This is a genomic window from Algicella marina, from assembly GCF_009931615.1.
Lineage (GTDB): Bacteria > Pseudomonadota > Alphaproteobacteria > Rhodobacterales > Rhodobacteraceae > Algicella > Algicella marina.
Map to the genome: position 1 here is coordinate 2,619,371 of NZ_CP046620.1, position 88,130 is coordinate 2,707,500.

Sequence of the window (88,130 nt, forward strand, 5' to 3'; positions counted from 1 at the left end):
GCGCTTCCGGCCTGCGTGCCTCCCGGGCTGCGTCTGCACTCGCTTTGTCAGGCCACGAACACCTGGCGTTGATTGCCTCGTCTGCCTCGGCCTGAGCATGCCAGAGATCATCATCATCGGTGGAACCGACAGCAGCGGCGGCGCCGGCCTTACCCGGGACACTGCCGCGGCGCATTCCATCGGTTGCGAAGTGCTGCCAGTCGTGACCGCCGTAACCGTCCAGACGAATGGAGCACTGATTGCGACCGAGTTGATGCCGGAGGAGGTTGTCCGGCTGCAGATCAAAGCAGCTTTCGATTCCGGCGAACCCTGCTCGGTCAAGATCGGGATGCTCGGTTCCGCCAGCATCGCCAGCGTTGTCGTCGAGGCACTCGCGGACCATCAATTGCCGGTGGTGATCGACCCGGTCTTCAAGTCCAGTTCCAATGGTTGCCTGATGAGGGGCAGCCTGCCCGATCAACTTCTGCAACGCGCTACGATAATCACGCCGAATCTGCCGGAGGCGGCAACTCTCTCGAACTTGCCACAGGCTGCCACGCCGCTGGAAATTCGGCGACAAGCCGAGGCCATTCTTGCCTTGGGTCCTCAGGCGGTGCTGGTCAAGGACGGGCACGGTGATGCTCCCATTGTCTCGGACCGCCTTTTCCAAGCCAGCGGACATGACGTGTTTTGCCACAAGAGACTGAGCTTCGGCAGGCGCGGCACCGGTTGCCATCTTGCGACCGCCATTGCCTGCCATCTGACGATGCAACGCGACCTGACCAACGCCTGCGAACTGGCCATCGCTCAGGTCCATAAATGGCTCAGGAAAGTGCAGGAAAACTGACATCCCGATCCCGATACTGCCCTTGTCTTTCGCTTCTGTATGGCCATTGATCGGGCCAATGGACTCCGGCAACTGAACCCGGCAACAAAGTCCGCATATGTGGGAGGAAGCATGAAAGGTGCCCTAATCGGCTGCGGATTCTTTGCGCAGAACCAGTTGCACGCATGGCGAGATATCGAGGGGGCGGAAATTGTTGCCTTGTGCGACCGCGATGAACAACGCCTCGTACAAAGTGCCACCGATTTCAACATCGCACGGACCTACTTCGATGCAGAGGCTATGTTCAAGGATGCGGGCTTCGATTTTGTTGACATTGCGACCACTGCGCCGTCTCACAGGACGCTGGTAGAAATGGCCGCCAGAGCCGGCGTCCATATTATCTGCCAAAAGCCTTTCGCCGAAAACTTGGATGACGCCCGCGCCATGGTCTCCGCCGCTGCCGAGGCGCAGAGAACGATGATGGTTCATGAAAACTTCCGCTGGCAGTCTCCCATTCGAGCGGCGCTCTCTATTGTGCGATCTGGCCGGATCGGCACGCCATTCTTCGGTCGTTTCAGTTTCCGTTCCGGGTACGACGTTTTCACCGGCCAGCCCTATCTTGCGGAGGGAAAGCGATTCATCATCGAGGATCTCGGGATCCACATTCTCGATATCGCCCGCGCCTTCCTCGGCAATGCCGAACGTATCACCGCAACTACGAAGCGGATAAATCCCAAGATAAGGGGGGAAGATGTGGCAACGATGCTTCTCAGCCACATTGCCGGTGCAACCAGTGTCGTCGACTGTTCCTATGCCACCCGAAGAATGCCCGAGACGTTCCCCCAGACATTGCTGGAAATCGACGGAACGGAAGGCACGCTGCGACTGGACGCCGGCTATCGGCTGACGGTGCAATCAGACGGTGAGGATGTGCAGGATGTCTCCCCTCCGGTACTGCCGTGGGCGGAGAAGCCGTGGCACAATATCCAGGAGAGCGTGCTGACAATTCAGCAGCATTTCACGGATTGCATCGCTGCCGGGAGAGAACCGGAGACTTCTGGCTCCGACAACCTGCAGACGCTGGCGCTCGTGGAGGCCGCTTACCTATCCGCGGCCGAGGGCCGGACCGTAACGCTTGATGAGCTATGACAAAGTACTCCGAATTGTTCGGCACGAAAGAGCCTCCGGTGCCGCGCCGGATGTTTGCCGTGCCGCCGTGATCTTTCACACTTGAGGCCGGCGGCCTTCGCCATAACAATCTTCAAGGCTTGGAAGCTATCCGCGCAATCGCCTTCGTCGTCCGTGACCGGGACTGGGGCACACTGTACCCTAACATAGACAACGAACAGATCAGCCAAACGCCGACAGGCCTTCGGCTGACCTATGATGCAGCTTACAAAATGGTGATGGCCGGCTGGATGTGACGGTAGCGCTCACTGTCGATGCCGAGGAGATGCAACGTTCCGCTGTCGGCCGGGCGGCGGGCACGTTTGAGACCAACCGTTCAGGCTTCTCAGTACTCCACCCGATCAATGGCGTCGCGCGGCACCATATTCGCGTCGGCCACAGCGATGGCTCGAACGAGGATTTGGTGTTCTCCGAATTGATCGCCCTCTGACAACCCTTCGTCGATATTACGTCGATCTCCCACATCGCCGGAAGCAATCGCGTCACATGCACCTTCTCGGGCGACACGTTTGAAATGGAAGATCAACGCCAGTGGGGGGATGCTTCCTTCAAAGCCTACAACCGTCCTCTGGCAAAGCCTTGGCCATATCGGATCGCCGATGGTGAGTTGCTGGAGCAGACAGTCACACTGAATTGGGCTCCCTCCGGTGCTGAAGCCGTGGTAGCGGAGGCACATCCCTCAGAGAGCGAAGCGCTTTTTCCTCAAACTGCGCTGGTGATCACACCAGAGGACGCGTGGCGCCTTGCCGACCACCCAGAAGATCTGGCTGTGGTCTCACCACAGCGTCTCCTTTGTCAGCTGGATACGACGGTCGGAGACGCAACTCCGCAGTTTGCCGCGTTCGCCGCCGCGCAAGCCGCCTGCACGGACACGGAATTCGATCTCGAACTTGTCTGCCTGGGGCAGGACGATCCGTTTGTGGGAATGCCGCACATTGCATCCCTCCTTGCCGGCTCCGGCTTCAGTCCGGCCAGTATACTGATCTGTCCGTCGGTGGTTCGCAGTTCAACGCCGCCCGGATCCGACTGGACGCCCTGCGCCCCCCTGCGACCATTCATGCGGCTGCAACCAAGGCGTTTCCCGAAGTGAAGCCGGGCGGCGAAATGGTCAGCTTTTTCCCCGAACTTAATCGCAAGCGACCTCCAATTGAGATGCTGGATTTCGTAAGCCACGGACTATGGCCCATCGTCCACGCCGCCGACGACCTGTCGGTCATGGAGACGCTGGAGGCGATCCCGCACATAACCCGTTCTGCCCGCGTCAACATCGGCGACCGGGACTATCGCATCGGACCCGCCACGATCGCCATGCGCCAGAATCCGTACGGCAACCGCACCATTCCCAAACCATCAAGCAAACGCCTGTGCTTGACAGATGACGACCAGCGCCATCGCGCGCGTTTCGGAGCCAGTTATTGCATAGGCCTCGCAGCAGCCCTGGCTCCAGCCGGTGTCACCGTGTGGACACTGGCGTTCCTCTACGGTCCCCGAGGCGTCGTTGCGGAGGACGGTAGCTGGCCCGTCACCGAGGCACTGAAAGCCCTCTCCGGGCTGGCCGGACTTCCTGTTCACTCCTCCCGGATCGACCAAGGTGTCGCGAGTTTGCATGTCGGCAAAGTGGAATTGGTCGCGAACCTCACGCAGGCAAACTTGGACGGCCTGCCACCCTATGCGTGGCGCGTCGACCAACAGCTCGGTTCAACCCGGTAAAATCTTCTCTGTAAGGCCCGGATTATCAGAGATCTGCTAGTCGAATCCACGTTCCATTCGCTTGCGAGGATGCAACACACCCTTCAATGAAACGCAGCCCGTCCACCCCATCTGCTATCGTAGGATACAGGCATTCGGAAGGAACCGGCCGTCCGTCCCGTCGGGCCTGAATGGCATCGGCGGCCTCGTTGTAGATTGTGGCGAACCCTTCCAGGTATCCCTCCGGGTGGCCACCGGGAATGCGGGATACCCTGGCAGCAGCCTCTCCGGCACCGGCGCCGGCTCGTGTAAGCAGGCGTTTGGGCTCACCCAGCGGGGTGTACCAAAGGTAGTTCGGATCTTCCTGCGACCATTCCAACCCGCCCTTCTCGCCATATACACGCAAGCGTAGGGCGTTTTCGTTGCCAGGTGCAACCTGACTGCACCAGAGCATGCCCTTGGCGCCTCCCGAGAACCTCAACATGACATGTCCGTTGTCATCAACCCGTCGGCCGGGCACGAAAGCGTCCAGATCGGCAGCCAATTCCTCCACCTCAAGGCCGGTAACGAAGCATGCGAGATTGAAAGCATGGCTGCCGATATCGCCGGTAGAACCCCCGGCGCCGGAACGGGCAGGATCGGTACGCCATCCAGCTTGTTTCTGGCCGCTGGCTTCAAGATCCGCACTCAGCCAATCCTGCGCATACTCAACCTGTACCACCCGAAGCCGGCCCAGAGCACCTGTCGCGACCATCTCCCGCGCCTGCCGGATCATCGGATAGCCGGTATAATTGTGAGTGAGAATGAACAGCGCATCACTATTCGCGGCCGCCTCCGCAAGGGCCTTGGCGTCAGCAAGACTGGACGTCAGCGGCTTGTCACAAATGACATGAATGCCGCACATGAGGAAAGCCTTCGCTGCCGGGAAGTGCATGTGGTTGGGGGTGACGACAGACACAGCTTCGATACCATCGTCACGATCGGCCTCTTTCGCAGCCATTGCATCGTAGTCATCATAGATCCGGTCCGCAGCGAGCCCCAGATCCTCTCCGGACGCACGCGCCTTCTCCGGCGTCGACGACAGTGCGCCGGCGACAAGGTCGAACCGGTCGTCGATCCGCGCGGCGATGCGATGCACGCCGCCGATGAACGCATCGCGCCCGCCGCCGACCATGCCGAGACGTATCCGTTTGTTACTCATGTTCCCCTCCCCGAAATGCAACGACGCTTCCCCGCGTTATCGCCGGAAAGCGCCGTCTCCTTCATCTTTCACGGCCATCGGCTTCCCAGCCTGTACCGCGCCTTCACGTTTGCTGAAAAATCTTTCATTTTTCTTAAAATATCCCCGCCGGAGGCATCTACCCTCCGGCGCCACGCCGGGTTCCCGCGTCGCAGTGGATATTTGCGGAAAGATGATGGTCACAGGCCGAGCATCTTCCGGTTTGCCGCATCGTCCGCACCGCCGCCGGCAAAATCGTCGAAGGCGTGATCGGTGACGCGGATGATCTGGTCCTTGACGAACTGCGCGCCTTCGCGGGCCCCGTCCTCGGGGTGTTTCAGGGCGCATTCCCATTCGACCACGGCCCAGCCCGCGAAATCGTTGGCGGCCATCTTGGCGAAGATCGCCTTGAAATCGACCTGCCCGTCGCCGAGCGAGCGGAAGCGGCCCGCGCGGTCGACCCAGCTCTGGTAGCCGCCATAGACGCCCTGGCGGCCCGTTGGGTTCAGTTCCGCGTCCTTGACGTGGAACATGCGGATCCGGTCCTTGTAGATGTCGATATTGTCGAGATAGTCTAGATGCTGCAGCACGTAGTGGCTGGGATCGTACAGCATGTTGGCGCGGGCGTGGTTGTTCACGCGTTCGAGGAACATCTCGTAGGTGATGCCGTCGTGCAGGTCCTCGCCCGGGTGGATCTCGTAGCAGATGTCCACCCCGCAGGCCTCGGCATGGTCGAGGATCGGGCGCCAGCGTTTGGCGAGTTCGTCGAACGCCGCTTCCACGAGCCCTGCGGGGCGCTGCGGCCACGGGTAGACGTATGGCCAGGCCAGCGCACCCGAGAAGGAGGCCATTTCCGTCAGGCCCATCCGCTTGCTGGCGGTGAGCGCCAGTTTCACCTGCGCGACCGCCCATTCCTGCCGGGCGGCCGGGTTGCCGTGCACACTCTCGGCAGCGAAGCCGTCGAAGGCCGTGTCGTAGGCGGGGTGAACCGCAACGAGCTGGCCCTGAAGATGCGTGGACAGCTCCGTCACCTCCACGCCGTTGGCCTTCGCCGTGCCGAGGATTTCGTCGCAGTAGTCCTGCGAGTCCGCGGCTTTGGCGAGATCGAAGAGCCGGCCGTCCCAGCTCGGCAGCTGCACGCCCAGATAGCCGCAGTCGGCCGCCCACTTGGTGATGGCGTCCCAGCTGTTGAACGGGGCTTCGTCGCCTGCAAATTGGGCGAGGAAGAGGCCGGGGCCCTTGATCGTTTTCATGGCTGCATTCCCTTTCTTCAGACGTAGCGGTTGACGATATTCTCCAGCGCTTCCTGCCGTCCGGAAACCGGCTGCGGGTTGATGCCGCCCTCGACCTTCGCGGCAAGACTCTCGAGGTCCATTCCTGCCTGGATCTCGGTGCCAATGCCATCGTCCCAGCCCGCATAGCGGGCCTTGAGTGGCGTCTCCAGTGCACCGTCTTCCAGCATTGCCGCCGCCGCCTTGAGGCCGCGGGCGCAGCAATCCATGCCGCCGATGTGCCCGATCAGCAAGTCCTGCGGATCGATGGATTGGCGCCGAAGCTTGGAATCGAAATTGGTTCCGCCCGTACCGAGCCCGCCATTCTTCAGGATCTCGTAATAGGCCAGTGCCATTTCCGGCACGTTGTTCGGGAACTGGTCCGTATCCCAGCCAGACTGGTAGTCGTTGCGGTTCATGTCGATCGAACCGAGGATGCCGAGGGCACGGGCGAGGTGCAACTCGTGCTCGAAACTGTGGCCGGCGAGGATCGCGTGACCCTGCTCGATGTTCAACTTCACCTCGTTTTCCAGTCCGTGACGCTTTAGGAACCCATAGACGGTGGCGACATCGTAATCGTACTGATGTTTGGTCGGCTCCTGAGGCTTTGGCTCGATCAGGATCGTGCCCCTGAAGCCGATCTTGTGCTTGTAGTCCACGACCATGTTGAGGAAACGACCTGCTTGCGCATCCTCGCGGCCAATGTCGGTGTTGAGCAGCGTTTCGTAGCCTTCCCGTCCGCCCCAGAGGACATAGTTCTCGCCACCGAGCCGATGGGTGGCGTCGATGCACGTCTTCACCGTCGCCGCAGCAAATGCGAAGACCTCAGGGTCCGGATTTGTGGCCGCGCCGGACATGTAGCGGCGGTGAGAGAACAGGTTGGCCGTGCCCCAGAGCAGCTTCGTGCCGGTCTCCTCCATCTTCGGTCCGAAATAGTCGACAATTGCGTTCAGGTTGGATGTATTCTCGGCGAAGTCGGTGCCTTCAGGGCGGATGTCTGCATCGTGGAAGCAGAAATATGGTGCACCAAGCAGCGAGAACATCTCGAACGCCACGTCGGCCTTCCGGCGCGCGTGGTCAAGTGTGTCTCCGTACCACGGCCGTTCGAAAGTCTGGCCGCCGAACGGGTCGCCACCGGGCCAGACAAGGCTGTGCCAATAGGCGACGGCAAAACGCAGGTGTTCTTTCAACGTCTTGCCCAAGACCACTTCTTCGGGATTGTAGTGGCGATATGCAAGTTCGTTGGTGCTGTCAGGCCCTTCGTATTGGATAGGGGTGATGTCTCCAAAAAATCCGGTGGTCATCTGGGTAGTCCTTTCACGGCAGGATAGAGTGCGCGATAGCGTGCATATGCGGATTTGTAAGCCTCCGAGAGGGAAGCGACGGGATCAATGCTTGCCGCGACCGGCGGCGGCGTACAGACATCGGTGACAGAAGCGCCGGTGGCGGCGATCAGGCCAAGCCGGGCCGCCCCGAATGCGCCCCCGAAGTCACCGTCCTGCGGCACGTCAATGGGCATGTCCAGGATCGTTGCGAGCATCTTCAACCAGAGCGATGAGCGGGAACCGCCGCCGACTGCCATGAGCCGTCGCGGTGCCGCCCCGGCAGATGAAAGCGCCGCGAGGTTGTCAGCAAGCGCGAAACTTATGCCCTCGAGAACAGCCTCGGTCATCACGCCGGCGTCCGTTTCATGTCCCAAACCAACGAAAGCGCCGCGAATTTCTGCATCATTATGCGGAGTCCGTTCGCCGGCGAGGTAGGGGAGGCAAGTGAGGCCGGTCGGGCCGTTCAGTTCTGAACCCAGCCCATCGACAAGCTTCGCGGCTTCCTGGCCGACAAGACCCGAGAACCAATTGAGTGTGTCGGTCGCAGAGAGAATGACACCCATCTGGTGCCATTGTCCGGGTACGGAGTGACAGAAGGCGTGCACGGCGCTGGCCGGATCAGGCGAAAAGCGGGCGTTGGACACGAACACGACACCCGAAGTGCCAAGCGAGACAAACCCGGCATCGGGCGTGACTGTGCCCATACCGACGGCTGACGCTGCATTGTCACCACCACCACCGGCAACGACGGCTCGCTGCATCCCGAACCGACTCGCGAGATCTGGGCGCAACGTACCGGAAACTTCCGTACCTTCGACAAGGCGCGGCATGTGCGCCTCCGACAGGTCTGTCGCACCAAGCAGTTCGCTCGACCACGCACGGGCGCCAACGTCGAGCCAACTGGTGCCGGCGCTGTCTGACATGTCCGAAACGGACTCTCCCGTCAGCCAAAGACGAAGATAGTCCTTGGGTAGCAGCACACGCGCTGCCTTGGAAAAAAGCTCGGGCTCATTCGTTCTCATCCAGGCGAGTTTGGGCGCCGTGAAGCCTGGGAACACGATGTTTCCAGTAATGGACCGAAACCGTGGATCGGCGTCCAGTTCCGCCGCTTCCTTGTGGGATCGGGTGTCATTCCAGAGGATCGCAGGGCGCAGTGGCTTATCGGTAGAATCAAGAACGGTTGCTCCATGCATCTGACCGGAAAGTCCTATGCCAGCGACAGCGGCCAGCAAATTGGGGTGTTCGGTCTGCAATTCACTCAGCACGGCTTCGGCCGCCGTGATCCAGTCCCAGGGGTCCTGTTCGGACCAGCCGGGATGCGGGCGCTTCACTGCAAGAGGCGCGGTGGCAGAGGCTGCCACGACCTGATTTTCGTCGATCAGGACAGCCTTCAGGCCGGACGTCCCAAGATCGAGGCCAAGATACATCAAAGTTTGCTTTCTGTTTCAATTAGAGGCGGGATCGTATCGCGAAGGAAGATTTCCGTTCGGATTTCGGCGTCAAGCGGATCAACTGGCGTACCGTCAATCAGTGAACGGGACAGTCGAATGCAAGCATCGACCTCCCGCCGGGTGCTTTGATGGATCACGGCGTCGAACATACCTTCGCGGAGAGCCGTACGTGCCGTGCCTGTCAATTCATGCGCAATGACTTTCGGGCGGGCAGAGGTGCTGAGAAGCGCCGCAACGACGCCACGAGTGCCAGCCCCGAGGCTGTAGATTCCGGCAAGATCAGGGTGTTGCTTGAGGCATTCACCCAAGAGGCCGGCAGCGCGTTTTTCATCGTCCTGGCCTTCCAGGACCGCGACGACAGCAGAACTTGGAAATTCGTTGGACAGAACGGCCTCGAAACCGCGCAACCTGTCCTGGTGATCCCTCAACCGCAGCGAGCCTGCCAGTACGGCGATTTTGGCTCTGCTCTCACCGGCAGTAAACCGTCCCAACAGCGAGGCGGCGGCGCGACCTGCCATGGTATTTGCGATACCAATATAGTGCTTGCGGCCACTGCCTGGCAGATCAGAAATGAGCGTAAGCGTCGGGACTCCTTCGCCAGCAAGGCGTTCGATCTCCAATGAGATTTCCGGGTGATCCGTGCCCACAATCACCACGCTGTTGGTGGTTTCCGCAGAATGCTTGCGTAACGCTTCGCTCAAGGCGGCACCATCGAAGGGCGGAACACGTTCGAGTGTGATTGCCAGCCTCTCCGACAAGCCTGCCCGAGCGCGCTGTTCCACCTCCGTGCAAAGCGAATGCAGAAAGCTGCTGTCACCTTCCGGCAGGATGAACGCGATGCGATAAACCCGGCCGCTGGCCAGGTTGGCGGCGGAAATGTCGCGCACATAACCGATGTCCTGCACAACCTTCTGCACAGCTTCCACCGTGGCGGGCCTGACACCCGAGCGGTGATTCAGAACGCGATCTACAGTCGCAAGACTGAATCCCGACACCCGCGCAATATCGTGAACCGTTGGCCTTCGCATCTCTCCCCGCCGGTGGTGCTTATTATTCTAGCCACCTTGTGAGGTACGTTAGTCAAATCACTCCGGGAATGCAACCAAATTGCTCATTAACCGGGTGTCGACGTCGCATCTTCATCTCTGCCGGTGCTCCGCCGCTGTGACAGTTCAACGGCGAGATGTTCGGGAGCGAAGACCGCCGCGGGGTCGTCGATGCGGGCCATTATTAGGCGCATTGCTCGAATGCCGATCTGCCGCCGTGGAGTACGGACGGAGGTGAGGCTTGGAGACGTAAAGGCCATAAATTCCACATCGTTGAAACCGCAGATACCGAAGCGGTTGGGAACATCCAGCCCCTGTCGCTGGCAGGCAAACAGCGCGCCAAGAGCGAGGTCGTCGTTGTTGCAGAGCACCGCGTCGGCCTTCGGGTCGACCCTCAGGAGGTCGAGCAACTGGCGAGAGCCGAGCCCTACAGACGACTGGTCGGGGCTGAAGAGCACGCGGGCAGGATCGAACAGCCCCAGTTGTTCAAGCGAATCCCTGAAGCCCGACTGCCGCCGGACGGATCGCGGATCCTGACGCGCCCCAAGAAAACCGATACGTCTGTAACCCTGCTCTGCCAGGTGCCGGGCAGCCAGCGCCCCGGCAGCGGCATGATCGAAGCCCACCATCATATCGAGCGGATCAGGGCCGGTTTCGGTGATCTGCACCACCGGACAAGGTGCGGAACGCAGGAGCTTTCGGGTTGCTTCAGACTGGTCAATACCAGTTACGATCAACCCGGCGGGCCGCTGGGAAAGGAAAATCCTCAGCAAGCGCTCTTCTTCATCCTGACTGTAGCGGGAGTTGGAAATCTGAACCTGCAAGCCACCCTCTTCGGCAACATCGTAGATGCCCCGCAACGTACCGAGAAAGACCTTGTTGGTAACAGAAGGCAGGATAACACCGACCACATTTGAATTGCGGGAGGCCAGCGTGGAGGCTGCAGCATCCGGCAGATAGTCCAGTTCACGGATTGCTTCCTCCACGCGTGCACGGGTGGCGGCCTGCACCCTGTCAGGTGTGCGAAGCGCACGAGAAACGGTAATGGCACTGACGCCGGCGCGGGCCGCAACATCGGCGATTGTCGTACGTCCGGTGCTGCGGGGGCGTTTGGTCATTTGCTGGCTTCTGACGGCGTGTGGTCAGGTGAGCCTAGTGAAGCGGATCGCCAGAATCCAGACTCAGTGCTCACGCAGCAGCCGTGTTTTCTGCCGGTTCCAATCCCGTTTTTTCTCTGTCTCGCGCTTGTCGGCGACCTTCTTGCCTTTGGCCACGCCAAGCTTCACCTTCGCCAGGCCCTTGCCATTGAAATAAAGGGACAGCGGTACAAGCGTCATACCCTCGCGTCCCACAGCATTCCAAAGGCGGGAAAGTTCCCGCTTCGAAACCAGCAACTTGCGGCGTCGGCGCTCATCATGGCCGAAGGTCTTAGCCTTATCGTAGCCTTCGATATGTGCATTCACCAACCACAGCTCACCCTCTTTCACCTCAGCATAGCTTTCGGTGATCTGGGCATTTCCTTCCCTCAGAGATTTGACCTCGGAGCCTTCGAGCATGATGCCACATTCGAGATCACTCTCGATTGCATAGTTATACCGTGCCTTGCGGTTCTCCGCGATCGTGCGGGCGTTGGGTTTGCTGGGTTTCGTGGCCATGGCTGCCCATTTAAGCGCGGTGCGGGGGCAAGTCCAGTGGCTAGACCTGCTCCGCCGCTTCCGCAGCCAGTTCCGGCAGGCGTTCGTTGCCCTCCGGGCCGACAAAGACATAGGCAGCTGTATCCGTTCGCCACGTCGCCATCGTTACCCCCTCAAAATCCGTACTGCCGATGCCATCCGTCGCTCCGTTGCCGCTTTGCAGGAAACACAACGCAAAGACCGTGCCGTCCTCGGCCTTGTAGAGCAATTGTGCCACCGGCTTTCCGCCAGCTACCAGAAGGCGGGCACCCTCGAACGTGATGCCCTGTGCCGAAAGGTCGGGGATCGAAAAAGGCACGCCAGTGCGTGCGCCAATCCACTCTACAATATGGGCAGCCTCTTCCGGCGGAACTTCCGCGAGATGACGCGATTCCTGAGCATATACGCGGTGGTAATCCGCGACGTCGGCCATCCACCCCCGTTGGGCCACCACGGTCTTTTCTGGCGCGAGCGTATAACCGGCATAACCGGAGAGCAGGCCGGTGACGGCCAGAGCCGCAATTCCGGCCGCGATTGCGCCAAATCCCCAGCGGCCCGGCGCGGACGGAAGGTTGGCTGCCTCCGGTGTCGTCGCTGATGATGGTTCCTCGGGGTCGGCGATGCTGCGCACGAGATCCAAGGGCACCGGCTCGGAAAGAAGATCGTCAAATGCTGCCTTGAGAGCGTCATCGGTCGATTGCAGGCTTTCCAGCTCTGCCGCGATCTCAGGATCCTTTTCGGCCAGCAGTGCGACCGCATCACTTTCCGCGGGACTGAGTTCACCATCCAGGAAGGCGCTCAAGCGGGCGCGAAGCGTATCGTTCAACTCGGTCAATTCGCTCCTCCTTCCAGTTGGGCGCGCAACCTCTGGCGCGCAGTCGACATCCTGCTCATCACGGTGCCGATGGGAATGCCCAAGATCTCCGCCGTTTCCTTGTAGCTTCGCCCTTCCACGCTCACCAGCAGAAGAACGCTGGAAAGGCCTTCTGGCAGTGCCATCACCATAGCAATGATCTGGTTGCCATAGGTTTCCTCGTGGCCGTCGACGTCCGTCCGCAACTCGGGCGCTTCTGCTGCCTCGACCTGACCTTCGCCCATACGCACATTGCGCTTCCGGATTTCGGACACCCACGTATTGCGCAGTATGGTGTACATCCAGCTGTCGAGCCGCATTTCCTGCCGAAATTGCGTGTGCCGTTCAATTGCCTTGATACACCCAATCTGGACCAAGTCGTCAGCATCCGGACGATTGCGCGTCAGCGTCAGAGCAAAACGCCGCAACTGCGGAAGCAAGGCAACGACATTGGCGCGGAACGCCTTTTCGCCATCCATTTTGTCAGCTACCCCAAAGCCCACTATTCCCCGGTTCCGAAACCTTGTTTCACAGTGGGGAGGGTGCTGGCAACCGCCGAGGTATGGCCCCGGCGATTGAAATGCGATTGCCGTGGCAATCATCACGACTTTGCTCAGTAAGTGCTCGGCGTACCGGACAGCGCCATCTTTAGCGATGCGTAAGCCCAGGTATCACGTCCGCCGCGGGCATTGATCTCTCGCAACTGCGCCTCGGCAGCGTCGAAATCCCCCTGCTGGATAAACGCCTGGCCCATATAGGAGCGGACAAGAACATAGTCCGGGTTCCGGTCGAGCGCCGCGCGGTAATAGGACATACCGACGTCCATGCGCCCAGCCTTGCGATTGGCAAAACCCTTGTAGTTCAGAATGCGCGGGTCGTTCTGATCTTCGGCGGCAGCGAGGACAATCAGGGCGTTTTCGTACTGTCCATCATAGGCAAGTTCGCGCGCCGCTTCGTAGCGCTGATCGTCAGACAGGTTGCTCTCGCGGGCATCCACGCATTTACGCGTCTTGGGGTCGAAAACCTGCGCGCTCGTGCACTGCGTTGTCGTGGCTGTAGGTTTCGGCGGTGTCGTGTCGTCAGACCCGGCAGCGAACGCGATTGTTGCAGTGGTGGCGAAGACGGCTGCGAGGCCGGAAATCTTGGCAAAAGTCATGTCAGTTCCCTTTCGTTAGCGCGGCGGGCTCCAATGCTGCCGTCAATGAAGCTACGTTTGGGAACCGATTTTTATTCGGTTTCGGGCAAATAAAAGTTTTCCCGCCCTGACAAGATCAAAAATCTTGTTCAGGGACAGGAGCTTACGATACTACAATTTCTGTGTTCAGTTGATGAGACCGGCGTGGCGCATTGCATCCTGCATCAGCACCTCGGTCGCCGCTTCGATGTTGACCATCGGTGAGCGAACCTCATCCGAGCATTTGCCGAGCAGCTTCAGCGCATATTTTGTCGGACTCGGACTGGGCTCCAGGAAGGCCGCGCGGTGGAGCGGCAACAGCTTGTCCTGATAGCTCAAGGCCAACGGCCAGTCCCCGGCCATCATCGCCTCCTGAAATTCAGCGCAGAGACGAGGAGCGATGTTGGCCACCACCGAAATGCAGCCAACGCCGCCATGGACGTTGAAGCCCAGCGCGGAGGCATCCTCGCCGGAAAGTTGGATAAAGTCCCTGCCACAAGTCGCCCGCTGGTCAGAGACGCGCGTTACGTCCCCGGTCGCGTCTTTCACGCCGATGATACGCGGCAGTTTGGCCAGTTCCCCCATCGTCACCGGCGTCATGTCGATTATCGAACGTCCGGGGATGTTATAGATAATAATCGGCAGGTTGGACGCGTCGTGCAGGATCTGGAAATGCTGTTTCAGCCCGCGCTGGTTCGGCTTGTTGTAGTACGGGGTGACGACCAAAGCAGCATCGGCACCCACCCTTTCCGCGAACTGGACGAACCGCAGTGCCTCTTCGGTGCTATTTGAGCCGGCACCGGCAATCACCGGCAAACGACCGTTGGATTGCTTGACCACGATCTCGATACAACGCTCGTGCTCCTCATGGGTGAGGGTGGGACTTTCAGCGGTGGTGCCGACGGGAACAAGGCCATGAGTACCTTCCTCGATGTGCCACTCCACCAGGGCCTTCAACGCATCTTCATCAACCTTGCCGTCCCGGAAGGGTGTGATGAGTGCGGGGAGAGATCCTTTGAACATGGCGGCACCTGTTGTCTTGCAATCGCCCTGATTGGGCCGCGCGACCGTAGCGACGAATTGATGTGCCTGCAAGGGAACGGGTGAAGACGAAGGCGATCCGCTGTGCTATTCTTCGCCAAACACAAAACCCGGAAGGGGTGAGCAGTATGATCCTGAAATCAGGGCGCCTGGTGGCGGCTTTTTTGCTGTGCTTTTGCGCCGCCGGGGCGGTGGCGAGTGATGGTCCGCGTATGGAACAGGTTATGGAGGCAATTTCACAGCGAGACTACCCGTTGGCAGAGAGGCTGGCCGAAGCCATTCCGGGGCGGGAGGCACATGACATCGTATTGTGGCACCGTCTGAGACAGGGCGACGGTGTCTGGCAGGAATACACCGATTTCCTGCAGCGCAATCCCGACTGGCCTGGATTGACCTATCTGCGCAAACGCGGAGAGGCTGTCTTGCCGGTCGGGCTCTCGGCGCAGCAGTATCGAGGCTTTTTCGCGGGCGGACACCCGCAGACAGGTCGAGGCGCGCTGATCTTTGCACGTGCGCTGGGCGAGACGGAAGGGAAGCCGGTGTTGCTACGGGCATGGCGAAGCCTGCCGCTGACTCAGATGGAACGGGAGACCTTTCAGAAAAACCACATGAAAACGATCGCCCCTGAAACCGTCACCAGGCTGGAGAATATGCTCTGGACCGGGAGGCCGGATCAAGCCGAGGCGCTTCTGCCCCTTGTGAGTAAGGACACGGCCCTGCTGGCAAGGGCACGCATCCTTCTGCAGCAGGACAAACCCGGTGTCGATGCCGCGATCAAGGCAGTGCCGCCGAAACTCGCAAGTGACGCAGGACTGGCGCACGACCGGTTCGCGTGGAGAATGCGCAAGGACTACTACGACAGTTCCGAGGAACTCCTACGAGAGCGATCCGTTTCCACTGCAGCACTCGGTCAGCCGGAGGCTTGGGCCAACCGCCGCCGCCTGCTCGCGCGTCGTGCCCTTCGTCTGGACCGACCGCGAAATGCCTACAATCTGGCGAGCCAGCACTTCTTGACCGAAGGCAATGACTACGCCGATCTGGAGTGGCTGGCGGGTTACATAGCGCTGACCAGGCTGGACGATCCAGATCGCGCGGTCCGGCACTTCGAACGCTTCCGCTTGGCTGTAAAAACTCCGATCTCGCTGGGCCGTGCAGGCTACTGGATGGGTCGGGCATATGAGGCAGCCGCCAACCCCAGCGCCGCACGGGCGGCCTACGGGCTCGGAGCCGCATACCAGACAAGCTTTTACGGGCAATTGGCTGCAGAACAGGCGGGCCTGCCGGTAGACGGGGAGATGGTTACATCAGGCGCCCTGCCCGACTGGAAGGCCCGTGCTTTCATGGAAACCGGTCCAGTCAAGGCGGCGCTGCTGTTGCAACAGGCACATGAGGAACTGCTGATGCAGCGTTTCCTTCTGCACGTCGAAGAGAGTCTGGATGCCGAGGATAGCGCGGCCTTGGCTGCCCTTTCGCTTTCACTTGAACGTCCCTTCGCAGCTTTGAAGATCGCCAAACGGCAGGCCAATCTCGGCATCATTCTACCAGAGGCCTATTACCCGGTGACGGAATTGGCGGAGCAGGCAAGTTCCGGCCCGCTGAAGCCGGAACTGGTAAAAGCCATTGCCAGGCAGGAGAGCGAGTTGAATCCTTTTGCCATCAGCCCGGCGGGAGCACGTGGCCTCATGCAATTGATGCCGGGCACTGCCAAGAAGGTAGCGAACGATCTGGAAGTTGAGTACGACCTCGGTCGGCTGACGTCAGATCCCGAGTACAACGCCCGCCTTGGCACCGCCTATTTGGCCGAAATGATGGAGCGGTACGACAACTCCGTTCTACTCGCCGCTGCCGCCTATAACGCCGGCCCTCACCGTGCGGACCGCTGGATCTCGGACTACGGAGATCCGCGCAGCGCCGGGGTCGATCCGATTTGGTGGATCGAGAACATCCCTTACAGAGAGACCCGCAACTATGTGATGCGGGTTCTCGAATCCCTGCACGTTTATCGTGTGCGGATAAGCAATGAGGTACAGCCGATCGGCCTCGAGCGGGAACTTCGCATCAACTAGCCTTCGCCGCGCGGACTTGAGCGCGCCACAGCGCGTACAGGCCGGAACCGATGATCAGGCCTGCGCCGACAGCCGTCCAGAACTGCAACGTCTCACCGAACACGATCACACCAATGGCGGAGGCGAAGACGAGTTGAAGGTAGGCGAATGGCTGCACCGTACCGGCCTCGGCAACGGAGTAGGTCTTTATCAGCAGGAAATGACCTGAGGCACCGAAAATGCAGAGCACCACCATCCAGCCCCAATCGCCTGCCGTCGTCATTGGCTCCCAGAAAAAGGGCGCGGTCAGGGTGATAGCGATCGCCCCGGCGACACCGGTGTAGAAGAAACTTGTCTCCGCACTATCAGCGCGGGCGACGTAACGAGTAAGCAGGGCATAGAGCGCGAACATCAGGGTGGCCGTCAGGGAGATCAGTGCCTCCGGTGCGAATACAGCAAAGCCGGGGCGCAGAATTATCAAAACTCCGACGAAGCCAATCCCGATCGCAGTCCAACGCCGCCAGCCGAGGGATTCGCCCAGCACCGGCCCGGAAAGGGCCGCGACGATCAGCGGATAAGCCGCAAAGATTGCATGTGCCTCCACCAGTCCAAGCAGTTTGAAGCCGAGCACCATAACGCAGATTTCCGACACCAGCAGTACGCCGCGAAAAATCTGGACCTTCGGCATGCCTGATTTCGCGACGCGTCGCAGCCCACCCTTCAGCGATGCGCTGCGGGCAACAACGAATGCAGCGAAGAACCAGTAGCGGAAAATCACCACGATCATCACGTTGTAGGCTTCGGCCAGATGCTTGGAAATGCCATCCTGTGCCGCGAAAACAAACATGGTAGCGATCATCAAAGTGATGCCGAGGCGGGCATTGTTGGTCATCGTGGCAGGCGGCCTTGTGTCATATGCCGCTTGCTGCCGAATCCGGGAACGCGGGCTACTTCAAAGCCGGCTGATGCCAGTTTTTGGCGAACATGACCAGCGGCGGAATAAGAAGCACAGGTTCCACCCGGGCAAGTATGGTTCGCGACTTCGGCCAGCAACTGCGCCTCCCACAATTCCGGATTGCGGGCAGGGCTGAACCCATCGAGAAACCATGCATCCGCCTGCCCCGGCCATACAGGCAGGGTATCGCGGGCATCACCTGCAATGATGTGAAGCTCCATCCTGGGTAGGCTGATTCTCCGCTCACCTAAGCCCCAGCCTGCCAGCATCGGTGCCGCGAGGTCTGCGATGCTGGTAAAGGGTGCAAGGGCGCGGGCCATATCTTCATGCGTAAGTGGATAAGCCTCAAAACTGGTAAACTTCAGAGTGCCGCTTACCCCGCTCGCCCGCCAGCATTCCAGCGCTGCCAGGGCATTCAGCCCCGTGCCGAAACCAAGTTCGGCGATATGGAAACCATCTCGAAAGCGTGCCGGCAGATCGTTGCCGCGCAGGAAGACATGGCGGGTCTCTTCGAGGCCATCGGCAAGCGAGTAATAAGGATCATCAAACCGAGTGGAGATGGGCACCTCACCTTCACGCCACTCCAGATCTGCCGTTCCATGTTTGCTCCCGTGGTCATTCATCGCTACACCCCGACTATCGCACCAGCATGGGGAGGGGGCCGCAGCTTGGCAACGCGGAAATCGGATGTCATCATCGTCGGCGCCGGAATTTTCGGTCTGTCGGTGGCCTTCGCGTTGTTGCAGCGCGGAATGGCAGTCGTCGTGCTGGAGGCACGACAGATCGGTGCCGGAGCCAGCGGCGGCATCGTCGGAGCATTGTCACCCCATGCGCCGGAGCGGTGGAACGAAAAGAAAGAGTTTCAGCTTAAGTCATTGTTTTTTCAACAGAATTTCTGGCGAGAAGTCCAGCAAGCGTCCAACATGGAAACCACATACGCTCGTACAGGCCGCCTGCTGCCTTTGCCCACCCTCGCGGCACGCGAGCTCGCAATCGAACGATCTCGAGGTGCCGCAGAACACTGGCAAGGACGTGCCGACTGGCAACTGGTAGATACGGCAGACGGCTGGTTGGCGTCGGAAATAATGTCCTGCGGTTGTGTGCGGGAAACTCTTTCCGCCCGACTGTTCCCGAGTGAGGCCATTGAATCCCTGGCGGCGGCCGTGCGGGCACTTGGGGGCGAAATCGTAGAGGAAACGGCAGTCGAAACGATCGAAAACGGACGCGTTTACAGTAGTTCCGCCGATTTCCAAGCGTCGTCGATCGTGGTTGCCGCCGGCGTCGCCGGCTTTGACCTTCTGAAGCCACTTGTCGGCTCCGCGCCCGGCAGCGGCGTCAAGGGTCAGGCCGCGCTGCTCGCCGCGCCGGCAACAGGCCGGGAGCCTCTGCTTTTTTACGACGGTGTCTACATCGTCCCCCACGGCGACAACAGAGTGGCCGTTGGCTCGACGTCCGAGAACCGGTTCGACGATGCCGGCAACACGGACGAGCGGCTCGACTCGGTCATTGATACGGCACAAAGTTTGTGCCCAAAACTGCGTGCTGCCAAAGTTCTGACCCGTTGGGCAGGTGTCCGACCGAAGGCGCGTAAGCGGGATCCGATGCTGGGTCCGGTTCCCGGACACTCCCATGTGTTCGTGGCCTTGGGCGGCTTCAAGATCGGATTTGGCATCGCTCCATTCGCAGGCAAGATCCTGGCCGATATGATTGCCGGTCGGTCATGTGACCTGCCGCGCAGTTTCGGTGTCGAAAGCCACATGGAGATCTAACTCGTGCCAACGCTTGACGGTCTCGACCATTTCGTACTGACAGTCACCGACCTGGCCGCGACGATTGCGTTCTATTCCGAGGCTCTCGGCATGCAGCACCTGCGTTTCACCGTCGCCGATGGGACCACCCGCCATGCCATGACGTTCGGGTCATACAAGATCAACCTGCACCCAGAAGATGCGCCATTCAGCCCACACGCTGCTTCGCCAACGGCAGGGACCGGTGACTTTTGTGTGCTGACTACGGACGATCTTGGCGACTGGCAGGCACACCTGCGAGCCGCAGGCATCGCTATAGAGGAAGCTCCTGTAAAGCGAACAGGCGCTCAAGGAACATTGATATCGATTTACATCAGGGACCCGGACGGCAATCTCATCGAGATCGCCAACTATCTGTGAGCACGGATTTCGGCCCGCAGTCCATCCATAAGTGTCGTGAGAATCTGGAAACTCTTCGGGTCGATCAAACGACCGTCTGCGCCAAATGCCTTGTTTGCACCAACAATCATCACCTCTGGCCCCTGCAGAACAATGGGCTGGAAGGGAGTCAGGCAGTGTCGCAGAGAAAACTGGCTACGGTCACCACCTGCACGCCCCGCAGCGCAGGACATGATCGCCACCGGTTTGCCTTTGAGCGGAGATTTTCCAGTGCGGCTCAGCCAGTCGAGCGCGTTTTTCAGCACCCCGGGCAAGTTCTTGTTGTACTCAGGCGTGGCGATGATCACGCCGTCGGCTTCGGCGATCTGTTCCGTGAGCAAGGCAACCCCTGCCGGAATACCCTCAGCCTCTTCAAGATCCCCGTCGTATAGGGGAAACCGGATTGACCCGAAGGTGAACCTGTCAGGCGCGAAGGCCCGCGCAGCCTCGTGCATCAGCTTGGTATTGGAAGAGTCCCTGCGCAACGCTCCGGAGAGGCCGAGGATAGAGTATGACATGAATACGTTTCCTTCGCGGAAAATTGCCTCTCGATGACCTATGCGTGTTCGTCTCTAAATTAAAGCCACCAATATATTGTGGATAAGTTTGCCTAAACATCCACATTCTGTGATGACTGCTTGACTCACCGAGGCTGCGATTGAATCCTTCCAACCAATCGCGGGAATCGCTCCAACAGCAGGCACTTATGCATTTCACTCGAATCCGCTTGCAGGGTTTCAAGAGCTTCGTCGACCAGACGGAGCTATCGATTGCACCCGGACTGACCGGTGTCGTCGGTCCGAACGGATGCGGCAAATCCAATCTGCTCGAAGCGTTGCGCTGGGTCATGGGCGAGAATCGCCCGACAGCCATGCGCGGTGGAGGTATGGAGGACGTCATCTTCGCCGGAGCCTCCTCCCGCCCGGCCCGTAATTTTGCCGAAGTCACGTTGCAACTAGACAACTCCGACAGGCTTGCGCCTCCAGGCTTCAACGACAGCGACGTCCTTGAGATCGTGCGGCGGATCACCCGCGATGTAGGGTCCGCCTACAAGACCAACGGCAAGGATGCACGGGCCCGCGACGTTCAAATGCTTTTCGCCGACGCCTCGACCGGCGCGCATTCGCCCGCGCTGGTTCGGCAGGGCCAGATCGCGGAACTTATCAACGCCAAACCAAAGGCGCGCCGACGCATCCTGGAGGAAGCGGCCGGTATCTCCGGTCTCTACCAGCGTCGTCACGAAGCGGAATTGAAGCTGCGTGGCGCAGAGACGAACCTCGCTCGCGTGGAGGACGTCACCGAGAGTCTGCAGTCACAGCTGAACTCTCTGGCCCGGCAAGCAAAACAGGCCGCACGTTACCGCGAGATCGCAGGGGACTTGCGGCGCATGGAGGCCATGCTGCTCTATCGCCGCTGGAAGGAAGCTGACGAGGCCCGCGCGGCGGCGGCGGCAACGTTGCGAGAAGCGATAAAACAGGCCGCACAAGCGCAGGGAAGCGCCTCGGAAAAGGCACGTGCGCGGGCGGAGGCGGAGGGGAAACTGCCACCGTTGCGCGAGGAAGAGGCGATTGCCGGAGCCGTTCTTCAGAGATTGCTGGTGGAACGGGATACACTTGACGAACAGGACAAGCGCGCGAAAGAGACTATCGCGACCTTGGAGTCCCGGATCGAACAACTGGCCCGCGACAGCGAGCGGGAAACGGGACTGAACCGTGATGCTGGAGAGGTAATTGCCAAGCTGACCTGGGAAAAGGAAGCCTTGGAGAAGGCTTCGGAGGGCCAGGACGAAGCGGTTGATGCGGCCCGTGCAGCGGCTCAGGAAGCGGGTGAAAGCCTTCAGAGCGCCGAAGCAGCACTGGATTCCGCTACGCAGGATGCTGCTCGGCTGTCTGCACGGCATCAGGCAGCTGAACGTCGGCGCGAGGAGGCGGAAAAACAGCTGGCCCGACTGACGGAAGCCGTGACCAAGGCCGAGACTGCCATGGCAGAAATCGCTGCGGAAATCGCTGCGGCCGATGCGCGAAACAAAGAGGCAATTCAGGCACTTGCGACAGCCCAAGAAACGGCGGAAGCGGCAGAAGCATCACTTTTGACTGCCGAGACGGGTCGGACCGATGCGCAGGCGCGCGAAGGCGAGGTCCGGGCGGTGCTGGCTGAAGCCGAGGGCATCGAAACGACGCTGAACGCGGAGATTTCTGCACTGGAAAGGCTGCTGGACCGCGAACGTGGCGACGGGCCGCAATTGCTTGATGCCGTGCGGGCCGAGGCCGGTTTCGAGCCTGCGCTCGGGGCTGCCTTGGGTGACGATCTGAAAGCCCCACTGGTGGATGACTCTGAAGGCTCGGGGTGGGTAACCCTGCCCGGCTACTCCCATGACAACGATCTGCCCGCTGGCGTATCGCCCTTGACAGCGCATGTGACGGCACCGGATGCGCTGGCACGTCGGTTGGGCCAGATCGGACTCGTAGACGCGTCCGAAGGGGCGAGGTATCAGCCCGATCTGCAACCGGGCCAGCGCCTGGTCAGCCGGGAGGGCGATGTTTGGCGTTGGGATGGTTACCGCGCAAGCGCCGAGGACGCCCCTTCGGCAGCAGCTCTGCGCCTGCAACAGATCAACCGACTGGACACACTGAAGAAATCGGGAGCGGAGGCGAAGGCGAAAGCCGATGTCGCACGGCAGGACTACGCCGCCCGCAAAGCCGCCCTCGAGGAAGCCCAGATGGCAGAGAAGGCTGCGCGCGAAGCACGCAGGCAAGCGGATGCGGCGTTGACGGAGGCGACACGGCGGGCCGGACGAACGGAAGGGGATCTTGGTACGCTGCAAGGGCGGCAAGAGACATTGCAGCTATCGCTGAAGGCGCGACAGGAAGACAGCGCGGCCGCAAAGGCGGTGCTAGCAGAGGCCGTAGACGGGTTGATCGCGGGCGATGACCTCGGGAAAGCGCGGGAAGTGGTTGAAGGCCACAAAGTGACGGTCGAGGCTGCGCGGCTGGCCATGATCGCCAAGCGGACGCGAGCGGACGAATTGCGGCGTGAGGGCGAGGCACGGACAAAACGGCGGCAGGAGATCATTAAAGAAGTAAGCGGTTGGCAACACAGGCTTAATTCGGCGCAGACACGAATCGCCGAATTTGAGAAACGCAGCGCGGAAAGCCAAGAGGCACTGAAGGAGGCGCGTAAAACTCCGGACGAGTTGGCCAGCAAGCGGGCGGAACTGGGCCACGGGATCGAGAAGGCGGAGACACGCAAGAAAGCTGCCGGCGATGCGCTGGCGGCGGGCGAAACGGCGCGGCGCGAAGCGGAGCAGGCGGAACGCGATGCAGAGCGAAGTGCCGGAGAAGCAAGGGAAAATCGGGCGCGAGCCGAAGCGCTGGAAGAGGCAGCGGAGGCACGGGTAAGCGATGCCGAGGAGCGGATCGCCGAAGAGATGGACGCCGCGCCGCAGGATCTGCTGGAACAGATCAAGGTCGATCCCGACGCGATGCCGTCGTCGGACGAGATCGAGAACGAGGTTCTGAAACTGCGGCGGCAGCGGGACGCGCTGGGGGCCGTGAACCTGCGGGCGGAAGAGGATGCACGCTCGGTGCAGGAAGAATTCGATACGCTGACGACCGAGAAAAGTGATCTGGAACAAGCGATTGGCAAGTTGCGCAGCGGGATTGCCAACCTCAACCGCGAGGGCCGGCAGCGGCTGTTGGACGCGTTCGAGCAGGTGAACACCAATTTCTCCATGCTGTTCAAGACGTTGTTCGGCGGTGGCGATGCCAACCTCGTGCTGGTGGAGAGCGATGACCCGCTGGAAGCGGGGCTGGAGATCATGTGCCAACCGCCGGGCAAGAAGCTGGCGACCCTGTCACTGCTGTCAGGTGGTGAGCAGACGCTGACGGCCATGTCTTTGATTTTCGCGGTTTTTTTGGCCAACCCGTCCCCGATCTGTGTGCTCGATGAGGTTGACGCGCCGCTGGATGATGCCAACGTGACCCGGTTCTGCGATCTGCTGGACGAGATGATCCAGCAGACCGACACGCGCTTTCTGATCATCACCCACCACGCGGTGACGATGAGCCGGATGGACAGGCTTTTCGGGGTGACGATGGCGGAACAGGGCGTCTCTCAACTGGTTTCGGTGGACCTGCGGCAGGCGGAAAAGCTGGTCGACGCCTGAGCCCGATTTCCGAATATGGATCTGGTATGGGTTTCGTATGGATTCAGTATTGCGAGTGTTTCCGTCAGGCACTGAACCGGTGAATAGGCAAAAACCGGACGCGGCTCTGCTTGTCCAACCTGCAGAACACGGTTGAGACCGCCTTCCACCGCACCCGGAAATGTCAGACCCGCCTCCCCATCTGGTGTGATCCCCGAAAGCGCACGTGACGTGTTACTGACAACATTTCCGTTGGTCGGCGCGCGAGGAAGTTTTCAAGGTGCCGCAGGATACGTTTTCATGGTGCCGCGTGTCTTGCACGGGTGTTGTACGTGTTTCTGACGGGTACGGAAGTGGCCACCTTATCGTAGTTTGATCTGTCCACGGCGCAATTGCGGTCTGTTTCGGCGCGACCGCTTCACGTCTCGGGCTCGGCTTCCGGCTTCTTTCGCCCCAGCATCGCGGGCACCAGAACCGTGAGGATCAGAAGTCGCATGACATGGGCGGCGGCCGTGAATCCGGGGTTTGCGCCAAGGACGATACCCATGGCGATCATCGTCTCCAGCCCGCCCGGAGCGAACGCGATGAGAACGTGGGCGACGGGCATATCAAGCAGGCGGGAGACTGGCACGGCGGCGACAAATGCCAACGAGACCGAGACACAGGTGATGGCGACACCGGCGGCGAAACACTGGCGCAAGGTCGCGAGGGTGATGCCGGAAAACCGCGAACCGATGAGCGTGCCCATGATGCAGAAGGCGGGCAGCGCCACCCATGCCGGCAGGCCGCCGTGGACGATGCCGGAGGCGTGGGCAGCGGTGGAGGTGAACAACCCGCCAAGCAACAGCGGCGCGGGCAGGCCGGTGCGCTTCAGCGCGAAACCGAGCGCGAGACTGACCGCAAGAATGGCAGCGAGGATCGGCAGCGACATTGTGCCATCGGCAGAGGTGAAGCTGGCGTTGACCTCGATGCCCAGAAACAGTGCCGCGAAGGGCACAACAAGGGTGAGGGCCAGCAGACGGACCGACTGAACGACGGAAATGCGGACGACATCGGCGCCGGCATCCATGCCCATGCTGATGACGAAGGAAAGATGGCCGGGCGAGGACGCGAGGATCGCCGTCTTGCGGTTGTCGCCGAACCAGCGGGTGAGCATGGCGCGGGAGAAAAAGAGGATCGCCCAGAGCATGATCGCCAGCGCGACGAAAGCGAGGGGCCATGTCAGCACGGCGGCTGTCGCCTCTTCGGTGATGCCCGCACCGATTGAGATGCCGATGACCACGAAGGCCGCATCGCGAAAGCGACTGTCGAGCGACAGTTGCAGCCCGGCGAGGCCGAGGATGGTGATGAAGATCGCCGGGCCGGTCAGCAGATAGACGGGCAGATGCAGGAAATAGCCGATCGTCGCCCCGATGGCGCCCAGGCAGAGCGCGATGAGGGTACGAAGGAGCGGGTTCGACGGCATGGCATGCCGCTATCACCTTTGCCGGGGAGGATAAAGAGGGCCAATTGCCGGTTTTCCGGGCAACGGTTGGAGATTGCGGCACGGCAGGCGGGCTGGAGGTTGACGGCACCGCGACATCCGGGCACGCGTCTGCCATGAGCGATGAAAACAACCCGATGAAGCGGTTGGGAGACTGGTCTTCCACCGCCACCCACCACAGCCCTGTCGAGGATGCACAGGGCATCGCCGCCGCCGTCGTGCTTACGGCGCTGGGCGTGGCGATGCTGGCGGAACTGGGATTGGTGACATCCGGCCTGGCCGGGCTGGCGCTGATCGGCCACGAGATTACCGGGCTGTCTATCGGGCTGCTGTTCTTCGTACTGAACGCGCCGTTCTACGCTTTCGCACTGTTGCAGATGGGCGCTGCCTTCACTGCCAAGACGGTGGCGGCGGTGGTGGCATTCTCCGTCGTCGTCGACTTGCAGGAACGGTTCGTGGCGTTCGAACGGATCGCACCTGTCTATGGCGCGATTGTCGCCGGGGTGCTGATCGGCATCGGCTTGCTGGCGGTGTTCAGGCATCGCGCCTCGCTGGGCGGTGTGGGCATTCTGGCTGTGTGGTTGCAAGACCGATATGGCTTTCGGGCGGGGTGGACACAGATGATCTATGACTTCATGCTGTTTCTGCTGGCGCTGGCAGTGCTGCCGCTGCGCGCCGTGGCGTTTTCGTTTCTGAGTGCGCTCGTTCTCAACCTGTTTCTGGCAATAAACCACCGGACGGACCGCTATATCGCCCGGTGAGAGGGGGATACATGCGGTATTTGATGATCGGTCTGGCGGCGCTGGGCGCGCCTGCGCTGGCTCAGGAGGCGCAGCAGCCGGAAGAGACGGTTGCCGTTGCGGTGAAGGAAAGCGTCGTCGCCGAGAAGTTCATGGTTGCCGCGGCCAACCCGCTGGCCGCTGAGGCCGGGCGCGAGATCCTGGCGCGGGGTGGCAGTGCCGCCGATGCGCTGGTGGCGGTGCAACTGGTGCTGAACCTGGTCGAGCCGCAATCCTCCGGCATCGGCGGTGGAGCGTTCGCGCTGTACTGGGATGCCGAGGCTGGGCTGGCCAGCTGGGACGGGCGCGAGAAAGCGCCAATGGCCGCGGACGAGAGTTACTGGCTGGGTGCGGATGGCGCGCCGGTGGGCTGGTGGGATGCGGTCGTGGGCGGCCGGTCCGTCGGCGTACCGGGGACACTGAGGCTGCTGGAGACGTTACACGCGGAGCACGGGCGGCTGGAGTGGGGCGAGTTGTTCCAGCCCGCGATCAGACTGGCGGAGACGGGCTTTGCCATTTCGCCGCGCATGGCAGCCAGCATCGCGAGCGCGCAGGAACAACAGCTGGACCTGTTTCCGGTGGCGCGGGAGTATTTCTTCGAGGCCGATGGCAGCCCGAAGGCGGAAGGCACGATTCTGAAAAATCCAGAATTCGCGGCGACGCTGAAGCTGCTCGCGGCCGAAGGCTCCGCACCGTTCTATGAGGGAGAGATCGCCGACGATATCGTTGCGGCGGTCAAGACCAATGTGAACCCCGGCATCCTGACGATGGAGGATCTGGCCGCCTACGAGGTGGTTGAACGGGAGCCGGTGTGCATGGCCTACCGCACCTACGAGGTGTGCGGCATGGGTCCACCTTCCTCCGGCGCGCTGACCGTGGGGCAGATCCTGGGGCAGTTGAACGCGTTCGAGATCGGAAATGCGCCGTCGGCGGAGGCGTGGCATCTGTATATCGAGGCGGCAAAGAACGCCTATGCCGACCGCGGCCTGTATATGGCTGACAGCGATTTCGTCGACATGCCAGAGGGGCTGCTGGACGATGACTACCTGGCCTCGCGGGCGGCGCTGATCGACCCGGACGCGGCAATGGAAAGTGCCAGCCCCGGAGAACCGCCGTGGGAGGAAACCAGGCTTTGGGCACCGGACAGGCAGGTGGAACGGCCGGGCACCAGCCATATCTCGATTGTCGACGGATTCGGCGATATGCTTTCGATCACCACGACGATCGAGACGGGCTTCGGCAGCCGCGTGATGGTGCGGGGTTTCCTGCTGAACAACGAACTGACGGATTTCAGCCGGGCTCCCGAAGAGGACGGCAAGCCGATCGCCAACCGTGTGGAAGGCGGCAAGCGGCCCCGGTCCTCCATGGCGCCGACAATCGTGCTGGAGGACGGCGCGCCGGTCCTGCTGATCGGCAGCCCGGGGGGCAGCCGCATCATCAATTACGTGGCGGGTGCGCTGGTGCGGATCCTCGACTGGGGTATGGACCCGCAGGAGGCACTGAACGCGGGCCATGTCGTCAACCGCAACGGTGCCACCGACCTGGAGGAAGGGACGGAAGCGGCAGAGCTGGCGTCGGCGCTGGAAGCGCTGGGGCATGAGGTGAACATAGCCAATCTCAACTCGGGCCTGCACGCGATCCTGTTGGAAGGCGGCAAGCTGATCGGCGCGGCGGACCCGCGGCGGGAGGGTGTCGCTGTCGGAGAGTGACAGCGGGATACAGGGCGGCGGGTGGTGCAGGGACGGGCGGACCGGTCGCAGTAGGCACCCGGCTCTGACTGAGCATCGAAGATGTCTTCGCAATCAGCGCAGGCATTTTCGGCTTGCTTGATGCCATTCATTTCCATATTTCATGAATTATGGAAAAGAATCACGCCATCAATTCTCTGGCCGCACTGGCGCATGACATGCGGATCGACATTTTTCGCCTGCTGGTAAAGGCCGGCGCCGATGGGTTGGCCGCCGGTGAGATCGCGCAGTCGCTGGACGTACGGTCGAACACATTGTCCAACAACCTGAATATCCTTGCGCGCTCCGGGCTTGTCCGCTCCGCCCGCGAGGGGCGTTCCATACGCTATTTCGCACGGGTGGATGGGATGCAGAATCTGCTCGGCTTCCTGATGGAAGACTGCTGCGGCGGACGGCCGGACTTGTGCGCAAAGGTGTTCGAGCAAATTGCCTGCAACATGGAGACGTGACCATGACCGACACCTACAACGTTCTGTTTCTCTGTACCGGCAATTCCGCGCGGTCGATCATCGCCGAGGCGATCCTGAACTCGGTTGGCGTCGGCAGGTTCGCGGCCTTCTCCGCCGGATCGGCCCCGAGGGGCGACGTTCACCCGGCAACTTTGCGGCTACTGGCACGGATGGAGCATGACACCGGCCAGTTGTGGTCAAAGAGCTGGGACGTGTTCGCCGGCAAGGACGCCCCTAAGATGGATTTCGTGTTCACGGTTTGCGATCAAGCAGCGGCGGAGACCTGCCCAGTCTGGCCCGGCCAGCCGATGAGCGCCCACTGGGGGCTGCCGGACCCGGTGGCGGTGACCGGTAGCGAGGCTGAGACAAGTCTCGCCTTCAGCGAAACCTACAGGATGCTGCACAATCGCATTTCGGCGTTCACCAGCCTGCCGGTCGCGGCGCTGGACCGTTTGTCGCTGCAACGGCGACTGGACGAGATCGGCAGGAACCGGACGCCTGCGGCGGCAAATTGAATCCGGAGTTCCATGAAATGACCGATACGACGCCCCCCGAACCGGAGGCTATGGGACGTTTCGAGCGGTTGCTGACGCTGTGGGTGGCGCTGGCAATGCTGGGTGGCATTGTCATCGGCGCGGCTGCGCCGGGGCTTGTAGGGGCGGTTGCGGCTGCGGAAATCGCCTCAATCAACCTCGTGGTGGCGGTGCTGATCTGGGCGATGGTCTATCCGATGATGGTTGGCGTCGATTTCGCCGCGGTCGCCGGGGTGGCGCGACAGCCGAAAGGACTGCTGGTGACGCTGGTGGTCAACTGGCTGATAAAGCCGTTCACCATGGCGGCGCTGGCGGTGCTGTTCTTCGACCATGTCTTCGCTCCCCTGATCGCGCCGGAGGATGCGGCGCAGTACATCGCGGGCCTTATCCTGCTCGGTGCTGCCCCGTGTACCGCCATGGTCTTCGTGTGGTCGCAACTGACGCGGGGCGATGCCACCTACACCCTGGTGCAAGTCTCGGTGAACGATCTGATCATGGTGGTGGCCTTCGCGCCGATTGTCGCTTTCCTGCTGGGTGTGACGGAAATTGCGGTGCCATGGGAAACTTTGGTGCTGGCCACGGTCCTCTACGTGTTGCTACCATTGCTGGCCGGTCTGGCGACGCGGCGGATGCTGGGATCGGCCGCGGCCATCGAGGCATTCTCCGCCCGCATCAAGCCGTGGTCGATGATCGGGCTGATCGCGACGGTGGTAATTCTGTTCGGCCTGCAGGGTGAGGTCATTCTGGACCGACCGCTGGTGATCGCGCTGATCGCGGTGCCGATCCTGATCCAGAGCTACGGGATCTTCGCCGTGGCCTATGGCGCCGCCTTCCTGCTGAAGGTGCCGCACAGGATCGCCGCGCCCTGTGCGATGATCGGCACATCCAACTTCTTTGAACTGGCGGTGGCCGTGGCGATCAGCCTGTTCGGATTGCAGTCGGGCGCGGCGCTGGCCACGGTGGTCGGCGTGCTGGTGGAGGTGCCGGTGATGCTGTCGCTGGTGGCCATCGCCAACCGGACGCGGGCAAGGTTTCCCGGCTAGGTGTCGAGGTCGATGCGCGGCTTGCCGAACGTGGCCATCGCCTGCGCCAGTGGGCTGCCGGGGCGCGCATGATCCTCCAGCGCAATTCCTGCACGGGCCGCCTCGGCGGCATCGCGCAGGCTGCGAACACCATCTCCGGGCCCGCCGGGGTGGGCCATGATGCCGCCACCGGCGCAAAAGATGAAATCATCGCTGCCAAGCAGGGCGCGTGAGGCTCCGACCTGCCAGACCGTCTGGCCGGAGGAAAAGACAGGCATGGCGCGGCATGCGGGACCGCCGTGGGCGGATACGGGCTGGCGGACGGCACGGGCGGCGGCGGCAACGGTGCCGTCCGACTCCGTAAACTTGTTGGCGAGACCGTTGACGTGCAGGTGATCGACCCCTGCGAGACGCCAGAGTTTCTGCATGACGCCAAAGCCGATGCCGATATCGGGTGAACGCGAGTAAAGTCCCCATCCGGCGCGATGTCCGTGGATCAGCGCGGGGCTGCGGTCGCGCACCGCGCGGAGACCGCTGAGGCCGATGGACTGCACGCAAACCATGGCGCAGGTGGCGCCAAGTTCCGCCATCCGATCCAGATTGCGCCACATGGTGTCGATTTCGTCGGTGATATTGGCAGCGTAGAGGACTTTCTTGCCCGTCTTTTGCGCGTGATCCTCGATGACCCGCATTACTGCCGTCAACCGGGCGTCGAAAGGACAGTCGGGACCGTTGGCCTGCAACTCGTCATCCTTGATGAAGTCGATACCGGCGACGACGAGCTGTTGCACGAGGTCGGCAGTCTCGGCGGGCGAAAGGCCGATGCTGGGTTTTATGATCGTGCCGATCAGCGGACCTTCGTGGCCGCCCATCAGCGCGCGGGTGCCGGTTGCGCCGAATTGCGGGCCGGGGTGAGCATGGGCGAAGTCGGCGGGCAGGTCTACATCCTCAAGCCGAATGGCGGAGAGTTCTGCGAGTTCAAAGAGGTTGCCTGCGATGGTGGAGAGCAGCGTCGGCAGAGAAGTACCAAAATTGCCGATGGGCCAACTGATGGTGACACGGCCGCGGTGGTAGGTTGCGCCCGTCTTGCGGCTGGGCAGCGCGGGGTGGGAGGCGGTGCCGGTTTCGACAACGCTCTCGACCCGGGCGCCGGAACGCTGCCGCAGAGCATCGGTTTCGGATGCGAGGCGGATGAAGGTGCCGGTGGACTGCTCCCCGGCCATGACCGCTGCAGCGTGGTCGAGGCCGACGGGCGTTTCGATGTCATAGGTTGCGGTGATGCGAGTCATCGGGCTCCTCCTCCCTCCCTGATCCAGCCGAAATAGTCCTCGCTGCCCATCTGTCCGCCCTTGAGCGCCAGTTCCAGCCCGTCCAGCGGGCCATCGGCGTGGGCGCGGAACAGGGCGGCACCGGGAATTGTCGGTGCGAGGGCGGTGAGGGCGTAGATGCCGAGTTGCCGGGTGGCGTGGCCGGACGTGTCGCCACCGGAAACGACGGCCCGGCGGGTGCCGCTGCGGGTCAGCATCCGGCCCAGCGTCGTGCCGAGAGCAGTGCCGATGCGGTGGTTGACGGCAGACATATCCAGACCGGCGGCGATTGCAGTGGCGCGCAATTGGCCGACGGCTGGATCATCGGGGCCGGTGGCAGTGAAGATAAGCGGATCGCGGCCTGCGGCGAGGGCGGTGAGGCCCGCAGTGGTGACCCTTTCGACCTCCGCCGCGAGTGCGGCGGCATCGGCGCAAGCGGCAGTAACATCAAAGCGGATGCCTTCGAAGCCGTTGGCGAGGGACCACCCGATCTGTTCAGCAGTGGTGGGCGAAACCGACCCGGATACGGTGATCATGCCGTTGGCACGGCCTGCACCGGGCGCGGGCGCGGCATCCGGCAATAGACCGGATGCGACCCAGTGACGGACCAGCGCGTATTCGACACCTTGCGAGCCGATGACGAAAGGCGCGGTATCGCGACCCTGCCAGAGCATTTGCCCGGCTGCCTCCTCCTCCGCGTCGGTCGCGCAATCCATCGTGACGATGCGGATGCCGTTCGAAGGGCAATCAATTTCCTCACCATTGCCTGGCCAGCGCTGCGGAACGACGCGGTATGACTGGGCGGCGATGTGGCGGCCGACATGCGGCTCCGTCATCGGAGTGACGGGATGGCGGGCCATCACGGGGTGGAGGTCCAGGCGATAGGTCTTGTCGCCCAGTGTCGCAAACAGCTCGCCATCACGCTGGAAGCGCCCCATGCGCGGCGCGGCGACGAGGACAGGAATGGAGCTGACACCGTGAAGATCGGCACCGATCTCAGCCGCACAGCCGATGGAGCCGATATTGGGTGCCGAATCGAGGGTCGAGCAGATCTTGTAGTGTAACAGTTGCGGGTGCAGGTCCATCAGTGCCCGGAATGCCTGCGGCAGTTCCTGTCGCATCCATTCGGGCGATTGGGCGCGGGCGGTGGAGGCGACGCCGATGGCCCGCAAGCCGGGATGGCGAATGAGGTGCGCGGGCGTCGGCGTTTCCAGAAACAGCATTGTTGGGAGGCCGGCGAAGGCCAGCACTTCCATCACCGCCGCGGCGCCGGTGAAGTCGTCGCCATACCAGGCGAGCAGAAGGCCGTCGGGGAGAGCGTTCACGGCGGCACCCCTCCTTTGCGAGCTGCCCGATGCTTTACATATTGGTATGCTTAGTAACTTATCATACCAGTTGTCAATCGCATCCGCCGAGGGCGGGACAATCCGGAAAGGATGGCATGACCAAGATCGCATTGTTCGGGGCCGTCGGCAAGATGGGGGTTCGGCTGTCGCGCAATCTCGCCGCCTCCGACTTCGAAACCGCGCATGTCGAAGTTTTGCCCGAGGGGCGGGAGCGGTTGAAGCGCGAACTGGGGTTGGACTGCCAGGAACCGGAAACGGTGCGGACGTGGTGTTGCTGGCAGTGCTTGGAGGCGCGGGACGCCGATGCGGCGGAACACGTGTTGGGCGATCACCTGAGCCGGGCGGAGACCAATTTCAGGCTGGCCGAAAGCAAATAGGCTGGCCGGGGCGGCCTCGCGGTGCTCAGTTGATCTCGACTTCCGCCAGCAGTGCCGCCCAGGAGGCGCCGTGCATATCCGGATCGTCGATGCTGCCTTGCACCCTCGGCCGGGGCAGGCTGAACTTGATGACGTTGAGCGCCGGGATATCGAACCGGCGCAGGGTACGCGCATCGGCACCGAAAAGGCTGGCCACACGCTCGGTGCTCAGCCCGTCACGTATCTGCGCGAAGGCATCGGCTCCTCCGCAGAAGATGTCGATGGTCAGCCAGAACGGCCCGGCGTTCTTGCTCCGCACTTTTGTGGCGATGGCTCCAACTTCAGGCAACCTCCAGCACCTCCAGCCGGAAGGCATCCATCGGGTCGCGCAGTTGCAGCACGTGGTTGAGGCGGAACTCATAGACGGCACCGCGCTGCATTTCCGCCGGTGAAAACGGGAAGGCAAATGTCGGCTGTTCTTCCTCCTGCGTCAGCGGATGGTGGAGCAGGTAGGGGTTGAGCATCTTGGCGATTTCCTGCGCCAGTTCCGGGGTTTCCGCCGTCACAATACCCATCGCGCCGGTTTCCAGTGGCATGTCATGGCGGGTTTCCAGCGCGCCGAAGCTGGCCGTCTGGCCGATGAGGCGGATCTCGATATGGAAGCTTTCCGGAGAAAGCCCCAGGCGCGACTCCACCTTGGCGCGGCAGCGGGTGACGATATCCGCCGCCCATTCCTGCGCACCGGCGACATAGCGGCTGTCCCGCAGAACCGCCAGTATCACGCTTTGATAACCAGCGACGCCCGCGCCCTCCAGCTTGACCGTATAGAGGTCGGATGGCACCCACCGCGAACCTGTGACCCTTACCCGCCTTTCATCCAGAGCGGTGTAATCCGCCTCGGTCACATCGAGGTGGCCACCCGGCTCATACAGAATGAATGGGTCGGAATTCTCATAGAGCATGTGCGCGAACACCGTTTCCGGCTTCGCATGGGCACCATCGGCGAGCGGTGTAACCGTAAAACCATCGTCATCGAAATCGACGACGATGACCCCCGACTGCGGGTTTGTGGCGCAGAGAGCGCCGCACTCACCGATCTTGGCACCGTGCCACGCCGCACCTGCATGGCAGCCGCGCATCAGCGGCAGCGCAGCGATGATCGCCGTGTCGGTTGTGCGCCCGGCGATGATTACATCGGCACCGGTTTCGATGGCCGCCGCCACCTGTTCCGCCCCCGCCAGCGCAACGATGTTGGTGGCCGAAAGGAAGCTCTCTGCATTGACGTCAGGAGCATTGCCCAGAGGCGTGATCCGCCCGTCGGCATATGCGTCCGCCATGTCCGCCTGTATCTGAGAGCATCGCAGCACCGCGATTTTCACCTTTTGACCGAGGTTGGCCGCGGCCTCGCGGGTGATGTCCAGCATCCAGTCAACGGCGCTGTCGGCACCGCAGGTTCCGGCCGTGCCAATCACCAGCGGCACCCCTGCCCTGGCGCGTGCCTCCATCAACCCCTGCCATTCCACCAGCGTGGATGCCCGCGAATACTTGGAGACGCCCTGCCCCAGATAGGCCGGACCACTGTCGGTGGAGCCGCCGTCGATGGCGATGATGTCGGGCTGCATCTCCAGCCCCCGCTCCAGCGCTACGGGGTCGTAATTGAGGCCAAGCGCCCCGCTGGGGATCAGAACGCGGGTCATCAGTCAGTCAACGCCTGTGGCTTGCGGAGGAGGCCGCGCAGGAACATGGGCGCGATGAAGCCGGCAATCGCCGCGATCCACAGGCCGATGGCGATTGGCGAGGAGATCAGGAACATCGGATCGCCGTCCGACAGCACCATCGCCCGGCGCAGCGCGTTTTCCATCTGGCCGCCGAGCAGGATGCCGAGGATCACCGGCACTGTCGGTACGTCCAGTTTGCGCAGGAAGTAGCCCAGCACGCCGAAGGCGACCATCAGCAGCAGGTCGAAGTAGCTGCCCGAGAGCGAGTAGATGCCGACAAAGGAGATCATCGTCACCCCCGGTAGCAACAGGGCCGGCGGGACGCTGAGGATCTTTACGAAAACCTTGACCATCGGCACGTTCATCAGCAACAGCACGACGTTGGCGATGAGCAGCGAGGCGATGAGGCCCCAGACCACTTCCGGCCTGTCGGTGAAGAGTGTCGGGCCGGGCGTGATGTTCAGTGTCATCAGCAGGGCCAGCAGCACCGCCGTGGTGCCGGAACCTGGCACGCCGAGGGTCAGCATAGGCACCAGCGCACCACCGGCGGCGGAGTTGTTTCCGGCCTCCGGCGCGGCCACGCCACGGGCAACACCGGTGCCGAAACCGCCCTTCTTGCCCGCGATGGCCTTTTCACTCATGTAGGCCATGAAACTGCCGAGGCTGGCACCCGCGCCGGGCAGGATGCCGGCAAAGAAGCCGACGACGCTGGCGCGCAGCATCGTCCACTTGCAGTCAAAAATGTCCTTCCAGGGAATCGTGACCTTGTCGAGCTTCACGCCGATTGCGGTGCCCTTGCCGTGGCTTTCGATGAAGAAGAAGATCTCGGCGATGGCGAACAGGCCGACGATGGCGACGAGGAAATCGACGCCGTCGGCAAGGTGCATGTTACCGCCCGTCAGCCGCGGAATGCCGCTGTTGTTGTCCACGCCGATCATGGCTATGCCCAGCCCGATGCAGGAAGCGATGGCCGACTTCGCCTGATTGTTGGACGCCATGCCGCCCAGCGTGCAGAACGCCAGCAGATAGAGCGCGAAATATTCCGCCGGACCGAACAGGTAAGCCACGCGCGCCAGCATCGGCGCCAGCAGCATCAGGCCCACGGTGGCGAGGAAGGCGCCGACGAATGAGGCGACGCCCGACAGGACCAGCGCGTCGCCAGCCCGCCCCGCCTTGGCCATCGGGTAGCCGTCGAGCGTGGTCATCAGCGCCGGTTCATCGCCGGGAATGTTGAGCAGGATGGAGGAGATACGCCCACCGTACATGGCGCCGTAGTAGACGGAGGTCATCAACACAAGCGCCGATGTGGCATCGAGGCCAAGCGTGAAGGTGATCGGGATCAGGATGGCGACGCCGTTGGACGGGCCGAGCCCCGGCAGTGCCCCGATGATCGTGCCGAGAAAGCAGCCGATCACCGCCAGCATCAGCGTGTAGGGGGAGAGGGCGACCGAGAACCCGAGTGCGAGATTGGCAAGTGTATCCATGACTCAGAGCCCCCAGCCGTGAGGAAAGGCCCGCAGGCTGAGACCCAGCGCAAAGCGGAACACGATGAACAGACCGATCGCCAGCCCCACACCGGAAAGCGCGGCCGTCTTCGCCCGCGGTTCGATCTGATAACTGAGAATACCCGCCGCAAGAATTGTAGGTACGATGAACCCCAACGGCTTGAGAAGGTAGGCGTAGGCCACGAGCACCACGACAGCGATGCCCATGTTGGCTAAAGTACGTGTGGCAGGCCATGCCGGATCCGGGTCCGGCTTGAAGATCAGCACAAGAGCCGCAAGCGCCGCTGCCCCGCTGACGAGATAGGGGAAGGTCTTCGGTCCAACGGGATCCGACATGAAGCCTGTCTGGATCTGGGTGGCGCCCGCGAAATACGCGAGCGCCGTGAAGAGGACGACCAGACCGAAAATCCGGTCCGAGGCCATTACTGGATGACCCCGATGTCCTGCGAAAGCTGCCGGATTTCGGCAACGACACCATCGACGTAGGACTGGAATTCAGAACCGACGAGGGTGAAAGGTGCGAGACCGTTGGCTTCCATCGATGCCTTCCACTCATCGCTGTCCGCGACCTGCTGAAGCTTGTCGGCCCAGCTGTCGAACACTTCGTCGGAAACGCCCTTGGGAATGTAGAGCCCGCGCCAGTTCACGGCGACAACATCGAAGCCCTGCTCCCTTGCTGTCGGAATGTCCTCGAAACCGGGAACCCGCTCTTCCGTCAGCACCGCGATGGCGCGGACTTCACCGGCCTTGAGAAAGCTGACGATCTCGGACATGTCGCCCGTCATCGCCTGCGTGAAGCCGCCGACCGTCTGGGTGATCGCGTCCGCGCCACCGTCGACACCGATGTATTTCACCTTGGTGATATCGGTAAAGCCGGCGCGCTGCAGGATCATCAGCGGTTTGAGGTGGTCGAACCCGCCCACGGCGGAACCGCCGGCAAAGGCGACGGAGCCGGGATCAGCCTTTATCGCGTCGACGAGATCGCCCAGCGTCTCGTAAGGGCTGTCATTGGCCACCACGATCACGCCGGGATCGGCCCCGATGGCACCGACGAAACGCACCTGATCGGCCGTCGCACCGGCGAAGGCGTTCTGCGCGAGGCGCGTGGAGGTGGCAGAGGAAGCGGCGACGATCAGATCCTCGTCGTCATTGCGCTCGTTGACGACGTGTGTGAAGGCGAGGCCACCACCGGCACCAGCCATGTTCGTCACCTGCACGGGCTGATCGACCGCGCCGATGTCGTACATGATCTTGCCGATCTGGCGGCAGGTGAAATCCCAGCCACCGCCGGGGTTCGCCGGTGCGATACACTCCGCCGCCGACGCGACGCCCGGCACCGCCAGAGACATAACGGCACCCGCAAACAGCGCCTTGATTGTGCGTGAGGACATTGTCTTCTCCCATTTACATCGGCAGGCTCGGGCCCGCGCTTTTTCTGGTCCCGCTCCCTACCCAAGCAACAGGAATGGCGCAAGCGGAGACTTTGGCAGCATGGGTCTTCGCGACGCCGAACACAATATCAGGTTTTGGGTCAGGCCAGATCGAATGCCCTGCGGAAGCCGGCCCAGTTTGCCTGCTGCGCCTCCGCCGCCTTCAAAAAGTGCGTATAAAGGGCCGTGTCCCGCGTATTGATCGCTGCGATTTCTGCCCGCAGGTCGGCATCGTCCTCCACCCGGTTGTAGGCGTTGTCCCTCGTCTTGCGCACGCGGAACTCCGGCAACGCGTCCTTGCCGTGCAAGAGCATGATGGTGTTGATGGTATAGGCGTGGTGGGCCATGACACCGACGAAGGCATAGCGTTCCTCCGCCAGACGCAGACCCGCGGAGATATCTTCCTCACCATCGAGCATGAACATCCACATCTTGTTCATTTCCCCGACCGAATGGAGGTAATCGCGGATCGTCGGACACATTTCGCGGAAACGCTCGTGCGGTGGATGGTCAGGCGTGCACTGATAACGGTAATCGGAAATCACCCTGTCCACCGGATCGCGGAGTACAACGATTACCCGGCTGGCTGGAATTTCAGCCTGAATGCGGTCGATATGGTGGCGACGCAGGTGGCCGGAAATGCAGCGTGTTCGCGACGGATCGTAGCTGGCGAGGAAGTCCTCCACCGACAGGCTCATCAGTTGGTCGGTTCCCACTCCCTGACCGACGCGAGTGTAATCGATGTGAATGCCGCGCATGGCACCGATATGGCATCGGATTTCATGGACGAGTGAACTTCCCGCCGTCTTGGGAATATGCTGAAAAATCGTCAGAACGTCCTGCCGCTGCCCGGCCCGCACATACGGCGCGTAGCCGGCTTCGCCCAGAAGCTTCATATTGACCGTGCCGGTCGGCATTGTGCGTGTTTCCGACTCTGCCACGATCGCCTGCAATCGCCGGCAATAGGCGCTGACCGGGAATGGCTGTGGCATCTCGTCCTTCAGGCGCCGGAGTGTTTCCGCGTTGCCGTGCAGTTTCCGCAGCACCTCCGCAAGTGCCGCGCTGTCGCCGGTGGGGAAGCGCAGGTCCGGAGACTGGCTCTTTTCCAGCATGCCACCAATATCGGAAGAAATAACCGGTGTGCCGGCAGCGCGTGCCTCCTGAAAGATAACGGGTGAATTTTCCCACCATGTCGAGGGCAGCACGATCCAGCCGTAGCGCTGCATGAGGGACATTGCCGTGTCCGGGGCATAAGCGCCGTGAAAGATCACGGACTGCGGTGGTGTGATCTCCGGCCACAATGCCGTGAACTGAGCCCGGGTCGCGCCATAGACATCGACGCTGAAGGCAAGTTCCGGTGCAGTTCGCTCCAGCATTGCTGCCGCCCGCACCAGCACATCCAGCCCCTTGGTGGGCGCGCAGCGTCCGAAGAAGGCGAAACGGCGGGCCTTGCTGTCGAGGTGCGTATCACTTTCCACTGGTCGCGGCCCGGACTGCTCCAGCCCGTTTTCCAGGACCCGGATCCGGCCCTTGGGCACACCCCAGCCCTCGAATCGCGTCCGCAGGAACGCGCTGGGCGAAATAAGCACATCGAACAGGTCCAGCAGGTGCAGCAGGCGCGAGCGGCGGATCTTGAAGTGCAGTGGCGACTTTTGCGGGAAACAGCGATAGCAGGCCGCCGGGCTTGCCTCGTGGCACAACTCGTTGGTGCCCATCTTTACCATCTGGCCGTCGTGGGCACAGATCGCCACCAATTCGTGCAACGTACAGATAAACCGGGCCTGCGGCAGCATCTTGCGTAGCCGGCGGATGGTGCCCGCCCCGATCCGCCAGAAGTGGTGGAAGTGATAGACGTCGCCCTGCTGCTCGGCGAGGTATTCCAGCAGCCAATCCTCTTCCGAGAGGTCGGCATGTTCCATCCTGTCCGCGTCCATGCCCCTGCTGCGCAGGCAGAAATCACCCTCGCCGATCTGCACCACCCGGCCGAAGCGACCGAAGAACGGATCGTCCGCCTCCGGCGCTTCCTGAAACCCGATGAACCGCGCGTCGGCACCATCGGCCCTCATTTGCCGGAACTGCCGGTAGGCGGCAACCTCGCCGCCCCCGAGTGAACTGGTCGGATGGGCGTGGGAGATGATCACCGTCCGCATCAGTGCCGCTCCATCGCCGCGCCGAGCAGTTCAAGATCACGGGCAAAGAGGCGCGTGTTCTCATGCCGCTCGGAGGCATCACCGGAGCGGCGCCCCCGCAGGAAATCCGGCACTGTCTCGACCCGATACCGCAAGCGCCCGGCCCTGCCCATGACGGCCATTGCTGCCAGCAACTGCCCCTCGAGGGTGGCGAAACTATCCGGTATCGCAGACTGCACTCTCCGCAGGGCTTCGACGCGAAAGGCCGCGATCATCGGCAATGCCCCGGCAAGCAGGAGAGGCAAGTCCGGCGTGGCCTCGCCGCGGGCGAGTTGACGGTGAAACAATGCGCCGGCTGCGGCCTCGTCATGGCCCAGCATCGCCACCGGAAACGCCGGATCGGCGCATTGGAGAAGTGCCGAACTGCGGGCGAAGACCAGCCGCTCCGCCCCCTCCATTTCCGTTGACGGCAGCCGGTACGACGGTTCCAGCATCTCCGCCCCGTCCAGTCCCCCCTCACGTAGTGCGCCGACAGCCGCCTGACGCAATGTGCCGCTGCCGCTGGCGCGCAAAACCTGGATGCGCGTCGGCGCGGGTGGCAGCATGTCCGCATAGACCCGCAGCACGTCGCGGATGTCTGCGTCGTCGCAATCGTGGTCCAGCAGCAAGAGCGTTCTCACAGCTCCGTCCGGTGGGGTGCCGGCAAGAACTTCCGGCGACACTTCTGGCAACGGCAGGGCCAGCCCTGCTTCCAACCGCGCGATCCGGGATTCGTCTTGCAACTGGTTGCGCAAGCGCACCATTTCGATGGCAAGTGATGTCCCGTCAGCGTGCTCCGCCATTCGGAACAAGCGCCGATAGCCGCCCTGAGCGGCGGCGAGCCCGACCACGACAACATCCTTCGCCGCGCCACCAAGCGCGAAGGTGCCACAGTAGCCGTCCTGCCCGGAAACCTCATAGCGTGGCCTGTAGGGCGCAAGGTCCTGTCGGCCAAGCGCCCTTGCCAGCGCCGTAACGGGCACGATGCCGGAAGCGCCCACCGCCACCAGCATCGGCAGAGCGGCACTGCCCGGCGCCGCGAGGTGCCAGCCGGTGACGATGCCACAGCCGTTCGTCGGATTGCCGCGGACCCGCTCCAGACAGAAAGCCGCCTCGGGAAACTCCAGTAACCGCCGTTCCTTCTGACGGACCCGTGCCAGCACCGCAGCGGCCAGCGCCGCCGGTGCCGGAGGCAGGTGCCGGACGGCTATAAGCATCAGGAAATGGTTGAGCGAGACATCCGCGGCCTTGTCCGCAAAGGCAAGCGCGTCTTCTGACAAGCGCGTATCCGAAATCTGCTGCGTCCGCCCGGCCAGGCCGATCCGGAATTCGCCGGCCGCCTCCGCATCGGTCTCGAACACGGCGACGAAACCTTGCCGTGGCGGCGACAATGCCACGCGGCGATGCCATTCCAGCAAGGTAGGGCGCAGTTCCGCGCGCCCCGACTGCAAAGTGATCCCTTCAAAGCCATCAGGCACGCCGGCACCGAATACGCAGAGGTGCCGGCTGCCCACCCGAAAGACGAATTCGATTATCACGCCCTCGTCGCGTGGCGGTGATTTCGGTCGGGCGCGGAAGGGAAACTTCAGGCGGAGCATGGTGCCGCCGAGTGTTGCCTTGCGGCCCATTGGCTCACAAGCAATTTCTGCGAGGCGCAGTTCTGCATCATGCATTTTCCTCTGCGGGAGAGTGTTGAGGCAGTACTCTCGGCAGCAAGACCTGACAGCCAATCACCGACAGCGCCAGGGCAATGGCCAGCGATCCCTCCAGACAGACAGCGGCTGCGGCGACCGCGGCCAGCAACCAGCGTTGGGCACGGACCCGGGACGTCACGGCGTGGATGAATACGTAGATCGTCAGGAAGGAGACAGCGATTTCGCTCCAGCTTCCCACCAGAAGTATGCCCGGCTGCAGGGCTATCAGGAACGGCATGGCGAACAGCACCCAGCCGAAGCGCATCGCGGCCAGCGAGGTGCGGTTGAAATCCGATCCGGCGAGGGCACTTGCCGCCAGCGATGCGAAGGCGACGGGCGGGGTGATCATTGACAAGATACCACAATAGAGCACGAAGAAATGCGCCGCCATCGGGGGCAAGCCGCCGGCGATCAGCCCCGGCGCCAGCAAGGTCGCCGCGACAATGTAGACACCGACAGTTGCCACTCCCATCCCCAGCACGAAGGCAGATACCGCCGTCAGCGCCAGTGCCAGCACGAGGTTGCTGCCCGCAATCTTGCCCACCCATACCGCCCCCGCGATCGCAAGCCCGGTGGAATAGAGAACGCCAAGCAGCAGACCGACCGTGGCGGCCACGACCACCAGCGTCATCCCGCTCTGAATCAGGGCTGGCAGCCGCATCTGCAGGCCGCGCACAGTTTCCCGCCAGCCATTGACGACCAGTGAAACCGCCAGACAGGCCCCGGCCCCCGCAATGGCGGCGCGGGAAACGAACTCGCTGGAGTGCAACAGGTACAACAGGATCACCGCGGGTGGCAGCAGGTAGAGCAGCCAGATCGGGCGGTACGCCTCTGCCGTCAGGTCCCCCTGTTCTTCGGCGGCGGCGGAGAGCGGCACAAGGTCCGCCTGCCGGAAGAAGGCAAAATAGCAGGCCACCGCTGGCCCGATCGAGGCCAGTACCACCGTTCCGTAGGACACCGAAACGAGATCAGCGAGGAAGAAGGCAGCCGCGCCGAGCACCGGCGGCATGATCTGCCCGCACGTCGAAGCCGCCGCCTCAATGCCCGCGGCTGTGTCGTTGCGCACCCCGATGCGCCGCATGCTCGGCAGCGAAAACGTGCCGGATGTCATCACGTTGGACATCGCCGCGCCGCTGATGGTGCCGAGCAGGCCGGAGGCGAGGACGCAGGCCTTGATCGCACTAGCCCGGCTGCGACCGGCCAGACGCAGGGCCACATTCGAGACAACCCTGCCGCCACCGGCAAGGTCGAAGAAAACACCGAAGATCACGAAGACGAGTACGACATTGACGATGATATCCACGGCCCGCCCGAACAGACCGTCCGAACCGTAGGCGAGATAGGTAATGTAGCTGGTCAGATGGGTCTGCGGCACACCTGTCCAACCCTGTGCGAACTGGCCAAGAAACCCCAGCACGAGAAACCCCGCGACGATCAGCGTAAGCACCTGTCCCGCCGCCGAGAAGGCGGACATCAGCACAAGGAGGATGGTGACGCTGCCGAAGCCGATCACTGCCGGAGTGGGGGTGAGGAACACGGCGTCGGTGCTGCCAAAATAGGGGACCATGAACGCGCCCGACGCCAGCGCGGCAGCCGCGAGCAGCAGCGGCACTGTCAGCGTCGGGCCGCGGGATCCGCGCAGGCACCAAAAGGCGATCAACCCCGCGTGCAGTTCCAGCGCCAGGAATTGTTCCAGCGAAAGCGCACGTGCGAATACGTTGGTAGGATCCAGTTCCCGCGCAACCGGGCCGAGCAGAACCACGGCACCGGCCAGCAGGAAAACAAGGTATGACGCCTGCCGCGCGGCGTGCATCAGCCGCCGTGACTGGCGTAGAAAGCTTCAGCCGCGGGGTGGAACGGCACGCCCACGTCCTCGCCCATCACAGCCGGGTCGAAATCCCTGAAGTCCGGCGAAATTCCGATCAACTGATCCTTGCCGTCGTACAGGCTGGTGAGCAGTTCGGTGACTGCTGCGTCGGAAGTGTCCTTGTGGGCGAAGACCCAGTAATCGTATTCCAGCACCGTCAACGGCTCCTTCACGCCTGCCAGACCTTCGGCCGGTTCGACGACAGCCAACCGGCTTGACGGGAACAATTCCTTCAAACGTTCCTCCACCCCCGGTCCGTCGGGCAGCGAAATGCCGCGGTAGTTGTCCATCAACTGTTCGTAGCGCGCCGCCGAACCGGAGCCGACAACCATGCCGCCGACATCCAGGTTGCCGCGGATGAATTCCTTACCCAGTGCTGCCCAGTCCGAGACCTGCACCTGTTCGACATCCGCATAGGACAGCCCCGCCGTGCCCAGCAGGGCATCGTAGAGGCGCTCTCCGAAAGCCGTGGAGTCAAAGCCGGCCGGAAAGCGTTTCCCCTTCATGTCGGCAATCTCGTCGATGTCAGTGTCTCCGGCGACGCTCAGCGTTACCTGAAAGGGGATCAGCCGCGCCACTGCGCGGAGGTTTTCCAATGGCCGGCCCTCATAGAATTCCAGCCCAAGGTATGCTTCGCGCAGGATGATGGCATTGTGCAGACCGAAATCGACTTCGCCCTTGTCCACGAAAACTGCCCCTTGCCCGGACGACTTGAACGGCTTCGGCCGAAGGTCCATGCCCGCTATCTCGTCCGCTGTTTTGGTCAGCGCCAACGATATGTAGAACAGGGGGGTTCCTTCCGCCGTCGTTGCGATGGTCGCGGTTTCGGCGCCTGCCGGTCTGACGGCCAGTGCCAGCATGAAAAGACACGAAAGAGCGGTAATACGCATTGGCGAAAATCCCTGATACAAGTTGACCCTTGATGTTGGTAACACTGTTTCAGGTACCGTCAAACAGGAGTGGGGAGCGCAATGGTGAATCTGGCTGAAGAGATCCTTCGCAACGCAGATACCCGCCCCGAACACATCGCCATGTGGTCCGGCGGCAACAGTCTCAGCTACCGCGAGCTTCGTGAAGAGGTGTTTCGTACACGCGCCGTGCTAACCGGACTCGGCGCGGGCGAGGGTAGCGTGCTCGGCTTCGGGATGCGCGACACGCGACAGGTCACCATTGCCATGCTGGCGGCCTGGCATATGGGGGCCACCTGCAACCTGCTGGATTTCCGCCTGAAGGACGAGGACCTGCAAGCCGCCGTCAAGATGTTCAAACACACGCTCATTGTCACCGACAGGCCGGCGAACCTGCCCGATGGCATCGGCATGATCGCGCAGGACTGGACGGCGCGCCTTGCGGCATCCGCGCCCACGCCTGCGCCTGCAGCCAACCCGCGCGCACCGGCGATGGCCGCCGTCACGTCCGGCACCACTGGTACGCCCGCCGGATTCGAAACGACGCATGAGGCGCTGTTCGCCCGCTCCAACTCCTGGGAGGGCAGCCGGATTTCAGAGGCCTACGAACATTACCTCTGCATGTCGCCCATCGCCTTCGGCGCGACGTTCGGCTGGATTACCAACGTGTTGCGGGCCGGAGGCACCATAACCTGTTTCCCGCCGGTCGCGCGCCCCTCAGATGTCTTCGACGTTGTGGCACGGCAGGGTATCACCGGCACGATGATGGTGCCCACGGTGCTGCGCGACCTGATTGCCCATGCCCGCCAAACCGGGCGTCGCCTGCGGAACGAGCGCGGGCCAATCTGGCTCGTCACCACCGGAGCCGCGATAACGGAGCAGGAATTGCGCGACGTTCATGACCTTTTGTCGCCGCGCATCATCCAGATATACGCGGCCAGCCCTGTCGGGCCGATCTGCACGATGTTCACCGAGGAAATGGATGAGCGGATGAAAACGGTCGGCACGCCCGCACGGGGCGTCATCGTCGAAATCGTCGACGAAAACGGCCGGGCGCAACCCCAAGGCACCATCGGGCGCATCCGCGTCCTCACCCCCGGCCGCGCCACCAACATGCGTGGGAGGGACGGCAATTCCGGTGGCGACCATTTCGATGGTGACTGGTATTATCCCGGTGATCTCGGCGTCTTCGATGGGAGCGGTTATCTGACCCTCGCCGGTCGCGCGACAGAGGTAATCATCCGCGGTGGCGTCAACGTCTATCCGCAGGAAATCGAAGCCACCGTCCTGACCTTCGCGGGAGTGCGGGAAGCCGCCGCCGTCGGTTTCCCGGATAAACGCGCAGGCGAAGAGATTGCCGTTTTCGCCGTCACCGAAGACGGCATTACCGCCGAGAGCCTGCTGGCGCAGTGCCGCACCGCGTTCCCGGCGGACAAGCGCCCCAGCCGGGCCGTGATCGTTTCCTCGATGCCGCTGAACGCCAACGGCAAGATCGTACGCGGCAGGTTGCGCCGTCAGTTGATGGAGGCCCGTGCCGACGCGAAGTGAGCGGGAACCAGTGCCCCGGCAATGCCATCGGCCACTCCACCCACATACCGCTCGGTGAAAAACTGGCCGTGAGAACCGGCGATGGTGCGAGCGTCGGATGCCGGAAACAACTCCTGCAATTTCTGAAGGCTTGGCACCGTTTGCTGCAACTCGGCCACGAAACTGTCCTCACCGGTCAGGAAAGTGGTCGGCCCTGTGTATCCACCGAACTCGAAAAACCATTCCATCATGATCAGCCGCTCCGGCGGCTGATCGATCTGCTGCAATCGCCGTGCCAGCGCCAGCGCGATGATCGCACCCTGACAGTTGCCACCGAGGTAGAAATCGCGCCCCCGCGCCAGCCCCAGCAGTTCCCACAGGTATCGATTGGCAATCTCTTCCAGCGAATCCTGGCCATAGTGCTCGATGATCCCGACGGCAGAGCGCATGGCATAGAACGGCTGATCCGGCCCCAGCCTTTCGGCGAGGACTCGGAAGGACTGCTCTGACTGCAGCACCCAGAAAAGCGGCGGGCGCGAACCGTCGGTGTTGGACCCGCGCAGCACCGAGTCCGGAAACGCCTTCTCTCCCCGCCAGACGGCGGTGAATTCGCCAATCTTGCGCACATGGCCGCCGCCATCACTTTGCGCCGGTTCCAGCACCGGTGCACGGTTGGCCGCATCTTGAAGGCTGCGGCAAAGGCCCGCGATGGTCGGGTCGTTGAAGAAAACCTCGATATCGACGCTCTGTCGGAACAGGTTTTCCACCTCCGTCAACATCGTCGTCAGGTTCAGCGAGTCCCCGCCCAGCGCAAAGAAATCATCCTGCGCCTTCGGTGGGGCCTCCGTCAGCAGGACACTCTGCCAGATCACCGCCACCTGCGCCTGTAGTTCGGCCAGCGAGAGCATGTCCGCCCCGTCGACTGTCATTCTCGGTTCTGCAGAAGCCACCAGCGTACCGTTGACGATCATCCGCCGCAGCTGGTCCCGCCGCACCGCGAGCCCCGGGGTCAGCGGGAAGATGTTGGCTCGGCAGTGATAGACCTCCGGCTGCACACCCGTCAGCGCCACGATTTGCGAGAAGATCTCGCCGGCGATCGCCGCCACCGCCTCGCGCGTGTTCTCCACCGAGGAGAAACAAACCGCCAGCGCCGGCATCTCCTTGCTCTCGCGCTTCACCGTCAACACCGCCAGCATTTCCTGCCGCAGACCGTCAATGCTCCGCAGCCGCCGCTCCAGATCAGCGAACTGCACCACCTTGCGCGGCACAACGATCTGCGCATTGCGGCGGGACGTCAGCGTCAGTCCCGCCTCGTTCAGGAATCCGAGGTCGCCGGTGTCCGTCCAGCCGGTCGGATGGCTCACCGGTGTTTCGCTGCCATTGCGTTCGATGTAGGCGGAGGCGATGCCCGCGGTGCGCAGCATCTGCACCTGGCCGATCTCGTTGGAGGCAAGTGGCTGGAAGGCGTTATCGACGATTCTCACCTGGCCGCCAGTGGGTGGATGGCCGACACAGAGGTACGCACCCTGCGCCAGAGCCCCCGGAAACGCGGCGGCGGGTAGAGGGTCTGTCGCCGCTACCAGTCCGCTCTCGGCGGTCCGGTATTCCAGTTTTACTGCCAGATGGAGCGCCCCGGCAGCCAAAAGACGTTTCGCGAGGCTGCGTACATCCTCCATCGGCACCCTCGCACCGCCCACAGCCAACAGACGAAGTGACGGCAGGCGCACATCGTCGGGAAACTCGCGCAGAAGGCGCGCAATCAGCCCCGGGGTGATGCAGAGTTCCGTTGCCAAATGTGCCGCGGCCGTCCGCAGCAGCATGGCTGGATCAGCGGCGGCGAGTCCGGCGTTGAGAATCAATCTGGCCGGCCCGCCCGGCGCGATCCGCTCGACGCCCGTCGCAGTGTCGAAGCCCTCGCATTCCAGCCGCACACCACCGGACGCAGGAACGCGCGCGAGCAGACCTCCGGCCGGCATTTCCACCATTCTCGGGTTGCGCGTCGTTCCTGCCGTCTCGAAGCGCAGCTTGCCCCCCCCGCCGAAGCCGGTGTGTTGTGGGTCCGCTCCGTTCCCGGGTAGTGCCACGACCTCCACCCGCGCGAAGGCGGCCAGATCCTCGGTCTGGAACTGGGCCAGCAAGCGCTCGGTCGTCACAAGCACCGGTTTCGTGGCCCGGCCACCAAAAGAGAGGCAGCGGCGCCGGATTTCCTTCCAGTCTCCACGCTCCGCGCAGTGCTGCCATGGCACCACTGTCAGATCCAGAGTCAGCCCCGCGCGCGCGAATGCCAACCCCTCGCAGGAAGTCTCAAAACAGGCCACCAGTTCGGCATCACCGATCTCCAGCGCCCGCAGTTTCGCTTCAGCCGCCGCCATCTGGCGCAACGCCTGCGCCGCATCAAGTCGCCGCACGCCCGCGTCCACTGTCACTTCCGTCAGCGCGGCAAACTCCGCCGTTTCTGCAATGCGTTCCATCCAGTTCCCTGCCCGGCCTGCCGCAACACTCCAGCGGGGCCTTCGCGAAGCCTAAAGCCAATCGAGCCGCGAAGGGAACAGGCTTTGACCTACCGGTCGGAGAGCGTCCGCGTGTTCCGCTTCGCCAGTTGCTCTATCGCCACGGCAAGGTGCTCGTCGGCAATTGCGTCGTCACCGGCCTCCACCCGGATCAGGTGCGCCTCGAACAGCACATCTGAGTGCGTCCAACCCTGCGGTGGCTCGAAACGGTAGGAGGCCAGTTCGATGAGCAGGCCCAGCGGATCCTTGAAATATATGGAGTTCATGAAGCCCCTGTCCTTCTCGCCGGAGTGGCTGATCCCCCGTGCGTCCAACCGCTCCACCAACTGGCTGTACATCGACTGGCTGACGGCAAAGGCGATGTGATGCACGCAGCCCACATCCGTCGATGTCCGCGATGCATCAACCTTCCGGTCCTCGCTGGTGAAAATCGTGATCAGGCGCCCGTCACCGGGGTCGAAGTAGAGATGCCCCTGTTTCGGATCGTCGAGGTTGGGCTGTTCGAAGATGAAGGGCATGCCCAGCACACCCTCCCAGAAGTCGATCGAGGTCTGCCGGTCGGCACCCATGATCGTGATGTGGTGAACGCCCTGAGATTGAAGTTTGTGCATATTTCCTCTCCGCTTTTCTTGGTTGGCCCAGAGAATAGCTGAAACCCGGTCCCGGGCGAGGAAACAGTTCGTTCGCGGTCGGACGCGCGGGTGGAAGGCCCGCGCATCCCTGCGAAGTCATTTCACAAGTTCTGTCCAGATCGCCGTGTAGAGCTCCGTTGCCGACGGCGGGCATGTCGGCAGGAATTTACCGGCGGAAACGAATTCATCGGGCACCACGATTTCCGGCGCCGTCTTCATTTCCTCGGGCATGAATTCCTCCGCACCCTCGATTCCGTTCGCATAGCGGGCAAAGGCGGAGATCATCGCCGCGTTTTCCGGTTCCATGATGAAATCGAGGAACTGGTAGGCCTCGTCCACATTCGCCGCATCCGCCGTCAGGCCGACCGAATCCATCCAGAGCGGATAGCCCTCCTTCGGGTAGCCGTAGACGACGTCGGGGTTGTTCAGACGCGCCCGCATGGTGGAGCCGTTCCAGTTCACCGTCGCCACCAGATCATTGGAGGAGAGCTTGTCCGTCGTACCATAGTCCATCGATATCCAAGACGGTTTCGCCGCCATAAGTTTATCGCGGACCTGCCGCAGCACATCGAGATCCTCGGTGCAGGCTTCGCCGCCGACGTTGAACACCGTCAGCGCGATCACATCGTTCATCTCCGGCACGACGTTGACCTTGCCAACCAGTTCTTCCGGCGGGTTGAGGAAGATCTCCGATGTATTGGGATCGCCGTCATAAACGGAAGTGTTCACAGCAACGCCGGTCGTACCCCATTGCCAGGGAATCGTGAACTTCCGGCCCGGATCCCACGCCACGTCCATCCACTCGTCGGCAATATTGCCGATGTTTTCCAGCCGGGAGTGATCGAGTTCCTGCAACAGCCCCTTGTCGAGATAAATCGGCACGTAATTGGCCGACGGCACCACAAGGTCGAAACCGGAACCGCCGGCCTCGATCTTCGCCAATGCCGTGGTGTTGCTGTCGTAGTCGGTAATGGTGACGGAAATTCCCGTTTCCTCGGTGAATTTCTCGATCATTTCGGGGCTGGTGTAGTTACCCCAGTTGTAGAGGTTCAGTTGCCCCTGCGCCTGAGCGGCAACAGCCCCGCCCAGAAGCGCGGTGGCAGCAATCAGATAGGTCTTCATCGGTTTCTCCTTGTTGGTCAGTCGCGGGTTCCGTCCCGCTTTCTCGTGATCAGAAAGAAAAGGGTCAGTATCACCACCGTAAGGGCCAGTAGCGCGGTGGAGATCGCGTTCACTTCCGGCGTCAGCGCGCGGCGCAACTGCCCCAACATGTAGGTCGGCAGCGTATCCTGACCTGCCGATTTTACAAACTCGGTGATGATGACGTCGTCGAGCGAGATCACGAAGGCCAGCATCGCCCCGGCGATTACACCGGGCGTCAGCAACGGCAGGGTCACGTAGCGGAAAGTCTGCCATGGCGTGGCGTAAAGGTCCGCCGCCGCCACTTCCATGGCATCGTCCATCCCCTCCAGCCGCGCCTTTATCGGCAGGTAGGCAAAGGGCACACAGAAGGCAGAATGCGCGAGCACAAGGTAGCCGAGGCCACTGTAGCCGGTGGCGATCTTGATGGAGGAGAAGAAGATCAGCAGCGCCACCGCCGTCACTATCTCCGGCACCATCAGCGGCTGGTTGATCAGCACATAGATCAGCGTCTGGCCCTTGAACCTGCCCCGCCGCGTGGTGCCCAGCGCCGCCATAGTCGCCACCGTCGTCGCGATTACCGATGCCCAGACGGCAATGACCAGCGAGCGCACGGCGGCGCCCTGAACCGCCTCGTTCTCCGCGGCGATTGCGTACCACTTCAGTGAGAACCCGCCCCACTGGTTGACGGAATTGCCGCCGTTGAAAGAATAGATCACCAGCGTCACGATCGGCGCGTAGAGAAGCAGGAACGCGACCACTGCCACGGTCGTGAACCCGGGCAGCCGGGTGACATCGAATGCCCGCCTAGACATGGGGATCGTCCTTGGAGGAGACGCGGGTGTAGACGAGGAGCGCCAGCAGAACCACGATCAGCAGCACCATCGACAGCGCCGACCCCAGCGGCCAGTTCTGACCTTGTCCGAATTGCAACTCGATGAAATTGCCGATCATCATGTTCTTGCCGCCACCCAGCACCCGTGGCGTCACATATGCACCCAGGCTCGGCACGAAAACGAGAATGCACCCGGCCACAATGCCCGGCCGGATAATCGGCAAAATAATGCGGCGAAGTATCTGCCAGCGCGAAGCATACAGATCGTATCCCGCCTCGATCAGCCGAAAGTCGAACCGGTCGATGGCGGCAAACAGTGGCAGCACCATCAGCGGCAGGTAAACATAGGCCATGCCGATCAGCACCGCTGCATCGGTATAGAGAATCTGGATCGGCTCCGAAATCAGGCCGAGATTGATTAGTGCGGTGTTCAGCAGGCCCTGGTTGCGGATCACCTCCATGATCGCAAAGGTTCGGATCAGCAGGTTTGTCCAGAATGGAATGGTGATCAGGAACAGCCAGAACGCCCGAACCTTCGCGGGCCGGGTGGCGATGAACCACGCGGTCGGCAACCCCAGTACGAAGGTGATGAACGTCGTTGCCAGCGAAAGGCGAGCAGATCGCCAGAAAATCGACAGGTTGGCATCCGCCAGGCTGACGGTGCCGTCGAATATGTCTCTCTTGAACAGCACGCCGAACCATGCGTCGCCGGACAGGATCCAACGCACGCCGGAATAGTCGCCTTTTTCAAGGAACGAATAGACCGCAACAATCAGCAGCGGCCCGCTAGCGGCGATCAGAAGCAACAGCAGCGCAGGAGCCGAAAGAAGCCAGCCGTCTGCCGCCTTGCTTCGCCTACCGGTCATTCCGCCAGCACCCTTACCCGCCCAGGCTCGAACCGGACACCGACAGCCGCACCCGGGACCTCGCCAATGTCGGCACCGGCCGCCACCCGCGCGATCACAACTGAGCCGTCGGCCAGCGTCAGCCGATGGTGCATGTCGGTGCCGAAATAGGTGCTGTCCACCAACGTTGCCGCCAGCGTGTCCGCTGTTCCCGGCGGAAGCACCGAAACATGCTCGGGCCGGATCGCCAGCGTCACCGCGCCGCGGGGGGTGTCATCCGCTACCGGAACGGACTCGCCTGTGGCCAGCCGCACGGCGCCGGCCACCGCCTCGCCCTCGAGGAAGTTGGTCTCGCCGATGAAATCCGCCACGAACCGGTTGGCCGGTTGTTCGTAAATTTCGCGCGGCCCGCCGACCTGCAGCAGCCTTCCCGCCGACATCACGCCGATGCGGTCGGACATCGTCAGAGCCTCTTCCTGATCGTGGGTCACGAAAATGAAGGTGATGCCGGTTTCCATCTGCAGCCGCTTCAGTTCCGTCTGCATCTCCTTGCGCAGTTTCAAGTCCAGCGCAGATAGCGGTTCATCCAGCAGCAGCACCTCCGGCTCCGGTGCCAGTGCCCGCGCCAGCGCGACCCGCTGCTGCTGGCCGCCTGACAGTTGCGCAGGCAACCTGTCAGCGAAGGCATCAAGCCGCACCAGTTTCAGCACCCTTTCAACACTGGCGGCAATCTCCGATTTCGGTTTGCCAAGCATTTTAAGCCCGAAGCCGATATTCTCGGAGACCTTCAAATGTGGAAACAGTGCGTAGGATTGAAAGACGGTATTCACCCGCCGCTTGTTGGGCGGGACATGGGTGATATCCACGCCGCTGAGATGGATGCTGCCGCTCGTCGGCGTTTCGAAACCTGCAACGCACCGCAGCAACGTCGTCTTACCGCAGCCCGAGGGCCCCAGCAGGGTGAAGAATTCGCCGTGCCGTACCGCTATGGAAACCTTGTCCAAGGCCCGGAACGCCTTTGCGCCCGATCCGAAGACCTTTACCGCATCCCGCGCTTCAACGGCTGTCTCTGATGTCAATGGCATGCTCTCCCCAAAGCCGACCCTGCGACAGCATCACGGATTTGGCAAGCAAAGGCACCGGTCCGTTTGTCCGGACCGATGCCTGGCGGGCGCTGTGCCCTGTTTCTGAACAAGTTGGTCAGGTCTTGCGAGAAGCCCGCGCCTCGCGGATTTCCCCGCGCAAACGCTCCGCATGGACAGCCAGAGCCTCATCGTCACTCTCCGGCTTTTCAGCTTCATCGTTCCAGTGTTCAACGGCATGGGATATGCGCGTCAATACATTGCCGATGGACAGATTTTCCTCTGCCTGCTCCGCCTCTATTTCCTTGCGGAGATCGGCGAATTCCCGGTTGAGCGCTTCTCGGTGTTCGTGCAGTGATTGCATAGTCTCGGCCATGATTTGCCCTCCTTTACCATTGAAACAATCAGTTGGTGCGACCGGTTCCATGGAACCACGCCATCGTGACTGCGTTCATCTCCCATGCGTGAACAAACGGACATCCCCTTGCATCAACCTACCGCTCCTTCAGACGAGCGTGCCCGACACATTGCCCGCCTCGACAAGCTGTCGCGCTTGCTGGACACGCAATTTCGCGTGCCCGGCACCCGTCTGCGGTTCGGGCTCGACTCCATTATTGGTCTTATTCCCGGTGTCGGCGACACACTTACACTTCTGCCTGCGGGTTATCTCGTACTGGAGGCCCGCCATATGGGCGTGCCCCGCACCACGATCGCCCGCATGATGGGCAACATCGCCGTAGATTATTTTGTCGGGATCATCCCGCTTGTCGGTGATATCTTCGACTTCGGTTTCAAGGCGAACCGTCGGAACATTGCGCTCCTGCAGCGCCACTTCGAACAAGCACCCTGACCTTTAGAAAATTCTGCAGCAAAAAAACCGGGGCGGTTTTCCCACCCCGGCTTTCGCGTCATCTCAACCGTCATGCCGCGCGTTCGTGCGCGCCCTCTTCGATTTCCTCGACGATCTTGTCGATAAATGCCGGCAGATCTTCGGGGGAGCGGCTGGTGATCAGCCCATTGTCGACGACAACCTCCTTGTCCTGCCACTTCGCCCCGGCATTGACCAAATCTGTCCGGATCGAATGGTAGGATGTTGCCTCTCGACCGGAAATCACTCCCGCTTCGATCAGCAACCACGGTGCGTGGCAGATCGCGGCCACCGTCTTGCCGGCATCGAAGAAAGCCTTGATGAGCGAAATGGCCTCGGGTTTGGTGCGCAGGATATCGGGGTTGATCTGGCCACCTGGCAGTACCAGCGCATGATAGTCACCGGCGCTTGCATCGGCCAACGCCAGATCGGCTCGTACCGTATCGCCCCAGTCCTTCTCGTTCCAGCCCACGATGTCCGTCCCCTCTGGCGTCGCCACCTGAACGTCGGCGCCAAGTTTCTTCAGATGGGTCAGCGGGACCTGCAACTCGGATTGTTCGAACCCGTCCGTTGCGAGAATCAGAATCTTTGCATTCGAAATGCTGGTCATGTTGTCCTCCTTTTTCCCGGGCGCTCGGCCCGTGTGGAGGTCAACGCCCGCCGCAGCCGGCAGTTCCGGATTCTCGCGAAATCGTGGGGTCAGTCAGAGCAGGAACCAGATAGCCCCGCCCAACGACGCCAGAATACCGATCACACCGCAGAGGATCACCAGCCCGTCGCGCGCCACCAGCCCGACAGCGAGCACGGCGACACCGGCACCGATGATCGAGGACGAGAACGGCACCAGTTCCAGCACCGGCATCATCGCGCCGGCCACGACGCACATTAGTTGTGGCACGATTGCCAAAGGCGGCTCCACCAGAGGGTGGAGGCGTTGACGAAGCACGGAATCGAGCCGCCGCGCTGGCCGTTTGAGCAACTGCAACGCTTGCTGCATCCGCTGTTGCGGAACTTCGCGCCGCATCAACCAGTCCGGCAGCCAGACATGATCCCTTTGCACGACCATTTGCATCGCGATCAGCAGGATGCAGATGCCGCAGACACTCGACAGGCCGGGAATGCCGCTCGCGGGCGTGATGACGATCAGGGCGGGCAGGGTCAGCAACGGAGCGAAAGATGCGTCGCCCAATTCCTGCACGATCCGGCGGATCGATACGCAGTTGCTGTCGGTAGCATCTTCGGCCCGTTCGAGGATTTCTCCGATCGAGTGCGGTTCGTCGTCGCCACGGCTGACTTCGGTGTCGCTCAACAGCTTGCCCTCCCCGTCACCAGTTTAAACGCGTCGGGGCGCGGCATGTTCCCCAGCGGCCGCCGAAGCCTTCTGGAAATCTCGCGTCAGCCCGCCGCCGCCTCCTCCCGCTTCATCTGCTGATGCTCGTCCTCCACAAGGCCGACCTTCCAGTACCCGGATATATACGCATCTTCTTTTGCCAGCCCGCGCTCGACCAGCAAGTAGCGCCGCAAATCTGCAATCATGCCGCTCTCGCCGGCGATACAGGTCTGGATGCGGCCTTCTGGCCAAGGCCAATCCAGAACCTTCCGCAGGATATCGCCTGTCGGCTGATCGGCATGCGGATTCACGATCCAATGCTGCTCCACGCCGTCGGGCGCGTCGATTTCCTGCCGGTCGGCGGGCGAGGTAATTTCAAACAGCGCCGTGCCGACGGCATCGCGCGGCATCGCCTCGAGTGTCGCCGCAGCCACCGGGAGGGCCGACATGTCGGCAACCACGAGATAACGGTCGGCATAGAAGCTCTCGACTTTTACCGGGCCGGGGCCCGCAAAGCCGCAGAAATCACCCGCATCCGCACGGCGCGCCCAGGCAGATGCGGGCCCCGCATCACCATGGTCGACGAAATCGATATCCATCTCACAGTCTATCGGGCGGATGAACCGCACCGTATAGGTTCGCACCACCGGCCGTGGCCCGTCAGCCAGTTGCGCGACGAAAGCCTCCTTTGTCTGACCGGGCTCGGGCAGAAAGATCTTGCAATTGGCCCCCTCGCAACCGGCTGCCATGGCCGCGATCTCGGGGGAGGTGAATGTCACGCGGATCATGCCCGGCGTCAGGCGGAGTACTTTCCGCACCGTGAACAGCCGCGGCGGTCTCTTTGCAGGTCTGGCCATGGATAACTTCCGTCTGGATATGAATTGGGATTTGCGGGCTGACAACAGGGGCAGCGGCGCAGGGCCACGCCACCAGTCTCTGGCTGGCAGACCACGGCGACGCTCTCGGCCACCGGTGTGCTGTCTCTCAATCTAGGCAATGTCGCCGCAGCATCAATAGACGATCTGCAATTGCCGCCACCAGCCTTGCCGCCACGTACCGGCCGCAGGTAGGGTGCGCCCCAGACACGCGGCCAGCAAAGGGAAGGACTTTCTCATGCGTATTCTGTTCACTGGAGGCTCCGGCAAGGCCGGTCGCCATGTCGTGCCCTACCTGCTGGAACAGGGTCACCGTGTGGTCAACGTCGATCTCACGCCACTCGACCATCCGGGGGTCGACAACCTGACGGCGGACATCACCGACTCCGGCCAGATGTTCAACGTGCTCACATCCTACGCGGATTTCGACGAACTCGAACCCGGAACCGGCGTTCCGGGATTCGACGCCGTTGTCCATTTTGCCGCCGTGCCGCGTATCCTGATCCGTCCCGACAACGAAACCTTCCGCATCAACACCGTCGGCACGTACAATGTGCTGGAAGCAGCGACCAAACTGGGGGTGCGCAAGATCGTCATCGCCTCCTCGGAAACCACCTATGGTGTCTGCTTCGCCGATGGCCGCGCCGACCCGCCTGCCCTGCCGGTGACCGAAGACCTGGACACCAATCCGATGGATAGCTACGGACTGTCCAAGGTCGTCAACGAAAAAACAGCCCGCGCATTCCAGGCCCGCAGTGGTGCTGACATCTATGCGCTTCGCATTGGCAACGTAATCGAACCGGATGAATACGACATGTTCCCGCGTTTCTTCGCGGATCCCGGTCTCCGCCGCCGCAACATCTTCTGCTATATCGACGCCCGTGATCTCGGCCAGATCACCGACTTGTGCCTCAAGACCGACGGACTCGGCTTCGAGGTGTTCAACGCCGGCAACGACAACAACTCCGCCAACGTTCCAGCTGCCGAACTGGCGGAACGGTTCTTTCCCGGCGTGCCCCTTCAGCACCCGCTTGAAGGCGAAGAAGCACTCTATTCAAACGAGAAGATTCGTCGCGTACTTGGGTTCAGGGAGCAGCACAACTGGCGCAACTACGTCGACGGGTGAGCCCTGTGCAAGCTGAAGGCGGAGGCACACGGCCGCGCATCTTGCAGGGCAAGGCGCACGCCGAACAAGAAATGAACAGGAAATGGCGATGTCCATTTTTCTTTGCCTGAACATTCCGGCCGCTCGCCAAACATATTTCATTATCCCGGCACGGCTGTCGCACCATCGGGACCATGCGGCCGGCCAGCCTCTTGCGAGTGGCGCGGCGGAGGACTACGAGTAGCCCTATGCAGGCGGTTTTTCTTGATCTCGATGGCACACTCATCGACCCTAAAGAGGGAATAACCCTCTCTATCCAATACGCCCTGCGGGAACTCGGTGCGGAAGTTCCGGAACAGGATGATCTCACCTGGTGCATCGGCCCGCCGCTCTGGACGAGTTTCGAAGTGCTCCTCGGCCCGGGCGCCGATCTGAACGAGGCGGTATCTTTGTATCGCGAGCGCTACACGGATGTCGGCATGTACGAGGCGGAAGTCTATGATGACATTGGTGAAATGCTGATGGATCTGCGCGCGACGGGCGCTGGCCTGTGGATCGCCACATCCAAGGCCCATGTCTACGCCAATACGGTCATCGAGCATTTCGGTATCGCTTCGCACGTCGATGGTCTCTTCGGGTCAGAACTCGACGGCACCAATTCCGACAAGACATCCCTCCTCCAGCATGCCCTGAACGAGACCGGCGTGGACCCGTCCCGCAGCATCATGATCGGCGACCGGCATTTCGACATAGATGGGGCCCGCAACAACGACATTCCGACCATTGGTGCGCTGTGGGGCTACGGCGAAGAGGGCGAACTGCATCGCGCCGAGGCCGACGCACTCGCCGGCCATCCTGAAGAAGTCCTTGAAATTGCAATGGATCTCATGGGCATGGAGACATGACCGATCCCGTCGACCTGACGGCGCGCCTGGTTCGCTGCCCCTCCGTCACGCCGGCCGAGGGCGGCGCGATCACGCTGCTGGAGGATCTTCTCACTGCCAATGGCTTCGTCTGCAACAGGGTGGAGCGCGGCGGTATATCGAACCTGTACGCCCGCTGGGGCGAAGCGGGCAATGGCCGGATCTTCGGTTTTAACGGCCACACCGATGTCGTCCCCGTGGGCAACGAGGCGGACTGGAACGACCCGCCCTTCAGCGCCACACAACGCGACGGCCGCATGTACGGGCGCGGCACGACCGACATGAAATCCGGAGTCGCAGCTTTCGCGGCCGCCGCCATCGATTTTGTAGCAGGCTCTCCGCCCGACGGCAGCATCGTCCTCGCCATCACCGGCGATGAGGAAGGCGATGCGGAACACGGCACCGTTGCCTTGCTTGACTGGATGGCGGAGCGGGGAGAGCGGATGGACGTCTGTCTCGTTGGTGAGCCCACCTGTCCGACCGCGATGGGCGAGATGATCAAGATCGGCCGTCGTGGTTCGCTCAACTGCAGGATCACCGCCACGGGTGTGCAGGGTCATTCCGCCTATCCGCACCGCGCCAATAATCCGCTGACAGCACTCGTGAAGCTGCTGCACCGGCTGGAGGCCACGCCTCTCGACAATGGCACCAGCCACTTCGATCCTTCCACCCTCGCCATCACCTCCATCGACACCGGCAACACCGCGACCAATGTCATCCCGGCCAGTGCGTCGGCGATGCTCAATATCCGGTTCAACGATCGTCATAACGGCGCCGGTCTCGTCAACTGGTTGGCGGAGCAGGCAGCGGCGGTGGAAGTGGACACGGGTGTTCGTTTCAGCCTCGACAGCCGTATTTCCGGTGAAAGCTTCCTGACGCCGCCGGGTGCGCTTTCCACCCTTGTTGCCGATGCCGTCGAGGCCGAAACCGGCCGACGCCCCGAACTGTCCACCTCCGGCGGCACATCGGACGCACGGTTCATCAAGGATCATTGCCCAGTGGTCGAATGCGGGCTGGTCGGTCAGTCGATGCATGCAGTCGATGAGAATGTGGAGATTGCGCAGATCCACCAGCTCAAGGCCATCTACACGCGGATCCTGCGCGCCTATTTTGCCTGATCCTGGTATGCGGCGGCGGCTCTATATCATGGTGAAGGAGCCGCGACCGGGAAAGGTCAAGACGCGGCTAGGACGCGAAATTGGCCATGTGGCGGCAGCATGGTGGTTCCGCCATCAGCTTGCACGCCTGTTCCGCAAACTGAGCAAGGACGCCAGATGGCAAACCATTTTGGCCGTGGCACCGGACACGGCCATTTCCAGCCCGGTCTGGCCGGAAGGGATACGGCGGGTTGCGCAGGGACGCGGAAATCTTGGCCAGCGGATGGCGCGGGTATTCCGGAATGCAAACCACGGGCCGGTGATCATAATCGGGGCTGACATTCCGGACATTCGAGCGGCGGATATCGAGGAGGCGTTTCGTCTGCTCGGGCACCATGACGCGGTGTTAGGTCCGGCACCGGACGGCGGCTACTGGCTGGTCGGTCTGGCACATGGTGGGCTAAGGACCCCGCCCGGAATTTTTGACGGTGTGCGCTGGTCGAGCGCGCATGCGTTTCACGATACCTGCGCCAGCCTTCCTGCAGGGTTCCGTGTTGCCCTTGCCTCCACGCGCGCCGACGTCGATACGGAAAGCGATCTGAAGTCAGCTACCCGCGGTGTACAAACCTGACGGTCAAACCGGTGCTTCACGCTTTTCCTGTCAGCCAGAAGCCATTCTTGAGGTCAGCCGACTGCCTCCTGAAGCTTTGTCAGTCGCGCCTGCAATTGGCCTTTGAGGTGTCCGATCGCGTCCGGCACGGCCCCATCGAAGCCGGAGGCATCGAGCAGGACGCGGGCGTCCAGTTGCAGGCTCGCGTCTTCGAGCATGACGGCAATGCTGGTGACGAACTGTGCAGCATAGGTCAGCGCATCAACATTCCGCGCCGTTTCTGCCCCCTTAATCAGTTCTAGGGCGTGGGAGATGTCGTCCGATTTTACGCTGCGGGTCAGCAAGTTCGATGAACTTCCAACACGAGGAACGCTGTCTGCATTGATGGATCGGCCTTCACTCACCGGTAAGACTGACAGCACGCAAGTCTGAAAGGTCAGCATGTCGCCTACTGGTTTGGGCAAAAGCGCATCTGCACCGGCCGCGCGGGCAAGGGGGCCCCATTCCTCGACATCCCCGCCAGACAGGGCGATCAATCCCGGGCGTGCGCGCGGCGAATTGCCCACCATCTTCGCAATCAACTCAAGCCCGCTGCCGTCCGGAAGCCCGATGTCGACGATCACCACATTGGGTCGATAAAGCGAAAGATGCCTTTCCGCCGTCAACAGCCTGTCCGCCCGTCGCAGGCGGGCACCGCTGGCCACCGCCATAAGGCGCAGCGCTTCTGATGCACTCATACTGTCTTCAACAAGGGTGATGGTGATGCCGAGCAGGCACTTGCGACGCGAGGCCGCGCTGCCCGGTGTCTTCAAGGAGTACATATCCCGCATTCTGCCACCTGCGTCATGAGAACTTCGATTCTCATGAGACCGCAGCGGGTTTAACGACGACTTAACGTAAGCGGGCTTTTTTCACGTTTCGGGCGGAGGGGCGCGAAATGCCCCTCCGCTCGCTGATCAACTGGCCGCGACTGCCCGTTTTGTCATGGTGGCAACAAGATGCGCCCGGTATTCCGGCGTGCCGTGCAAGTCGCCGATCATGCCATCGGCCTCGACACTCAGACCGGAGAGGGCATCGGTGGAATAGTCGGCGGAAAGCGCTTCCTCCGCTTCCGTCCAGCGGAAGACACCGTCCTCCGAGGCGCCCGTCACGGCCACGCGCACACCATCGGCGTATTTCGCGACCATCACACCGACCAGCGCAAAACGGGAAGCCGGTTGCACGAACTTCTGATAGTTCGCACGCTCCGGCACCGGGAACTTCACCTGAGTGATGATTTCACCTTCTTCGAGCGCCGTGGTGAACATGCCCTCGAAATAGTCGTCGGCCGCGATCTCGCGATCATTGGTCACAACCGTCGCACCGCTCGCCAGCACCGCGCAAGGATAGCAGGCCGAGGGATCATTGTTGGCAAGGCTGCCGCCGATGGTGCCCCGATGGCGGACCGCCGGGTCGCCAATGTGGCTGGCCATGGCCGCCAGCGCCGGATAGGCCTCCGCTTCCCTGCTGACCTGTGCATGGGTGGTCGCGCCACCGATGCACAGCCGGCCTTCGGCGTCGGTGGATACGCCCACCATTTCCGATATGCCGGTCAGGCTTACCAGCACGGAAGGTTGCGCCAGCCGCTGCTTGAGTGTCGGGATCAGGGTTTGGCCACCAGAAAGCGCCTGCGCATCCTCCTGCGCGAGCGCAGCAACCGCATCGGCAACCGTGGTCGGCCGTGTCAGATCAAAGTTGTACATCTCTCATCTCCTTCTCTGGGCGGTCGCGGACCGGCCCGGAATGTTCGGCGGGGCCCCGGCTGGCGGAGCCCCTGATTGCCTCAGCCCTGCATCGCCGCCCAGACACGAGCGGGCGAAAGCGGCATGTCGATATGCTCTACATGCGTCTTGCCACCGGAATGCAGCGCGTCGATTACCGCGTTCACCACCGCTGGCGGCGAGCCGATGGCCCCGGCCTCGCCACAACCCTTGACGCCCAACGGGTTGTGCGTGCAAGGCGTGGAACAGGAGTGATCGACGGAATAGAACGGCAGGTCATCCGCTCGCGGCATCGCGTAATCCATGTAGGTGCCGGAAAGAAGCTGGCCGCTGTCGTCATAGGCGCAGTTTTCCAGCAACGCCTGCCCGACGCCCTGGGCGATACCGCCATGCACCTGCCCGGCGACGATCATAGGGTTGATGACGTTACCGAAATCGTCGGCCGCGGCGAATGCCACGATTTCCACCTTGCCGGTGTCCGGGTCAACCTCCACCTCACAGGCATAGGCGCCTGAGGGGTAGGTGAAGTTGGACGGGTCGTAGAAAGCGGTCTCCTCCAGCCCCGGCTCGATGTCCTCCAACGGGTAGTTGTGGGGTACGTAGGCTGCCAGCGTCACGTCTGTCCAGGCGACGGACTTGTCCGTACCGGCCACCGTGAACTGGCCGTTGGCCAATTCCACGTCAGCCTCCGCAGCTTCCAGCAGGTGCGCTGCGATCTTCTTGGCCTTGTTGATTACCTTCTCAGTGGCCTTGAACATCGCCGATCCGCCAACAGCGAGGGAGCGGGAACCGTATGTGCCCATGCCCATAGGTGTCCGAGCTGTATCGCCATGAACAATGTCGATCTGGCTTTCGTCGATACCCAGCATCTCCGCCACCACCTGTGGGAAGGTCGTCTCGTGACCCTGTCCGTGGCTGTGGCTGCCCGTGAGCACACTGATCGAGCCGGTGGCGTTCACGCGCACGGTAGCACTTTCGTAGAGACCGGCGCGAGCGCCGAGCTGTCCGACGAGGTTCGAGGGTGCGATACCGCACGCCTCGATATAGCAGTTGACGCCAAGTCCGCGCAGCTTGCCGCGCGCCTCGCTCTCCGCGCGCCGCCTGTCGAAACCGGCGAAATCGGCGATCTCGATCAGTTTGTCCATCGTCGCCTGATAGTTGCCCGTGTCGTACTCGACCGCCACGGGTGTGGCATAGGGGAACTGGTCGGGCTGGATGAAGTTGCGGCGGCGAAGCTCGATCGGGTCGATGCCCATCTCGCGCGCGGCCTTGTCGATCACGCGCTCAAGCTGGTAGGTCGCCTCGGGCCGTCCGGCACCGCGATAGGCATCCACCGGCACCGTGTTGGTGAACACGGCCTTCACGTTCACGTAGATCAGCGGCGTGGTGTAGTTGCCGGCCATCAGCGTGCCGTGCAGCCACGTGGGCACGGAGGGCGCGAAGGTCGAGAGATAGGCGCCCATGTTGGCCAGCGTATCGGTACGGAGGGCGAGGAACTTGCCGTTCTCGTCCATCGCCAGTTCGATCTTGGTTACGTGGTCGCGGCCATGCGCATCCGACATGAAGGCTTCGGAGCGGCTGGAGGTCCACTTCACCGGGCGGCCGACGGCCTTGGCGGCGAAAGTGCAGAATGCCTCCTCGGCATAGTGGAAGATCTTGGTGCCGAAACCACCGCCGACATCAGGGGCCACCACCCGCAGCTTGTGCTCCGGAATGCCGAGGACGAATGCGCCCATCAGCAGGCGGATAACGTGCGGGTTCTGGGAGGTGGTGTAGAGCGTGTATTCATCGCGGCTGGGGCTGAACTCGCCCAGCGCGACGCGTGGTTCCATCGGGTTGGCAACGAGGCGGTTGTTCTTCAACTCCAGCGTCGTGACGTGATGCGCGCCCTTGATTGCATCGTCCACCGCCTGCTTGTTCTCTTCGACGAAACCCCAATCGTAGCAAAGGTTCGTGCCGATATCGTCATGGACCAGCGCGGAGCCCTCGGCGACCGCCGCCTTCATGTCCACCACGGCCGGCAGACTTTCGATGTCCACTTCAATGGCGGCAGCGGCGTCGCGCGCCTGCGCGTAGGTTTCCGCCACCACAGCAGCAATCGGGTCGCCCACGTGGCGTACCTTGCCCTGCGCCAGCACCGGGTGTCCCGGCTCCTTCATCGGCTCGCCATGCCGGTCCGTCACCTGCCAACCACAGGGAAGTCCGCCGACGCCCTCGAAATCCGCACCGGTAAAGACCTTAAGCACGCCGGGCATACCCTCGGCCGCGCCGGTGTCGATACCGTTGATCCGCCCATGCGCCACATCCGAGCGCAGGAAGAAAACATATGTCTGCCCGTGGACGTTGATGTCGTCCGTGTACTGTCCCTTGCCTGTCAGGAACCGCACGTCCTCCCGCCGTTTCGAACTGGCTCCAATTCCGCTGTCTTTCGGCATTCTATCCTCCCAATGCGCAGGCTCCGGGCCGCGCTTGTCTGATTTCGCTCGGGGCTGCCGCCCCTTGGCTCTTTGCGACCGGCGTTCTGAAGACGCCTTATTCCGCCGCGACCGTGTTCATCTCCGATGCTGCCGCCTGGATCGCCTTGACGATGTTGTGATAGCCGGTGCACCGGCAAATGTTGCCTTCCAGATACTCGCGGATCTCGGTCTCGCTCGGGTTGGCGTTCTTGTCCAACAAGTCTGCCGCGCTCATGACCATCCCCGGTGTGCAAAAGCCGCACTGTAGACCGTGATGCTCCTGGAAAGCTGCCTGAATGACGCCGAGGCTGCCGTCAGCGTTGGCCATACCCTCGATCGTCTTCACCTCGGCCCCCTCGGCCTCTCCTGCCAACATCGTGCAGGCCTTCACGGCGTCACCGTTTACATGCACCACGCAGGCGCCGCACTGGCTGGTATCGCACCCGACATGCGTGCCGGTAAGCTGCAGTTTCTCTCGCAGAAACTCCACCAGCAGTGTCCGGCCCTCAACCTCGCCAGACACGGATTTTCCGTTCACCTTCATGGTGACATTGGTCATTTGCACTTCCTCCCAGCAGTCTGTTCCAGTGCGCCCCCTTGGCGGGGCTTGCCGCGCATCGAATCCGCTCCGATACCCGCCTTAGGGGAGTTTGATCGCAAATGCCTGTCGGAGCAAACCACTATTTTAGTACTGTATGCCGTCGCGCACCGGCTGCGGCATCACCGCCCTTGCGTTTCAGTGCCGCGCGTTCCACATCTGGCCAAACCGCAAGGAAAGGCCCGTCATGATAGGTCGTCTGAACCATGTCGCCATCGCCGTTCCCGATCTGGACGCAGCGGCAGACCAGTATCGCGATACATTGGGTGCGGATGTCGGGCCGCCTCAGGCGGAGCCGGACCATGGCGTGACCGTCGTGTTCATCACTCTGCCTAACACCAAGGTGGAACTGCTGCATCCGCTGGGCGAAAACTCCCCGATCAACGCGTTTCTGGAAAAGAACCCGGCAGGCGGCATTCATCACATGTGCTATGAGGTGGACGACATCATCGCCGCCCGCGACAAGCTGAAGGCCAGCGGCGCCCGTGTCCTCGGCGATGGCACTCCGAAAATAGGCGCACACGGCAAGCCGGTGCTGTTCCTGCACCCGAAGGATTTCACCGGCACGCTGGTAGAATTGGAACAGGCATGACGATTACCGGTGCCATCGTCCTGTTCAGCGTCATCTGGTTCATGGGCCTGCTGATCGCCCTGCCTCTCAGCCTGCAAAGCCAGGACGAAGCGGGCGACGTAGCCCCCGGCACCTCGCCCTCCGCCCCGACTAATCCGCAGATCCGGCGCAAGATGTTCTGGGTCACGGTTGTCACCGTCGCCCTCTGGTTGCCACTCTGCGGCATCATCGCCTCCGGCTGGATTTCGATCGCCGACATTGACATATGGGGCCGCCTCTGAGGGCCTCAAGCATCTCGGACCCGACGCCCGAGAATGCGGCAGTTCCCGGCGTAGGGCCGTTGTCGGACGACGGTGTCGCAAATTTTACTGGACGCAAGAATGGAAGTCTCTACCCTAAAAAGGTATCGCAACCTGAAGGAGAGACCAATGAAAGTCATCGCACTTCTCACAACCGCTCTGTTGCTTACCTCCGGCGCAGCCTTTGCCGAGGGCTGCTCCTACGGCAAGATGCGCGAAACCGTTGCAGACGCGCCGCTCCTGCCACTGCCGACCGAAGAGCCGACGGCAGACAGCTGAGACATGGCGGGGCGCAATCTGTGCCCCGCGCCTATTGCTTGCCGCTAATTCGGTGAAACTGGTGCGTGAAGGCGGCGACGCCCAGCACCGGGATCAGCAGGTTCAACCCCGGCACGGCCAGTGGTACTGCCATCACGACACCCGTTAGCCAGACTTCCGCGAAATTTCCGCGAAACAGTGCCCGTGCGCCACGTGCGCCGATGCGCCGTGCGGCGACGAGGTAGAAATACTCCCGCCCCAGCAGCAACCCGTTGACCGCGAGGAACACGAAAGGGGCCAGGACATTGACGGCGAAATATACGATCAGCGCCACGCCATTGGCCAGGATCATCAGGCCGAGGAAGCGCAGGGTATCCCAGATCATCTCCGCCCAGCCCTGCCCCGGCACATCCGGCAGGTGCGGGTAGTGCCGATCCTCCACCGCGTTCGCCACATCTTCCACGAAAAATCCGACCAGCAGCGAGGCCAGCGGGATCATCAGGAAGATCGACGCGACCAGCGCCAGAGCCAACATCGCCCAACTCAGCCATGATGCCTCCAGCGACACCGGGCCGATCCATGGAAGGGTCATCGTCTCCGGCAGGAAGTACCCGAACAATTGCAGGCAGAACCAGACGAAGCCGATGAGGACCAGCAAAGTCACCGCCATGGCTTTCAGCAACACGGCAAGGAAACGCGGGTCGCCCAACTGGCCCAGCGCTTTGGCGATATCACCTGCCATCAGTCGGCCAGCCAGGTTGTAATGGCATCGATGTCCGGGCGGGGACGGTCGGGTGGCGGCGTCGTCTCCGTGCCGATCACCACGAACCCGGCGCAGAAGTCCGGCTCGCCCACCTCCAGCGCCGCGCTTAGAAACTCCGCGTCATCGGCCATTGGCCCCGTCAGCCAGTTTGCCCCCCAACCAGAGGCGAGCGCGGCGTTGAGCAGGCTCAAGCAGACGGCTCCGGCGCTCAGCACCTGTTCGCCTGCAGGCACCTTTTCCGTCGGCCGCGGCATGGCGATCACCGCCACGATCAGCGGTGCCTCGGTGAACATCACCGCCGTCTTTGCCACGCGTTCCGGCGGATAGCCCATCGCGTCGGCCCGCGCTGCCGCCACCGCCGCGACGCGGGCCAGCGCCGCACCTTCCAGCACGATGAAGCGCCACGGTTCCAGTTTGCCATGATCCGGCACCCGCGCCGCCGCCTCCAGCATCGGTCGCAGTGCGGTGCGATCCGGCACCGGTCCGGTCAACGTCTTGGCCGGACGTGACCGTCGCGTCAGCAGGAAATCGAGAACTTCGGGGCGGGCATCGGGCATAGCGGTCTCCTCGGGAATTCACCCCGTATCCACGCGCCCGTGCGGTGAATGTCAAGCCACGGACCGCGCGCGCGCGCCCGAGCCGGGGCGGGTGGGCTCGATGCCCGGCCGTCCCGGCGCCTCCGCTCAGGCCAGCAGTTTGGGATCGTTGCCGAACTCGACCCCCGGGAACACCGTCCGCTCCAGCTCGGCCTTCTCCAGCCCGAACAGATCACGCATCGCCCAGCCGGCGAAGCGGCGCACATCGTTGGTCGGCATCAGATCACGGTCGCGGTAGAGATCGGCAGAAGCCAGCCCCGGCCATTGGCCATGCACCTTGCCGCCTTTCAGCGCCCCCCCGGCCAGAACCATCGCGCCGCCGGTGCCGTGGTCGGTGCCGCGGTTGCCGTTCTCGCGCACGGTCCGCCCGAACTCGGTCATGCACAGCACGGCCGTCTTTTGCCAGTTGGCACCCAACCCCTGCTTCAGCGTCAGGATCGCAGTCTCAAGCTCGCCCAGTGCCTTGCCGATGACCGATGCCTGTCGGATATGGCTGTCCCATCCTCCGATCGAGAACGCGGCAATCCGGCTGTCCATGTTCAGTCGCTCCGCCGCGAACCCCGCCAGCGCCTTCGCGCGCACCGCCTGATTGGCCTTCATGCCGTCGGGTGCATCCCGTCCTTCAGACAGGGAAACAGCCATTTCGCTGGCCTCGGCAAACAGTGGATCGTTCTTGTAGATGGCATTGAGCAGCAGTTCCGCCTGCGGTGACAGGTCGAGGTCGGCATCCGGCGACCAGCTGGCCGCCGGCGCATCGCCCTGCAGGATCAGCGGATTTTCTCGCCCGACCGCCAGCGCCGTCTCCGAGGTGGTGCCCGGCACAAGGCTCAGCATCCGATTCAGCCAGCCATCCTTACCGGGTGTCAGCCCACCATCGGCGGAGCTGCCGCCGTTCTCCAACAGGTCCTGACCGTCAAAATGGCTGCGCTTGTCCCGGTAGGGTGTCGAAACCGCGTGGGCGAACGCAAGCTCGCCGCTCTTCCACAGGGGCATCAGTCCATTGAGTTTCGGATGCAGCGCGAAGAAGCCATCAAGGTCGGAAGCGCCGCCCGCTTCGCCGCCCTTCAGCGTCTTGCGCAGGCCCGCATAATTCTTGTCACCATAGGGCTGCACAGCATCCAGCCCGTCCATCGCACCACGCAGCACGATCACAACAAGCCGGTTGTCCCATGGTGCTGCAGCAAAGGTCATCGGTGTCACGAGCGGGTTCGCCGCCGCCGAACAACCAAGAAACAGCGAGGTCTTCAGCAGTTTCCGCCGGTTCATCTCAAAATGTTTCATCTCTGGCCCCTTCTCAGCGCCGGTTGAACTCGGGTGAGGCCAGCGTGATCGCGATGCCCTCGTGTTTCGTCTCGGCCCTGCTCACGGCCAGCGTCAGATCGTCCGAAGCCACATCCCGCAGGGCGTCCTTCAAAAATCTGCGCGGGTCCGAACTTTGTGCGTGGCGCTGTGCCAGCGCGTTGGCCCAGTGGATGCGGGCGGTCAGCCCTGCGGGTGTGATCCAGTCCTCCGCGTCTTCGGACCAGCCGTTCGGGCCGTTTGCCCGCGCCCACGGCTGTCCCATGCTCGTCAGGGGTTCGATGAAGTTGCGCCGATAGTCCTTCAGCTTGAACTGCTTGAAATGCTTCGGCTTCAGATTCACGGCCCGCAACGACGAAACGATGAAGTCGAAGGGCTGCTTGGCCTTGCGAAGCTCCGGCACCCAGGCCGCCTCGTGGTCGAGGAAGGCTGTATAGGTCGCCATCAGGTCGCCGCCGGAAGCCAGATATGCCTCCGCCACCGCCTTCACATGGCTGTCGACCGGCTCGCCGCCGATAAAATGCACGCTCAGCTTGCGCGCGAGGTGATACGCGGTTTCCTCACGCATACTGATATCGCGCAGGGCCTGCCGGATGGCACCCAGATCGTCTTTGTCGCCGCCGTAGTTCTTGCCCAGTACCGTCTCCGCACCCGGTTCGGCGAAACGCTGGGCGAAGCGGAAGCCTTCCTTGCCATTGGTCAGGCCGGTCAGAAGTTCGGCGAATTCACGCACATCCTGCTGTGTGTACCCGGCAGACACACCCAGGGTGTGCAATTCCAGCACTTCCCGCGCCAGATTCTCGTTCAAGCCGGCCTTGCGCCGCTCTCCCGCCACTGAATTCGGGCCAATGGAGTTTGCCTGACCAAGATAGAGCAGCATGGACGGATGCGTCACCACTGCTTCCAGCATGTCGCTGAACTTGCCGGTCACGTGCGGTCGAATGGCGTGCTGCTGGTAGTCCAGCACCAAAAGGCTGTCGATGTGACTGTTAACAGCGACGGTGAAGTGATCCGACCAGAACGCCAACAGTCTTTCACGGAAGGGCACCTGCGCTAGCACAGGTCGGCTGAAGATCAGCCGGAAGTCCTGAAAATACATCTTGTCGCGCGTCTGCCGCGCCGCCTTTGCCATTGCCTTGCCGTTCGGCTCTTTGGCGCGAAAGGCTTTGTTGGCCGCAATCTGCTGGCGGCGATAGGCAAATCTCTCCGCGATCGTCGCAGCCGGATGATCCTTGAGATAGGGGTCGGCCTTTTTCAGCCCGGCCAAAAGGGCATTCGCGCCCGGGACCGGCTTGCGGTCTGGCCGGAAGCCGTACCCGTAGCGGATCTCGGCCAGCGCCGCCTGTGATAGGGTCATGCTCGCTCCATTTCTGCGGACCCGGGTCTTCGCCGCCCGGTATTCCGTCTCTCGATGATATACGATATTCGGCCGGAGAACCGTCTAAAATTCTTTGCAACACAGTGTAATCCGGTTTCCGCCGAAAGCGAGATTCCGCGCAGGAAAGGCCAGCGGATTGATGACTTTCCGCACAGTCTTCGCACGCTAGGTGTTGAGGAACCCAACGCACTGACTAGTCTGAACAAAAACACCTGAAAGACGTGAACATCATGGCCGAAACCTACGAAACCCTCCTCGCCCACACGGCGCGCAGCATGGCCTTGGACGAAGTGGCAGGGCTGCTCGCATGGGATCAGGAAACCGTGATGCCGGTCGACGGCGGTTTTCAGAGGGAAGAACACGCTGCCGCACTGGAGGAGGCACGACACAGCCGCAACACCGACCCGCGGATAGGTGAGTGGCTGGCATCCCTTGAAGGCGCGACTCTTTCGCCGGAGGCCGCGCGCAACGTCGAACTTATCCGCCGGCGCTACACCCGTGCCACGGCTGTGCCCGCGGACCTCTCCATCGCCATCGCGCGACAAACCAGTGCGGGACAACGCGTCTGGGCCGAAGCCCGCCGCACTGACGATTTCAACCTCTTCGCGCCGGCTCTGACAAGGATCGTCGAACTCAAGCGCGAGGAGGCCCAGCACCGCCGCCTCGGTACCGGCCCGCTCTACGATGCCCTGCTCGACGGCTATGAGCCGGGAATGACTACAGCGACCTTGACGCCGCTGTTCGAGCGCCTGCGCGGCCCGCTGGCAGACCTGCGGGCGGAAATCGCGGAGCGGGGCATTGCCTCTGCAAAGCTGAAAGGCCATTTCCCGGAAAAGGCGCAGCTTGCCTTCGCCCACGCTCTGGCTGAGGTGTTCGGCTACAATCTCAAGGCCGGCCGCATAGATACGGCCGTCCACCCATTTTCCTCAGGCTCCGGTCGCGACGTGCGCATTACGACCCGCGTGGCGGAGGACGATCCGGCGGGCAACATCTTTTCCACCATCCACGAGATGGGCCACGCCGTCTATGAGCAGAACATCGAGCGCAGCCACAATCTCCAGCCCATCGGTGCCTACGCCTCCATGGGCGTGCACGAGAGCCAGAGCCGGCTGTTCGAAAACCAGATCGGGCGGTCCCGCGCCTTCGCCGAGTATCTCTACCCTGCCATGCGGGAGGCCTTCGGCGATCTCTGCATCGACGGTCCGGCTGCCCTGTTCGCCGCCCTCAACCATGTCGAAACTGGTTTCATTCGTACCGAAGCGGACGAGGTTCATTACAATCTGCACGTCATCCTGCGCTACAATCTCGAACAGGATGTGATCGAGGGCCGCCTCGATGTCGCCGATCTTCAGGATGCCTGGAACCAACGTTTTGAACAGGATTTCGGGCGAAAGGTTCCCAGCGCCGCGCAGGGTGTGCTGCAGGATGTGCACTGGTCCGTCGGCCATTTTGGTTATTTCCCGACCTACACCCTGGGCAACATCTATGCTGGCGAATTATTCGCGGCGATGCAGTCTGCCCTTCCCGATCTGGATGCGGAAGTCGCGCGCGGCGATCTGACCAACGCCTTGAATTGGCTGCACATCAACATTCATCGTCCCGGCGCAAGCCTGCCGCCGGAAGATCTGGTTTCACGGGTCATCGGCCGCGCCCCGACTGAAGCTCCGCTAATATCCTACCTTCAAGCCAAGTTCCGGGGCCTCTATGCTACCTGATCTCGTTTGGGAGCGCGGGAACGTCCCAAACCATGACATTGAGAACAGGACGAGGGCCGGAATGTGTTCCGGTCCTCTTTTTTTCCTGCTTGCGTACAAACCGTATTCTTTCAGGCAGATCAGGCCGCTTCCGCGTCTGGTCGGCTGAAGTTGACTTCGCGCACAACCTGCCAGCGGCCGTCTTCAAAAATGAAATCGATGCTCAGTTCGATATGCATTTTCGGGCCACCCACGGGAATTTTCCGGGAGATAAGGACGTGGCCGCGATCACCATCAACCGTCAGACTGTGAATTCTGGACCACATGTGCTCGTCCGGAATCTTGTCCTTGAAAGCCTCCTTCAACATGGCCATGAACCCCTGCTTTTCCAGGGTGACAAGACGGCCGTCGATGTTCAGGTCCATCACCACGATATTGTCATGATAGATCCTGTCCAACTCTTCCATGTTCGCGCTGGTGCCGTATCTCATCAGGTCCAGTACCTTGGCGCGGAGTGCGTCTTCGGTCTTTTCAGTCATCGTTTCTCTCCTTTGCTTTGAGGTCAAACATACGTGCCGTTGGTCGGAGCGTCCTTCATCGGTCCGCGACGAAAACCGATACCCTTGGCGATCCAGTTGAGGTCGGGGCGGGCAAACGGAACGTTCGAAATATCGACGATTTGAACGGAGCCCGTTTCGTCCAGAACAAACAGGCCCGGCTCTGCAAACGGGGCCTCAGCATCCAGACCATTGCGCGGACCGGAAATGTACAATCCCAGCGCTTGCATCTGTGCGATTGTCAGGCCGTAGGCAACGTCGAACGCCGGCGAGACTTCGGCCATCTGCTCCGTCGCTCTGGCCTCGCTGTCGGCGGAAACGGCGATGACATCCACACCGAGCGCATTGAGGTCAGGCAGAATGGCATTCAACTCCAGCAAGTACTTTGTGCACAGCGGACAGTGTTTGCCGCGATAGACGATGACGAGCATCCAGTCGAACCCGTTCTTCGGAGAAGACAGGAGACGTTCGCCACCACCGAGCAAAGGGAGGGTGATCGCCGGAAGCGGGCTTCCGGCTGCAAGATTTTCTCTGGTCAACTGAGGTGAACTCCCTTATATATCAAACGATACATAAATCACCTCACCAAAGGCCGTCAAGGATTCTATATTGAGTGATACAAAAAAATTGGGGCGCCCGCGAAATTTCGACTATGACACCGCTTTGCTGAGCGCCATGAAAGTGTTCTGGGAGAAAGGCTACGATGGCGCATCACTGCGCGACCTGACGTCGGCGATGGGCATCACCGGGCCAAGTCTCTACGCTGCGTTCGGCGACAAATCGGAGCTCTACCTCAAGACGATTGACCACTACGCCTCGGCCGATGCGTGCACGCCACTCGTTGCGCTGGAACGCGAAGAGGACATTGCGGAGGCCCTTCACGCTTTCCTGTCGGAGGTCATCCGGTCCGCCACAGATCACGCTAGCGGGGCGAAGGGCTGCTACATCGCTTCCAGCGTCGTCGCCGTCGCCGGTCAGGTGCAAGGCGTATCAGAACGGGTGCAAGCCGTTATCACGGAAGCGGAGAACCGGTTGACGGCACGTTTTCAAAAGGAAGTCGACAAGGGCACATTACCGCCGGGCTTTCCGGCGCGTGCGCGGGCCGCGATGCTCTTCGATCTCAGACAGGGTTACATGTTCAGGGGTCGGGCGGGATGGTCGAACGAGCAGATGATGAAAGATGTTCCTGACCGGGTTCGCATGTTGCTTGCCGAATAGCGCGGCTCGCGACGCCTACCCAAGTCAATTGCGCCCTCAGAGAATTCTGTGAGGGCGCAATTCTTTTACCGATGAAACCGGAGTCAGCCGAGTGCCTCGTCGCACCGCTGACAAACACCGGCATGTGCGTGACTGCCCACGTCCGGCAGGATTTTCCAGCAGCGCTGGCACTTCTCGCCGTCGGCCTTGGCGAAAACCACCCCGATGGCTGGATCGTCGAGACGGAAAGCATCTGCCTGCGGCTCGCCCTCGACAACCGAGAGACCGGACGTGATGCACACGTCGTCCATATCGACACTGCGAACCACCGCCGCCAGCGACGGATCGGCAAGCTGCACCACCGGTGCCGCCTCCAACGAAGAGCCGATGACCTTGTCTCGCCGCTGAACCTCCAACGCTGCCGTGACCACCCGCCGCACGGATCGCACCGCCGCCCATTTCTCCGCCAGTGCGTCGTCGCGCCAGTCCGCCGGAGTGACAGGAAAGTCGACAAGATGGACGGAGCTTTCGTCGCCCGGGAACCGCTCCAGCCAGACTTCTTCCATTGTGAACACCAGCACCGGTGCCAGCCAGGTCACCAGCCGGTGGAACAGGATGTCCAGCACCGTCCGCGCCGCGCGCCGCCGCAGGCTGTCGGCTGCGTCACAATAGAGCACGTCCTTGCGGATATCGAAATACACGGACGAAAGCTCGACCGTGCAGAACTGGAACAGGCTCTGAAACACGCTCTGGAAGGCATAGCGCCCGTAACCGTCCCGCACCTCGGCATCCAGCACCGCCAGCCGATGCAGCACCCAGCGCTCCAGTTCCGGCATCTCCGACGGAGCGACTTTCTCTTCCTCGGAAAATCCGTTGAGATTGCCAAGCAGGAAGCGCAGCGTATTTCGCAGGCGGCGATAGCTGTCCGCAGTGCCTTTCAGGATCTCCGGACCGATTCGCTGGTCGGCTGTATAGTCTGTCTGCGCCACCCACAACCGCAGGATATCGGCGCCGTACTGGTCCACGACCTTCTGCGGCACAATGGTATTGCCGAGGGACTTGGACATCTTCATGCCCTTCTCGTCCAGCGTGAACCCGTGCGTCAGCACACCCTTGTAGGGCGCGCGGCCCTTGGTGCCGCAGGCCTGCAGCATCGAGGAGTGGAACCAGCCACGATGTTGGTCCGTGCCCTCAAGATAAAGGTCGGCGATTCCGTCCGGCGCGCCATCTGCGCGATCACGCAGCACGAAGGCGTGGGTCGAGCCGCTGTCGAACCAGACGTCGAGTACATCGAACACCTGTTCCCACTCGTCAGCCTTGTAGTCATTGCCGAGGAAACGCTCCTTTGCGCCGTCAGCGTACCACGCATCCGCACCCTCTTCGGCGAACGCCGCCCGGATCCGGGCATTGACAGCTTCGTCTCGCAGCAGGAAGTCACCATCCGTCGGCAGCGCGCCCTTGCGCACGAAACAAGTCAGCGGCACACCCCAGGCCCGCTGGCGTGACAGCACCCAGTCGGGGCGCGATTCGATCATGGAGTAGATCCGGTTGCGTCCGGTCCTCGGCGTCCATGTCACCAACTCGTCGATGGAGCGCAGCGCCCGTTCACGGATACTCTTGCCATAGGTATCCTGCCCGTCATTGATCTCCCGATCGACGGATGCGAACCACTGCGGCGTGTTGCGATAGATCACCGGTGCCTTGGATCGCCACGAATGCGGATAGCTGTGCTTGATTTTACCACGTGCCAGCAGTTTGCCTGCTGCTACAAGTGCGTCAATCACCGCCTTGTTGGCATCGCCTTCCTTGCCATTGGCCTTCAGGATCGCCTTGCCGCCGAACAGCGGCAGATCGGTGCGGAAGCTGCCATCGTCCATGACGTTGTAGGTCAACACCTCTTCCAACATCCCGGCATCGCGGTAGAGTTCGAACTCCTCCATCCCGTGGCTCGGTGCGCAATGCACGAAGCCGGTGCCCTCGTCATCGGTCACGAACGGCGCGTGGCGGAAATCGCGAGGCATATCCCATTCGCCGCTGCCGCCATCGACACCGGCCAGCGGATGCGCCAGCTTCAGCCCGGTCAGCTCCGTGGCCGAAACGCTGCGCAGACGGCGGTACATATCCGGCTCCAGCCGCGCAGACTTCATCACCGCGTCCGCCTGCCGGTCCGCCAGCACGAATTTCTCGCCAACATCGGCCCAGCACTCCTCCGGCCGCGCGGTAACCTCGTACAGGCCGTAGTCGATGTCTTCCCGGAAGACGACGCCCTTGTTGGACGGGATCGTCCACGGTGTCGTCGTCCAGATCACAACCGATGCATGGTGCAGGTCCTCCGCAAGGATCGCCTGGTTGGCACCATCGAAATCGCCGCCTTCCTCATCCAGCGGCATTTCGGCGTTGCCACCACGCAAGACCGGGAATTTGACCCAGATGGTGAAGCTTTCCTTGTCCTTGTACTCTACCTCCGCCTCGGCCAGCGCCGTCTTCTCCACCGGCGACCACATTACCGGCTTGGAGCCCTGATAGAGCGTGCCATTCATCAGGAACTTCATGAATTCATCGGCAATCGTAGCCTCGGCCTCGAAGGCCATGGTCAGGTATGGATCGTCCCAGTTGCCGGTCACGCCCAGCCGCTTGAATTCCTCGCGCTGGATGTCGACCCATCCTTCGGCAAACTTGCGACACTCCTGACGCAACTCGACAACCGGAACATCGTCCTTGTCGCGGCCCTTGGCACGGTACTGCTCCTCGATCTTCCACTCGATCGGCAGGCCGTGGCAATCCCAGCCCGGCACGTAGCGGCTGTCGCGGCCCATCATCTGCTGGCTGCGGACAACCATGTCCTTCAGCACCTTGTTCAGCGCGTGGCCGATATGCAGGTTGCCATTGGCATAGGGCGGACCATCATGCAGCACGAAGGGCTCCCGCCCCTCCTGCGCCCGCAGGCGATGATAGATGTCCAGTTTCTTCCAGCGCTCCAGCCATTCGGGCTCACGCTTTGGCAGGCCCGCCCGCATCGGAAATTCGGTCTGGGGCAGGGAAAGGGTGTCTTTATAGTCGGGTGTATCGGCGCACATGGGTGCTCTCCGCTTCGGTCAGGTGAGAAAAGGGTGCAAGGGCGGCGCGAAGGGTCATACGCCTGTCGTCCCGGTCGCTCAGGCAGCGAGCGCCGGGCCAGTAATTCGACGGATGATGCGAACATGGCCAAACATGCCGCGCTTATAGGCTCCGGTAGGGGCAACGTCCAGCCCGAGTTGCGGCACCGCCCGCTCCATGCCACTGCGTTTACCCGCGTACAGAATCGAATGTCCGCGACAAGCCGGGCATGGCGGCATTGCCGAGGCCGGCCCGCAGGGTCGGACGAGGCCCCGTAAGATGTGCCGCGCTATCCCTTGCCAAACAATCCGGTCAGCGCCCGTTTCACCAGCCCCGTCACCCGCGGTCGCGGCACCGCGCCAAAGGGCAACGGCCGGCAGACCTCCATTGTCGCAACGCCGACCCGCGCCGTCAGCGCGCCGTTGACGACCCCTTCGCCGAAGCGGCGCGATACCTTGGAAAGAACACCGCCACCGGCCACCGAACTGATCATGTCGTCGCCCACGGCTACGGCGCCTGTCGCCACAAGATGAGCCGCCACTGCGCGGAGCAATCGCAGCGAGCCCAGCGTACCTGCCCGGCCGCCATAGATCTCGGCCACCCGTCGCACCATCCGGATATTCGCAACCAGGGCCACAGCCACATCGGCCAGCGCCAGAGGGACAAGCGCCGTCGCTGCCGCAACGCTGCGGCTTGCCGCTTCGATCTCGCGCACTGCCGCCGCGTCGAGCGGTCCGCAGATCTCCCGCTCCGCCAGATGCACCAGCGCATCCGCATCCATCACCTGGTCGCGGTGTGAGACCATCCGTTCCACGCCCAATCGCAACCGTTCCCGGCTCCGGTAAAGCGCTGCCAGTGCATCGACCAGATCCAGCGCCTTCGGCCGATCCCCGGCCAGAGCCTCCCGCGCCAGTGCCTGCAATCGGTCTACACGGCGCAGCCGCGCCAGGCCCGCCAGTTCCCGCAGCAATGCCAGCACGACCACCAGTGCCACCGCCGCCACCAGAACCAATGCAAGCCGCCCCAACCAGATGTTGCGCTGCATCAGGCCGAGCACAAAATCGTAGGCAGCCGTCGAAACCCATAGGGTCACCAACCCGGTGAGCGCCCAAAGCGCAAAGCGCGTAAGGAAACTGCGCTTGCGCGCTGCACCGCCAACGACAGTCACCATCGCGCCCTGCGGTAGGGCATCATCCGGCACAGGTGGAACCTCGGCCGGGCTGGGCGCGTCCGGCTCCAGTGACTCGGTCTCGAAAATCATCGGCCGTTTACTCACGCCCAACCCTCCCGCCGCCAGACATACTCCACGTCCGGCAGGCATTCCGCGTTATCGCCCTGCGTCCGCCGCGCCATCCGAAAACCCTCCCGCTCATAGAATGCCCGCGCCCGCCGGTTGGCGGCGAAGGTCCAGAGGCGCAGGCTCGCCTCCGCTGCCTTGGCCTCATTCAGCAAGGCCCGGCCGACACCGGCGCCCCGTGCGCCGCAGCGAACATAAAGGCTGGTGATGTAATCCGCCTCCCGCGCCATGAAACCCTGCGCGGGCGCGCCCGATACCCGCACCTGACCGGCGCCGATCATGCCCGTCAGGAAAACATGATCTTCCTCGCGGGAGTACAGGCGCGGAAACCACGGTGTTTCTTCGATCCATTCCCGCAGGATCGCGGCGCATTCGCCGATGTCGGCGGCATCGGCTTGCCGCAACCCGCTCATGCCAGCCTGTCCCCGATCAGAAACTCAGTCGCCCTGTCCAGACGAATGTGCGGAGGTCCCTCGTCCGGGGCCAGGGCTACACGCGGCGGCGCGAATTTCATGATGCCGTATTCCGCATCCAGCCATTTTGCCGCCCCCTGTCGCGCCGGTACCAGCAAGGCACCTGGATCTTTCGGTAGATCGCCCGCGTACATCGCCACTTCGCGGCCGCCATCCAGCAGCCGTCCGCGCACACAATCCAGCGCTGCGCCATCGTGGCGAACCGTCTCTTCTATCGTCGCCCGCAGGGCAGCGATGCTCATCGCTTCGGTTTTCGCACCCCGGAAGTCGGCGCGCCGCCGGGCATCGTCCAGCAGTTCCTCGGTGATCGCCGCCAGCGCGGCGTGCTGGCTGTGGTGCAGGTGGTCCGCCTTGGTCGCAGCGAACAGAATCTTCTCCACCCGCCTGCCCAGAACCGACGAAAGCCAGCTGTTCCGACCGGGCCGGAAACTCATCAGGATCGCGGCCATCGCCTGCCGCAGGTCTTCCACTGCCTGCGGTCCGGCGTTGATCGCCCCCAGGGCGTCAACCAGCACGATCTGGCGGTCGATCTTCGCGAAATGATCGCGGTAGAACGGCTTGACTACGATCCGCTTGTAGGCATCGAACCGCCGCGCGAACGTGGCGTGCAGGGAATTGCCCCGGCTCTTCACCGGCTCCGGCAACGGCGCGAAGGTCAGCGCCGGCGAACCTTCAAGATCACCCGGCATCAGGAACCGCCCCGGTGCCACTGCCGACAGGCCTGCCTCCCGGGCCGTACGCAGGTAGCCACGAAATGCCTCCGCCTGCCGCTGCGCCTCGCGCTCGTCCAGCACCGCCGCTCCATCCGCGGTGTCCAGCACGTCCAGCCACGGCCTTGCGTGTTCGATGCGCGAGTCCGTCCGTGCAAGGGCAATCGTCTCCGCCGCCCAGTTGCCGTAGGATTGCTCCAGCAACGGCAGGTCCAGCAGCCATTCCCCTGGATAATCGACAATATCGAGATGGATCGTCCGCGGCCCCCGAAGCCCGCTCAACATGCCAGAGGGCCGTACCCGCAGCGACAGTCGCAACTGGCTGATGCTGCGCGTGCCTTCCGGCCAGTACGGCTCCGGCCCCGTCAACGCTGCCAGATGGTCTTCAAAGGCAAAGCGAGCCACCGCATCATTGGGTTGCGGCTGCAGGAATGCCGTCAGGATCCGGCCTTCGGCCGCAGCCCTGAGTTGCGGCATCCGCCCCCGATCCAGCAGGTTGGCGACCAGGCTGGTGATGAACACCGTCTTGCCCGCCCGCGACAGCCCGGTGACGCCAAGGCGGATCACCGGCTCGAACAACATCTCCTCGACGCCCGACTGCGCATCCTCCAGCGTCCGGCTGACGGCATTCGTGATATCCCAGAACCCGGCCATGTTCCTCCCGCACTGTCCGTTCCATATAACAACGCTGGCACGGAAGAACAGGGCCACATCCGCTTCACCTCCCTCCGGCTTTCGGCTATCCCACCCGGCATGCAGACCTACGCTCTCAGGATCGAGTACGACGGCACCCCGTTCCACGGCTGGCAACGGCAGGAGTCGCACGTCTCGGTGCAGGGTGCGATCGAAGCCGCGCTGGCAAAACTGGGAGAACCGGATGCCACTGTTCAAGGCGCGGGACGGACAGATGCCGGTGTCCACGCCACCGGGCAGGTCGCCCATGTGGCATTGCAAAAACCGTGGTCACCGTTCCGCCTGTCCGAGGCGCTGAATTACCACCTCCGGCCGGCCCCTGTCGCCATTCTCGCGGCCGTCGAAGTGGGCGAAGAATTTCATGCCCGCTTCGACGCGGTAGAACGGCGCTACCTCTATCGCATTCTTTCCCGCCGCGCCCCGCTTGCGCTGGAGCGTCAACGACTCTGGCGGATGAACTATCGTCTGGATACGAAGGCAATGCGCGCGGCCGCCGCCCATCTCGTCGGCAAACACGATTTCACCACTTTCCGCTCCTCCATCTGTCAGGCCAAGAGTCCGGTAAAGACACTGGACGAGGTTTCGGTCACCGAACTGGAAACGGAATACGGCTGGGAAACGCAGTTGCGTTTCCGCGCACGCAGTTTCCTGCACAACCAGGTCCGCAGCCTCACCGGCACTCTGGAGCGTGTGGGCGCCGGCGCGTGGCCACCTGATCAGGTGGCGTCGGCGCTTGCCGCCAAGGATCGGGCCGCGTGTGGCCCCGTATGCCCGCCGGACGGTCTCTACCTGACAGACGTGCTTTATCCATCCAATCCCTTCGCCCCGGCATCCGCACATTGATCGACGAACACCAGCGCAGAATCCTTCAGCGGCTGCGGCCCACCCGCCCTGGCCTGGCGCGCTTGGGCACCGTCCGGGTATCGGGCCTGTCATCCTCCTCATTGCGGACGTTCTGAACAAATTCGGCCAGCATCAACCGAAGGTCTTCCTGTATCTCCAGCACAGCGGCCGCGAATATTTCGCGGTCCCTCCGGTCAGTCTTCGCCGGGCTGTCTTCGGCTTCCGCTTCATCCAGACCATCTGCATCAAGGCGACGGAGTATCTCGGTAACGCCAGAAACCAGCGCCGCTTGATCACGCGCATCGCGCACTTCGGCCCGGCTGATTAAGCCCAGAGTCTTTTCCAGCCGCTCCAGTCGCACCTCGAGCGCATGTGGTTGCTGCGCCAGCGCCGCAATCTGCGTCTGCATTCCGGATATGACCTCCAGCACATTCGCCTGCCGTGCCTCTGTGGCCTCCAACTCGCCCTGCATACGGTCGTCCAGCCTGTTGACCGCCTTCACCATCGGCTCCGCCAGTTTGTCGATCCGGTCCTCGAGCTTTTGCAGCAGGTCTGGTCCGACGACTTTGTTCTCGAGAGCACTCAGCCGCTCGCCCACCCCGACGAGGTGCATTTCCACGCCCTGCCACTTGCCGACCGCCATATCTTCCCGCTCGCCGAGAGCACGTGTCAGTTCGTCCAGCCGCGCCGACATTCCCTCCATCCGCCCATCCGATGCCTGTACCAGCTCGGCCACCTTCGCCTGCAGAGGCTCAAGAGCCATTCCGGCAGCATGTGTGGCGGAGAGGACTTCCGCCATTTGCGTTTGCAAGCCGACCCAGTTCTTCTCGGCCCTGACCTCCACGTCCGCCAGCAACTCTTCAACGTTTGCCCGCACAGCAGCACCATTTTGCTCCGGCAAATCGTTCAGCAACGCGCGCGCGCCATCAACCGACGTTGCAATTGCGGTAACGCGCTCTCCAATCTCGTTCAGGATGCCGGACGAGAGCAGCTTTTCGAACTGCTTCGGCAATCCGCCCAAACGTTTGCCGAGCTTCTCCACGTCTGCGGCAACCCCGCCCTCCTGACTCATCAGTGTCTGAAACCGCAGGTCCAGCCCGGCCCTCAATTCTTCCATTTCGCCCGGGAACTGTTCCGTCAGCACTGCGAGCCGCTCCGCAACTGTCTTGAGTGCGGTTTCCGCATCTTCAGGCACCCCTTGCCGCAGATCGTCGAGCGCGGTCCGGATATCTTCGATGTCTTTTGATGGAATCTGGGTCGCTGCATCGATGCGCGCGCCCAACTCTGCCAGTGCCCCGGCTATTCGGGCGTGAAACAACTCCCCCTCATCCACACCCGCTGATGCGACTCTCAGTTCGGTGACAAGGCGTTCCACAGCCAGAATGTCCTCGACGACTGGACCGTTGTCGCCACCATTCGGCGTCGTGTAAGCCTCCGGCTCACACCCCGGCTGGAAAGGGCCGAACACCTCGGTCGACTGCTCCAGCGCCGCACGCAGACGTGGCAGTAGGTTCAGCAGTGCCTCCTGGGCATCGCGCGCACCTTCCCCCGGATCTGCGTAAGCGCTGTCCAGATGCGCCAGCAGATGGTCAGCGCTGGACTGCAACCGTTCAAGGCGCTGGCGCAGCAACGCATATATTTTTTCCTCGGAGACACCGGGCCGGGCCGCGATGACACTCTCCACGGTGCGGGCAATTGCCTCCACATCCTCCTTTTCGGCGAGAGCCAGACCGTTCAGGCGGCCAAATGTCTCCTCGGCGCTGTTGGCAAGATCGACCAGCCACTTTTCCTTCAGGCTCGCCGGCAGCGTTCCCCCTGCGCCCTCCAGCAAGCTCCGCAATGCTTTGATCTCGGCTGCCAGTCCCTCGCCGTCGTCACCGGACAGCCGGAGGGTCGCCGCCGCGCGGCGCGCGGTTCGCACCGCGATTGCCGCATTGACCGGTTCAGGCAAGCCGTTCGCGGTGTGAGTCTCCCCGGCCGCTTCACCCAGTGACCGCAGCACTTGCAGTGCAGCCTCATTCATGTCGCCGCCATCAGCAGCCTCACCAAGAGCCTGCAAGGTTCCCACGGCCTCCGCCAACGCCTCCGTCAGGTCGTCGATACGGGAGTTGGGCAACCGAAACGCGTAGCGGCCATGGCGCAGCCTGAACACGGGTCCGTCCGCAATGCTCGCCAACACCCCCAGCAGCCCCTGCTCCCCCGCCTCGACATCCAGTTCCACACTCAGCAGGTGATCGACCAGTCCCGCCTGCCGCAAGGCGCAGAGGTCAGTGTCGACCGCACCGTCGACATCGGCAGAATCGTCCGTCATTGCAACTCCCGGTTTGAAGGAAACGGTTAACCACGTTCCCGATCCAGTAAGGGCCCAGATTCTTTCAAAAGCCTTAAGCCTGGCGCCGCAGCTTTACTGGATCACGGGTCAGATGGCTTGCCTCTCCGGAGCTTCGGCCGGCGGCAGCACCGGTGCAAAGCTCAGGGGCGGCAACGGCCCCCGAAGTGTCAACCTCGCGCCAGTTCCTGACAGGTGAACACCTGCTGCTTCCGCCTCGACGCAGGCGATCAGCCCATCCAGATCTGCCATCGCCACCATTAGTGCAAGCTCGGCCCCGGCACGGCCCGCGCGCCGTTGCCTATCGGCGACAGGCATTGTGCCTCTACGCGCTCGGACAGGTTTCTTCCCAACCGATCCAGTTCGGCAAGCGCGCGCTGTTGCAGCGCCCTGATCTCTCTCAGGTGGTGGGCACGCTGCTGCAAGCAACGGATACCGGACCATTCGGGGGCGTGGACTTATGTCGGCGAATTACACGATAGCGTCATCACGATCTCGCATCGATCCCGCAGCGCGATCTGTGCTTGCCCGAGTTGCTGAAAATGCCGGGCTGTCTGCAACCGAAGCTCGGCAACCGTACCTACGGTCGGCGAGGCAGGCATAAAACCGGGTACTTCCTCCATCAGGCGCAGCAAGTCTTCCTCAACCTCGGGGGCTTCGAGCTTTGCGAGCACCAGCAAGAACTCCCCGGCTTCTGCAATCTCATGATCCCCCCAAGCCTCGAACGTCATGGCAACCGGTCCGTTCGGGGCAAAACCCATCAGGCGGAACAACGGCTCCCCGCCTCTATCGCACCCGTCATTCCTCATTCGTCACGGATTTTGTCTGCAGGCCGGCCGGGTGACCAAAGGCATATGGTGGCCATGGGCCCGTTATCTCCACGACGCAGTCCAGCCCCTCAAGATGCAGCGCATAGGACTTCACAAGCTCCGTCAGCCGGCGCAACATCCGACGGCTGACCAGCAGTTCGGCCTCCAGCATCAGGTCCGGCCGTGCTGGCCGCAAAGGTCCCTCGATTACTTCTCGCGCAAGGGGGGCGACGGCACCGATCAGGGACTGCAGCATTGTCGACTTCGCCACTTCACGCAGCTTTCGGGCAGTGCGCAGACGCGCCGTCTCTGCCTCACCGCCGGCATGTTCCCGCTGTTCGGGTGCGCGGACCGATCCGGTCTTGCTCCGCACCACGATATGTATTTCCGTGCAGCCATCGACCCGCCGAAGCAGCGCCCGGTAACGCCCGGCGTTCTGGGCCAGAAGGTCTGTAAGGCCGGCGCAACTCCCGACGATGCACCCATAGTAAAATGGCAAAACCCCTCCGGCGGCAGAATAACCGTTCAGCAGTGTCGAATGCCGCAGCGCTGCCTCCGCTTCCTGTCGTTGCCAGGTTCGATTGTCGTCTAGGCGTCGCGGCTCCGTTTCGGGTGGGAAACGCACCGCTTCCGGGGTGTGCATTCGGCTGACGCTTGCCAGCAGCACCAGATCTCCCCGACAGACCCGCCGATGCACCGGCACACCGACAGGCTGGTCCAGCGAGCGCCAGACGATGCCATGCACGACCCACGCGGGATTCCGCATCATGAGGCCACCCGGGCGAGATCAGGGCATTCGGCCACCTCGACTGCCCCGCTGGCCACCCCCGCCGCAACGTTATGTTGGCCACGCTGGATCGTGAGTTGTGGAATATCCCAAGGGTCGGCGTCGATCCCTTCCCGAGCCAACAGATCCCTCGCCTGGGAGATTCCGGCCAGCATGCCCGCCGCGCGCTCTCTCTCGCCAAGCAAATCCGCAAGATCCGCCCGACCGTGCATTGCCCGTGTCAGTCTGGTCTGCGCCTCCAGCGCCATAAGAACCTCCGAAGGCGAAGATGTGGCAGGGATGTCGAGCAGAATTTCAGCCTTGGTAATCCCGCGCCGCGAAGGCATCTGCAAACCGGCGGCGCGGAACTCCGTGGTAGGAAACGGTCCCTTCAAGGCCAAATCCGCGCCCAACCGATGGGCCGCCGCAAATCGGTCGAGGCAGGATTGCAGTGCCGGCACCGCAGTCTTGTCGGCCAGCATCATCAGCGACTTTCCTTCGCCTCCGTCCTGAAAGCGATGCTCGTGGACGACTGGCGCCACATGTTGAACCAGAGAGACGGCCGTGGGGTTTTCGAAGTTGGACAGAGAAACGGAATACTGCCCAACGGTAGCGAGATCCGACAGCAGCCGACGCAATTGCGGAGCATTGCCCGCCAGCAACAGCCGTGCCGCACTGCGTGACAGGGTTGCACCGGTCCGCGCCGGCAACAGCGGTCCGATCTTGGCGAGACACTCCAGCGTCGCCGTTCTCTCGGCGCGGTGGTCTTCCCGTTCCCCCCGGATACCGGATTGAAGGCTTCGCCACTGCGTGTCGAGCGCTCTTTCCTCGTGGCCCGGCTCCAGTATCGCCGCCAGTCCGCGCCAACCGACGATTTGCGGCCGTTGCCCGCGCCAGTATTTCCGCGCCCACGGTTCGTCAAGCGATGCGAGGGCCTGTTCACTCTGCATGATCGCCAGGAGAGCCGTGCGGGAAACGATCATGCCATCACCATCCTGTTCTGTTTTTCCCAAATCCGGGGCCTTCAAAATCTGCCGCGCCTCACCGGCACCTGATCAACGGCAGCGGGGCGGCTCCGGCGCCGTCACACCGGTCTAGTTCGCCAGCGTTAGCAAATTGTGAAGCTCGCCGACGAGCGAAGCCGTCTCGAGGTAAGGAGCCACTATTAACCGTTAAGTAACTGAGTTCCTGTTTGTTTGACGCGTTATCAAACGGGCGGGATTGCATGAGCTTGATGGAGATCATCCTGGTCGGCGGGCTTTCACTCACCGGTGGCGTCCTCGGCTATCTGGCGTGGTGGCTTACCACCCTGAAGTCCCGACGAAAGGCACGCGCATCGACGGTGGTGGAAGAGGATAAAATCGCCCGGAAGCCAACGATGGAGGATATCGGAACCGTTTCCGGGGTAATGGACGAAATTCCCGCCCGCCCGGACCTCGCCCTTCCCCCGGAACTGGACGACAGCATCGTCTCCGGTGAAGTCGGGTCGGTTACGGAACCGGAGATGGTAGCGGATGACCTGGTCACCGAACCGGATGAAATGCCGATCGTTGTGTCTGACTCCGTGGCGGAGGAGTTTGAAGGCACAGACGCCGCTCCCCGGGACGAAATGCCATCCTTGGAATCGCGGCTGGACAACATCGAAGCCACGCTCCGCCATCTGGCCGATGCGCAAGCGACACTGCTCGAACACCTGCCGGCAGGCGAGGAACAGGCGAAGCCGGAAAGCGTGTTACCAGACAGTTTCCAGTCGCGGTTCGACGCTTTGGAAAACCGGCTTTCAGAAATGGCCGACACCTTTGCCACACAAGCCGGTGATTCGACGGGCGAAGAGACTCTTGGCGCAATCCTCGCTGCGGTCGCGGCGCTGCCGGAGCAATTCAATGCGCCCGTAGAACAGAAGATTCTGCCCAATTTCGCCCTTCTGTCGCAGGAACTTGCTCGCGTTGCCGCCCGCATGCAGCCCAACCCGGAAATCTCGGATCGCCTGCAGGAAATCGCGGCAACCCTTAGAGATGTCGATGCACGGCTGACTTTCCCGGCCAGCGCGACCGATGCCAAAGCAGATGACCTTGCTACTGACACGCTTCCGGATACCAATGTTTCGGAAGAGCAGAGCGTATATTTACAGGAGGAGGCAGATGGGACCCGCGTGGAACCGGACGGATCAGAGGTCGCCGACGAAGTGAGCTTCGCAATAGTGGGCGCAGCGGCACCCCCTATGGATGACGGCATGGACGGCAGTGTCAGTGAGGCCGACCCGGCGGCAGCAGACACGTTGCCGATGACGACTCAAGACGCTTCCGTTTCGCAGACTGTTTCGGCGGCATCCAATGATCACGGTGATACCTGCGAGGACGGGGCATCATCAGCAACGCCACATGCTCAGGAACAGAACACGGATCCGGAACAGGATATCTCGCAGGGCGTACCAGCGGAAAGCGGGTCGCCTGCAGCGCCGAAGGAAAGCGACGTGCCGCGCAAGACCGGCATCGCCTATGTCTCGGCGCCTTGATCCAGTTACTCCGGCATCTGGCAGACTGAAAACGACATCCGACACGGCCCCACTTTCCTGTTCATCTGCCGGAAATAGCGGCTTTCAGTGTGCCCTTCAGGTTTGCCGCACCTTACGCAAATGGCACGCTTATACTGCGGCCCCTCATACTAGAGGTTTTGGGGTTGTTTTTGATTGATGTTTACTGAGGTTGTGTTGGCGGCGCGGGGAGGCGGTGCGGGTGGAGGCAAGTGTTTGGGGTGTTGGACAAACAAAAACCCCCGCGCGCATTTCTGCGGGCGGGGGTTTTTGTTGGATTGTTCACGGAGCATCTGCAGCTTTTACAGGTTTGGCGGTGACCTACTCTCCCACGTCTTGAGACGCAGTACCATCGGCGCGATGGCGCTTAACGGCCGAGTTCGGGATGGGATCGGGTGTTTCGCTCATGCTATGACCACCAAACCGGTAAAAGCTGCATCCCCGGAGAGGCATTGGGCCGTTCCGGGGTACACGAGACTGTCTGTTTCGCCGTTCGTGTCGGCGTTCCAAGATTTTCTGAACGGTGTCTTTTGACTTCGGATCCTGAAGCGTATCGTATCGCTACTGGATCGGTATCAAGCCTATCGGGCAATTAGTACTGGTCAACTGAACGCATTGCTGCGCTTACATCTCCAGCCTATCGACGTGGTGGTCTACCACGGCCCTCAGGGAGACCTGGTTTTGAGGGGGGCTTCCCGCTTAGATGCTTTCAGCGGTTATCCTGTCCGCACATAGCTACCCAGCACTGCCGTTGGCACGACAACTGGTCCACCAGTGGTGCGTTCACCCCGGTCCTCTCGTACTAGGGGCAACTCCTCTCAAGTCTCCTACACCCACGGCAGATAGGGACCGAACTGTCTCACGACGTTCTAAACCCAGCTCACGTACCTCTTTAAACGGCGAACAGCCGTACCCTTGGGACCTGCTCCAGCCCCAGGATGAGATGAGCCGACATCGAGGTGCCAAACACTGCCGTCGATATGGACTCTTGGGCAGTATCAGCCTGTTATCCCCGGCGTACCTTTTATCCGTTGAGCGATGGCCCTTCCACTCGGGACCACCGGATCACTATGGCCGACTTTCGTCTCTGCTCGACTTGTCAGTCTCGCAGTCAGGCGGGCTTATGCCATTGCACTCGACGGTTGATTTCCGACCAACCTGAGCCCACCATCGCGCGCCTCCGTTACTCTTTAGGAGGCGACCGCCCCAGTCAAACTACCCGCCACAGAGGGTCCCGGAACCGGATAACGGTCCGCGGTTAGACATCAACGACGCGAAGGGTGGTATCTCAAGGATGGCTCCACGGAAACTGGCGTTCCCGCTTCAAAGCCTACCACCTATCCTGCACATCGAGAGGCTAATGCCAGTCTGAAGCTGTAGTAAAGGTGCACGGGGTCT

General features: G+C 62.2%; 82 protein-coding genes, 2 rRNA genes and 1 pseudogene (2 of these 85 running past the window's edge). 28 read left to right on the plus strand and 57 right to left on the minus strand.

Translation table 11 applies throughout. From position 1 onward, the window contains the following. The 4 genes and pseudogenes from GO499_RS12990 to GO499_RS19935 all read left to right on the plus strand — a co-directional run. A protein-coding gene (locus GO499_RS12990; protein ID WP_161862579.1) for a HesA/MoeB/ThiF family protein crosses the window boundary here: on the plus strand, window positions 1-95 show its 3' end. It extends 874 nt beyond the left edge of the window; 95 of the gene's 969 nt are visible here — the last part of the coding sequence; its start codon lies off the left edge, out of view; the stop codon is at window positions 93-95. Window positions 96-97: 2 nt separating this feature from the next. Beyond that, on the plus strand, window positions 98-826 hold the full coding sequence (thiD, locus tag GO499_RS12995; RefSeq protein WP_161862580.1) for a bifunctional hydroxymethylpyrimidine kinase/phosphomethylpyrimidine kinase: 729 nt from the start codon (window positions 98-100) through the stop codon (window positions 824-826). Window positions 827-937: 111 nt separating this feature from the next. Further along, complete coding sequence (locus tag GO499_RS13000) at window positions 938-1,954, plus strand: Gfo/Idh/MocA family protein (protein WP_161862581.1); 1,017 nt, start codon at window positions 938-940, stop codon at window positions 1,952-1,954. A gap of 119 nt (window positions 1,955-2,073) precedes the next feature. Beyond that, a pseudogene (locus GO499_RS19935) lies at window positions 2,074-3,703 on the plus strand (D-apionate lactonase family protein). Window positions 3,704-3,728: 25 nt separating this feature from the next. On the opposite strand, the gene GO499_RS13010 reads toward GO499_RS19935, so the two are convergent. The 11 genes from GO499_RS13010 to dapA all read right to left on the minus strand — a co-directional run bounded on the left by GO499_RS13010 (window position 3,729) and on the right by dapA (window position 14,717). Next, a complete protein-coding gene (locus GO499_RS13010; RefSeq protein WP_161862582.1) occupies window positions 3,729-4,883 on the minus strand; it encodes a Gfo/Idh/MocA family protein in 1,155 nt (384 codons plus the stop codon). Window positions 4,884-5,101: 218 nt separating this feature from the next. Then, entirely contained in the window at window positions 5,102-6,154 is a 1,053-nt protein-coding gene (locus tag GO499_RS13015; protein WP_161862583.1) for a sugar phosphate isomerase/epimerase family protein, read from the minus strand. A gap of 17 nt (window positions 6,155-6,171) precedes the next feature. Further along, window positions 6,172-7,476, minus strand: a complete 1,305-nt coding sequence (gene xylA, locus GO499_RS13020; RefSeq protein ID WP_161862584.1) for a xylose isomerase — start codon at window positions 7,474-7,476, stop codon at window positions 6,172-6,174. Then, window positions 7,473-8,924 (minus strand): xylulokinase, encoded by a 1,452-nt coding sequence (gene xylB / locus GO499_RS13025; RefSeq protein WP_161862585.1) that lies wholly within the window; start codon window positions 8,922-8,924, stop codon window positions 7,473-7,475. The genes xylA and xylB overlap by 4 nt, the downstream gene beginning before the upstream one ends. Beyond that, a complete protein-coding gene (locus GO499_RS13030) occupies window positions 8,924-9,976 on the minus strand; it encodes a LacI family DNA-binding transcriptional regulator (protein ID WP_161862586.1) in 1,053 nt (350 codons plus the stop codon). The genes xylB and GO499_RS13030 overlap by 1 nt, the downstream gene beginning before the upstream one ends. Window positions 9,977-10,062: 86 nt before the next feature. Further along, window positions 10,063-11,112 (minus strand): LacI family DNA-binding transcriptional regulator, encoded by a 1,050-nt coding sequence (locus GO499_RS13035; RefSeq protein WP_161862587.1) that lies wholly within the window; start codon window positions 11,110-11,112, stop codon window positions 10,063-10,065. A 63-nt stretch (window positions 11,113-11,175) separates the two neighbouring features. Next, window positions 11,176-11,649 (minus strand): SsrA-binding protein SmpB, encoded by a 474-nt coding sequence (gene smpB, locus GO499_RS13040; RefSeq protein WP_161862588.1) that lies wholly within the window; start codon window positions 11,647-11,649, stop codon window positions 11,176-11,178. Window positions 11,650-11,689: 40 nt separating this feature from the next. Beyond that, a complete protein-coding gene (locus GO499_RS13045) occupies window positions 11,690-12,502 on the minus strand; it encodes an anti-sigma factor family protein (protein ID WP_161862589.1) in 813 nt (270 codons plus the stop codon). Further along, window positions 12,499-12,999: an RNA polymerase sigma factor gene (locus GO499_RS13050; protein ID WP_161862590.1), complete on the minus strand. Its 501-nt coding sequence runs from the start codon at window positions 12,997-12,999 to the stop codon at window positions 12,499-12,501. The genes GO499_RS13045 and GO499_RS13050 overlap by 4 nt, the downstream gene beginning before the upstream one ends. Before the next feature lie 134 nt (window positions 13,000-13,133). Then, the gene (locus GO499_RS13055) at window positions 13,134-13,676 is read right to left on the minus strand and encodes a tetratricopeptide repeat protein (RefSeq protein WP_161862591.1); all 543 of its coding nucleotides are present in this window, start codon (window positions 13,674-13,676) and stop codon (window positions 13,134-13,136) included. A gap of 165 nt (window positions 13,677-13,841) precedes the next feature. After that, complete coding sequence (gene dapA / locus GO499_RS13060; RefSeq protein ID WP_161862592.1) at window positions 13,842-14,717, minus strand: 4-hydroxy-tetrahydrodipicolinate synthase; 876 nt, start codon at window positions 14,715-14,717, stop codon at window positions 13,842-13,844. Window positions 14,718-14,863: 146 nt separating this feature from the next. On the opposite strand from dapA, the gene GO499_RS13065 reads away from it, so the two are divergent. Continuing rightward, on the plus strand, window positions 14,864-16,801 hold the full coding sequence (locus GO499_RS13065) for a lytic transglycosylase domain-containing protein (protein ID WP_161862593.1): 1,938 nt from the start codon (window positions 14,864-14,866) through the stop codon (window positions 16,799-16,801). On the opposite strand, the gene GO499_RS13070 is transcribed toward GO499_RS13065, so the two are convergent. Beyond that, complete coding sequence (locus GO499_RS13070; RefSeq protein WP_161862594.1) at window positions 16,794-17,672, minus strand: DMT family transporter; 879 nt, start codon at window positions 17,670-17,672, stop codon at window positions 16,794-16,796. The genes GO499_RS13065 and GO499_RS13070 overlap by 8 nt on opposite strands. Further along, complete coding sequence (gene mnmC2 / locus GO499_RS13075) at window positions 17,669-18,358, minus strand: tRNA (5-methylaminomethyl-2-thiouridine)(34)-methyltransferase MnmC2 (RefSeq protein WP_161862595.1); 690 nt, start codon at window positions 18,356-18,358, stop codon at window positions 17,669-17,671. The genes GO499_RS13070 and mnmC2 overlap by 4 nt, the downstream gene beginning before the upstream one ends. A gap of 45 nt (window positions 18,359-18,403) precedes the next feature. On the opposite strand from mnmC2, the gene GO499_RS13080 reads away from it, so the two are divergent. Both GO499_RS13080 and GO499_RS13085 read left to right on the plus strand, forming a co-directional pair. Next, window positions 18,404-19,504, plus strand: a complete 1,101-nt coding sequence (locus tag GO499_RS13080; protein ID WP_284154731.1) for an NAD(P)/FAD-dependent oxidoreductase — start codon at window positions 18,404-18,406, stop codon at window positions 19,502-19,504. A gap of 3 nt (window positions 19,505-19,507) precedes the next feature. After that, window positions 19,508-19,903 (plus strand): VOC family protein, encoded by a 396-nt coding sequence (locus tag GO499_RS13085; protein ID WP_161862597.1) that lies wholly within the window; start codon window positions 19,508-19,510, stop codon window positions 19,901-19,903. Here GO499_RS13085 and GO499_RS13090 read toward each other — a convergent pair. Continuing rightward, window positions 19,894-20,439 carry an NADPH-dependent FMN reductase gene (locus GO499_RS13090; protein ID WP_161862598.1) on the minus strand — a complete coding sequence of 182 codons (546 nt, stop codon included), beginning with the start codon at window positions 20,437-20,439 and terminating at the stop codon, window positions 19,894-19,896. The two genes, GO499_RS13085 and GO499_RS13090, sit on opposite strands and share 10 nt — an antisense overlap. 188 nt (window positions 20,440-20,627) lie before the next feature. Between GO499_RS13090 and smc the strand changes: the two genes are divergently transcribed. After that, window positions 20,628-24,086: a chromosome segregation protein SMC gene (smc, locus tag GO499_RS13095; RefSeq protein WP_161862599.1), complete on the plus strand. Its 3,459-nt coding sequence runs from the start codon at window positions 20,628-20,630 to the stop codon at window positions 24,084-24,086. A 397-nt stretch (window positions 24,087-24,483) separates the two neighbouring features. Here smc and GO499_RS13100 read toward each other — a convergent pair whose 3' ends face one another. Next, window positions 24,484-25,530, minus strand: a complete 1,047-nt coding sequence (locus GO499_RS13100; protein WP_161862600.1) for an AbrB family transcriptional regulator — start codon at window positions 25,528-25,530, stop codon at window positions 24,484-24,486. 44 nt (window positions 25,531-25,574) lie between these two features. Here GO499_RS13100 and GO499_RS13105 point away from each other — a divergent pair, with 44 nt between their 5' ends. The 5 genes from GO499_RS13105 (at window position 25,575) to arsB (ending at window position 30,100) form a co-directional block, all read left to right on the plus strand. After that, the gene (locus tag GO499_RS13105) at window positions 25,575-26,309 is read left to right on the plus strand and encodes a YitT family protein (RefSeq protein ID WP_284154732.1); all 735 of its coding nucleotides are present in this window, start codon (window positions 25,575-25,577) and stop codon (window positions 26,307-26,309) included. A gap of 11 nt (window positions 26,310-26,320) precedes the next feature. Continuing rightward, window positions 26,321-28,036, plus strand: a complete 1,716-nt coding sequence (gene ggt / locus GO499_RS13110) for a gamma-glutamyltransferase (RefSeq protein WP_161862601.1) — start codon at window positions 26,321-26,323, stop codon at window positions 28,034-28,036. 149 nt (window positions 28,037-28,185) lie between these two features. Beyond that, on the plus strand, window positions 28,186-28,524 hold the full coding sequence (locus GO499_RS13115; protein ID WP_161862602.1) for an ArsR/SmtB family transcription factor: 339 nt from the start codon (window positions 28,186-28,188) through the stop codon (window positions 28,522-28,524). A gap of 2 nt (window positions 28,525-28,526) precedes the next feature. Then, window positions 28,527-29,039 carry an arsenate reductase ArsC gene (locus GO499_RS13120; protein ID WP_161862603.1) on the plus strand — a complete coding sequence of 171 codons (513 nt, stop codon included), beginning with the start codon at window positions 28,527-28,529 and terminating at the stop codon, window positions 29,037-29,039. 50 nt (window positions 29,040-29,089) lie between these two features. Beyond that, window positions 29,090-30,100: an ACR3 family arsenite efflux transporter gene (gene arsB / locus GO499_RS13125; protein ID WP_431309903.1), complete on the plus strand. Its 1,011-nt coding sequence runs from the start codon at window positions 29,090-29,092 to the stop codon at window positions 30,098-30,100. On the opposite strand, the gene GO499_RS13130 is transcribed toward arsB, so the two are convergent. Together GO499_RS13130 and GO499_RS13135 are read right to left on the minus strand one after the other, a co-directional pair. Further along, complete coding sequence (locus GO499_RS13130; protein WP_161862605.1) at window positions 30,097-31,368, minus strand: ribulose-bisphosphate carboxylase large subunit family protein; 1,272 nt, start codon at window positions 31,366-31,368, stop codon at window positions 30,097-30,099. The two genes, arsB and GO499_RS13130, sit on opposite strands and share 4 nt — an antisense overlap. Continuing rightward, complete coding sequence (locus GO499_RS13135; RefSeq protein WP_161862606.1) at window positions 31,365-32,711, minus strand: four-carbon acid sugar kinase family protein; 1,347 nt, start codon at window positions 32,709-32,711, stop codon at window positions 31,365-31,367. The genes GO499_RS13130 and GO499_RS13135 overlap by 4 nt, the downstream gene beginning before the upstream one ends. A 116-nt stretch (window positions 32,712-32,827) precedes the next feature. Here GO499_RS13135 and GO499_RS19775 point away from each other — a divergent pair, with 116 nt between their 5' ends. Further along, window positions 32,828-33,109 (plus strand): hypothetical protein, encoded by a 282-nt coding sequence (locus GO499_RS19775; RefSeq protein WP_284154733.1) that lies wholly within the window; start codon window positions 32,828-32,830, stop codon window positions 33,107-33,109. A 25-nt stretch (window positions 33,110-33,134) separates the two neighbouring features. Here the strand turns inward: GO499_RS19775 and GO499_RS13145 are convergent, their stop codons facing one another. The 9 genes from GO499_RS13145 to GO499_RS13185 form a co-directional block, all read right to left on the minus strand. After that, window positions 33,135-33,437, minus strand: coding sequence for a DUF4387 family protein (locus tag GO499_RS13145; protein ID WP_284154734.1), 303 nt, complete (start codon window positions 33,435-33,437; stop codon window positions 33,135-33,137). Next, window positions 33,430-34,785 carry an acyclic terpene utilization AtuA family protein gene (locus GO499_RS13150; RefSeq protein ID WP_284154735.1) on the minus strand — a complete coding sequence of 452 codons (1,356 nt, stop codon included), beginning with the start codon at window positions 34,783-34,785 and terminating at the stop codon, window positions 33,430-33,432. Before GO499_RS13150 ends, GO499_RS13145 begins: the two co-directional genes overlap by 8 nt. Beyond that, on the minus strand, window positions 34,785-36,290 hold the full coding sequence (locus GO499_RS13155) for a tripartite tricarboxylate transporter permease (RefSeq protein WP_161862608.1): 1,506 nt from the start codon (window positions 36,288-36,290) through the stop codon (window positions 34,785-34,787). The genes GO499_RS13150 and GO499_RS13155 overlap by 1 nt, the downstream gene beginning before the upstream one ends. Window positions 36,291-36,293: 3 nt before the next feature. After that, window positions 36,294-36,734 (minus strand): tripartite tricarboxylate transporter TctB family protein, encoded by a 441-nt coding sequence (locus tag GO499_RS13160; RefSeq protein ID WP_161862609.1) that lies wholly within the window; start codon window positions 36,732-36,734, stop codon window positions 36,294-36,296. After that, window positions 36,734-37,702 (minus strand): Bug family tripartite tricarboxylate transporter substrate binding protein, encoded by a 969-nt coding sequence (locus GO499_RS13165; protein ID WP_161862610.1) that lies wholly within the window; start codon window positions 37,700-37,702, stop codon window positions 36,734-36,736. The genes GO499_RS13160 and GO499_RS13165 overlap by 1 nt, the downstream gene beginning before the upstream one ends. A gap of 140 nt (window positions 37,703-37,842) precedes the next feature. Further along, the gene (locus GO499_RS13170) at window positions 37,843-39,891 is read right to left on the minus strand and encodes a glycosyltransferase (RefSeq protein ID WP_161862611.1); all 2,049 of its coding nucleotides are present in this window, start codon (window positions 39,889-39,891) and stop codon (window positions 37,843-37,845) included. Continuing rightward, window positions 39,891-41,582 carry a hypothetical protein gene (locus tag GO499_RS13175; protein WP_161862612.1) on the minus strand — a complete coding sequence of 564 codons (1,692 nt, stop codon included), beginning with the start codon at window positions 41,580-41,582 and terminating at the stop codon, window positions 39,891-39,893. The genes GO499_RS13170 and GO499_RS13175 overlap by 1 nt, the downstream gene beginning before the upstream one ends. Next, entirely contained in the window at window positions 41,575-43,416 is a 1,842-nt protein-coding gene (locus tag GO499_RS13180; protein ID WP_161862613.1) for a TRAP transporter permease, read from the minus strand. The genes GO499_RS13175 and GO499_RS13180 overlap by 8 nt, the downstream gene beginning before the upstream one ends. Then, window positions 43,416-44,360: a TAXI family TRAP transporter solute-binding subunit gene (locus tag GO499_RS13185; RefSeq protein WP_161862614.1), complete on the minus strand. Its 945-nt coding sequence runs from the start codon at window positions 44,358-44,360 to the stop codon at window positions 43,416-43,418. Before GO499_RS13185 ends, GO499_RS13180 begins: the two co-directional genes overlap by 1 nt. Window positions 44,361-44,441: 81 nt before the next feature. Between GO499_RS13185 and GO499_RS13190 the strand changes: the two genes are divergently transcribed. Next, a complete protein-coding gene (locus GO499_RS13190) occupies window positions 44,442-45,926 on the plus strand; it encodes a class I adenylate-forming enzyme family protein (RefSeq protein WP_161862615.1) in 1,485 nt (494 codons plus the stop codon). On the opposite strand, the gene GO499_RS13195 is transcribed toward GO499_RS13190, so the two are convergent. From GO499_RS13195 to GO499_RS13225, 7 genes are all read right to left on the minus strand, one after another. After that, entirely contained in the window at window positions 45,893-48,376 is a 2,484-nt protein-coding gene (locus GO499_RS13195) for a phosphopantetheine-binding protein (protein ID WP_161862616.1), read from the minus strand. The two genes, GO499_RS13190 and GO499_RS13195, sit on opposite strands and share 34 nt — an antisense overlap. Before the next feature lie 89 nt (window positions 48,377-48,465). Further along, window positions 48,466-49,026, minus strand: a complete 561-nt coding sequence (locus GO499_RS13200) for a VOC family protein (protein WP_161862617.1) — start codon at window positions 49,024-49,026, stop codon at window positions 48,466-48,468. Between the two features lie 117 nt (window positions 49,027-49,143). After that, window positions 49,144-50,169 carry an extracellular solute-binding protein gene (locus GO499_RS13205; RefSeq protein ID WP_161862618.1) on the minus strand — a complete coding sequence of 342 codons (1,026 nt, stop codon included), beginning with the start codon at window positions 50,167-50,169 and terminating at the stop codon, window positions 49,144-49,146. 17 nt (window positions 50,170-50,186) lie between these two features. After that, on the minus strand, window positions 50,187-51,002 hold the full coding sequence (locus tag GO499_RS13210; RefSeq protein ID WP_161862619.1) for an ABC transporter permease: 816 nt from the start codon (window positions 51,000-51,002) through the stop codon (window positions 50,187-50,189). Next, window positions 50,995-51,888 (minus strand): ABC transporter permease, encoded by an 894-nt coding sequence (locus tag GO499_RS13215; protein ID WP_161862620.1) that lies wholly within the window; start codon window positions 51,886-51,888, stop codon window positions 50,995-50,997. The genes GO499_RS13210 and GO499_RS13215 overlap by 8 nt, the downstream gene beginning before the upstream one ends. Further along, window positions 51,885-52,946, minus strand: a complete 1,062-nt coding sequence (locus GO499_RS13220; protein ID WP_348520778.1) for an ABC transporter ATP-binding protein — start codon at window positions 52,944-52,946, stop codon at window positions 51,885-51,887. Before GO499_RS13220 ends, GO499_RS13215 begins: the two co-directional genes overlap by 4 nt. 121 nt (window positions 52,947-53,067) lie before the next feature. Next, complete coding sequence (locus GO499_RS13225) at window positions 53,068-53,325, minus strand: hypothetical protein (RefSeq protein ID WP_161862622.1); 258 nt, start codon at window positions 53,323-53,325, stop codon at window positions 53,068-53,070. Between the two features lie 108 nt (window positions 53,326-53,433). On the opposite strand from GO499_RS13225, the gene GO499_RS13230 reads away from it, so the two are divergent. Next, window positions 53,434-53,799, plus strand: a complete 366-nt coding sequence (locus GO499_RS13230) for a DUF4112 domain-containing protein (protein WP_284154736.1) — start codon at window positions 53,434-53,436, stop codon at window positions 53,797-53,799. Between the two features lie 70 nt (window positions 53,800-53,869). On the opposite strand, the gene GO499_RS13235 is transcribed toward GO499_RS13230, so the two are convergent. The 3 genes from GO499_RS13235 to GO499_RS13245 form a co-directional block, all read right to left on the minus strand. Then, window positions 53,870-54,427 carry a type 1 glutamine amidotransferase domain-containing protein gene (locus GO499_RS13235; protein ID WP_161862624.1) on the minus strand — a complete coding sequence of 186 codons (558 nt, stop codon included), beginning with the start codon at window positions 54,425-54,427 and terminating at the stop codon, window positions 53,870-53,872. Between the two features lie 93 nt (window positions 54,428-54,520). Next, window positions 54,521-55,126: an exopolysaccharide biosynthesis protein gene (locus tag GO499_RS13240; protein WP_284154737.1), complete on the minus strand. Its 606-nt coding sequence runs from the start codon at window positions 55,124-55,126 to the stop codon at window positions 54,521-54,523. Window positions 55,127-55,212: 86 nt separating this feature from the next. After that, complete coding sequence (locus tag GO499_RS13245; RefSeq protein WP_161862625.1) at window positions 55,213-56,004, minus strand: siderophore-interacting protein; 792 nt, start codon at window positions 56,002-56,004, stop codon at window positions 55,213-55,215. A gap of 256 nt (window positions 56,005-56,260) precedes the next feature. Here GO499_RS13245 and GO499_RS13250 point away from each other — a divergent pair, with 256 nt between their 5' ends. The 5 genes from GO499_RS13250 to GO499_RS13265 all read left to right on the plus strand — a co-directional run bounded on the left by GO499_RS13250 (window position 56,261) and on the right by GO499_RS13265 (window position 59,778). Continuing rightward, a complete protein-coding gene (locus GO499_RS13250) occupies window positions 56,261-57,148 on the plus strand; it encodes an NAD-dependent epimerase/dehydratase family protein (protein WP_161862626.1) in 888 nt (295 codons plus the stop codon). A gap of 88 nt (window positions 57,149-57,236) precedes the next feature. Beyond that, complete coding sequence (locus tag GO499_RS19780) at window positions 57,237-57,371, plus strand: hypothetical protein (RefSeq protein WP_284154738.1); 135 nt, start codon at window positions 57,237-57,239, stop codon at window positions 57,369-57,371. A gap of 4 nt (window positions 57,372-57,375) precedes the next feature. Continuing rightward, on the plus strand, window positions 57,376-58,032 hold the full coding sequence (locus GO499_RS13255) for an HAD hydrolase-like protein (protein ID WP_161862627.1): 657 nt from the start codon (window positions 57,376-57,378) through the stop codon (window positions 58,030-58,032). Further along, window positions 58,029-59,168, plus strand: coding sequence for a succinyl-diaminopimelate desuccinylase (gene dapE / locus GO499_RS13260; RefSeq protein WP_161862628.1), 1,140 nt, complete (start codon window positions 58,029-58,031; stop codon window positions 59,166-59,168). The genes GO499_RS13255 and dapE overlap by 4 nt, the downstream gene beginning before the upstream one ends. 7 nt (window positions 59,169-59,175) lie before the next feature. Then, on the plus strand, window positions 59,176-59,778 hold the full coding sequence (locus tag GO499_RS13265) for a TIGR04282 family arsenosugar biosynthesis glycosyltransferase (RefSeq protein WP_161862629.1): 603 nt from the start codon (window positions 59,176-59,178) through the stop codon (window positions 59,776-59,778). A gap of 53 nt (window positions 59,779-59,831) precedes the next feature. On the opposite strand, the gene GO499_RS13270 is transcribed toward GO499_RS13265, so the two are convergent. From GO499_RS13270 to GO499_RS13285, 4 genes are all read right to left on the minus strand, one after another. Next, window positions 59,832-60,578: a response regulator gene (locus GO499_RS13270; protein ID WP_161862630.1), complete on the minus strand. Its 747-nt coding sequence runs from the start codon at window positions 60,576-60,578 to the stop codon at window positions 59,832-59,834. A 135-nt stretch (window positions 60,579-60,713) separates the two neighbouring features. Next, window positions 60,714-61,499 (minus strand): FAD binding domain-containing protein, encoded by a 786-nt coding sequence (locus tag GO499_RS13275; protein ID WP_161862631.1) that lies wholly within the window; start codon window positions 61,497-61,499, stop codon window positions 60,714-60,716. Window positions 61,500-61,579: 80 nt separating this feature from the next. Further along, the gene (locus tag GO499_RS13280) at window positions 61,580-63,952 is read right to left on the minus strand and encodes a xanthine dehydrogenase family protein molybdopterin-binding subunit (protein ID WP_161862632.1); all 2,373 of its coding nucleotides are present in this window, start codon (window positions 63,950-63,952) and stop codon (window positions 61,580-61,582) included. A gap of 97 nt (window positions 63,953-64,049) precedes the next feature. Beyond that, window positions 64,050-64,532 (minus strand): (2Fe-2S)-binding protein, encoded by a 483-nt coding sequence (locus tag GO499_RS13285; RefSeq protein ID WP_161862633.1) that lies wholly within the window; start codon window positions 64,530-64,532, stop codon window positions 64,050-64,052. Between the two features lie 226 nt (window positions 64,533-64,758). On the opposite strand from GO499_RS13285, the gene mce reads away from it, so the two are divergent. From mce to GO499_RS13300, 3 genes are all read left to right on the plus strand, one after another. After that, window positions 64,759-65,163, plus strand: a complete 405-nt coding sequence (mce, locus tag GO499_RS13290) for a methylmalonyl-CoA epimerase (RefSeq protein ID WP_161862634.1) — start codon at window positions 64,759-64,761, stop codon at window positions 65,161-65,163. Continuing rightward, window positions 65,160-65,423 carry a DUF1467 family protein gene (locus tag GO499_RS13295; protein ID WP_161862635.1) on the plus strand — a complete coding sequence of 88 codons (264 nt, stop codon included), beginning with the start codon at window positions 65,160-65,162 and terminating at the stop codon, window positions 65,421-65,423. Before mce ends, GO499_RS13295 begins: the two co-directional genes overlap by 4 nt. A 147-nt stretch (window positions 65,424-65,570) precedes the next feature. Beyond that, window positions 65,571-65,720: a hypothetical protein gene (locus tag GO499_RS13300; protein ID WP_161862636.1), complete on the plus strand. Its 150-nt coding sequence runs from the start codon at window positions 65,571-65,573 to the stop codon at window positions 65,718-65,720. A 31-nt stretch (window positions 65,721-65,751) separates the two neighbouring features. On the opposite strand, the gene GO499_RS13305 is transcribed toward GO499_RS13300, so the two are convergent. From GO499_RS13305 to GO499_RS13320, 4 genes are all read right to left on the minus strand, one after another. Further along, window positions 65,752-66,441: an EI24 domain-containing protein gene (locus tag GO499_RS13305; protein ID WP_161862637.1), complete on the minus strand. Its 690-nt coding sequence runs from the start codon at window positions 66,439-66,441 to the stop codon at window positions 65,752-65,754. Beyond that, window positions 66,441-67,019: a nitroreductase family protein gene (locus GO499_RS13310; RefSeq protein ID WP_161862638.1), complete on the minus strand. Its 579-nt coding sequence runs from the start codon at window positions 67,017-67,019 to the stop codon at window positions 66,441-66,443. The genes GO499_RS13305 and GO499_RS13310 overlap by 1 nt, the downstream gene beginning before the upstream one ends. A 126-nt stretch (window positions 67,020-67,145) precedes the next feature. Beyond that, a complete protein-coding gene (locus GO499_RS13315; RefSeq protein ID WP_284154739.1) occupies window positions 67,146-68,339 on the minus strand; it encodes a DUF1501 domain-containing protein in 1,194 nt (397 codons plus the stop codon). A 13-nt stretch (window positions 68,340-68,352) separates the two neighbouring features. Continuing rightward, window positions 68,353-69,714: a DUF1800 domain-containing protein gene (locus tag GO499_RS13320; RefSeq protein WP_161862639.1), complete on the minus strand. Its 1,362-nt coding sequence runs from the start codon at window positions 69,712-69,714 to the stop codon at window positions 68,353-68,355. Between the two features lie 251 nt (window positions 69,715-69,965). Here GO499_RS13320 and GO499_RS13325 point away from each other — a divergent pair, with 251 nt between their 5' ends. Next, entirely contained in the window at window positions 69,966-71,450 is a 1,485-nt protein-coding gene (locus GO499_RS13325) for a carboxypeptidase M32 (protein ID WP_161862640.1), read from the plus strand. 119 nt (window positions 71,451-71,569) lie between these two features. On the opposite strand, the gene GO499_RS13330 is transcribed toward GO499_RS13325, so the two are convergent. Together GO499_RS13330 and GO499_RS13335 are read right to left on the minus strand one after the other, a co-directional pair. After that, window positions 71,570-71,968: a nuclear transport factor 2 family protein gene (locus GO499_RS13330; RefSeq protein ID WP_161862641.1), complete on the minus strand. Its 399-nt coding sequence runs from the start codon at window positions 71,966-71,968 to the stop codon at window positions 71,570-71,572. A gap of 23 nt (window positions 71,969-71,991) precedes the next feature. Further along, window positions 71,992-72,525, minus strand: coding sequence for a peroxiredoxin-like family protein (locus tag GO499_RS13335; RefSeq protein ID WP_161862642.1), 534 nt, complete (start codon window positions 72,523-72,525; stop codon window positions 71,992-71,994). A gap of 70 nt (window positions 72,526-72,595) precedes the next feature. Here GO499_RS13335 and GO499_RS13340 point away from each other — a divergent pair, with 70 nt between their 5' ends. Continuing rightward, a complete protein-coding gene (locus GO499_RS13340) occupies window positions 72,596-73,204 on the plus strand; it encodes a TetR/AcrR family transcriptional regulator (protein ID WP_161862643.1) in 609 nt (202 codons plus the stop codon). Between the two features lie 83 nt (window positions 73,205-73,287). Here GO499_RS13340 and ileS read toward each other — a convergent pair whose 3' ends face one another. From ileS to GO499_RS13360, 4 genes are all read right to left on the minus strand, one after another. Beyond that, the gene (ileS, locus tag GO499_RS13345) at window positions 73,288-76,260 is read right to left on the minus strand and encodes an isoleucine--tRNA ligase (RefSeq protein WP_161862644.1); all 2,973 of its coding nucleotides are present in this window, start codon (window positions 76,258-76,260) and stop codon (window positions 73,288-73,290) included. Window positions 76,261-76,568: 308 nt separating this feature from the next. Next, on the minus strand, window positions 76,569-77,555 hold the full coding sequence (locus GO499_RS13350) for a YcjF family protein (RefSeq protein ID WP_161862645.1): 987 nt from the start codon (window positions 77,553-77,555) through the stop codon (window positions 76,569-76,571). After that, window positions 77,552-77,989: a GNAT family N-acetyltransferase gene (locus GO499_RS13355; RefSeq protein ID WP_161862646.1), complete on the minus strand. Its 438-nt coding sequence runs from the start codon at window positions 77,987-77,989 to the stop codon at window positions 77,552-77,554. Before GO499_RS13355 ends, GO499_RS13350 begins: the two co-directional genes overlap by 4 nt. Then, entirely contained in the window at window positions 77,986-79,413 is a 1,428-nt protein-coding gene (locus tag GO499_RS13360) for a YcjX family GTP-binding protein (RefSeq protein WP_284154740.1), read from the minus strand. Before GO499_RS13360 ends, GO499_RS13355 begins: the two co-directional genes overlap by 4 nt. Window positions 79,414-79,512: 99 nt before the next feature. Between GO499_RS13360 and truA the strand changes: the two genes are divergently transcribed. Then, entirely contained in the window at window positions 79,513-80,295 is a 783-nt protein-coding gene (truA, locus tag GO499_RS13365; protein ID WP_161862647.1) for a tRNA pseudouridine(38-40) synthase TruA, read from the plus strand. A 25-nt stretch (window positions 80,296-80,320) separates the two neighbouring features. Here truA and GO499_RS13370 read toward each other — a convergent pair whose 3' ends face one another. The 5 genes from GO499_RS13370 to GO499_RS13390 all read right to left on the minus strand — a co-directional run bounded on the left by GO499_RS13370 (window position 80,321) and on the right by GO499_RS13390 (window position 85,182). Continuing rightward, complete coding sequence (locus tag GO499_RS13370) at window positions 80,321-82,606, minus strand: hypothetical protein (protein WP_161862648.1); 2,286 nt, start codon at window positions 82,604-82,606, stop codon at window positions 80,321-80,323. Window positions 82,607-82,714: 108 nt separating this feature from the next. After that, window positions 82,715-82,942, minus strand: coding sequence for a hypothetical protein (locus tag GO499_RS13375; protein WP_161862649.1), 228 nt, complete (start codon window positions 82,940-82,942; stop codon window positions 82,715-82,717). A gap of 140 nt (window positions 82,943-83,082) precedes the next feature. Beyond that, window positions 83,083-83,397 carry a hypothetical protein gene (locus tag GO499_RS13380; RefSeq protein ID WP_161862650.1) on the minus strand — a complete coding sequence of 105 codons (315 nt, stop codon included), beginning with the start codon at window positions 83,395-83,397 and terminating at the stop codon, window positions 83,083-83,085. A gap of 25 nt (window positions 83,398-83,422) precedes the next feature. Continuing rightward, entirely contained in the window at window positions 83,423-84,202 is a 780-nt protein-coding gene (locus GO499_RS13385) for a GvpL/GvpF family gas vesicle protein (protein ID WP_161862651.1), read from the minus strand. Beyond that, entirely contained in the window at window positions 84,199-85,182 is a 984-nt protein-coding gene (locus GO499_RS13390) for a hypothetical protein (protein ID WP_161862652.1), read from the minus strand. Before GO499_RS13390 ends, GO499_RS13385 begins: the two co-directional genes overlap by 4 nt. A gap of 242 nt (window positions 85,183-85,424) precedes the next feature. Between GO499_RS13390 and GO499_RS13395 the strand changes: the two genes are divergently transcribed. After that, window positions 85,425-86,714 (plus strand): hypothetical protein, encoded by a 1,290-nt coding sequence (locus tag GO499_RS13395; protein ID WP_161862653.1) that lies wholly within the window; start codon window positions 85,425-85,427, stop codon window positions 86,712-86,714. Window positions 86,715-87,040: 326 nt separating this feature from the next. On the opposite strand, the gene rrf is transcribed toward GO499_RS13395, so the two are convergent. Both rrf and GO499_RS13405 read right to left on the minus strand, forming a co-directional pair. Continuing rightward, a 5S ribosomal RNA gene (gene rrf, locus GO499_RS13400) occupies window positions 87,041-87,155 on the minus strand. 148 nt (window positions 87,156-87,303) lie between these two features. Next, a 23S ribosomal RNA gene (locus GO499_RS13405) occupies window positions 87,304-88,130 on the minus strand; it runs 2,009 nt beyond the window's last position.

Coding starts and splice junctions, on each gene's coding strand:
- GO499_RS13165 (WP_161862610.1), bottom strand. CDS start 37,702: ATGTCCTCACGCACAATCAAGGCGCTGTTTGCGGGTGCCGTTATGTCT.
- GO499_RS13055 (WP_161862591.1), bottom strand. CDS start 13,676: ATGACTTTTGCCAAGATTTCCGGCCTCGCAGCCGTCTTCGCCACCACT.
- GO499_RS13250 (WP_161862626.1), top strand. CDS start 56,261: ATGCGTATTCTGTTCACTGGAGGCTCCGGCAAGGCCGGTCGCCATGTC.
- smpB (WP_161862588.1), bottom strand. CDS start 11,649: ATGGCCACGAAACCCAGCAAACCCAACGCCCGCACGATCGCGGAGAAC.
- GO499_RS13285 (WP_161862633.1), bottom strand. CDS start 64,532: ATGACCAATGTCACCATGAAGGTGAACGGAAAATCCGTGTCTGGCGAG.
- smc (WP_161862599.1), top strand. CDS start 20,628: ATGCATTTCACTCGAATCCGCTTGCAGGGTTTCAAGAGCTTCGTCGAC.
- ggt (WP_161862601.1), top strand. CDS start 26,321: ATGCGGTATTTGATGATCGGTCTGGCGGCGCTGGGCGCGCCTGCGCTG.
- GO499_RS13295 (WP_161862635.1), top strand. CDS start 65,160: ATGACGATTACCGGTGCCATCGTCCTGTTCAGCGTCATCTGGTTCATG.
- GO499_RS13160 (WP_161862609.1), bottom strand. CDS start 36,734: ATGGCCTCGGACCGGATTTTCGGTCTGGTCGTCCTCTTCACGGCGCTC.
- GO499_RS13050 (WP_161862590.1), bottom strand. CDS start 12,999: ATGGATGGCGAAAAGGCGTTCCGCGCCAATGTCGTTGCCTTGCTTCCG.
- GO499_RS13280 (WP_161862632.1), bottom strand. CDS start 63,952: ATGCCGAAAGACAGCGGAATTGGAGCCAGTTCGAAACGGCGGGAGGAC.
- GO499_RS13150 (WP_284154735.1), bottom strand. CDS start 34,785: ATGACCCGCGTTCTGATCCCCAGCGGGGCGCTTGGCCTCAATTACGAC.
- GO499_RS13000 (WP_161862581.1), top strand. CDS start 938: ATGAAAGGTGCCCTAATCGGCTGCGGATTCTTTGCGCAGAACCAGTTG.
- GO499_RS13200 (WP_161862617.1), bottom strand. CDS start 49,026: ATGCACAAACTTCAATCTCAGGGCGTTCACCACATCACGATCATGGGT.
- GO499_RS13235 (WP_161862624.1), bottom strand. CDS start 54,427: ATGACCAGCATTTCGAATGCAAAGATTCTGATTCTCGCAACGGACGGG.
- truA (WP_161862647.1), top strand. CDS start 79,513: ATGCAGACCTACGCTCTCAGGATCGAGTACGACGGCACCCCGTTCCAC.
- GO499_RS13175 (WP_161862612.1), bottom strand. CDS start 41,582: ATGCATGATGCAGAACTGCGCCTCGCAGAAATTGCTTGTGAGCCAATG.
- GO499_RS13180 (WP_161862613.1), bottom strand. CDS start 43,416: ATGCACGCCGCGCGGCAGGCGTCATACCTTGTTTTCCTGCTGGCCGGT.
- GO499_RS13070 (WP_161862594.1), bottom strand. CDS start 17,672: ATGACCAACAATGCCCGCCTCGGCATCACTTTGATGATCGCTACCATG.
- arsB (WP_431309903.1), top strand. CDS start 29,090: ATGGGACGTTTCGAGCGGTTGCTGACGCTGTGGGTGGCGCTGGCAATG.
- GO499_RS19775 (WP_284154733.1), top strand. CDS start 32,828: ATGACCAAGATCGCATTGTTCGGGGCCGTCGGCAAGATGGGGGTTCGG.
- GO499_RS13115 (WP_161862602.1), top strand. CDS start 28,186: ATGGAAAAGAATCACGCCATCAATTCTCTGGCCGCACTGGCGCATGAC.
- dapE (WP_161862628.1), top strand. CDS start 58,029: ATGACCGATCCCGTCGACCTGACGGCGCGCCTGGTTCGCTGCCCCTCC.
- GO499_RS13015 (WP_161862583.1), bottom strand. CDS start 6,154: ATGAAAACGATCAAGGGCCCCGGCCTCTTCCTCGCCCAATTTGCAGGC.
- GO499_RS13225 (WP_161862622.1), bottom strand. CDS start 53,325: ATGGCCGAGACTATGCAATCACTGCACGAACACCGAGAAGCGCTCAAC.
- GO499_RS13310 (WP_161862638.1), bottom strand. CDS start 67,019: ATGCCCGATGCCCGCCCCGAAGTTCTCGATTTCCTGCTGACGCGACGG.
- GO499_RS19780 (WP_284154738.1), top strand. CDS start 57,237: ATGTCCATTTTTCTTTGCCTGAACATTCCGGCCGCTCGCCAAACATAT.
- GO499_RS13255 (WP_161862627.1), top strand. CDS start 57,376: ATGCAGGCGGTTTTTCTTGATCTCGATGGCACACTCATCGACCCTAAA.
- GO499_RS13300 (WP_161862636.1), top strand. CDS start 65,571: ATGAAAGTCATCGCACTTCTCACAACCGCTCTGTTGCTTACCTCCGGC.
- GO499_RS13170 (WP_161862611.1), bottom strand. CDS start 39,891: ATGCGGACGGTGATCATCTCCCACGCCCATCCGACCAGTTCACTCGGG.
- GO499_RS13120 (WP_161862603.1), top strand. CDS start 28,527: ATGACCGACACCTACAACGTTCTGTTTCTCTGTACCGGCAATTCCGCG.
- GO499_RS13065 (WP_161862593.1), top strand. CDS start 14,864: ATGATCCTGAAATCAGGGCGCCTGGTGGCGGCTTTTTTGCTGTGCTTT.
- GO499_RS13190 (WP_161862615.1), top strand. CDS start 44,442: ATGGTGAATCTGGCTGAAGAGATCCTTCGCAACGCAGATACCCGCCCC.
- dapA (WP_161862592.1), bottom strand. CDS start 14,717: ATGTTCAAAGGATCTCTCCCCGCACTCATCACACCCTTCCGGGACGGC.
- GO499_RS13155 (WP_161862608.1), bottom strand. CDS start 36,290: ATGGATACACTTGCCAATCTCGCACTCGGGTTCTCGGTCGCCCTCTCC.
- GO499_RS13215 (WP_161862620.1), bottom strand. CDS start 51,888: ATGACCGGTAGGCGAAGCAAGGCGGCAGACGGCTGGCTTCTTTCGGCT.
- GO499_RS13305 (WP_161862637.1), bottom strand. CDS start 66,441: ATGGCAGGTGATATCGCCAAAGCGCTGGGCCAGTTGGGCGACCCGCGT.
- GO499_RS13195 (WP_161862616.1), bottom strand. CDS start 48,376: ATGGAACGCATTGCAGAAACGGCGGAGTTTGCCGCGCTGACGGAAGTG.
- mnmC2 (WP_161862595.1), bottom strand. CDS start 18,358: ATGAATGACCACGGGAGCAAACATGGAACGGCAGATCTGGAGTGGCGT.
- GO499_RS13360 (WP_284154740.1), bottom strand. CDS start 79,413: ATGGCCGGGTTCTGGGATATCACGAATGCCGTCAGCCGGACGCTGGAG.
- GO499_RS13035 (WP_161862587.1), bottom strand. CDS start 11,112: ATGACCAAACGCCCCCGCAGCACCGGACGTACGACAATCGCCGATGTT.
- xylB (WP_161862585.1), bottom strand. CDS start 8,924: ATGTATCTTGGCCTCGATCTTGGGACGTCCGGCCTGAAGGCTGTCCTG.
- GO499_RS13090 (WP_161862598.1), bottom strand. CDS start 20,439: ATGTCATACTCTATCCTCGGCCTCTCCGGAGCGTTGCGCAGGGACTCT.
- GO499_RS13390 (WP_161862652.1), bottom strand. CDS start 85,182: ATGATCGTTTCCCGCACGGCTCTCCTGGCGATCATGCAGAGTGAACAG.
- GO499_RS13245 (WP_161862625.1), bottom strand. CDS start 56,004: ATGGCCAGACCTGCAAAGAGACCGCCGCGGCTGTTCACGGTGCGGAAA.
- GO499_RS13205 (WP_161862618.1), bottom strand. CDS start 50,169: ATGAAGACCTATCTGATTGCTGCCACCGCGCTTCTGGGCGGGGCTGTT.
- ileS (WP_161862644.1), bottom strand. CDS start 76,260: ATGTGCGCCGATACACCCGACTATAAAGACACCCTTTCCCTGCCCCAG.
- GO499_RS13375 (WP_161862649.1), bottom strand. CDS start 82,942: ATGCCTGTCGCCGATAGGCAACGGCGCGCGGGCCGTGCCGGGGCCGAG.
- GO499_RS13330 (WP_161862641.1), bottom strand. CDS start 71,968: ATGACTGAAAAGACCGAAGACGCACTCCGCGCCAAGGTACTGGACCTG.
- GO499_RS13395 (WP_161862653.1), top strand. CDS start 85,425: ATGAGCTTGATGGAGATCATCCTGGTCGGCGGGCTTTCACTCACCGGT.
- xylA (WP_161862584.1), bottom strand. CDS start 7,476: ATGACCACCGGATTTTTTGGAGACATCACCCCTATCCAATACGAAGGG.
- GO499_RS13210 (WP_161862619.1), bottom strand. CDS start 51,002: ATGTCTAGGCGGGCATTCGATGTCACCCGGCTGCCCGGGTTCACGACC.
- GO499_RS13185 (WP_161862614.1), bottom strand. CDS start 44,360: ATGCGTATTACCGCTCTTTCGTGTCTTTTCATGCTGGCACTGGCCGTC.
- GO499_RS13315 (WP_284154739.1), bottom strand. CDS start 68,339: ATGAAACATTTTGAGATGAACCGGCGGAAACTGCTGAAGACCTCGCTG.
- GO499_RS13320 (WP_161862639.1), bottom strand. CDS start 69,714: ATGACCCTATCACAGGCGGCGCTGGCCGAGATCCGCTACGGGTACGGC.
- GO499_RS13130 (WP_161862605.1), bottom strand. CDS start 31,368: ATGACTCGCATCACCGCAACCTATGACATCGAAACGCCCGTCGGCCTC.
- thiD (WP_161862580.1), top strand. CDS start 98: ATGCCAGAGATCATCATCATCGGTGGAACCGACAGCAGCGGCGGCGCC.
- GO499_RS13355 (WP_161862646.1), bottom strand. CDS start 77,989: ATGAGCGGGTTGCGGCAAGCCGATGCCGCCGACATCGGCGAATGCGCC.
- mce (WP_161862634.1), top strand. CDS start 64,759: ATGATAGGTCGTCTGAACCATGTCGCCATCGCCGTTCCCGATCTGGAC.
- GO499_RS13370 (WP_161862648.1), bottom strand. CDS start 82,606: ATGACGGACGATTCTGCCGATGTCGACGGTGCGGTCGACACTGACCTC.
- GO499_RS13270 (WP_161862630.1), bottom strand. CDS start 60,578: ATGTACTCCTTGAAGACACCGGGCAGCGCGGCCTCGCGTCGCAAGTGC.
- GO499_RS13100 (WP_161862600.1), bottom strand. CDS start 25,530: ATGCCGTCGAACCCGCTCCTTCGTACCCTCATCGCGCTCTGCCTGGGC.
- GO499_RS13325 (WP_161862640.1), top strand. CDS start 69,966: ATGGCCGAAACCTACGAAACCCTCCTCGCCCACACGGCGCGCAGCATG.
- GO499_RS13385 (WP_161862651.1), bottom strand. CDS start 84,202: ATGATGCGGAATCCCGCGTGGGTCGTGCATGGCATCGTCTGGCGCTCG.
- GO499_RS13030 (WP_161862586.1), bottom strand. CDS start 9,976: ATGCGAAGGCCAACGGTTCACGATATTGCGCGGGTGTCGGGATTCAGT.
- GO499_RS13010 (WP_161862582.1), bottom strand. CDS start 4,883: ATGAGTAACAAACGGATACGTCTCGGCATGGTCGGCGGCGGGCGCGAT.
- GO499_RS13275 (WP_161862631.1), bottom strand. CDS start 61,499: ATGTACAACTTTGATCTGACACGGCCGACCACGGTTGCCGATGCGGTT.
- GO499_RS13265 (WP_161862629.1), top strand. CDS start 59,176: ATGCGGCGGCGGCTCTATATCATGGTGAAGGAGCCGCGACCGGGAAAG.